101 protein-coding genes and 1 tRNA gene (1 of these 102 running past the window's edge) are annotated in these 115,343 nt (G+C 54.4%); 59 read left to right on the top strand and 43 right to left on the bottom strand.

Annotated elements, in window-relative coordinates; genetic code table 11:
* A protein-coding gene (gene rodA / locus JIN87_RS02215; RefSeq protein ID WP_200353879.1) for a rod shape-determining protein RodA crosses the window boundary here: on the top strand, positions 1-283 show its end. 935 nt of this gene lie to the left of the window's left edge; only the last 283 of its 1,218 coding nucleotides appear in the window; the start codon falls outside the window, past its left edge; the stop codon is at positions 281-283.
* Positions 284-401: 118 nt separating this feature from the next.
* Positions 402-2,156: an Rne/Rng family ribonuclease gene (locus JIN87_RS02210; protein WP_200353878.1), complete on the top strand. Its 1,755-nt coding sequence runs from the start codon at positions 402-404 to the stop codon at positions 2,154-2,156.
* Between the two features lie 95 nt (positions 2,157-2,251).
* On the opposite strand, the gene JIN87_RS02205 is transcribed toward JIN87_RS02210, so the two are convergent.
* Positions 2,252-2,425: a hypothetical protein gene (locus tag JIN87_RS02205; RefSeq protein ID WP_200353877.1), complete on the bottom strand. Its 174-nt coding sequence runs from the start codon at positions 2,423-2,425 to the stop codon at positions 2,252-2,254.
* Positions 2,426-2,499: 74 nt separating this feature from the next.
* On the opposite strand from JIN87_RS02205, the gene JIN87_RS02200 reads away from it, so the two are divergent.
* The gene (locus JIN87_RS02200; protein WP_200353876.1) at positions 2,500-4,440 is read left to right on the top strand and encodes an asparagine synthase-related protein; all 1,941 of its coding nucleotides are present in this window, start codon (positions 2,500-2,502) and stop codon (positions 4,438-4,440) included.
* On the opposite strand, the gene JIN87_RS02195 is transcribed toward JIN87_RS02200, so the two are convergent.
* The 4 genes from JIN87_RS02195 to JIN87_RS02180 are packed head-to-tail and all read right to left on the bottom strand — an operon-like array spanning position 4,437 to position 6,937.
* Positions 4,437-4,871: a lasso peptide biosynthesis B2 protein gene (locus JIN87_RS02195; protein WP_325176358.1), complete on the bottom strand. Its 435-nt coding sequence runs from the start codon at positions 4,869-4,871 to the stop codon at positions 4,437-4,439. The two genes, JIN87_RS02200 and JIN87_RS02195, sit on opposite strands and share 4 nt — an antisense overlap.
* Positions 4,852-5,145 carry a PqqD family protein gene (locus JIN87_RS02190; protein ID WP_200353874.1) on the bottom strand — a complete coding sequence of 98 codons (294 nt, stop codon included), beginning with the start codon at positions 5,143-5,145 and terminating at the stop codon, positions 4,852-4,854. The genes JIN87_RS02195 and JIN87_RS02190 overlap by 20 nt, the downstream gene beginning before the upstream one ends.
* A 12-nt stretch (positions 5,146-5,157) precedes the next feature.
* On the bottom strand, positions 5,158-6,021 hold the full coding sequence (locus JIN87_RS02185) for a sulfotransferase domain-containing protein (RefSeq protein ID WP_200353873.1): 864 nt from the start codon (positions 6,019-6,021) through the stop codon (positions 5,158-5,160).
* Between the two features lies 1 nt (position 6,022).
* Positions 6,023-6,937, bottom strand: a complete 915-nt coding sequence (locus JIN87_RS02180) for a phosphoenolpyruvate carboxykinase (ATP) (protein ID WP_234033187.1) — start codon at positions 6,935-6,937, stop codon at positions 6,023-6,025.
* 169 nt (positions 6,938-7,106) lie between these two features.
* Here JIN87_RS02180 and JIN87_RS02175 point away from each other — a divergent pair, with 169 nt between their 5' ends.
* A complete protein-coding gene (locus JIN87_RS02175) occupies positions 7,107-7,505 on the top strand; it encodes a bacteriohemerythrin (RefSeq protein WP_200353871.1) in 399 nt (132 codons plus the stop codon).
* A 93-nt stretch (positions 7,506-7,598) separates the two neighbouring features.
* Positions 7,599-9,035, top strand: a complete 1,437-nt coding sequence (locus JIN87_RS02170; protein ID WP_200353870.1) for a PQQ-dependent sugar dehydrogenase — start codon at positions 7,599-7,601, stop codon at positions 9,033-9,035.
* Between the two features lie 197 nt (positions 9,036-9,232).
* On the opposite strand, the gene JIN87_RS02165 is transcribed toward JIN87_RS02170, so the two are convergent.
* Positions 9,233-9,802: a thermonuclease family protein gene (locus JIN87_RS02165; protein ID WP_200353869.1), complete on the bottom strand. Its 570-nt coding sequence runs from the start codon at positions 9,800-9,802 to the stop codon at positions 9,233-9,235.
* Between the two features lie 194 nt (positions 9,803-9,996).
* Between JIN87_RS02165 and JIN87_RS02160 the strand changes: the two genes are divergently transcribed.
* Both JIN87_RS02160 and JIN87_RS02155 read left to right on the top strand, forming a co-directional pair.
* Complete coding sequence (locus JIN87_RS02160; RefSeq protein WP_200353868.1) at positions 9,997-10,800, top strand: TrmH family RNA methyltransferase; 804 nt, start codon at positions 9,997-9,999, stop codon at positions 10,798-10,800.
* A 13-nt stretch (positions 10,801-10,813) separates the two neighbouring features.
* Positions 10,814-11,542 (top strand): class I SAM-dependent methyltransferase, encoded by a 729-nt coding sequence (locus JIN87_RS02155; RefSeq protein WP_200353867.1) that lies wholly within the window; start codon positions 10,814-10,816, stop codon positions 11,540-11,542.
* A gap of 9 nt (positions 11,543-11,551) precedes the next feature.
* Here JIN87_RS02155 and JIN87_RS02150 read toward each other — a convergent pair whose 3' ends face one another.
* The 3 genes from JIN87_RS02150 to JIN87_RS02140 are packed head-to-tail and all read right to left on the bottom strand — an operon-like array spanning position 11,552 to position 14,776.
* Positions 11,552-12,487, bottom strand: a complete 936-nt coding sequence (locus tag JIN87_RS02150) for a metal ABC transporter permease (protein ID WP_200353866.1) — start codon at positions 12,485-12,487, stop codon at positions 11,552-11,554.
* 16 nt (positions 12,488-12,503) lie between these two features.
* Entirely contained in the window at positions 12,504-14,021 is a 1,518-nt protein-coding gene (locus tag JIN87_RS02145; RefSeq protein WP_200353865.1) for a metal ABC transporter permease, read from the bottom strand.
* Positions 14,018-14,776: a metal ABC transporter ATP-binding protein gene (locus tag JIN87_RS02140; RefSeq protein ID WP_200353864.1), complete on the bottom strand. Its 759-nt coding sequence runs from the start codon at positions 14,774-14,776 to the stop codon at positions 14,018-14,020. Before JIN87_RS02140 ends, JIN87_RS02145 begins: the two co-directional genes overlap by 4 nt.
* A gap of 255 nt (positions 14,777-15,031) precedes the next feature.
* On the opposite strand from JIN87_RS02140, the gene JIN87_RS02135 reads away from it, so the two are divergent.
* Positions 15,032-17,764, top strand: coding sequence for a phosphoenolpyruvate carboxylase (locus JIN87_RS02135; protein WP_200353863.1), 2,733 nt, complete (start codon positions 15,032-15,034; stop codon positions 17,762-17,764).
* A 40-nt stretch (positions 17,765-17,804) separates the two neighbouring features.
* Here the strand turns inward: JIN87_RS02135 and JIN87_RS02130 are convergent, their stop codons facing one another.
* A complete protein-coding gene (locus tag JIN87_RS02130) occupies positions 17,805-18,221 on the bottom strand; it encodes a thiol-disulfide oxidoreductase DCC family protein (protein WP_200353862.1) in 417 nt (138 codons plus the stop codon).
* Positions 18,222-18,319: 98 nt separating this feature from the next.
* On the opposite strand from JIN87_RS02130, the gene JIN87_RS02125 reads away from it, so the two are divergent.
* Positions 18,320-20,101 carry an arylsulfatase gene (locus tag JIN87_RS02125; protein WP_200353861.1) on the top strand — a complete coding sequence of 594 codons (1,782 nt, stop codon included), beginning with the start codon at positions 18,320-18,322 and terminating at the stop codon, positions 20,099-20,101.
* Positions 20,102-20,119: 18 nt separating this feature from the next.
* Here JIN87_RS02125 and JIN87_RS02120 read toward each other — a convergent pair whose 3' ends face one another.
* From JIN87_RS02120 to rph, 4 genes are all read right to left on the bottom strand, one after another.
* Positions 20,120-20,740 carry a transposase gene (locus JIN87_RS02120; protein ID WP_200353860.1) on the bottom strand — a complete coding sequence of 207 codons (621 nt, stop codon included), beginning with the start codon at positions 20,738-20,740 and terminating at the stop codon, positions 20,120-20,122.
* A gap of 175 nt (positions 20,741-20,915) precedes the next feature.
* On the bottom strand, positions 20,916-21,839 hold the full coding sequence (sucD, locus tag JIN87_RS02115) for a succinate--CoA ligase subunit alpha (RefSeq protein ID WP_200353859.1): 924 nt from the start codon (positions 21,837-21,839) through the stop codon (positions 20,916-20,918).
* A gap of 28 nt (positions 21,840-21,867) precedes the next feature.
* Complete coding sequence (sucC, locus tag JIN87_RS02110) at positions 21,868-23,049, bottom strand: ADP-forming succinate--CoA ligase subunit beta (RefSeq protein ID WP_200353858.1); 1,182 nt, start codon at positions 23,047-23,049, stop codon at positions 21,868-21,870.
* A gap of 170 nt (positions 23,050-23,219) precedes the next feature.
* A complete protein-coding gene (rph, locus tag JIN87_RS02105) occupies positions 23,220-23,978 on the bottom strand; it encodes a ribonuclease PH (RefSeq protein WP_200353857.1) in 759 nt (252 codons plus the stop codon).
* A 112-nt stretch (positions 23,979-24,090) separates the two neighbouring features.
* Here rph and JIN87_RS02100 point away from each other — a divergent pair, with 112 nt between their 5' ends.
* Complete coding sequence (locus JIN87_RS02100) at positions 24,091-24,804, top strand: DUF1573 domain-containing protein (protein ID WP_200353856.1); 714 nt, start codon at positions 24,091-24,093, stop codon at positions 24,802-24,804.
* Positions 24,805-24,949: 145 nt separating this feature from the next.
* On the opposite strand, the gene purB is transcribed toward JIN87_RS02100, so the two are convergent.
* Entirely contained in the window at positions 24,950-26,386 is a 1,437-nt protein-coding gene (gene purB / locus JIN87_RS02095) for an adenylosuccinate lyase (protein WP_200353855.1), read from the bottom strand.
* Between the two features lie 149 nt (positions 26,387-26,535).
* Between purB and JIN87_RS02090 the strand changes: the two genes are divergently transcribed.
* A complete protein-coding gene (locus JIN87_RS02090; RefSeq protein WP_200353854.1) occupies positions 26,536-27,783 on the top strand; it encodes a class I SAM-dependent RNA methyltransferase in 1,248 nt (415 codons plus the stop codon).
* Here JIN87_RS02090 and JIN87_RS02085 read toward each other — a convergent pair.
* Complete coding sequence (locus JIN87_RS02085; RefSeq protein ID WP_200353853.1) at positions 27,780-28,175, bottom strand: response regulator; 396 nt, start codon at positions 28,173-28,175, stop codon at positions 27,780-27,782. The two genes, JIN87_RS02090 and JIN87_RS02085, sit on opposite strands and share 4 nt — an antisense overlap.
* A 125-nt stretch (positions 28,176-28,300) precedes the next feature.
* On the bottom strand, positions 28,301-28,786 hold the full coding sequence (locus JIN87_RS02080; protein WP_200353852.1) for a UvrB/UvrC motif-containing protein: 486 nt from the start codon (positions 28,784-28,786) through the stop codon (positions 28,301-28,303).
* A gap of 139 nt (positions 28,787-28,925) precedes the next feature.
* On the opposite strand from JIN87_RS02080, the gene JIN87_RS02075 reads away from it, so the two are divergent.
* The 7 genes from JIN87_RS02075 (at position 28,926) to JIN87_RS02045 (ending at position 37,729) form a co-directional block, all read left to right on the top strand.
* Positions 28,926-29,378, top strand: a complete 453-nt coding sequence (locus JIN87_RS02075; protein WP_200353851.1) for an OsmC family protein — start codon at positions 28,926-28,928, stop codon at positions 29,376-29,378.
* A 274-nt stretch (positions 29,379-29,652) separates the two neighbouring features.
* Positions 29,653-32,079 carry a TonB-dependent siderophore receptor gene (locus JIN87_RS02070; protein ID WP_200353850.1) on the top strand — a complete coding sequence of 809 codons (2,427 nt, stop codon included), beginning with the start codon at positions 29,653-29,655 and terminating at the stop codon, positions 32,077-32,079.
* A 123-nt stretch (positions 32,080-32,202) separates the two neighbouring features.
* Entirely contained in the window at positions 32,203-35,190 is a 2,988-nt protein-coding gene (locus tag JIN87_RS02065) for a glycoside hydrolase family 2 protein (protein ID WP_200353849.1), read from the top strand.
* Positions 35,191-35,307: 117 nt separating this feature from the next.
* Complete coding sequence (locus tag JIN87_RS02060; RefSeq protein ID WP_200353848.1) at positions 35,308-35,850, top strand: RNA polymerase sigma factor; 543 nt, start codon at positions 35,308-35,310, stop codon at positions 35,848-35,850.
* Positions 35,847-36,893: a FecR family protein gene (locus JIN87_RS02055; RefSeq protein ID WP_200353847.1), complete on the top strand. Its 1,047-nt coding sequence runs from the start codon at positions 35,847-35,849 to the stop codon at positions 36,891-36,893. The genes JIN87_RS02060 and JIN87_RS02055 overlap by 4 nt, the downstream gene beginning before the upstream one ends.
* A 9-nt stretch (positions 36,894-36,902) precedes the next feature.
* Positions 36,903-37,217, top strand: a complete 315-nt coding sequence (locus JIN87_RS02050; protein WP_200353846.1) for a hypothetical protein — start codon at positions 36,903-36,905, stop codon at positions 37,215-37,217.
* Positions 37,218-37,318: 101 nt separating this feature from the next.
* On the top strand, positions 37,319-37,729 hold the full coding sequence (locus JIN87_RS02045; RefSeq protein ID WP_200353845.1) for an STN domain-containing protein: 411 nt from the start codon (positions 37,319-37,321) through the stop codon (positions 37,727-37,729).
* A 28-nt stretch (positions 37,730-37,757) separates the two neighbouring features.
* Here JIN87_RS02045 and JIN87_RS02040 read toward each other — a convergent pair whose 3' ends face one another.
* Positions 37,758-37,913, bottom strand: coding sequence for a hypothetical protein (locus JIN87_RS02040; RefSeq protein ID WP_200353844.1), 156 nt, complete (start codon positions 37,911-37,913; stop codon positions 37,758-37,760).
* On the opposite strand from JIN87_RS02040, the gene JIN87_RS02035 reads away from it, so the two are divergent.
* Positions 37,896-39,923, top strand: a complete 2,028-nt coding sequence (locus tag JIN87_RS02035; protein WP_200353843.1) for a TonB-dependent siderophore receptor — start codon at positions 37,896-37,898, stop codon at positions 39,921-39,923. The genes JIN87_RS02040 and JIN87_RS02035 overlap by 18 nt on opposite strands.
* Before the next feature lie 90 nt (positions 39,924-40,013).
* The gene (locus JIN87_RS02030) at positions 40,014-41,453 is read left to right on the top strand and encodes an alanine/glycine:cation symporter family protein (RefSeq protein ID WP_345780777.1); all 1,440 of its coding nucleotides are present in this window, start codon (positions 40,014-40,016) and stop codon (positions 41,451-41,453) included.
* A 78-nt stretch (positions 41,454-41,531) separates the two neighbouring features.
* Here the strand turns inward: JIN87_RS02030 and JIN87_RS02025 are convergent, their stop codons facing one another.
* Positions 41,532-41,813: a hypothetical protein gene (locus JIN87_RS02025; RefSeq protein WP_200353841.1), complete on the bottom strand. Its 282-nt coding sequence runs from the start codon at positions 41,811-41,813 to the stop codon at positions 41,532-41,534.
* Between the two features lie 64 nt (positions 41,814-41,877).
* On the opposite strand from JIN87_RS02025, the gene JIN87_RS02020 reads away from it, so the two are divergent.
* Complete coding sequence (locus tag JIN87_RS02020; RefSeq protein WP_267909332.1) at positions 41,878-42,789, top strand: NAD(P)-dependent oxidoreductase; 912 nt, start codon at positions 41,878-41,880, stop codon at positions 42,787-42,789.
* A gap of 1 nt (position 42,790) precedes the next feature.
* Here the strand turns inward: JIN87_RS02020 and JIN87_RS28695 are convergent, their stop codons facing one another.
* Positions 42,791-46,774: a response regulator gene (locus JIN87_RS28695; protein WP_200353839.1), complete on the bottom strand. Its 3,984-nt coding sequence runs from the start codon at positions 46,772-46,774 to the stop codon at positions 42,791-42,793.
* A gap of 233 nt (positions 46,775-47,007) precedes the next feature.
* Here JIN87_RS28695 and JIN87_RS02010 point away from each other — a divergent pair, with 233 nt between their 5' ends.
* The 5 genes from JIN87_RS02010 to JIN87_RS01990 all read left to right on the top strand — a co-directional run bounded on the left by JIN87_RS02010 (position 47,008) and on the right by JIN87_RS01990 (position 51,239).
* On the top strand, positions 47,008-48,240 hold the full coding sequence (locus JIN87_RS02010) for a hypothetical protein (protein WP_200353838.1): 1,233 nt from the start codon (positions 47,008-47,010) through the stop codon (positions 48,238-48,240).
* Positions 48,241-48,252: 12 nt separating this feature from the next.
* Positions 48,253-48,681, top strand: a complete 429-nt coding sequence (locus tag JIN87_RS02005; RefSeq protein WP_200353837.1) for a hypothetical protein — start codon at positions 48,253-48,255, stop codon at positions 48,679-48,681.
* A 31-nt stretch (positions 48,682-48,712) separates the two neighbouring features.
* The gene (locus JIN87_RS02000) at positions 48,713-49,948 is read left to right on the top strand and encodes a hypothetical protein (protein WP_200353836.1); all 1,236 of its coding nucleotides are present in this window, start codon (positions 48,713-48,715) and stop codon (positions 49,946-49,948) included.
* A 12-nt stretch (positions 49,949-49,960) separates the two neighbouring features.
* Positions 49,961-50,452: a hypothetical protein gene (locus tag JIN87_RS01995; protein ID WP_200353835.1), complete on the top strand. Its 492-nt coding sequence runs from the start codon at positions 49,961-49,963 to the stop codon at positions 50,450-50,452.
* 61 nt (positions 50,453-50,513) lie between these two features.
* Complete coding sequence (locus tag JIN87_RS01990; protein WP_200353834.1) at positions 50,514-51,239, top strand: alpha/beta hydrolase family protein; 726 nt, start codon at positions 50,514-50,516, stop codon at positions 51,237-51,239.
* A gap of 249 nt (positions 51,240-51,488) precedes the next feature.
* Here JIN87_RS01990 and JIN87_RS01985 read toward each other — a convergent pair whose 3' ends face one another.
* On the bottom strand, positions 51,489-52,460 hold the full coding sequence (locus JIN87_RS01985; RefSeq protein ID WP_200353833.1) for an aldo/keto reductase: 972 nt from the start codon (positions 52,458-52,460) through the stop codon (positions 51,489-51,491).
* A 139-nt stretch (positions 52,461-52,599) separates the two neighbouring features.
* Complete coding sequence (locus JIN87_RS01980) at positions 52,600-53,487, bottom strand: AraC family transcriptional regulator (RefSeq protein WP_200353832.1); 888 nt, start codon at positions 53,485-53,487, stop codon at positions 52,600-52,602.
* Positions 53,488-53,631: 144 nt separating this feature from the next.
* On the opposite strand from JIN87_RS01980, the gene JIN87_RS01975 reads away from it, so the two are divergent.
* The 7 genes from JIN87_RS01975 to JIN87_RS01945 are packed head-to-tail and all read left to right on the top strand — an operon-like array spanning position 53,632 to position 61,240.
* Positions 53,632-54,258 carry a cobalamin B12-binding domain-containing protein gene (locus JIN87_RS01975; RefSeq protein WP_200353831.1) on the top strand — a complete coding sequence of 209 codons (627 nt, stop codon included), beginning with the start codon at positions 53,632-53,634 and terminating at the stop codon, positions 54,256-54,258.
* 3 nt (positions 54,259-54,261) lie between these two features.
* Positions 54,262-55,542 carry a uroporphyrinogen decarboxylase family protein gene (locus JIN87_RS01970; protein ID WP_200353830.1) on the top strand — a complete coding sequence of 427 codons (1,281 nt, stop codon included), beginning with the start codon at positions 54,262-54,264 and terminating at the stop codon, positions 55,540-55,542.
* A 52-nt stretch (positions 55,543-55,594) separates the two neighbouring features.
* Complete coding sequence (locus JIN87_RS01965; protein WP_200353829.1) at positions 55,595-56,962, top strand: uroporphyrinogen decarboxylase family protein; 1,368 nt, start codon at positions 55,595-55,597, stop codon at positions 56,960-56,962.
* A gap of 33 nt (positions 56,963-56,995) precedes the next feature.
* A complete protein-coding gene (locus JIN87_RS01960) occupies positions 56,996-57,925 on the top strand; it encodes a CobW family GTP-binding protein (RefSeq protein ID WP_200353828.1) in 930 nt (309 codons plus the stop codon).
* Positions 57,922-58,932, top strand: a complete 1,011-nt coding sequence (locus JIN87_RS01955) for a uroporphyrinogen decarboxylase family protein (protein ID WP_200353827.1) — start codon at positions 57,922-57,924, stop codon at positions 58,930-58,932. The genes JIN87_RS01960 and JIN87_RS01955 overlap by 4 nt, the downstream gene beginning before the upstream one ends.
* Entirely contained in the window at positions 58,929-59,657 is a 729-nt protein-coding gene (locus JIN87_RS01950; protein WP_200353826.1) for a DUF1638 domain-containing protein, read from the top strand. The genes JIN87_RS01955 and JIN87_RS01950 overlap by 4 nt, the downstream gene beginning before the upstream one ends.
* Positions 59,654-61,240 (top strand): ASKHA domain-containing protein, encoded by a 1,587-nt coding sequence (locus JIN87_RS01945; RefSeq protein ID WP_200353825.1) that lies wholly within the window; start codon positions 59,654-59,656, stop codon positions 61,238-61,240. Before JIN87_RS01950 ends, JIN87_RS01945 begins: the two co-directional genes overlap by 4 nt.
* Before the next feature lie 1,186 nt (positions 61,241-62,426).
* Here JIN87_RS01945 and JIN87_RS01940 read toward each other — a convergent pair.
* Positions 62,427-63,275 carry a 5' nucleotidase, NT5C type gene (locus JIN87_RS01940; protein ID WP_200353824.1) on the bottom strand — a complete coding sequence of 283 codons (849 nt, stop codon included), beginning with the start codon at positions 63,273-63,275 and terminating at the stop codon, positions 62,427-62,429.
* 566 nt (positions 63,276-63,841) lie between these two features.
* On the opposite strand from JIN87_RS01940, the gene JIN87_RS01935 reads away from it, so the two are divergent.
* Positions 63,842-64,282, top strand: coding sequence for a hypothetical protein (locus JIN87_RS01935; RefSeq protein WP_200353823.1), 441 nt, complete (start codon positions 63,842-63,844; stop codon positions 64,280-64,282).
* Positions 64,283-64,322: 40 nt separating this feature from the next.
* Here the strand turns inward: JIN87_RS01935 and JIN87_RS01930 are convergent, their stop codons facing one another.
* Positions 64,323-64,646, bottom strand: a complete 324-nt coding sequence (locus JIN87_RS01930; protein ID WP_200353822.1) for a hypothetical protein — start codon at positions 64,644-64,646, stop codon at positions 64,323-64,325.
* 352 nt (positions 64,647-64,998) lie between these two features.
* On the opposite strand from JIN87_RS01930, the gene yjjJ reads away from it, so the two are divergent.
* The 3 genes from yjjJ to JIN87_RS01915 all read left to right on the top strand — a co-directional run bounded on the left by yjjJ (position 64,999) and on the right by JIN87_RS01915 (position 68,730).
* Complete coding sequence (yjjJ, locus tag JIN87_RS01925) at positions 64,999-66,384, top strand: type II toxin-antitoxin system HipA family toxin YjjJ (RefSeq protein ID WP_200353821.1); 1,386 nt, start codon at positions 64,999-65,001, stop codon at positions 66,382-66,384.
* Positions 66,385-66,906: 522 nt separating this feature from the next.
* Positions 66,907-67,575 (top strand): hypothetical protein, encoded by a 669-nt coding sequence (locus tag JIN87_RS01920; protein WP_200353820.1) that lies wholly within the window; start codon positions 66,907-66,909, stop codon positions 67,573-67,575.
* Between the two features lie 690 nt (positions 67,576-68,265).
* Complete coding sequence (locus JIN87_RS01915) at positions 68,266-68,730, top strand: hypothetical protein (RefSeq protein ID WP_200353819.1); 465 nt, start codon at positions 68,266-68,268, stop codon at positions 68,728-68,730.
* Between the two features lie 255 nt (positions 68,731-68,985).
* On the opposite strand, the gene JIN87_RS01910 is transcribed toward JIN87_RS01915, so the two are convergent.
* From JIN87_RS01910 to JIN87_RS01870, 9 genes are all read right to left on the bottom strand, one after another.
* Complete coding sequence (locus tag JIN87_RS01910) at positions 68,986-69,489, bottom strand: GIY-YIG nuclease family protein (protein ID WP_200353818.1); 504 nt, start codon at positions 69,487-69,489, stop codon at positions 68,986-68,988.
* 72 nt (positions 69,490-69,561) lie between these two features.
* Positions 69,562-69,978: a hypothetical protein gene (locus tag JIN87_RS01905; protein ID WP_200353817.1), complete on the bottom strand. Its 417-nt coding sequence runs from the start codon at positions 69,976-69,978 to the stop codon at positions 69,562-69,564.
* A 70-nt stretch (positions 69,979-70,048) separates the two neighbouring features.
* The gene (locus JIN87_RS01900; protein ID WP_200353816.1) at positions 70,049-71,125 is read right to left on the bottom strand and encodes a YaaC family protein; all 1,077 of its coding nucleotides are present in this window, start codon (positions 71,123-71,125) and stop codon (positions 70,049-70,051) included.
* Between the two features lie 56 nt (positions 71,126-71,181).
* Positions 71,182-71,868, bottom strand: coding sequence for a DUF4145 domain-containing protein (locus JIN87_RS01895; protein WP_200353815.1), 687 nt, complete (start codon positions 71,866-71,868; stop codon positions 71,182-71,184).
* 302 nt (positions 71,869-72,170) lie between these two features.
* Positions 72,171-72,500, bottom strand: a complete 330-nt coding sequence (locus JIN87_RS01890; protein WP_200353814.1) for a hypothetical protein — start codon at positions 72,498-72,500, stop codon at positions 72,171-72,173.
* Positions 72,497-73,354: a rolling circle replication-associated protein gene (locus JIN87_RS01885; protein WP_200353813.1), complete on the bottom strand. Its 858-nt coding sequence runs from the start codon at positions 73,352-73,354 to the stop codon at positions 72,497-72,499. Before JIN87_RS01885 ends, JIN87_RS01890 begins: the two co-directional genes overlap by 4 nt.
* Positions 73,351-73,569: a helix-turn-helix domain-containing protein gene (locus tag JIN87_RS01880; RefSeq protein WP_200353812.1), complete on the bottom strand. Its 219-nt coding sequence runs from the start codon at positions 73,567-73,569 to the stop codon at positions 73,351-73,353. Before JIN87_RS01880 ends, JIN87_RS01885 begins: the two co-directional genes overlap by 4 nt.
* A 47-nt stretch (positions 73,570-73,616) precedes the next feature.
* The gene (locus JIN87_RS01875; RefSeq protein ID WP_200353811.1) at positions 73,617-74,471 is read right to left on the bottom strand and encodes a hypothetical protein; all 855 of its coding nucleotides are present in this window, start codon (positions 74,469-74,471) and stop codon (positions 73,617-73,619) included.
* A gap of 118 nt (positions 74,472-74,589) precedes the next feature.
* Positions 74,590-75,675 carry a tyrosine-type recombinase/integrase gene (locus tag JIN87_RS01870; protein WP_200353810.1) on the bottom strand — a complete coding sequence of 362 codons (1,086 nt, stop codon included), beginning with the start codon at positions 75,673-75,675 and terminating at the stop codon, positions 74,590-74,592.
* A 109-nt stretch (positions 75,676-75,784) separates the two neighbouring features.
* On the opposite strand from JIN87_RS01870, the gene JIN87_RS01865 reads away from it, so the two are divergent.
* The 3 genes from JIN87_RS01865 (at position 75,785) to JIN87_RS01855 (ending at position 80,350) form a co-directional block, all read left to right on the top strand.
* A tRNA-Ile gene (locus JIN87_RS01865) sits at positions 75,785-75,861 on the top strand.
* A 146-nt stretch (positions 75,862-76,007) separates the two neighbouring features.
* On the top strand, positions 76,008-77,741 hold the full coding sequence (locus JIN87_RS01860; RefSeq protein WP_200353809.1) for an ABC transporter ATP-binding protein: 1,734 nt from the start codon (positions 76,008-76,010) through the stop codon (positions 77,739-77,741).
* A 128-nt stretch (positions 77,742-77,869) separates the two neighbouring features.
* Entirely contained in the window at positions 77,870-80,350 is a 2,481-nt protein-coding gene (locus JIN87_RS01855; protein WP_200353808.1) for a glycoside hydrolase family 9 protein, read from the top strand.
* 53 nt (positions 80,351-80,403) lie between these two features.
* On the opposite strand, the gene JIN87_RS01850 is transcribed toward JIN87_RS01855, so the two are convergent.
* On the bottom strand, positions 80,404-81,810 hold the full coding sequence (locus JIN87_RS01850; RefSeq protein ID WP_200353807.1) for a sugar porter family MFS transporter: 1,407 nt from the start codon (positions 81,808-81,810) through the stop codon (positions 80,404-80,406).
* 261 nt (positions 81,811-82,071) lie between these two features.
* Here JIN87_RS01850 and JIN87_RS01845 point away from each other — a divergent pair, with 261 nt between their 5' ends.
* Complete coding sequence (locus JIN87_RS01845; protein WP_200353806.1) at positions 82,072-82,530, top strand: DUF5069 domain-containing protein; 459 nt, start codon at positions 82,072-82,074, stop codon at positions 82,528-82,530.
* 83 nt (positions 82,531-82,613) lie between these two features.
* Here the strand turns inward: JIN87_RS01845 and JIN87_RS01840 are convergent, their stop codons facing one another.
* Complete coding sequence (locus JIN87_RS01840; RefSeq protein WP_200353805.1) at positions 82,614-83,231, bottom strand: VPDSG-CTERM sorting domain-containing protein; 618 nt, start codon at positions 83,229-83,231, stop codon at positions 82,614-82,616.
* A 252-nt stretch (positions 83,232-83,483) separates the two neighbouring features.
* Here JIN87_RS01840 and JIN87_RS01835 point away from each other — a divergent pair, with 252 nt between their 5' ends.
* From JIN87_RS01835 to sigJ, 3 genes are all read left to right on the top strand, one after another.
* Positions 83,484-84,407 carry a bile acid:sodium symporter family protein gene (locus JIN87_RS01835; protein WP_200353804.1) on the top strand — a complete coding sequence of 308 codons (924 nt, stop codon included), beginning with the start codon at positions 83,484-83,486 and terminating at the stop codon, positions 84,405-84,407.
* 134 nt (positions 84,408-84,541) lie between these two features.
* The gene (locus JIN87_RS01830) at positions 84,542-85,075 is read left to right on the top strand and encodes a hypothetical protein (protein ID WP_200353803.1); all 534 of its coding nucleotides are present in this window, start codon (positions 84,542-84,544) and stop codon (positions 85,073-85,075) included.
* Between the two features lie 3 nt (positions 85,076-85,078).
* Complete coding sequence (sigJ, locus tag JIN87_RS01825) at positions 85,079-85,972, top strand: RNA polymerase sigma factor SigJ (protein ID WP_200353802.1); 894 nt, start codon at positions 85,079-85,081, stop codon at positions 85,970-85,972.
* 6 nt (positions 85,973-85,978) lie between these two features.
* On the opposite strand, the gene JIN87_RS01820 is transcribed toward sigJ, so the two are convergent.
* Both JIN87_RS01820 and JIN87_RS01815 read right to left on the bottom strand, forming a co-directional pair.
* Entirely contained in the window at positions 85,979-86,899 is a 921-nt protein-coding gene (locus JIN87_RS01820) for a hypothetical protein (protein ID WP_200353801.1), read from the bottom strand.
* Between the two features lie 161 nt (positions 86,900-87,060).
* Complete coding sequence (locus tag JIN87_RS01815) at positions 87,061-88,038, bottom strand: aldo/keto reductase (protein WP_200353800.1); 978 nt, start codon at positions 88,036-88,038, stop codon at positions 87,061-87,063.
* Positions 88,039-88,185: 147 nt separating this feature from the next.
* Here JIN87_RS01815 and JIN87_RS01810 point away from each other — a divergent pair, with 147 nt between their 5' ends.
* The 3 genes from JIN87_RS01810 (at position 88,186) to JIN87_RS01800 (ending at position 91,531) form a co-directional block, all read left to right on the top strand.
* Positions 88,186-88,890, top strand: a complete 705-nt coding sequence (locus tag JIN87_RS01810) for a phytanoyl-CoA dioxygenase family protein (RefSeq protein WP_200353799.1) — start codon at positions 88,186-88,188, stop codon at positions 88,888-88,890.
* An 86-nt stretch (positions 88,891-88,976) separates the two neighbouring features.
* Positions 88,977-90,536, top strand: a complete 1,560-nt coding sequence (locus JIN87_RS01805) for a sugar porter family MFS transporter (RefSeq protein WP_200353798.1) — start codon at positions 88,977-88,979, stop codon at positions 90,534-90,536.
* A complete protein-coding gene (locus tag JIN87_RS01800) occupies positions 90,533-91,531 on the top strand; it encodes a Gfo/Idh/MocA family protein (RefSeq protein ID WP_200353797.1) in 999 nt (332 codons plus the stop codon). Before JIN87_RS01805 ends, JIN87_RS01800 begins: the two co-directional genes overlap by 4 nt.
* A 288-nt stretch (positions 91,532-91,819) precedes the next feature.
* Here the strand turns inward: JIN87_RS01800 and JIN87_RS01795 are convergent, their stop codons facing one another.
* The gene (locus JIN87_RS01795; RefSeq protein ID WP_200353796.1) at positions 91,820-92,815 is read right to left on the bottom strand and encodes a glycoside hydrolase family 26 protein; all 996 of its coding nucleotides are present in this window, start codon (positions 92,813-92,815) and stop codon (positions 91,820-91,822) included.
* 106 nt (positions 92,816-92,921) lie between these two features.
* A complete protein-coding gene (locus JIN87_RS01790; RefSeq protein ID WP_200353795.1) occupies positions 92,922-95,876 on the bottom strand; it encodes a TonB-dependent siderophore receptor in 2,955 nt (984 codons plus the stop codon).
* A gap of 336 nt (positions 95,877-96,212) precedes the next feature.
* On the opposite strand from JIN87_RS01790, the gene JIN87_RS01785 reads away from it, so the two are divergent.
* The 6 genes from JIN87_RS01785 to JIN87_RS01760 all read left to right on the top strand — a co-directional run bounded on the left by JIN87_RS01785 (position 96,213) and on the right by JIN87_RS01760 (position 103,115).
* On the top strand, positions 96,213-97,862 hold the full coding sequence (locus JIN87_RS01785) for a glycoside hydrolase family 43 protein (RefSeq protein WP_200353794.1): 1,650 nt from the start codon (positions 96,213-96,215) through the stop codon (positions 97,860-97,862).
* 6 nt (positions 97,863-97,868) lie between these two features.
* A complete protein-coding gene (locus JIN87_RS01780; RefSeq protein ID WP_200353793.1) occupies positions 97,869-98,918 on the top strand; it encodes a LacI family DNA-binding transcriptional regulator in 1,050 nt (349 codons plus the stop codon).
* A 163-nt stretch (positions 98,919-99,081) separates the two neighbouring features.
* The gene (locus tag JIN87_RS01775) at positions 99,082-99,267 is read left to right on the top strand and encodes a hypothetical protein (RefSeq protein ID WP_200353792.1); all 186 of its coding nucleotides are present in this window, start codon (positions 99,082-99,084) and stop codon (positions 99,265-99,267) included.
* Complete coding sequence (locus JIN87_RS01770) at positions 99,252-99,548, top strand: type II toxin-antitoxin system RelE/ParE family toxin (RefSeq protein WP_200353791.1); 297 nt, start codon at positions 99,252-99,254, stop codon at positions 99,546-99,548. Before JIN87_RS01775 ends, JIN87_RS01770 begins: the two co-directional genes overlap by 16 nt.
* 180 nt (positions 99,549-99,728) lie before the next feature.
* A complete protein-coding gene (locus tag JIN87_RS01765; protein ID WP_234033186.1) occupies positions 99,729-102,461 on the top strand; it encodes a M12 family metallo-peptidase in 2,733 nt (910 codons plus the stop codon).
* Positions 102,462-103,115, top strand: a complete 654-nt coding sequence (locus tag JIN87_RS01760; RefSeq protein WP_200353789.1) for a hypothetical protein — start codon at positions 102,462-102,464, stop codon at positions 103,113-103,115.
* Positions 103,116-103,137: 22 nt separating this feature from the next.
* Here JIN87_RS01760 and rbsK read toward each other — a convergent pair whose 3' ends face one another.
* On the bottom strand, positions 103,138-104,061 hold the full coding sequence (gene rbsK, locus JIN87_RS01755) for a ribokinase (protein ID WP_200353788.1): 924 nt from the start codon (positions 104,059-104,061) through the stop codon (positions 103,138-103,140).
* A gap of 9 nt (positions 104,062-104,070) precedes the next feature.
* Positions 104,071-105,108: a LacI family DNA-binding transcriptional regulator gene (locus JIN87_RS01750; protein WP_200353787.1), complete on the bottom strand. Its 1,038-nt coding sequence runs from the start codon at positions 105,106-105,108 to the stop codon at positions 104,071-104,073.
* Between the two features lie 90 nt (positions 105,109-105,198).
* On the opposite strand from JIN87_RS01750, the gene JIN87_RS01745 reads away from it, so the two are divergent.
* From JIN87_RS01745 to JIN87_RS01725, 5 genes are all read left to right on the top strand, one after another.
* On the top strand, positions 105,199-106,134 hold the full coding sequence (locus tag JIN87_RS01745) for a sugar ABC transporter substrate-binding protein (protein ID WP_200353786.1): 936 nt from the start codon (positions 105,199-105,201) through the stop codon (positions 106,132-106,134).
* Positions 106,135-106,273: 139 nt separating this feature from the next.
* Positions 106,274-107,797: a sugar ABC transporter ATP-binding protein gene (locus JIN87_RS28690; RefSeq protein WP_325176359.1), complete on the top strand. Its 1,524-nt coding sequence runs from the start codon at positions 106,274-106,276 to the stop codon at positions 107,795-107,797.
* Positions 107,794-108,795: an ABC transporter permease gene (locus tag JIN87_RS01735; RefSeq protein ID WP_200353784.1), complete on the top strand. Its 1,002-nt coding sequence runs from the start codon at positions 107,794-107,796 to the stop codon at positions 108,793-108,795. Before JIN87_RS28690 ends, JIN87_RS01735 begins: the two co-directional genes overlap by 4 nt.
* A gap of 33 nt (positions 108,796-108,828) precedes the next feature.
* A complete protein-coding gene (locus JIN87_RS01730) occupies positions 108,829-109,665 on the top strand; it encodes an endonuclease/exonuclease/phosphatase family protein (RefSeq protein ID WP_200353783.1) in 837 nt (278 codons plus the stop codon).
* Positions 109,666-109,669: 4 nt separating this feature from the next.
* Positions 109,670-110,641 (top strand): nucleoside hydrolase, encoded by a 972-nt coding sequence (locus tag JIN87_RS01725; protein ID WP_200353782.1) that lies wholly within the window; start codon positions 109,670-109,672, stop codon positions 110,639-110,641.
* 165 nt (positions 110,642-110,806) lie between these two features.
* Here the strand turns inward: JIN87_RS01725 and JIN87_RS01720 are convergent, their stop codons facing one another.
* Positions 110,807-111,859, bottom strand: coding sequence for a glycoside hydrolase family 5 protein (locus tag JIN87_RS01720; RefSeq protein ID WP_200353781.1), 1,053 nt, complete (start codon positions 111,857-111,859; stop codon positions 110,807-110,809).
* Between the two features lie 124 nt (positions 111,860-111,983).
* A complete protein-coding gene (locus JIN87_RS01715; protein ID WP_200353780.1) occupies positions 111,984-113,039 on the bottom strand; it encodes a LacI family DNA-binding transcriptional regulator in 1,056 nt (351 codons plus the stop codon).
* Positions 113,040-113,113: 74 nt separating this feature from the next.
* Between JIN87_RS01715 and JIN87_RS01710 the strand changes: the two genes are divergently transcribed.
* Positions 113,114-115,291, top strand: coding sequence for a sulfatase-like hydrolase/transferase (locus JIN87_RS01710; protein ID WP_200353779.1), 2,178 nt, complete (start codon positions 113,114-113,116; stop codon positions 115,289-115,291).
* Positions 115,292-115,343 lie beyond the last annotated feature (52 nt).

Here is a 115,343-nt window from a genome sequence, read left to right as displayed (position 1 = left end):
CTTTCTCGGAAGCGCAGTCGTGATCAGCCTCTTCGGAATATTGTTAGGAAACAGCCTGCACATCGCCGGCCAAGCCAAGGACCGCTTCGGCACCTTGCTCACGCTCGGCGTCGTCGCCCTGTTCTCCGTCCACATCTTCGTGAATATCGCAATGACCGTTGGCCTCATGCCGATCACAGGACTGCCGCTGCCCTTCTTAAGTCATGGAGGCACCTTCATGTTGAGCTGCTGCATCCTCCTAGGACTGGTTCAAAGCGTTTATCGCTATCGAAAGGATTTCTAAGTCTGCCTGAACAGCCGACGCATCAACCACCTTCGAGTAATACCACCCACAGGAAAAGGAACCGCTCAGCTCCCCATCTAGGACGCCCTCCCTGAAGCAACACAGGAAACGCGCCCAAATGAGCGATAAAAAACCAACAAAGAAAAACAACCAACCACAGGATCAGAACAGCAAACTCGATGAAGAGCTGCGCCTCCCGCCCAAGCCCCAGACCGGCACCAAAGTCGATCAGGACAAACTCCGGGCAGAAGCCACTCAGAGGGCCAAAAAACGGCCCCTCATGACCAAGATCATCGAAAAGTTCAAAGGCCAGAAAAAGCCTTACCGCGAACTGATCATTAATTCCGAAGCCCTCGAGACCCGAGTCGGCTCCCTCGTAGACGGCATCCTCGACAAGTTCGACATCGAGCGACGCCACTCCGCCCAACGCATCGTCGGCGGCATCTTCAAAGGACGCATCAAGAACCTCGACCCCGGCCTCAAAGCCGCCTTCGTCGACATCGGCATGCCCAAAAACGCCTTCCTGCACTACTGGGATATCCAGCCGCAGGATGCCGACTCCTCCATCGAGGTCGTCCGCGTCAACCGCTCCTCAAAAAAGAAGCAGCCCAAGAAGATCCCTCTCAAAGAGATCCCGAATCACTACCCGATCGGCACCGAGATCGTCATCCAGATCACCAAAGGCCCAATCGGCACCAAAGGTCCACGCTCGACCACCAACCTTTCCATTCCCGGACGATTTATCGTGCTCGTCCCCTTCTCCGACCAATGCGGCATCTCCCGCAAGATCGAGGACAACAAGGAACGCGCCCGCCTCAAAAAGATCATCCGCGATCTCACCATCCCTGAAGGAATGGGCATCATCGTCCGCACCGCCGGCGAAGGCAAAAAGGCCCGCTACTTCGTGCGCGACCTGCACATCCTTCTCCAGACCTGGGAAAAGATCCAAAAGAAGATGGACACCGCCAAGGCCCCGTCCTGCCTCTACAAAGAGCCAGACCTCGCCGAACGCACCGTGCGCGACTTCCTCACCGAAGACATCGACCGCGTCCTCATCGACAACGAAGAAGACCACGAGCGCATCTCCGAAACCGTCGCCCAGATCTCCAAACGATCCACTTCCAAGATTCAGCTCTACGAAGACTCCATCCCAATCTTCGAGCGCTACAACATCGAGAAGCAGATCGAGCAAACCTTCCAGCGACAAGTACCGCTTCCATCCGGCGGCGCCATCGTCATCGAAGAGACCGAGGCCCTCATCGCCATCGACGTCAACACCGGCTCCCACAAGAACAAGGGCAACGAAAACGACACCATCTTCCAGGTAAACTGCGAAGCCGCCGAGGAAGTCGCCCGCCAGATCCGCCTCCGCAACATCGGAGGTCTCATCATCATCGACTTCATCGACATGAAGCAGCGTCGCCACCGCAACGCCATCCTCTCCCGGATGCGCGAAGCCATGTCGACCGACAAGGCCAAGACCCACATCCTGCCCATCTCCCCGCTCGGCATCATGCAAATGACCCGCCAGCGCATGCAGGAATCCGTCTCCTCCGGCCTCTACACCGACTGCCCATACTGCCGAGGCAAAGGCATCGTAAAGTCGGCGACAACCGTTTCCGTCGAGCTGCAACGCAAGCTCTCCGGCATCGTCCGCCGAGCCCGCGCCCGCAATCCAGAACTCGAGCGAGCCATCAAGCTCCGCATCCTCGTCAACCCGGCCATCATCGATCGCCTGCGCGAAGAGGACGCCGACCTGCTCATCAGCCTCGAGAAGGACTACAACGCCCAGCTCACCTTCCGAGCCGACCCGAACTTCCACGTCGAAAACTATCGAGTCATCGACGTCGAAACCGGCGCCGCTTACGGCTAGGCAGGGCGTGCTCGTCACGCGATCCCACCAAACTTCACAAAAAAGCCCGGCACGCACACGCGTCCGGGCTTTCTCGTTTTAGAGAAATTAAATTCTTAGGATTGAAACGAAGTATCACCACCTCCTCCACCAGTATTGGCAGTGTCTCCTACAACATCCCCCAACGGCTTTACGCATGGTTTTTCCCATTTTTCACGCAGCTCGCCTTCTGGACTATTCCCGCTCAAATTGCTTTTGAAGCCCTCTTCAGATATTGATTCGTTGCTCATAGAACCAACCTAGGCCAGAAAACGCCCCACTATCAACATCGGAATAACCCCTCCTCCCTCCAAACTAGCCGTAAATGAGCGATTTCGCAGGTATATTCAACTTCACACCCAATCCCGCCCTCCGCTCCAATCTCGAAGCGATGAGCCTCGCGATGAGGGAGCACGCCTTCGATAGCAGAGACAGCTGGGTATTAAAAAATCTGGGACTAGCCCATCAGCTACTTCAGCGGTCCCCAGAAGATCGATACGAAAGGCAGCCCCTCCAAGAACCCCCATACACAATAGTTGGTGACATCAGAATCGACAACAGAGAAGAGCTGGCGGCCGAATTGGGAATCTCATCGCTCAAAATTCCCAGCCTCCCCGATAGCCGCCTCGTCTTGCTCGCCTACCAAAAGTGGGGCAAAAACTGCTTCAGCAAATTGGTGGGTGCATTTTCGATCGCTATCTTCGATCACTCAAAAGGAGAATTGGTTCTCGCCCGCGATCCTCTAGGTCAGAAACCACTTCTATACCACGAAGGCTCGGACTTCTTCGCTTTTTCCACCCTAAGCAAAGCACTCCACGCCCATCCTCGAATTCCCCGAAAACTCAACGAGCCCAAGTTAGCCGAACTACTCGCCCTCAACCACAACGACCACAGGACAACGGTATACGACTCAATCCATCGAGTCCCCCCATCCCATTTTCTCAAAGTAACCAATGGGCGGATACAAATCGAGAAATACTACGATCTCGCTACGATCGAACCCATCCGATGCAAATCGGATCAAGAATACCTAGACTTGGGGAGATCCATTTTCGAAAAATCGGTCAAATCAGCTCTCCGGAGCGATCGCCCAATAGGAGCCATGATGAGTGGGGGACTTGACTCCTCCTCCGTCGCTTGCGTCGCCGCCAACCTGCTAGCCCAAGAAGGAGTGACCCTACCGACCTTAACCCACGTCCCGCAACACCCCAAAGGAGACGAGGGTACTCAATCGCAATATTTCGATGAGACACCACTCGTCCACCAGATCCACAAAAAGACCAAAAACCTGAGGCTGAATTTCGTCAAATCAACTGGACGAACCCTCTTTCACGAACTCGATCGCAGACAAAGGCTGATCGGAATTCCCGATCGCAATCCACTCAACCACATATGGATCGACCAAATATCAGAACTCGCCGAGGAACGGGGCATCAGAGTATTACTAGGCGGGGCCCGAGGCAACATGACCCTCAGCTACAACGGCATCCCCCACTTGTCCGAACTCGCAAAAAAGGGAAACTGGATCCGTCTAGCGACAATGCTAAGACAGGGTGCAAAAGAACTTCCGGGGTCTCCCCTTCGACTTCTCCGCAACCAACTGCTGGCTCAATACAAACCGATAGTCGCTCTACATCGATTACTCAACAAAGACGATATTCGGTATCTTGGTTGGAAAGGCTACTCAGCTCTCAACAACAAATACGCCCAAGAGATCGATATCGACACTCGCAATGAAAGGCTCGGTTTCGATCCCAGATTCCTGCCCCCAAGCGACCCGCGAGCCTTCAGAATAGTTCTATTAACAGGACCAGACTACTTCGGCGACTTCTCCCGAGTCCTCTCCGGAGCCTTCAAGACCGAGATTCGCGACCCCATGGCCGACCTTCGCCTCGTCCGCTTTTGTCTGAGCATCCCAGATGAACAGTACATCAAAAACGGGCAACCCCGCTCCCTCATCAAACGTATGATGGCCAACGTACTTCCCAAATCCGTTCTCGAAAACAAAAGAAAAGGACTGCAAGCATCCGATTGGCCCGAGCGATTGCTAATGGCGAAACCTCAAATAGAAGCCGAACTCGCTCTACTCCAAAAATCGGATACAGCCCGCAGAATCCTCGACCTAGACAGAATGAAAAACCTAGTGGAGCATTGGCCTAGCGGAGGCTGGTACGAAAGAGAAACGACCTACCATTACCACTATCTACTTCCACGCGGAATCGTCGTCGGGCGATTCATACGCCGATTCGAGGAGGGCAAACTCTAATCAAGCACCTTGTATTCACCTTCTCCGGACAAATACCCAGTCACATACACCGACCCGCACACAAGCCAAGCATGCGCGGTGAAATCTTCTGCACGAACATCGTTCACTCCCAACTTTAGCTCACTCGAAATCCCATAGCGAGCGAGCAACCTTTTTCCAACAATCGCTTGCGGCAAACAGTTGCACGTGAACGGCATTCGTCTCGCCACTCCCTGAACCAATCGCCCTACCCGCCGAGCAATGCCCAGCTCCTCAAGGCTCGGTTCCTTTGGATCGTTCGCGTCCAACAACTCCCACCTCCGAGCCAACACCCGAAACGGAACCATCCACAACGCCCCACGCACATAGCAAAAAGAAAGCGCGATATAAATCGCGAGCCCCCAATCCCCGAGGGTTAATCGAGGAAAAAGTCTAGAGCGTCTCCTCTTCACTCAACGTCAGCAGACCGCTTCCACGCAACTCCTCCAGAAACTCAAGCACATCCGCCTCGCATTGCTCCGGTGACACCTCGAATTTCGAAACCAGCTCTTGGCACAACTCGTCCACTCGCCGCGGCGACTTAATCCGCCTCCAAATTTCGCTCCCGACTCCATTGATCCCGAAATAGCTTCCTTCGGCGATGCTCATGGAAACGACCTCCCCATCAAGCTCGCAAGAAAGCTGCTCGGAACTCTGCGAAACAATGCACGACTTATCAATTTTCATATCTATCCAATTCTAAAACTCCAGCTCCCCCGACTCGTTCAGATAACCATATTTAATCATCGTCTCCCGATGGTCCGCAACAATCCGAGCGACCTGATCGCTCGTCAAGACCGACCGCCAACTCCCAACCTCTCCCTTCCGAAAGAAACGATCCATCCCGGGCGGACGCTCCCTAAATCCACTCCGCTCCTCCAACCCCCGCAAACGCTCAAACGAACAGGCATTCAACGCACCCTCTATCTGGCGTTCCTCATGCGACAACCCAAGAAAACGTACTGCAGATTCGAATACAGCAAGAGGCCTGTCTAGCATATCTTCATAGCGAATCACGTGCACCGGAATCTCATCGTTTTCAGTCCAAGACCCCACATGAGAACTCCACCCACCCAGAATTTGGCGAATCTGCAATTGCTGTCGCCAACGGGTAGCCGCCAAACCATGACTAGCGTCTCCCATAAGCCTTATCACCTCATCGAGGGTGAGCTCACTTCGATGGCACGCATACGACACACACACATCCAAAGGATTCCTGATAAAGTAGAGCGCTCCCTCGACAGCTTCATGTGAATACAAAGGCACTTCACCCTCATTGCGTCGAAAACTGTCATGCAATTTCTGAAAAACCGCCCCACGACTTTTACGAGCTACAGAAGCAAACGCCTCCGGCAACACCCTCTCCAATTCCTCGAAACTTAAATCTCCCGACTCATACCCGAGCTCCCGGTCGAGCACCATTCGATCGCTAGCCGAGGGGACTCGTTCGAGCGCGTTCAAATCCAGATCCTCGCCGTCTTCACCCAGCAAGCACTCGAGAAAGGCTCGAAACCATGTGTTTCCAGATTTCGGATACGAAGTCAGCCAATAGATACGTCCCATCCTAAAACCTGCTCACGATCTCATCCACGAAACGCTCCAACACGATATCTCCTCTCGGACGCAAAACCTCGTACATCCGGATTTCACCTCCTAGCGCAGCTAGTGTCTCGAACACCTTGCCCTGCGCCTCCTTCATCAAAAACTGTCGGCGATAGATCTGCTCCTTCAATCTGTCGATCTTAGCAAAACCTTGAATCTCTCGAAATTGAGATTCTACCGAGTTCGATTCGCTCAAAACAAAGACTCGCTTCAATCGCCTCGCACCAGTCGAAATCTCCTCTAGGCACGGAACTGCGCGCTTCTCCAATACCGGCCGAACCCTCCTCAAATCACCTTCGCCCAACTCAAACGCCGCCAAGGAATCCGGCCAAAGCTTGAACTGCGGATACCCTCCAAAAACCCGCGGTTCGCCCGCGTCATTCAAACGAACAGCACAGAGATCATCCGACACCAACGAAAATCCCCTCTCGTGCAAGGCGTACGCCGTCGTCGACTTGCCTGCCCCACTATGACCCAGAATAGCGACCGCCCCTTGCGGCGAATCAACCACGCTCCCATGCAGAGTCAGAATGCCACGTTGCTGCAAAACGCCCCCCAGCATCGTGCCCAGCAGGAACAGACGAATATCAGAATCCGTGGTTCCAGATTCTCGATCCACAATAATCGTTTCGCCATCTCGGGCCAAAAATCGCCCCACCCCATCAACAACGACCAGCAGTACGCCAGGAGCGGCCTGAAACCGAGCGCCTTCAGCGACCGGATCCTGCAAAACCACCGGCACCTCCCCAATCCGAATCGTCAAATCAACAGATTCGCTCGATTCAGCAGGGCTAAGCTCGGGCAACTCTATCTCAGATTCGATAATCAAACTGTAGGCACGGTATCTCCACATAAAACGACGCCAGCCAATCAGCATTTCCCTCAAAACTGCAAAAGGAAAAACGCCCCGGAATAAACCAGCCCAATTATTCGACCACATCCTAGCGATCAGACGCCCTAATACATAACCCGCATAACAGTAGCATTTGTTGCTTCTGGCGAAAGACTGCTCAAAACTGAGCAACGCTCGATCAGAGGGAAGGAATATGGCAATTCAATGGAACAAAGGCTTCGCCACCGGCGACTCGCACATCGACGAGCAACACCAGCAGATCTTCCGCTTCGCGAACAGATTGGAAGAGATCAGCCAACTGGAAGAAGTCGATGAACAAGAGGTAAACTCCCTCCTCCGCTTCCTCGAAACCTATATCCAGAACCATTTCCGCTACGAGGAAGCCTGCATGCTCAAACGCAACTGCCCGGTCGCCCAGCGCAACCGCTCCGAGCACCTTGCCTTCAAAGCCTTCCTCACCCGCTCCCTCGAGATCTACCACCAAAACGGCTACCAACGCAAATGGGCGACCGACCTCTACAAGCGGATCGAAGACTGGCTGAGCAACCACATCTGCCGCATCGACGCCCAACTGCGCAATAAAGCGGTTTAAATTAATCCGTTAAGCCAAGAGGAACTTGCAGCACGAGGGCTCCGGCATTCGTATGGCTAGCACTCGGTATCTAACCGATATCCGCTACCGCCTATGAAGACAAAGTACTCCCTGCCCCTCGCTCTGTTCGCGCTCGCCGCGACCACGCTTTCCGCCCAAAACCGAATCGGATCCGGAACAGTCAGCGAGCTATTCAATGCCAACTGCGCCAGCTGCCACGGCGAAAATCTCATGGGCGGCCAAGGCTCCTCCCTCGTCGACGACGTGTGGGCCTACGGAAGCTCCGATGCCCAAATCGCGAAAGTCATCTCCGAAGGCATTCCGGACAGCACCATGATTCCCTGGAAGACCAGCCTATCCGAGCAACAGATCCGCTCCCTCGTCATCTACATCCGCGAGCAAGGCCAGATCGCCGCCCGCAACGCCCTCCCCGAAGACCACTTCCAACCTTCCGGCGGGATCTTCGAATCCCAAGAGCACTCCTTCACAATCAACAAAGTCGGAGAGGGCGAAGGCATCCTCTGGGCCATCGAGTTCCTCCCAGACGGAACAATGCTCGCCACCCAGCGCGACGGGGTTCTCTGGAGCTTCAAGAACGGCAAACGGCGAAAAATTAAGAACACCCCCGCCGTCTGGCAAAAAGGACAAGGCGGGCTCCTCGAAGTCAAGAAACACCCCGACTACGAAAACAACGGCTGGATCTACCTCGGCTACAGCGAAAACATCGGAGCGAAGGACGGCGACAAAGAAGCTGGCATGACAGCCGTAGTCCGAGGCCGGATACGAAAAGGCAAGTGGATCGACGAGCAAAAGATCTACAGCGCACCCGCCGCCCTTCACAGCAGCGCCGGAGCTCACTTCGGCACCCGATTCGTATTTCAAGACGGTTACCTCTTCTTCGGAATCGGCGACCGAGGCCGCCAAGGCCAAGCTCAAGACCTCAGTCGTCCCAACGGCAAAATCCACCGCATCTTCGACGACGGACGCGTCCCGCACGACAATCCGTTCTACAACGAGCCCAACGCCCTTCCGACCATCTGGTCCTACGGACATCGCAACCCGCAAGGCCTAGCAGCCCACCCGGAAACCGGCGACATCTGGGAAGTCGAACACGGCCCCCGAGGCGGAGACGAAACCAACCGCATCGAACGCGGCCTCAACTACGGCTGGCCAGTTATCACCTACGGGATGAACTACAACGGCACCCCCATCACAGACCTCACCGCAAAGGAAGGCATGGAACAGCCCAAACATTACTGGAATCCTTCAATCGCCATCTGCGGCGCCGAATTCTACGAGGGCGACAAATTCCCCGCCTGGAAAAACGATTTCTTCGTATCCGGCATGGCCTCCCAGGAGCTGCACCGATTGACCATCGAAAACAATCAAGTCGTAGCCGACGAAATTGTATTCAAGAATCAAGGTCGCGTCCGAGACGTCTACAGCGGCCCCGACGGACACCTCTACGTTCTCCTCACCCAGCAATCTCCACGCATCGGCAGCATCTACCGCCTAGATCCGGTAAAATAATCCTCGAAAGTTGTGTCCATTGCCCCCAACGGACACAAACCCAATCCAAACCTCGTGCGCCCGCTAGCAGTAGCGGGCCCTAGCCCTATCGACAGTATTGTAGGCATGACGCCTCAAACCGTCTTCCACCACTTTGAGTTAGAACACCGCCTTCGAAGCGTTTTAACTAAAAAAAACTCAACAACTCGAGGGAAGATCTACGACTCCTTACTCTCCTGCTCCTCAGGGTCGACCTGCATGTTGGCGATCTCCTCGTCGCTCAACTCCGAACCCTCGGCGCTTTTGCGACGGTCCTCGAGCAATTGGATAATCGCAGGATTCCAAACTCCAAGATGCTCCGCCTGGGCCATTTGCTGAGCCTCGCCCAACTCCGCATCGCCCGCCGCCTCCGTAGCGTTCCAACGAGCGAAACCGTGGCGTACCATCACCGCGTTCACGTACTCGCCACCTAAAGTCCTCACCTCCGCACGCATCAACTCTGGCGAATCCACCACGATCGGCTTCACGCTAACTCTCTGCCCACGAAGCGTTTCCTCCAAAAACTGAAAGATTTTCTCATCCAGCATCTCCCCTTCAGTAGCCGGTGTCAGACCGCTCAACCTCACCACCACCCGGCGTCCATCCCCAAAGTCGATCGCCAGAGCGTCCTTCTGCAAAATGTCCTTAACCAAGCCCTCCCTCTCCTGGTCATCCGACTTCTTGTTCATCAAGAAGTACATGACGAGAATGACGGCTGCGACAACGACGAGAATGGGTACGATCGACATGGCGGGGGAATATGGGGCGTTACACTGGATAGTCTGACCGAATGGACGACTCCAGCAAGGCAATAATACTCAAGCTAATACGACATAAAACTCAGATTCTTAAGCGGTTGCCCCTACGTGGTGTCTTTCCAGGGCCTCAAAACCGCCTACAATTGAATTGAATCCCCACAGCGCGACCTCTACAGCAAATCCCGATGATCGAGGCCGAACTCATTACCAGCCTACAAAACGCACGCGTGAAAAACCTCGTGAAGCTGCGCGATCGACGCCCGCGCAACCAGCAGGGCGTCTTCATCGCCGAAGGCTACCGAGCCATCTCGCGAGCCATGGAGAAGGACGTGAACCCAGAAGAAGTCTACTTTTGCCCGGACTGCTTCCTCGGCGAAAACGAAGAAGCCCTGCTCGCCCAAGCCAAAGCGCGCGGCGCCGACCTCTTCGAACTCTCCAAACACGCCTTCGAAAAAGTCGCCTACCGCGATCGCCCCGAAGGCCTGCTCGCCGTCATCAAACAATGGAGCTACACGCTCGACGATCTCAAACTCTCCAAGCCTCCCTTCCTCCTCATCGTCGAATCCATCGAGAAACCGGGCAACCTCGGCACCATCCTGCGCTCCGCCGACGCCGCCGGAGTAGACGCCGTCATCTGCTGCGACTCCGTGACCGACCTCTTCAATCCCAATGCGGTCCGCTCCTCCACCGGCGTCCTCTTCTCCATGCCCACCGTTTCCGCCAGCACCGACGAAGTCATCCAGTGGGTAAAACAAAACGGTATCCGCACCGCGGCGACAACCCCGCACACCGACCAGATCTACACCGACACAGATCTGACCGGTCCTCTCGCCATCGTCATGGGCAGCGAACAATTCGGTCTCTCCGAAAAATGGCTAGATGCCTGCGACCAGAAAGTCCTCATTCCCATGGCCGGCCAAGCCGACTCGCTCAACGTCGCCATGGCCACCCTCATCACCCTCTTCGAAGCCGTCCGCCAACGCGGCTAAGACACTTCATCCTTTGAACCTCTCCCGCCTCCAGAAAAACTTCGAATCCCTCGCCGCCGAAGACCCCCTTTGGACCGTCCTTTCCGACAATTCCAAAAAAGGCGGCAAGTGGGACCCCGAGGAGTTCTACCAGTCAGGAGAGGACACCATCCACGCCCTCGAAGAACAACTAGCCCATCACGGCATCCGCATGAGAGGAGATACAGCGCTCGATTTCGGCTGCGGCGTAGGACGGCTAACCTTCCCGCTTTCCCGACGATTCAAAAACGCAATCGGCGTCGACATCTCGGAATCCATGATCTCCGAGGCGAAAAAAAACGCTGGACGCGGCGATACCTGTAAGTTCGTTCTGAATACGGAAAGCACGCTCGCCTTCCTTGAAAACGAGACCCTAGATTTCGCGTATTCAAACATCGTCTTCCAGCACATCCAACCTCGCTACAGCAAACGCTACTTTCGCGAAATCGCACGAGCCCTAAAACCAGGCGGCACCTTCGCATTCCAACTCCCCAGCCATTTCACATCCGGAAGTCTCCTCCGCAAACGTCTCGGCTACCAACTCAAATCCATCTCCCAATCCCTAGGCCTCGGCAAAGCCTACTTCGAGATGAACGCCATCCCTCGGGAAAAACTCATCCGCTTCTTCGAGTCGTCCACCGACCTCAAGCTGATCACCCTCTGGGACTACCCCGCAGCCGGCCCCAACTGGCAAAGCTACCTCTACGTTTTCCAAAAACGGTAGACCTGTCCGCTAGCGAAACGCTCGCCAAAGCAGCCCCCGACGCGGAGCAAGCGCCCACGCTAGCAAAAACATCCCAAAGATCACCGTGCTGATCGCCCCGGCAGTTGAGATGTCCAGCCACAGCGCCACGTGCATCCCCAGAAACGCTCCGATCAAAGCGATCACTAAAGTCAGTCCCAAGATGATCGGCAAACGATCCGACAAAAGCGACGCCGTCGTACCCGGAAAAATCAGCATCGCGATCACCAGCACCGCGCCCACCGCTTCAAACGAACTCACCACCACGATCGCCAGCAAAGACATCAACGCATGATGAATCAAAGCGGGATTCATCCCCATCGATCGAGCCAACCCCGGATCGAACGAGCTCACCACAAGCGGACGATAAAACAACATCACCAAGCTAATCACGAGCAAAGCCACCACTCCCATCCGAATGACCGATCCCGGAGCCTCAAACCACCCGAAAACCGAAATCAACGGTTCAAGCGTCACGTGTTCAATTTCTCCATACAACACACAGTCCGTATCCAGATCTACGTTATCCCCATAGATCGAAACAAGCACCACCCCGATCGCGAAAAGCGTCGTAAACACGATCCCCAAAGCCGCGTCCGTCTTAAGTCGCGACTTCTGATGAATCACCTCGATCAAACCAGTGGTCAAAACCCCAGCTCCCACCGCACCCAGAAACATCGGCACCGTATCGCGGCTCTGCGATAGCAAAAACGCGATCACCAAACCGGGCAAAACGCTGTGGCTGATGGCATCTCCCACCAATGCCATTCTCCGCCAAACAATAAAGGTCCCCAAAAAACCGCAAGCTGCAGTCACGAAAAGCCCCATCAAAAAGATCCAGATAAACGGATCGAACAAATCCGTCCAAGGCTCCACAAAAACCTGCTCAAACGAAAACTCGGGAATAAGGTGTGACCAGATATCCATCGTATTCTAACTCCAACTACTGGTTGGGCATACGGTACCCGCTGGACCGTCCCTCTCGAGGTTCCCGCGTAAGCGATCGCTGCAAATCCGCCAAGCTCGGAATCAGTTTTCCATGCGGATCCTCCGCCGGATAATCTAGCAAACGCTCAAGCTGACGCACCGTTTCCTCGCCCAACACGTGCTCGATAACCTCCGCGTCGTCATGCACATGATCCGGCTCGTACTCCGCTTGATTCGTCAGATAAAGCTCCCAAAGCCGGTGGTTTCGCACTACCGCGCAAGCGCGCAACCAACCGTCTGGATTCAAGAAAGCAAACCACTCATCCTCGATCTCCTTCAGATCACACATCCCGATCGCCCCAAGCTGCTCGACACGTGCACGCGTCTCCTCCTCAGACTCCCGCATGCGACTCGCCAGATCACTCAGCTTCACTCCTTCCCCTGCGAACTCGCTAGCCTCCCGCACTTGATAAATCGCCTTCAACGTATTCTCGTTTTGTATACGCTTCTCCCGACTCCTGTGCTTTCGCCACCGAGAAACCAAACCGTGCCTCGGCGAAAACAGAAAACTCAAAGTAAATACCGTACTAGCAGCCAATACCATCAACGGTCCCGTCGGCAGGCTGTTACCCAAAAACGAGAAGAACGCGCCCAACACTCCCGAGATCACACCGAAGGCGCTCGCCAAAATCAGCATCCGATGCATGCGGTCCGTCAACAAGTAAGCCGATGCCGCGGGAATAACCAACATTGCCGACACCAAAACCGCCCCCACCGCTTGCAACGACACCACCACCGTAAACGCCAGCAACATCATCAGCACATAATGAAACACACCCGCCGGCAACCCCAAGGCTCGAGCAAAACCGACATCGAAACTCCCCAGCAAAAACTGACGATAGAACCCCCAAACCAATAAGACCGCAGCAATCGCCACCCCAGCGATCATCCAAACTTCAGTCGGCGACAACGCGGCCGCCTGACCAAACAAAAACTTATCGATTCCCGATTGCGTGCCAGTCGGAAGCTTCTGTATCCGATTCATCAACACGATACCCACGCCATAAAACCCAGCGAGCACCATCCCCAAAGAGCTGTCCTCCTTGATGTGAGTCGTCTTCTTAATCAAGTTCACCATCACGGTCCCCAGCACCCCGGCCACCGTCGCTCCGACGAATATAGCCAACGGGTCCTTCTGTCCGGCCACCAAGTAGCCAATCGCCACCCCCGGAAGCACCGCATGCGAGAGCGTATCCCCAAAGAGCGACAGTTTTCTCACCACGATAAAGCTGCCAAGCAAGCCACAGCTGATTCCCAAAAAAACCGCCCCGAGCAACGCCGTTCGCACCACGTCGTCCCTCAAGCTGACAAACCGCCAGGCCTGCTCCCAAAACTGCGTATCCTCTAGCTCGCCAATCCGAGCCGCGTCCGCTGAAAACGCGCAAACCAAGAAAAACGACACCACCAAGCCCCAACGCGAGGCATTCGCTCGCGCCCATGACAAAACCGTGCCGTATCCAAATCTCCGATTCACTTTTCCCGGCTCACCGTACTCGCCACCTCCGACAAGATCGTCAATCGACCCCCATAAGTCTTTTGCAATAACTCCTGAGTAAAAACCTCCTCCGTCGGACCAAACGCCACAAGCCGCATGTTCAACAGCAAGAGCATGTCGAAATACTTCTGCGCCGTCGGCAGGTCATGGTGCACCACCATGATCGTCTTGCCTCGGTTTTTAAGCTCCCGCAACAACTCGATGATCGCCGCCTCCGTAGCCGCATCCACGCCCACAAACGGTTCATCCATCAGGTACAAATCGCTCTCCTGAGCCAGCGCCCTGGCCAAAAACACACGCTGCTGCTGCCCACCGGAAAGATTCGAAATCTGACGCTTCGCGTACGGCAACATCCCCACCTTCTCCAAGCAGGCCTCCGCAATCTCGCGATCCTCCTTCTTCACCCGTCCCATCATGCCCAGCTTCCCGTAGCGGCCCATCAGCACCACATCCATCACGTTCACCGGAAAATCCCAGTCCACCGACTCCCGCTGCGGCACGTAGCCCACCCGCTTCGCATTCTTCGCAAACGGCTTCCCGTACACCTTCACCCACCCCCCCGTAGTCGGCACGATCCCCATGATCGCCTTGATCAAAGTCGACTTCCCCGCCCCATTCGGCCCCACGATGCCGATCAGCTTCCCCTCGGGCACCCGCACATCCACGCCGTACAACACCGGACGCTTCTCGTAGGCCACCGTCAAATCATGCGTCTCTAAAGGGACATCTTCCATAAAATACTCCCATTAGGCACTTCCACAAACGAAGCAAGCCTAGTTTGGAGAATGCGAAACCATCACTTTGACTAATCAAAGTCATCAGCTACGCCCTAAATCCCTTCCCGACCCCAGACATCCACCGCCCCGATCATTTCAAAACCGGCGAAATTCGCCCCCAGCCGCTTGCATACCTAGAAACAGGGTAAATTCCCCAACAGTTTCGCTTGCGCCCAACGCCTTCCATCAGAATCTCTTTCGCCACACCAAGCCATGTCCTCCTTCGAACAACAAATCAGCGCCGGTCTCGAGAAAGTGGACCGGGATATCGACTATCTCCTCGCCTGCACAAGCGAAGTCCTCGAAGAAATCGGCGAGCCCGAACTCGCTCCCCTCCTGCGTCGCGAAAAGCCGGAAGCCGGAGAGATCCCTGCCGAGAAGTCCGCCCAGGTCCTCTCCATCGCCTTCCAGATCATGAACCTGGTCGAGGAAAACGCCGCCAACCAAGCCGGCCGACGCCTCGAAATCGAAGGCAAGACCGACGCCGACACCGGCTCATGGGGCTACTGGCTCAAACGCATTCTCGAAAACGGAACCTCCAAGGACGAGCTCTTCGACGCCATCCGCCGCTCCGAGGTACACCCAGTCCTGACCGGACACCCCACCGAAGCCAAACGCCCCTCCGTCCTCGCTCAGCACCGCAAGCTCTACGAGCTGCTCCTCGAGCTCGAGAACACCATGTACACCCCCGTCGAGCGCGGCGAATTCAGAGATCGGATCAAATCCATCATCGAACTCATTTGGCGTAGCGGCGAAATCCTCGTCGAAAAACCCGACGTCGCCTCCGAACGCGACAACGTTCTCAGCTACCTCACCCAAAAATTCCCTGTAGCCATCGAAATCTCCGATTCCCGCTTCCGTGCCGCGATGTCCAGCGCCGGAATCAAATGGGACGAATCCGATACCAAGACCTACCCTCGCATTCACCTCGGCAGCTGGGTAGGCGGCGACCGCGACGGCCACCCATTCGTGACGTCGGAAGTCACCGCAGAAACCTTTAGCGAACTTCGTAAGGCCGCCCTGGATACACTCGCAAGAAAGCTCAAGCAGCTCTCTCGAGACATGGCCTTGTCAAAGCTCTTCCAATCCCCTCCCCACTACCTCATCGAACGACTTTCAGAGCTAGACCCCAAGTGCCTGAATCCTGCAGATATTGAAGAGCCATGGAGCCGCTTTGCCGAACTCATCCGCGAAAATCTTCCACGTGGCAAAAAGGCGAACCGAGGCTATAGCCAACCAAGCAACGTCATCGCTGACCTCACCCTTCTCCAACGCTCCCTCAAGGAGTCTGGAGCGGGTCGCCTCGCCCAAACCTACGTCATGCCAATTATCCGCTTCGTGGATACGTTCGGCTTTCACATGGCATCCCTGGATATCCGTCAAAACAGCGGCTACCACGACCGAGCCATTTCTCAACTGCTGGTAGCTGCCGGCGTCACAGACGGAGAGAACTTCGCAGATTGGACCGAGGAACAACGCGTCGCATTCCTCAACGAAGAGCTCTGCCACGCTCGCCCCTTCACCCAAGAGCACGACCAGCTCGAACTCGAAGCCCGCGAAGCGATCGGCAGCTTGAAGGTCGTCGCCAACCAAGTGAAGACGCACGGCCGAGCCGCCGTTGGGCAATTCGTCATCAGCATGACCCGCTCCCTTTCCGACTTGCTCGTCATGTACGCGCTCTGCCGCGAAGCAGGACTCACTCGTATGACGGACAAGGGCAACATCTGCCTCATCCCCATCTCCCCGCTTTTCGAAACGCTCGACGACCTGCAAAACAGCGAGGGCATCATGGAAGCCTTCCTTTCCCACCCGCTCACCAAAGCCAGCCTCCCTTGGCAAAACCGAGCTCTCGACGAAGGCTTCGCCAACTACGGCGTTCCTGAAATCGATCCCGAAGCGCCGCTCGTACAAGAAGCCATGCTCGGCTACAGCGATTCCAACAAAGACTCCGGAATCATCGCCAGCCAGTGGGGACTCTTCAACGCTCAGTCCAAGCTCATCGCCCTCGGCGAAAAGCACGACGTATCCATTCGCTTCTTCCACGGACGCGGCGGCACCGTTAGCCGCGGAGCAGGCCCAACTCACCGCTTCCTCGAAGCCCTCCCCCACGGATCTCTCACGCAAGGTTCACGCGTAACGGAACAAGGCGAAGTGATCGCCCAGAAGTACGGCAACTTCCTCACCGCCGCCCGTAGCCTCGAACTGCTAGTTGCCGGATCCGTCGGACCTCAGCTCGCAGAAAGCCCGAACAAGCCTTCAGACGCGCTTTCGGAAGCGATGTCATTCCTATCCGAATACAGCGCTAAAAAGTATCGCGAGCTGCTGCATGAAGACGACTTCCTCACCTTCTACCGCCAGGCAACACCAATTGACGCTCTCGAGCAAAGTCGCATTGGTTCCCGCCCATCCCGACGCAGTGGCAAACCAAGCCTCAAAGACCTACGAGCCATCCCTTGGGTCTTCAGCTGGAACCAATCCCGCTTCTACATGCCAGGCTGGTACGGCGTCGGCACCTCACTCGCCGCCCTCAAGGAAGAAAAGCCAAGCCTCTACGCCGAGCTAAAAAACAGCGCCAAAACATGGCCGTTCCTCCGCTACGTCCTCTATAACATTGAGACCAGCGTCGAAAGCGCCGACACCCTTATGATGGAGTCCTACGCCGGACTCGTATCGGATAAATCAGTACGTGAGAAATTCATGAAGCTGATCACCGACGAGCGAGCCGCCGTACGCGAAGCCCTGCAAGACCTCCTCAACGGTCCACTCGAAAGCCGACGTCCCCGCTTCTTCAAGACGCTCCATGCCCGCGACAAGTGGCTCGACCTCCTCCACGCCCAGCAACTCGAGCTCCTCACCACCTGGCGCCAATCCCGCTCCGAAACCGATCTGCGTCGCGTCCTGCAAAGCATCAACGCCATCGCCGCCGGTCTCCGCACAACCGGGTAGAGCCCTCACAGGAGGGCAACGCTCCGTCGTTGCCTACAACCTAATCCAGAAACAGCCTTCGCTCTTCCGGCGAAGGCATTCTGCAGCTGTCGCTTTTCCCGAACCAGCGATACCGTCTTTCCGCTACCCAGTCATAAACCGGGTCCCGCAACCTCGCCGGCACTACGACCAGCGGGTAAGACAGCTGTAAGCCTCCCCCAATCGCCCGGCCAATTTCCAACAGTGCGCGCGTCTTAGTGAAGACCGAGTCTCCGTCAAAGAAGCAGATAGTATCCAGGTTCTCTCGACGCGCGTCAGACAAAACCGACTTCGCAGTGTCTCCCTGTAGCGGAGCGAACCGGAGCACCTCGTCATCGTCCAACCGGATAAGCAAATCTACAGATTTATTGCAAAATCCGCAGACCCCATCGAAGAAAACGATGTTTTTCAAATGCTCCATCGACAGCGAAACTAGCATGCTGCCCCCGCGCGTCAAACCACCCATTCCGCAAAAACTCATCCAGCACACTCAAGCTCTCCTAGCCAAAACAGCGATTCCTCCCTAAACTCCACCCTATGCTCCGCATCCTATCCCTCATCCTCCTTTCCACACTCCACATTTCACACTCCACACTCTCCGCCGCTTCCGGCGAGCCGCCCCCCAATATCATCGTCATCCTCGCCGACGACCAAGGCTGGGGCGACCTCTCGCTCCACGGAAACAAGAACCTCCTAACCCCAAACCTCGATCGACTAGCGAACGAGGGAGCCCAATTCACAAATTTCTACGTCCAGCCCGTCTGCTCCCCGACCCGCGCCGAGCTCCTCACCGGCCGCTACTACCCTCGCTCCGGCGTATACTCCACCGGAGCGGGCGGCGAACGCATCGACGCCGACGAGCAGCTCATCTCCGAGGTCCTGCGCGATGCAGGCTACGCGACCGGCGGATTCGGCAAGTGGCACAGCGGCACCCAAGCCCCCTACCATCCCAACACACGCGGATTCGACGAGTACTACGGCTTCACCTCCGGACACTGGGGCAGCTACTTCGACGCCATACTCGACCACAACGGCAAGATGGTCACCAGCACCGGCTATCTACCCGACGCACTCACCACAGCCGCAATCGAATTCATCAAAAAGCAACACCAAGCCGGACGCCCATCCTTCACCTACCTCGCCCTCCCAACCCCTCATTCTCCCATGCAAACCACCGATGCGGATTGGGCCCGCTTCGAAGGCAAAACGCTCACCTCGCTCGCCACTCATCCAGAAAAAGAAGATCACCAGCACACCAGGGCCGCGCTCGCCATGGTCGAGAATATCGACTACAACGTTGGCCGTATTCTCGAGAGTATCAAAAAACTGGATGCAGACAAAAACACCATCGTCGTTTACTTCACCGACAACGGCCCCAACGGCTGGCGATACAACGGCGGCATGCGTGGCAAAAAAGGAGGGACGAGCGAAGGCGGCGTCCGCTCTCCTCTCTTCATCCGGTATCCCCAAGCGATAGAATCCGCCACGACAATCGAAACGATCACTGGATCCATCGACCTACTCTCCACCCTCTGCGATCTCGCGGACGTCGAGTGGGAACCGAAACAGCCCCTCGATGGAATCAGCGTCGCTCCAGCTCTAACTCAATCCGACTGGCAAGCGCCTGAGCGATTGCTCTACTCCTACTGGAGCGAAAGAGTCAGCGCTCGCAGCCAGGACTACCGCCTCGATTACGAAGGTCGCCTCTACCACATCCCCAGCGACCGAGTGGAAAAAGTTGACCTATCCAACAAGAAGCCGGACCTCACGGCAGCAATGAAAGCTGCCGTCGCCACCTGGAAAGAAGCCCTCCTCACTCCAGAAAACATCAACAAGGAACGCCCGCTCACAGTCGGCTACCCCGGACTCGCCACTACCCAACTTCCCGCCCGCGACGCCAAATGGAGCGGCAACATAAACCGCTCCGCCAAGTGGCCGAATTCATCCTACCTTACGGATTGGGTACACAATGAAGATCGCGTCTATTTCAACGCGGATGTAGGCGAAGCCGCTACCTACCATGTCTCGATCCTCTACACCGCCACCAAAGATGCAGTCGGCTCAAAGATCACTTTAGCCTCAGGCGAGGCTTCAACATCCGAACGTATTCAAAAAGCCCACACACCACTAGAATACGGCATGAAGTACGACCGCGTCGACCGCTCCCAAAACGGAGAATCCTACGTCAAAGACTTCGCGACCTTGGACATCGGAAAAATCGAGCTCAAGGAAGGAGCAACGACATTGGAACTATCAGCTGACTTCCCAAGCGATGATGGCGAACTCGAGTTCCGAATGTTGATGCTAGAGAAAAGGTAACCCCCGTAGCGCGGTGCTTCAGCCCGCGTCAGCAGCTCGCCACACAAACGGATAATCCTCAGCCCGATTAACCAATCCCGCTTTCACCGGATTATCCAAAATATACTCCTCAACTCGCCGAAGCTCCGCAAAATTCCGCATCCATCTGTCAAACCAGTCAGGATGCCAAAACGCACCCCGTCTTCCAAGCAGTTCATTCAGCTCCTTTGCGCTTCTTCCCTTCAAGCGAGAGACGAAGTCTCTCAGTCCCACTGGCGACTTCTCACGCCTCATCGCCAACAAATGCACATGGTTTGGCATCACACAAAAGGCAGAAGGACACCAATTCGCTTCAGCGAGCCAATCTTCGAAAATCTCGATAAAACGTCGTGCAAGCAAATCATCCGAAAAAGGGCAGAAACCATATCCAGAATCCAGATACTTTTCACAAATAAGAAAAAGCTGACGCTGCAAGTGCACAAGCTGATCAGATACTGACTCAACCCGATCCATAGACTCTCGAATCTCTTTCACTCTAGCAACCGCCTCTTTCGGCATCGATCCCGCACAGCGAATCGTTATGAAAAACGAAGCCCCTTTCACCTCCCAATGAGGCAACCGATTCCGCCATCGCTGTTCTGTGATCCTCAGATCAGACACGGCACCAAACTGTTTGCCTCGACGCGCAAGTCAACCCGTAGCGCGGTGCTTCAGCCCGCGTAAGTACCCGTACAAATCTCCCACGATGACGCGGGCTAAAGCACCGCGCTACCTACAAAAAAAAGGACGCCCCAACCGGAGCGTCCTTCAAATTTTAAAGCGTTAGCCTCTCGGCTTAGCTGAGCGTTACGCCCTTCTTCTCTGCAGAACGGAGAAGAGCGTCGGCCATGTCGGATGGTGTAACCGCAACTTCGATACCGCACTCTTCGAAGACCTTGATCTTCGCAGCAGCTGTATCTTCCGCGCCACCGACGATCGCGCCAGCGTGGCCCATACGGCGGCCTGGAGGAGCAGTCGCGCCCGCGATGAAACCGGCAACTGGTTTGTCGCAGTTTTCAGCGATCCAACGGGCTGCTTCGACTTCAGCGCTACCGCCGATTTCACCGATGAGGATAATGCCGTGCGTGTCTGGGTCTTCGTTGAAGAGCTTGATCACGTCGAGGTGAGACGTCCCGTTCACTGGGTCACCACCAATGCCCACACAAGTGGATTGGCCGATGTCCTTAACAGTGAGCTGGTAAACCGCTTCGTACGTCAAAGTACCGGAGCGGGAAACAACGCCCACGTGGCCCTTCTTGTGAATGTAGCCTGGAGCGATACCGATACGGCAACCACCCTTGGAGTCTTCGCCTTCACCTGGAGAAACGAGACCTGGGCAATTTGGTCCGACGAGGCGAGTCTTGCTGCCTTGCATCGCACGCTTTACTCGAACCATGTCACGGACAGGGATGCCTTCGGTGATCGCAACCGCGAGGTCGAGCTCGGCGTCAACACACTCGAGGACCGCGTCTGCGGCGAATGGAGGCGGTACGAAAATAGCGGATACAGTCGCGCCAGTCGCTGCTGCGGCTTCGGCTACTGTGTTGAAGATCGGTACTTCGACACCTGCGTGCTCGAAAGTTTGGCCGCCCTTGCCTGGCGTGACACCGGCAACGACTGCTGTACCGTACTCGATCGAAAGGCGAGCATGGCGAGCACCGAACTCGCCGGTGATGCCTTGGATCATGATCTTAGTCTCTGGCGTAATGAGAATGGACATCTTATAAAATTGGTTAGGAGTTCGGCGCTTACTTAACGAGGTTTGCGATTTTCTGAGCTGCGTCAGCCATGCTGTCGCCGCTTACGATGGTGAGGCCAGAGCCGTCGAGAGTCTTCTTACCGGCGACTACGTTGTTACCTTCAAGACGAACGACGAGCGGAAGCTCGAGGCCGACTTCCTTCACTGCTTCCACGATACCGTGGGCGATCACATCACAGTCCATGATGCCACCGAAGATGTTAACGAAAATGCCCTTCACGTTGGCATCGCCGAGGATGATCTTGAACGCCGCAACGACTTGCTCACGTGTCGCACCACCACCTACGTCGAGGAAGTTCGCTGGGCTACCGCCGAAGTGCTGGATGATGTCCATGGTCGACATCGCGAGTCCCGCTCCGTTGACCAAGCAAGCAATGCTGCCATCGAGAGCGATGTAGGAAAGGTCGGCCTTAGAGGCTTCGATTTCCTTGGGGTCCTCTTCGTTGAGATCGCGTAGGGCAACAATCTCGGGGTGACGGTAAAGAGCGTTTGAGTCGAAGCTGACCTTGGCGTCGAGGGCCATGACTTCTTCGGATTCGGTCGTGATCAATGGATTGATCTCAATCATGTCCGCATCCTTTTCGCAGTACATCGTGTATAGATTGCGAATGAGCTTGGCCGCATTCTTGGACTCGAGCTTGCTAAGGCCGAGCTTGGTGACGAGTTCGCGGACCTGAAAGTCTGCGAGACCGTAACCTGGGTCGATGAATACCTTGAAGATCTTTTCTGGCGTGTTCTCAGCAACCGCTTCGATATCCATACCGCCTTCGGTGGAAGCAACGATTACCGGGCGTGAGCTTGCTCGGTCGAGGAGTACTGCGAGGTAGTATTCCTTCTTAATATCCGCGCCTTCGGTGAAGTAGATCGTCTGTACCTTGCGGCCCGCTTCGCCCGTCTGGATCGTCACGAGCGTATTGCCGAGCATCTTGTTCGCGTAGTCGAGGGCTTCTTCTTTGGTCTTAGCGAGCTTTACGCCGCCTTGGAATCCGTCGGTGAAGGTTCCCTTGCCACGCCCCCCCGCATGTATTTGGGATTTCACGACAACCAAGCCTTCGCCAAGGGAGTCGATGCACGTCCCGAACTCATCACTCGAGCTCGTAGCGGCCCCCTTTGGACAAGGGATGCCGTATTCTTCAAATAGCTGTTTCGCCTGGTATTCGTGAATATTCATAGCCTTTGCTGGAAAATTAGCGGGACCAGAGCAAAACCACTATTGGGAGGTTAATCAACCCCCCAACGCTCTAAAACGAACTTTAGAAGCCCCAATCCAACTAGGGCATTAGCTTCTTTCAGCAAAATAGCGAAAGACGCTCATGTTCGAGCGTCTTTCGAGGGAAAATCCTACAACTTCAGATCGCCGAGCAAGCGCTGCGTCAGGAAATTTGCCTGCATTGTGGACACCTCTTTGATGCCCTTCTTCGCCAGAGCAATCAACTTGGCCAATTCGTCCTCCGAGAAAGTCGCTTCCTCGCCCGTGCCTTGCAGCTCCACGAACTCACCCTTGCCTGTCATGACGACGTTGAAATCCACGCTCGCGTCACGATCTTCAACGTAAGGCAAATCAAGCACCGGCTCACCTTCGTAAACGCCCACGCTTACTGCCGCCACTGAATCGCTAAACGGATTCTCCTCCAGCTTACCTTCGTCGATCAGCTTTTGAACAGCCAGCCGAGCCGCCAAGTAAGCGCCCGTGATCGACGCAGTACGAGTACCGCCATCGGCCTGTAGCACATCGCAATCCACCCAAAGCGTATGGCCCGGCAACTTCTGCAGATCGATAACCGCCCGCAACGAACGACCAATCAGGCGCTGGATTTCGATACCCCGACCGTCCTGCTTGCCACGCGACGCGTCACGCGTCTTACGGTCGAGCGTGCTGTAGGGGAGCATCGAGTATTCCGCAGTCAACCAGCCACCTGAAACGTTTTGCGCACGCATCCAACCCGGTACGCGTTTTTCCAGCATGGCTCCGCAAATCACCTTCGTATTGCCAAAACTCACTAGCACCGAGCCAGTGGCATTGGCCGCGAAGTCCGCCTCGAACTTGATATCACGCAGGGCGTCACACTCACGCCCGTCAGGTCTGGAAAAACTGCTCATGTCCGGGCAGCACAACTCCTCCCCGCCAGCCACACAACCCAAATTCTCAGCAAAGCCGCACACAAAGAAGGTTTGAACTTTTTCCCGTCGGAACGATCATCAACTCACTATCATGAAGCCAACTCAAACTCCCAACCGACCCGCTTCAACCATGCGACTCATCCTCGGAATATCCTTAGCTCTCGCCACTCCGTTTATCGCTCTCGCCGAAAACCTCAACTGGACGACCCAAGAACAGCACTTCCAAGCCGACTTCGACGACACGGAAATCATCGCAAACTACGCGTTCACAAACACCAGCCAGGAGACGGTTGAAATCATCGAGACCAGCGCCACATGCGGCTGTACCGTTCCGACCTTGGAAAAGCAAAGCTACGCCCCCGGCGAAAGCGGCGAGCTCAAAGCGGTTTTCACCGTAGGCTCACGCCAAGGCAAACAACGTAAAGCCATCACCGTCGCCACCAAGGATAGCGCCGGAGCGGAAACCACCTACGAGCTCAAGCTAGACATCGACATTCCCGTTCCCGTCACCTTCAAACCCCGCGTCCGATTCTGGAAGGTTAGCGGCGAGGCCACGACCCAAGAGATCGAGGTCACCTTCCACGAGCAAATGCCCATGTCGCTAGCAAAGCTCGCCAACAAAGATCCAGACGAACCAACCAATTTCGACTACCAGATCGAAACCCTTGCCGACGGACTAAAGTACAAGATCAAACTCACCCCCAAGAAGCCGGACAAGAAATCCCGCACCACCTACTACCTCGTCAGCGAACAGGACGAGAAAAACATCCTCAGACGGTATCCAATCTACGCCTACGTGAGGTAACCCCCGTAGCGCGGAGCTTCAGCCCGCGTCCACAGCGCAGATTCGAACGCCCCCAAAACGTGGGCTAAAGCGCCGCGCTACCCTAAAACGAAAAGGCCGCCCATCACAGGCGGCCTTCAAAATTTTCTAAATCTGTCGAAGCAGCCTACAGCATGCTGCCCGGCTTAACCTTGAGCGATTCAGGGAACTTCTTCGTCCACTTCGCGGTGGCACGCTTGAACTGAGTCACCTGCTTGCCCGCCGCGCCAACGAAACGGGAAGACTCGGAAAGCAGCTTCTCGAGCTGCTTGAGATTGAGCGGGATACGCTCGTCCGCAGCCAAACGCTCAGTAAGCTTCGCCTCGCTCGGACGCCCTTCGCGGATTTCCTTACTCGCAGCCAACGCATTCTCCTTGATCGCCAAGTGAGCCGTCTCGCGACCGGTACCCGCCTTAACAGACTCCATCAATATAGTAGTCGACGCCAGGAATGGAAGCTGCACCGCATTCTCAGCCGCAATCGCCTTCTCAAACGCGCCCATCTGTCCGAGCACGGTGAGGAACGCTTCGAGCAAGCCATCAATCGCAAAGAACGCATCCGGCAACATCACGCGACGTACCACGGAACAAGACACGTCGCCCTCGTTCCACTGACCGCCAGTCAAGCCAGCCGCCATCGTCGCGTACCCCTTCAAAATCGTACCAAAACCGTGAATACGCTCACTCGTACGGCAATTAACCTTGTGCGGCATCGCGGAGGAACCGACCTGTCCCTTCTTGAAACCTTCAGTCATCAGACCTTGACCAGCCATGAGACGAACCGTCGTAGTCATGTTCACAGCGGAAGAGGCAAGTTGCTCAAGAGCGGAAACCGTATCGAGATCAAGACTACGCGGATAAACCTGACCCACATTAGTCATCACGTTGCCGAAGCCGAGGTGCTTCACGATCTTCTCTTCGAGATTCGCTACCGCTGTCGCGCTACCATCGAAGAGGGTTTGCTGATCGAGCTGAGTTCCCACCGCGCCCTTAAGACCACGAGCTGGGTAACGCTCTACCAAATCATGCAATCGCTCGATGCCGATCAAAAGCTCCTGACCCGCCATCGCCAGACGCTTGCCCAGAGTCGTCGCCTGCGCCGGCACGTTGTGCGTGCGGCCAGTGATCATCAGATCCTTGTACTCGACCGAGCGTTCGCAAAGACGATTGAGAGCCGCGATCGCCTTTACGCGGATCTGCTCGAGCGAACGCAAAACCTGGAGCTGCTCCACGTTTTCCGTCAAATCGCGGCTGGTCATACCAAGGTGGATGTACTCGTGACCCGCCAGACCATTGAACTCCTCGATGCGAGCCTTCACGTCGTGGAGAAGCTGACGCTCGCGGGCGTCGATGCTCTTCACGTCGATCGACTTCTTAACCTTCTCGTAATCCTTGATCGCCTTGGCCGGGATCTTAAGGCCGAGCTCACGTTGCCCCTTCATGACCGCGATCCAGTAATCGCGCTCGATCAGGATGCGCCCTTCGGGCGACCAAATTGCCTTCATCGCGCCGGAAGCATAACGCTCCGCCAACACGTTCGGTATAACTGACTCAGACTGTGCCATAGGAAAAAAGAGCCCAAACCCTAGCTTTTCAGCCCTCCAAGGAAAGCTTTTATTCTACACGCGAAACAACCGGTACCCTCCTCTCGCAAATAAAAATCTCGAAATCCTCGCCAATCTCCATCTCCTGCCAAAGTCACACCTCCACAGCCATGAGCGGAAACGAAGAACAAACGCCACGCGTCCCACGCAAATTCAGACCAGAACCCTTCGGCTACCACGAGATCGTCGAGCTCGATATCGAAACCCTCACCAACATGGGGCAAGGACTCGGCCGCATCAACGACTGGGTCGTCATGGTCCGCTTTGCCCTGCCCGGCGAACGCGTAAAAGCCCGCGTCTACCGCAACGATAAAAATTTCTCGGAGGCCGACCTCGTCGAAGTCCTCACCCCGTCCCCTGAGCGCATAGAAGCCCCTTGCCCCGTCTTCACGGAATGCGGCGGCTGCCAGTATCAGCATTTCGAATACTCAGCCCAACTCGAGTGGAAAACACGACAGGTCAAGGAGTTGCTCTGGCACATGGTACGAGTGGAACATCCGGTTCTGCCCGCCATCGCCTCCCCAAAACTCTACGGCTACCGCTCGAAACTCACCCCCCATTTCCAGCTTCCCCGAGGCGACAACCCCATGACGATCGGCTTCCTCAAGGCCGGCACACGCTCGCGCTACGTGGAAGTCGAACATTGCCCGCTCATCTCCGACGAGATGAACGAAACCCTCACCCGGGTCCGCGCCAAAACCCGAGCCCGCCACCAGGAAAAACCATTCAAAAAAGGCGGCACCCTCCTCATTCGCGAACACCTGGACGGCGTCTCAACCGACCCCAAGCAGACCATTCGCGAAAAGGTCGGCGACATCACCTTCTCGTTCATCGCGGGCGAGTTCTTCCAAAACAACCCCTCCATCCTCCCCGCATTCACTGGCTACGTACGAAACAAGGCTCGCGAAGCAGGGGCGAAGTACCTAGTCGACGCCTACTGCGGCTCCGGACTCTTCACCCTAACCGCCGCCCAAGACTTCGAGCAAGTCGTCGGAGTAGAGGTCTCAGAGCAGTCCATCGAGTACGCCCAGAAAAACGCCGCCGACAACCAGATCGAGAACGCGAGCTTCGTTCTGGGCGACGCGGCCTCTATCTTCGAACACATACAATTCGAGGGCAGCGATTCGGCCGTCGTCATCGATCCGCCACGCAAGGGCTCGAGCGAGGATTTCCTCAATCAGCTCATCGACTTCGGGCCACGCTCAGTCGTCTACGTCTCCTGCAACCCCGCCACCCAAATGAGGGACCTCAAAGTCCTTCTAGAAGGCGGCTACGCTATCGACGAGATTCAGCCCTTCGACCTCTTCCCGCAAACCCGCCACCTCGAGTGCGTGGTCGTGCTTAAAAAGCAAGACTAGTTGTCGCCCGCGAGCAGGCGGTGAACCACCTTCTCGAGCAAAGCCGGCTTAAACGGCTTTGAAATCGCCGGGTACTCCTTACCCGCGACCGTCAGACGCGCTTCCTTGTCCGGAGCCGTCTTCTTGCTCAGCAGAGACGTCAAAAAGAGGACCTTCAGGTCGTGATTCGCCTCGGTCGCGCAGATCTGCTTCACCGCCTCGGACCCGTGCATATCCGGCAGCAAAACATCCACGATCATCAGATCAGGCTTTTCCTTCAGGGCCATCTCGATCGCGAAGCGACCCTCGTGGCTCTCGCGGACATCGTAGCCTTTCGTTTCTAGGAAAGTGGATACAAGACGAGCAGAGGAACGGTCGTCTTCGAGCAGGATAATCTTCTTAGTTTCTTCCATCGGTGGTGAGTCAGTCCCCTATCTATCGACCAAAATCCACATTTCAGAACCCCGTTTTAATGCTTCAGCGAAAGCCCCCTACGGGAAGACCTCAGTTTAGCGACGCTTTGACAGATGTAAAAGCCTCACGGCTCTAGGGCCTTTATCTTATCCCGAACCACCGCGGCCATCTCGTACTCCTCGCGGCTTACATACTCGTCAAGTCGACGCTTCAAAGCCTCGATCTCCTCCGGCGAAACTTCCCGAGCCTGACCATTCGGAACTTTTCCGACGTGAGACTCCCCTCGATGCAGCTTCTTGATAACTGGATCGAGCTTCGCCTCAAACACCTCGTAGCACTTCGGGCAACCGAGGCGGCCATGCTCCTTGAAGTCCGACGGCGTCAAGCCGCAGCCCGTGCAGGCACGCTCGTTGAGCTTAGGCCCCTTAGGCTTCTTGCCTCCATCTTCAGTCCCGACGATGTCCCAAGTCATCCCTTCCTGAATTTCCTTCGCCTTCGGGCAATTCGCGCAGACCCCCATCTTTACAGCTTCACCATCAACGACCTTCGTCAAATGGATCGTAGCGGGAGATTGGCATTGGGAGCACTTCTTGGGACGGGTTTCACTCATAGGGTCAAATTCTGGCCTTCCCTATACTTCGGCCCGATTCCCCCTAAACCTCAGTGAAAAGATCCAATTTCCGCACAAAATATAAGCCAACCCGCCTCCTCAGCTCGACACAGACAACCCCCTCCCGCATACCAAGCCCATGTCCGAACACATTGCCACTCTGAGCTGGGAACGCGGAGAAACCGCATTCGACTACAAAAGCTACTCCCGCAACCACAATTGGGACTTCGGAAGCGGAGTCACCGTCACTGCCTCAGCAGCGGAACAATTCCTCGGCGATCCCGAGCAAATCGATCCCGAGCAAGCCTTCGTCGCCTCCCTCGCGAGCTGCCACATGCTTACCTTCCTCGCCATCTGCTCCATGAGCAAGATCACCATCGAAAGCTACAAGGATCGAGCCGTCGGGCACCTCGCCAAAAACGAAGCCGGCAAACTCGTCATCACCCGCGTCGACCTCTACCCAGAGATCGTATTCGCCGAAGGAAGCGCCCCCAGCCAGAAGATGCTCGAACGCCTCCACCACAAAGCCCACGCCGACTGCTTCCTCGCCAACTCCGTCACCTGCGAAATCGTCACCCATCTCCCGAAATAGGATGGGAGAGTAATTCCGCAGCGAATACACTGCATAATTTTCCTAAATTCTTTTTAGGGGAATTTTAGAGTCGCGTGTCTTCACATATGCAGAAGGCGCGGCCGCGTCTTCCTGCACTCCTTACGCCACGAACACCTAAACGTGCTTTTAGCGAGACAACGCTGAAGCACGGTTCAAAGCGACTACCCCTAGAGCAAAGCTACCCTCTCTCGACTCCGAACTAAGGCGTTAAGGCGGAGCTATGCTCACAACCCACCTATAACCCAACTGGAAAATGATAAAACCCAAGTTCCTAAGGCCACTGTGCCTTGCATTGCCCGCCTTGATTCCCGGAATCAATGCGTATTCGCAAAGTGACGACAAAGACATCGTCTTCGATCTCTCCCCATTTCACGTTGAGGCGACTGATGACGAGTTCTACGAAACGACCAACTCGCAAGCGGCCACCCGCATGAGCGTTCCCCTCAAGGACGTACCCTTCAACCTCCAAGTCATAAACCAGCAGCTCATTGACGATACCATGGCATTTGGTGGACAGCCTCTCGGCTTCGGCGGCGGCGCCAATCGTGAAGCGGTGAGCTGGTCCGGAGCAGTGGAAGGCAAAAGCGTTCGTGGATTCAACACACTCGAATTCCTTCGCAACGGATTCCTGAGGTATTCAGATAATGGATCTGCCACAATCGAAAAGGTCGAAATTATCAAAGGACCTAACTCAATCCTAGACGGCGTCACAAAACCAGGCGGCGTAATCAACGTAGTCACCAAAAAGCCGAACCCACACCGTGACTTTTCCAAATTCAAGTTCGTCTACGGAATCCCACTCGACCGCATGGTCGCGAACTTCGACTTCAATCGCCGACTGTCCATGCGCGAGGACGGCGAGGCGTTCGCCACTTTCCGTCTGGTTGGCGGGATCGAGCGCTCCGAATACGTCACGAAATACCGCAAGCGTAAATTGGAAAACATAATGCCTTCGCTCACCTTCAACTTTACTGAAAACACGCTCCTAGGCATCCAACACGAGTACTACAAGGTAAATGGCGAACGCGGCAACGGCGACGACGCTTTCGGTAACCGAGTCAACGTTGACGATCCCAACGGCTTACGCGGTGAAGTCCCCTTTCTTCACTACTACAACGGGAACTACGAAGAGGGACAAATCAAGCAATACATGAGCTGGGGCGGGCCTGACCTAAATGAAGCGCACCCCGAGGTCGTCAACGATACGCTCGTATCGTTCGAACACCGCTTTCAAGACAACCTCGTATTCAATTTGGACTACAACTATCACAACCGTAAGGTGAACTGGGGTACCACACTCAATAACCAACGCACACAAGTCGATCCCGTCGACGGTATATTCCCAGAAGATGGAACCCCATTTCGCTGGCGTCGTCGCTTCCAGGATAACAAGCGCACTCAAATCGTCGAAGGCTTCAGAGGGCAACTCGCATGGTCCTTCGACGCCGGGGAGCAAACCCACCGCTTTGTCGCAGGATTCCTCAACCAAGAGGAACACTCGAACGGACATTCCGACTACCTGGTGGGCGGCGAAGACCTTTTCAACAACGGAGTGTTCTTTGGCAACAACTCGATGGAAGACGCGATCGCCGCTGGACCGGATGGAAAACCGGATCCACTTTGGGACCGCTTCCCTCTCTTCGAGGCAGACCCCGATCTCCGTTTCCCCACTGGCGGCCAGTTCATTCCATGGGGCGACAAGTGGCACAAGTACGTCGACACCACTTCATTCTACCTCAACCACCACACAAAGTGGTTCAATGACAAGCTCACCACCCTGGTCGGGGTGTACGACGCATCACTCGACATCTCCAACCCCATCTACAACCGCACTCGCGAAGACGTACCACTTGGCGATCTCGTCCGTGAAACCGGATTCGACGAAGGAGAAGCCATGCCGCAAGTAGGCGCAGTGTATTCAATAAACAACACACTTGGAATATACGGAAACTTCTCTCGTTCGATGAGCGACAACGGCGGAAAGGAAGACGGATTCAAAAATCCCCTTGGCCCCAAACAAGGAGAAATCCACGAAATCGGAGCAAAGTTCACCACCAACGACGGCAAGGTGAGCGGCGTCATCAGCCTTTGGGAAATAACCGAGTCCAATTCCGGTCAATGGGACGAGTATGCGCCAAACGAAGACAATCCAACTGGGGACCCCGATGACACCGAGAACCCTCCAGGAGCTTGGGTCGCAGTAGGTGAAGTCACCGCCAAGGGCCTCGATGCCGACTTCTTCTTCTACCCGATAAAGAACTTCAACACAGTACTCAGCTACGGATACAAGACCAAGGAAACAACCGAGGACCTAGACGCCAGCCGCATCGGACGCCCTCACAATATCTACAAGCACAAGATCAGCTTGTTCAACAAATACACCTGGGCAGACGGCCCGCTTGCCGGCATGTCAGCAAACCTAGGACTGACCTACCGCAGCAAGCGGCAGCGGCACCACGACCGCTTCGGAGCGCCCGCCTACGAAGACCCGCGCTTCGGCCTTCAAGCCGGAGTCGGCTACAAGTGGGAAGGTGATCACATGAATTACAAGGTTCGCCTCACAGCAAAGAACCTTGGCAAATTCACCGAAAGCTCATCCGGCTACATTCCTGGCACCCGCGATGCCTACTACCAAGAATTACCGGCCGAATATCTGCTTTCATTTGATATTGAGCACTAAGAAAAGAACCAGTATTTGACAGAATCAGCCCGAGCTCGAACTTCGAGTTCGGGCTTTTTGTCCCTTCCCCACCCCAAAAGGCAAGTTCTCCGACTAACCTAGTCATAGAAAGCGTAACGACCCATGAAAATCCGCGTCCCACGTATCCACTCGCTTCTCACAGCCATCTGTCTCGGAATCCTCTCAAGTTATCCCTCACCGTCGGATGCCTCCTCTCCCCGACAAAAGCATAGGATCAACTTAGAATGGAAATACCATCGAGGCGACTTGGACTCTCCGCCGATCAGAAATGCCTTTAACGACTCGAACTGGGAAGATGCTGTTCTACCTCATACATACAAACTTACATCCATCAACCTGGACGACAATTCCGACAAAAGCGACCAGCCAACCTTTCACCGGGACATCTCTTGGTACCGTCGAACAATAAAACCTGAGTTCACACCAGGGCAACGAGTCTTCCTCGAATTCGAAGGGGCCCACCAGAAGACCGAACTTTGGGTAAATGGCACCTACGCAGGGGAACACGCGACCAGTGCCTACACACCTTTCCATTTCGATATCACCGAACTCGTGCTTCCCAACCAGGAAAACACCATCTCCCTAAAACTCGACAATCGAAAGACAGATCAAATCCCGCCGGACGGGCACATATGGGACTTCGTTCTTTTCGGAGGTCTCTACCGAGATGTCTATCTCGTAGTCAAAGACCCACTACATCTGACCTTTCCTTGGGAAAAACGCGAAGCAGGGGTCGCTATTACCACCCCTTCGGTTAGCAAAAGAAACGCAACCGTATCGATCCGAAGCACCGTCCGCAACCAAAGCACATATGTGCGAAACTTCACCGTGGTCAACCGTATCATCAACGCTGGCAACGTCGTCGTAAAAAAACTCGAAAAGCAGGCGACCGCAGCTCCCGGCTCAGACACCACCTTGATCACCACCGGTGGAATCGACGAAAATCTAAGACTTTGGTCGCCGAACGACCCTTATCTCTACCGCGTAAACACTCAGATTATTTCAGACGGCCTCATAGTCGACTCAGTCGACAACCCGCTCGGATTTCGTTGGTTCGAACATCGCCTCGGAGAAGGATTCCTCCTCAACGGAGATCCACTCAAATTGATAGGAACCAACCGTCACCAACAGTATCCATACATTGGCGACGCCGTCCCAAACAACCTCCACCGATCCGACGCCATCAAAATCAAAGAAGCTGGCATGAACATCGTTCGGCTCGCCCACTACCCGCACGATGATTCGTTTCTCGACGCCTGTGACGAGCTAGGAATTTTGATCGCTGAAGAACCTCCCTCCTGGATGGAACTCGGCCCAAAAATCTGGATGGATCGTCTCGAAGAATCCACGCGAGTTATGATCAGAAACCACCGTAATCATCCGTCCGTTTGGGGTTGGGGGGCAGGTATCAACCACCGCGGTCCCGTCAAACGCCTACACTACGCCGCCAAAGAGGAAGATCCCTATCGCGTGACGATGAACAACGGCACCGTCTGGACTGGTCAACAGCACTCCGGGATAACAGATCTGTACGCGGTCATGGCCTACAAGAACCCGGATCGCCCCGAAGGTGAGCTCATGTTCGCCATGGAGCATAGTGGCTCCATCGACACCCGCGAAACCGAGGAATTCATGAATCGTTACATGGGGGATCCAAACCGCATCGGTACCGCCCTCTGGAGCGCCCATGACAACTACTCCTTCAAAAAACGAGGCGGCAAGTACACCAACCTCTCGCGTTGGTCCGCCGCCACATGGGATGCCTTCCGCCTCCCGAAGCCAAACTATTTCTGGTACAAAGCCCAACTGAGCACTGAACCCATGGTTCGCATCGGCGACTACCGAGCACAAAAAGAGGACGAGATCATCATCTTCAGCAACTGCGATTCCGTGGAGCTCTTCCACAACGGAAAGAGCCTCGGAGCCAGAACAGCCGAGCGCCACAGCAAGAACGAACACATCCCCGCTCCTTCGATAATCTACCCGTTCGCTTGGAAAGACGGCATCCTCGAAGTAAAAGGCTATGTGGATGGTGAAGCCGTCGCGACACACTCGGTTCGAAAGCCAGGAGAGCCACATCAAATCGACCTGCAGTTCGATACCGATGGGTTTCATGGATACGCCGACGGCACTAGCATCGTCATGGCTTACGCTCGAGTGCTCGACAAAAACAAGCAGATCATCGACGCGGATACTCCACTTGTGAGCTTCGATATCGACGGCCCCGCAGAGATCGTTGGCGATAACACGATCGGAGCAAACCCTGTCACATGGGAAAATGGAGTAGCTCCAGTCCTCATACGTATAGGCCGATCAGCCGGTACAATAACGCTCAAAGCAAGCTCGGACGGACTAAAGCCAGATCAAGCGAAACTCGACATATCCGGGCCAGAACACGCTCCTTCGCTTACCGCTAAACCCTTCTTCGAACCTCTTCGTTTGCGAGTCGACTTCGGCAACATCCAACAACACATCGAAGATGAATGGTTGGCTTGGACCGACGGCGCGCCAGACACCGAAGAAAGAACGATTAGAGGGAACTGGACCGCTTGGACCGAAGGAAGAAAAGACGTATCCAAAAAGTCATTCACTTCGAACATTGGATTAAAAATTGAAGCGACGATCTCAGGCAACGGCACCCCCCTTAACTGGACCCATAACTGGGGAATGCCTGGCGATCTGTGCTTCATGGCAGAAGACTCTGTATCCACCGAGGCAAACGGAGGAGAAATCTCACTAAAACTCAAGAATCTGCCTCAAGGGACCTACCAGATAAAGACGTGGCACCATATCGCGAATCGGGGAGATGCTGAGGTGCCGACGCTTCAAATAAAATCGTCAGATGCGGTTCATAATTCTAAAGTTCGGCACGCCGCTTTCCTACCGAGTTATGGAAGTGCGATCAAAGTGTCCTCGGCTGGTATCGGCGGCAAGGGAGATGGAAATTCGAACAAAGCAGCCAGCACCTTCGCCCTCACAGAGATCGTTTCTAACGGAAGGGATGCCATAACGCTGTACTTATCCGCAAATGAGACTTCCGGAACGATCAGCCTCTGCGGATTCGATCTAACCCAAACAAAGTCAGAGTAGACAGGAGCCGCACCGCCAGGCAGTTTATGCGTTACCCGCAGTGATCCCATATTTCCTTTAATGGATCTTATCTCCCCATGTGTCTGAATAATCGACAGAGTTCACTCCCCGCCTTAAATGTCAGAACAAGATGCAGAACACGCCCGATGGTTTGTTGAGGAAGTCCTTCCTCATCAAGGGGAACTGCAATCCTGGCTCTCACGTCGCTACCCCACTATTGCTGATCCGGACGATCTCGTGCAGGACGCATTTTCTCGGATTCTGAAAGCTCATAGCTCAGGCCCGATCGCCAATCCCCGAGCTTTTCTCTACGTCACAGCCCGAAATCTAGCGCTCAACAAGATCCGACACCTTCGCTACGAGCGCCCGCAAGGACTCGATCCCGTAGATCCGCTCACAATCGTCGACGATAGTGCAAGCCCCAGCGAAACCACTGCTTTGAGCGAAGAGCTCCAACACCTAATCCAAGCCATCCAAAACCTGCCCGAGCGCTGCCGCCAAGTTATGACCCTGCGCAAAATCTACGGTCTTTCCCAAAAGGAAGTGGCTCGCAAACTCGGTATATCAGTCAACACGGTCGAAGCACAAAGCGCCATCGGACTACGCAAGTGCATCGCCTACTTCAGGAGCCACGGCTACCTGACGCGTTACAGCAAATGAAAACGCCTCCCCAACAACCAAACGAATTTTCCGACATCGAGGAAGTAGCCGCTCTCTGGGCTACTCGTATCGATCGGGGTCTCACAGCAGAGGAGCAAGACGACTATATGCAATGGCTCTCAGAGAGCCCCCGGCATCGAGAAGCCATGCGGCTTTTCCAGTGGGCATGGGATGAGTTCGACCGCCTAGCCGGCCTTCAGACCTCGCACGAAGCCGTTCCAGATCCCGACCTCCTAGCGCCCGGCAGCCGGTTCACTCGTGGATCAAAGATCCGCAAGCTCCTCAAATTCAGTGCCTTCGTGCTGCCCACAGCGATCGCAGCTGCTCTCGCGATCGCCTTCTTCCTTGAACCAGATGATCGGAGCGAACCGCAGTTGGCGACTCAGATCGCGGCCCCAAGCTTCCAAGCTCGCATAGAGAAGCGCACGCTGGAGGATGGATCACAAATCGAGATAAATAGAGGAGGCCTGGTTCAAACTCTTTTCAGCAGCACCGAACGCCGAGTCGTCCTCGTTCGGGGCGAAGCGAACTTCACCGTGGTGAAGGATCCCAGCCGCCCCTTCATCGTGGAAGCAGCCGGAGCATCCGTTCGCGCGGTCGGCACCCAGTTCAACATGAAGCTCGGCGACGAAGCTCTCGACGTAATCGTGACCGAAGGCATCGTCAGCGTGCAAGACACGCTTGCCGCCATAGCTCCTGCTGCCAACGACCAACTTCTTAGGGTAAATCAACAGGCGATCGTCACTCTCGACTCGGGCGACAGCCAAATAGAAGTTACCACATTGAGCTCCGATCAAATCGAAGCCGCTCTCAGCTGGCAGCCCAAGCTGCTCGACTTCGATTCCGCCCCGCTACGCGAAATCGTAGCCGCCTTCAATCGAAGCAACAGCATCCAAATCCTGCTGGGTGACAGTGAACTGGAGAACATCGAGCTCAGCTGCGCCTTTTGGTCGGACAACACGGAAGGATTCGTCCGCCTCATGGAATCCAGTTTCAACATGCAGGCTGAGTGGCTCAGTTCCCGCGAACTCATTCTCCGCTAACCCTTCGACGTGAGCCCCATCCGAGCCATATCTCTGCTCACAGGTATCGTCCTGACACTTCTCGCCCTACAAGCTTGCGGGGCCAATTCCGGACAACGAATCGAAGTCCCCTCTGGAGACGCCACCATCACGCTACTAGAGTTCGCGCGACAAGCTAAGGTAGAAATCATTTTCGACGCCCAAAGCGTATCGGGCATCCAAACTCAATCTGTTATGGGCAAACACCTGCCTAGCGAAGCGCTCGACCTGATGACCACCGATACCCCCCTGGTGGTTGACCAGGACGAACACACCGGAGCCTTCGCTATTACTCGTAAAACCTAGACAGCACCCAACTCTTTCACCATACCCCAGCCGTTGCGAAACGCCTGGTTCGCGACACGATTAAACTACACCCAGACTGAGACCGACAGGAGCACATCCCCATGCTGCTCGCGACTCGCCGCTTATTGATACAATCCCTTTCCCTTATCGCGCTCGCTGTAGCCAGCGTGCCTTTTGCGTGGGCGGACGCCAGTATCGACTTTGACATACAGCCCGGCAAAGCATCCAAGACACTCAAAGAGTTCGCGAGACAAGCCGAGCTCAGCATCGTCTTCGACTCCAGGAGCGTGAGAGAGGTGGAGACCAATTCGGTCTCAGGAGCGCTATCCGCGAAGCAAGCCCTCGCCCTCCTGCTTGAGGGGACAACACTCGTCTTCGAGCAGGACGAGGAGACCAATGCATTTGCCGTCCTCCGGAACCAAGTCGCAATAGACGAACCGAAGGCGCCAGCTCCAAGAAAACAGAAGCCCCCCCCAAAAAAGCTCCCGCTCAAAATTCGACGAAATTCTTGATGCCGAAAACGGAAAGTTCTTTACGCTCTCACCCTTCGTAACCAACGCCGACGAGAATCCTGGATACAAAGCCACCTTCACCCAAAGCGCCACCGGACTCGACGTCCCGCTCGAGGACATCCCCTTCAACCTTCAGGTGGTAACTCGGGCCTTCATAGAAGACACCATGGCCTACGGAGGGCAACCCCTCCCATTCGGAGGAGGAGCGAACCGCGAGGCAACCTCATGGCTAGGCACCATCGACGGCAAAGGCGTTCGCGGATTCGACACTCGCGAATACCTCCGCAACGGATTTCTCCGCTACTCAGACAACGGATCGGCAACGATCGATCGCATCGAAGTCATCAAAGGCCCCACCTCAGTCCTCGACGGCGTCACGAGTCCAGGAGGAGTGATCAACGTGATCACCAAGAAACCGATTCCCAACTATGATTTCACGCGCTTGAACTTCGTCTTCGGCAGTCCCTTCGATCGCATCGTCGCGAACTTCGACTTCAACAAACGCCTCACCCCCAACCGCGCCGAAGGCTTAAAAGCGACGCTTCGCCTCGTCGGAGGCTACGAGGAATCCGGCTATCTAACCGAACATCGCAACCGCCGGCTGGAGAATGTAATGCCTTCGCTCCTGTTGGAGTTTACCCCACACACGCTTCTCGGAATCCAGCACGAGCACTATAAGGTGAATGGCGAAAGAGGAAACGACATCAGAGCCCTACGCACCACCGTAACCGAAGAGCACCCCTCAGGCCTAGACGGCGAAGTCCCAATCCATTTCGCCTACGGAGTTCCCCAGAACATGTCCTGGGATGGTCCCGATATCAATACACCTGAAGTCGCCAAGGATACTCTCATATCCTTCCAGCACCAGTTCTCGGACGATGTCGTATTCAACATCGACTACAACTCCCACAGTAGAGTTTCCAACTGGGGCCCGGTCACCTTTACCGGAAGCGTGGTTGAAATCGACGAAGCCCCCTACTGGCAACAGTCTTGGAGAGAAACAGAACGCGACCAGTCCGTAACCGGCCTCCGCATCAACCTCGCCAGCAAACTCTCACTCAAACAATCAGAACACCGATTCGTATTCGGCTTTTTAGGACAAGAAGACATCAACAACTGGCAATCCCAGAACTACCTCAACGAAGAGGGCGAAATTATCCAGCAACGCTTCTCCCTGTTTGATCCAAACCCTGCTCTCTTCGCCCCCATACCATCCCGCTTAGAGCTCTCACCCAACAAACGAGACGACACCTTCACACAATCTCTCTATCTCAATCATCACGCAAAGTGGCTAGATGGCGCTCTCATAACCCTCTGGGGGGTCTACGACACACGGCTCGATTCAGAAACGGAAAGGGTCAACCGAGGAGAAGGATTCGCCATCGCCCCCAATAGCGAGTACCAATCTCACAAGACAATGCCGCAGGCGGGCATCATCTATTCGCCTATCCAAGACCTCGGCATCTACATCAACTATTCTCAATCCATGCAGGGCAACGCCGGACGCTTCGACGGCTGGGGGAATTCGTTTCCAGAAACGCCAGGTGAGATTCGCGAGATCGGCAGCAAGTTCACCCTCGCCGACGGAAAGGTCAGCGGCACCGTCAGCCTCTTCGAGATCAAAGAAACGAACCGAGTGGTCTTCGACTGGTTTGCCCCCAATCGCGAAAACCCAACCGCAGATCCCAATCTACGCCGAGGAGCGAACGTATCCTTCGGAGCTCTGGAGTCCCAAGGAATCGACGCCGACATCCATCTCACTCCAAACAAAAACATCAACGCCGTATTCAGCTACGGGTACAAAGATATCGAAATCACCTCTGATCCCGACATCTCACGCATCGGCCAAAGCACAGACAGCTACAAACACAAAGTCAGCCTATTCGGGAAACACATTTGGAGCGATGGAGCCCTTGGCGGCTTGTCCGCGAACGCGGGTCTAATCTGGAAAAGCAAACGGCAACGGGAAGCAGACCGATTCGGAGCTCCTTCGTACGCAAAAGACCAATACAAGCTGCAGGCTGGATTCAACTACTCCTTCTCATTCGGCGAGATCAACTACAAGCTAGGATTCACAGCCAAAAACGTGGGCAAGCTTAGCAAACGCTACTACGGCTATGTCCCAGGCACCCGAGAGCCATACTATTTCGACAGCCCCTCCGAATATCTGCTCTCTTTCGATCTCGAATACTAGCTCAGAATTGAACTAACGCAACGCAAGCTCGCCATGAGCGCAATTCGTGCTACAACAGTAGCACGATTTCCACGTCCTCACGTATCCACCATGGCTGACATCATCAACACTCTCAATGGCATCATCTGGTCAAACTGGCTCGTTGGCCTCTGCCTCCTCACCGGGCTTTACTTCACCTTCGCGACTCGCTTCCTGCAGGTTCGCCAAATCGGAGCCATGGTGCGCTACCTTTTCTCCGGAAAGGAGTCCGAGCAAGGCCTCTCCTCCTTCCAAGCCTTCGCCCTTGCGGTTTCCGGACGAGTCGGCACCGGCAACATCGGAGGCGTCGCCATCGCGATCGCCGCAGGAGGACCGGGCGCCGTTTTCTGGATGTGGCTTATCGCCTTCCTAGGCGCTGGATCCGCTTTCGCCGAAGCGGCCCTCGCCCAGGTCTTCAAGCAAAAGATCGACGGCGAATACCGCGGTGGTCCCGCATACTACATCGAGCAAGGACTCGGCACCAAGTGGTACGCCGTCATATTTGCCATCTCCACCGTCATCGCCTGCGGGCTCCTCCTCCCTGGCATCCAATCAAACGCCATCGGCAGCGCCGTCGAAACCGCCTTCGGCGTAGACCCTAAGATTACCGGCATCGGCATCATCGCCCTGCTCGGCCTCATCATCTTTGGAGGCGTGCACCGCATCGGGCACGTCGCCCAGCTCGCCGTGCCCTTCATGGCCCTAGGCTACGTGCTGGTCGCCCTCATCGTCATCGTGGCCAACATCTCCCAAATCCCCGCCGCCTTCGCTACCATATTCAGCTCAGCCTTCGGGACTGACGCCGTCCTCGGCGGCATCATTGGAGCCGCCATCCAACAAGGCGTGAAGCGTGGCATCTTTTCAAACGAAGCAGGGCAGGGTACCGCCCCAATCGCAGCCGCGACCGCCGAGGTCAACCACCCCGCCAAACAAGGCCTCGTACAAGCCTTTTCCGTCTACGTTGACACATGGTTCGTCTGCACCGCCACAGCCTTGATGATCATCGTCACCAACTCCTTCAACGTCGTAGTCGAAACAGCAGAAGGAGCGAAAGAGGCCATCGTGGAAAATCTCCCCGGAGTCGCCTCCGGCCCTGCTTTCACCCAGCACGCGGTCGATACGCTTTTGCCAGGCTTTGGCTCTGCATTCGTGGCGGTCGCCCTGCTCTTTTTCGCCTTCACGACCCTGCTCGCCTACTACTACTACACAGAGTCAAATCTCGTCTACCTACTCAAATCCGGTTCGGCCCGCAAAAACGCCACCCAAGTCGTCCGCCTCGTATTCCTCGCCCTCATCTACTACGGCTCAATCAAATCAGCCGAACAGGTCTGGGCAATGGGTGACATCGGAGTTGGACTCATGGCCTGGCTCAACCTGATCGCGATCCTTCTGCTCAGCCCCACCGTCTTCCGCTGCCTGAAGGACTTCGAGTCCCAGCAAAAGTCCGGTCAAGATCCTAGCTTCGATCCCGAAGCCGCCCAAGTCCCCAAAGCCACCTTCTGGAAAAAGTAACGCCCATCGCCCCAAAGGGCTCCGCTGCAGGCTAAAACCTAGCACCCAAAACCCATTACCAGAATATTTGAGCTAGGCTCAAATATTCCACCGCGTCTTCGCCTTCTGGGTCGGCTTGTGAACTTTGAAGAGCTTCGGATCGTGCTCCCGATTGGCGTGCTCGGCGGTATCCTCGTCGAGCTCCTTGAGCAGTTCCATGACCTCGACGAGCGCGTGAGACTTAGGAATATCGCGAGCATTGCTATGGGCGTAATGGCCTTCGCAATAAATGTGTATCGCCTTGCCAATTTCCTTGGCTGCCTCCCTCACATGGTCATTGATAAAGCCATCATCATTCGGTTCGTATCGCCCTTTTTCCATAAGCCCCAAACCCAACTTTCAACCACATCACTGTAAACCCTAATCCAACATCCAACCCGGGAACCTGACACCCGAAACCTGGAACCTTCTTCAAATGACAGACAAAAAGATCTCCTTCATTGGCCTCGGACGCATGGGAGCCAACATGGCTCGCCATCTCAAAGACAGCGGCTACACCATTGCCAGCGTCTACGACGTCTCCAAGGAACTCACTTCCTCCATCGCCGAAGAGCTCTCCGCTACCGCCGCCAGCACCACCGCCGAAGCGATCGAAGCAGCCGACATCGTATTCACCGTAGTCACAGACGACGCCGCCATGCGCTCCATCTTCACCTGCAAAGGGCTCGGCAACGCAGCCGGCAGGCTGTTCATCAACTGCGCTACACTCTCTCCGCACGCCCACACGTCCGCCGCCAATGCGGCCGCCACAGCAGGAGCCGAAACACTCGAAGCCGCCATGGCCTCCTCCATCCCCCAAGCCCGCTCCGGCAGCCTCTACCTCATGATCGGTGGCAAAGAAGCAGTCTTCGAAACCTACAAACCACTTCTCCAAGACCTGTCCTCTGATCTCGAATACATCGGACCTGTCGGTTCCGCCGCGAAAGTAAAGGCCCTCGTCAACATGGTCATGAACATCAACACCGCCGCGCTTGCAGAAGGCCTCGGACTCGGTGATGCCCTCGGACTCGACCTCGAAAAGCTCACGAAAGTTTTCTCAAAAACCGGAGCCAACTCTCGCGTACTCGAAACCGATGCGGAGGACATGCTCATTCGCGACCACGACTGTTTCTTCTCCGCAGCCCATGCCGCCAAGGACTCCGGTATCGCCAACGCCCTCGCAGCGGAAAACGATGTATCCGTTCCACTATCACAAGCCACCGAAGCTCAGTACCAAAAACTAATCGCTTCCGGAAAAGGAGAGCTCGATAAATCCGCCGTCGCGGAGCTCACCTTCAAAGGCCGAAACGAAAGCTAGCTTACGAACGGTCAGACCTCGCCGCAAAGCCGTCCTCCAGGGCGGCTTTTAGTTTATCCACCTTGATCGGCTTCGCCACAAACCCGTCCATCCCTGCATCCGCGCAGCGCTCGCGGTCAATCTCCGTCGCCCCCGCAGTCATCGCGATGATGTAAGGCTGCTCCTCCTTCGGGTAATCCGAACGAATTCTTCGCGTCGCCTCTAGACCATCCATTTCCGGCATCTGGGCATCCATGAGGATCACATCGTATTTCACTCGTGAATACGCGTCCAAAGCCTGCAAGCCATCCGATGCCGTATCCGCCTTAAGACCGATCTTCTTCAGCATGTGGCGAGCCACCTTCAGGTTAACGTTGTTGTCATCCACCAGCAATATCCGCCTTTCGCGCGACTCCTCGCCTCCATCCGGAAGCGCCTCCTCCAAAACCTCTTCCCGAGCAACCCGACTTTCACTAAAGCCCAAAGCAGTTGCGCTAACTCGCAGCAACAGCGAACGCCGCACCGGATTCACCAGACAGGCGCACGCCGGCAATTTCTTAAGCTTAGCAGTCAGTGCCGACTGGCCGGCATTTGTCATAGCAACAACAGGCAATCGCTCCAATCCAGGCGTCGCTCTCAGGCGTTTAACGAATCCCTCCGTGTCAACATCCTTAAGATGGGCGCCTAGCCAAACCAGATCATAGCCATCCGCCTTCTTAGCCAAAAGCTCCAAAGCAGTCTCCCCTTCCCGCACCACTTGGGCAAACGCTTCGCATTGCGCCGCGAGGTGCTCGTAGATTCGCAAAGGCGTTTCGTAATCCTCTACGATAAGTAGACGCTTGCCCTTCAAAAAAGCGTGCTCGGGTACGAATTCCTCACGTTGCGACCCCTTGGCCGGAGCCCCTATCGTAAAGCTAAAGCAGCTACCCTTGCCCAGCTCGCTCGTCACCGAAATCTCCCCGCCCATCATCTCCACGAGGCTCCGGCAAATCGAAAGACCCAAGCCGGTTCCACCAAAGCGACGATTGATCGACGCATCCACTTGCGAAAACGCCTTGAACAAACCGTCCACCTTCTCCTCCGGAATACCAATCCCTGTATCCACAACGTCAAAGCGCACAAGGTCGCCCCTTTCGCTCGACTCGCTTCTCACCGAAACCGAAATCTCGCCCTCCTCCGTAAACTTCAAAGCGTTGCCCACCAAGTTCACGATCACCTGGCGAATACGTGTGGAGTCTCCAATTCGCTCCAGCGGAAGCCCAGGCTCTAAATCGCAATACATGTTGATCCCCTTGCAGTCCGCCGCATGAGCGAGCAACTCCAGAACTTCCTCAACGCATTCGCCGACATCAAACTCGACCTGCTCGATCTCCAACTTTCCAGCTTCGATCTTCGAGTAGTCCAAGATATCGTTTATGATGGTCAAGAGCGACTCGCCCGAATTCCTCACCGTACTGAGATAGCCCTCCTGCTCATCAGACAATTTCGTATCCGAGAGAATGGTACACATGCCAAGAATCCCGTTCATAGGAGTTCGGATCTCATGCGACATGTTCGCCAAAAATTCCGACTTGGCCCGGTCCGCATGCTCCGCCTTCACCTTCATCTCATGCGCCTGCTCCAGAGCAACTTCCAGTTCGCTGTTCTTTAGAGCCAGATCCTTCGTCTTCTCCTCCACATTCTTCGTCAAAGCAAGATTACTCAAACGCAAGTTCCGGCTCCTCAACAAATACCACGCCCAAATAGCCCCCATCAAAGACAGAACATAAAACACATACGCCTCGATTCTCATATGCCAAGGACGCTGGATACGAAACGCGACACGAGCGATTTCCCCGGCATCCCCATAGTCATTCGTCCCCATCACCTGGAACTCGTAATCGCCAAACGGAAGATTCGTAAAATCCTTGTACGCCTCCCTTGACGGCTCACTCCAATCCGACTGATACCCCTCCAGAAAAACCTGATACTGATTCATCCCCGGAGTCTCGTAGTCATCGAGAGAGTACATAAACCGAAGAGAACGCTTCGAATACGGCAACACATACTCGCCATCTCGCCCCATTTCCGCCCCGCTAAAAACAGACTTACCCGTCTCCAAATCAAAAACATCTCGTATTCTCGTATCAAACGTTCGGATACCCGGAGGATCCATCGAAACAACCGATCGCACAACACCCGCGTCGCTCCCCACCCAAAGAACGCCATCCCCGCTCACATGGAACGTATTCGCCCGGTGCGAAGTCCCCTGAGCCAAACTTCTAAGCCCCTTGAAATAAGGACCAGCAGGCAAGAGCGCCAATGTACCGCTCTTAGCCGACTTGTTCACCCAGAAGTTACCCTCCTCATCAGAAATCATGACCTTGAAACTGGCAAGAAACAGATCATCCGTCAGCAGCTCGTGATCCTCGCTCACCGCAAAACGTCTCGTCGTCTCGTTCCACTGCAACAAGCGCTCCCCCTTAGTCTTGAAAACAAAACCTTCCCCAACCGCAAACGGGCGAGCACCCGTCGGCGGAAGCCCAAGCTCGCCAGCGGCAAATACCTCCGCCTTAGGCGGCACATCGCCCAGGTTCGAGACCCTAGCCAATCGCCCTCTCTCCAATTCCAGCCAAAACTCTCCCTTCGAATTTTGAGCAATCGTCAAAACGCCCTCCCCCTCCAACTCCTTACAGGTGCTCGACACGTTCCATTCGTCTTCAGAACGTACCCAAATCTGGATACCGTCACGAAGCCCAGCGATCGCCTTCATCGGGTCCAAAATCGAGGGCTCTATGCATCGATAGTTTCCAAAACCCAATACACGCGTCTTCCCCAGCTCGCTCACTAAATCCAAGCGTTCCCTACTTGCCACCAGCATGCCGCCCGCCACGTAAGCCAAAGTGGGCTCATCCGCTATCTCGCCCACGGGCACCATCCGCTTCATCTGCTTGTTGAGGAACCGATAGACCCCTCCATCCGTGACAAAGTACATCACGCCGCCGAGCTCCATGACTTGCGATACAGGATCGCTCAGACCATGTCGGTGGTTGAACAGCGAAAGCGGCGCCTTCAAATCGACTCGAAAGATGCCTGAGCCATGCCCCAACCAGAGGCTGCCGTCGCTCGCAACATGAGCCGTCTGGAACCGGCGCGTCCCGACCCCCTGCAACTCCATGATCCTAAAGCGCCCAAACCCTCGACGGTCCAAAACCCAGACCCCGGAGTCGGCCGTAAAAGCGATCACACGCCCATCGTCCAAAGGCTCCAGAAAAGTATAACTCCGCCTGTGGTCCGGGTGCCCAATAGCCTCCAGATTCTCGCCATCAAAACGGGCGATCCCCACCCCGCGAACAGACAGCATCGCCTCTCCGTCCCCCAAAACACATGCAGCGGAAACCCGCTTCCACTTGATCGATTTCAATCGATCAATCTTTCCGTCCGGTTCGAGCCTAAGCAGGCCGCCCGCCACGAAGGTAAGGAACTTCTCACCATTCAGTTCGAAAAAGTGCTGCACGACCTGCCCTCCGAGAGACCAAGCCTCCACTTCCCCGTCCTTAGAGAGCGAAAGCACGTTCTCGCCTGTCACTACGAATAGAGTCCCCGCTTCATCAAACAAAACGGGCCGCCAGCCCCTGTTCTCCCTCAACTCCACCGGAAAACGGTCCGCGATAGAAACAAACGCCCCAGAGGAATCCAACACGCCCAGCCCCTCCCGCGTGCCGACGTAAATCGTCCCGTCATCCGCAAACAGGACCCGCTCCACCGGGCTGACATTGGGCGGAGTGAGTCGCTTCCATCCCTCTCCATCGCCCTTCATGAGAGAAGAGCCCGCTACGAGATAGATACTTCCATCCCGATCCTCGCCGATCTGCCCCACTCGCTTCTCCCCCCCGATCAGCTCGGACGGGATCCATGAAGAAATCGGGGAGCCCCTTCCATCAAAGCCATGCACAGCCTGGCTTCCTCCAAACAAGAGAAGGAAGCCGCTCATCAAAGCGGCTGCTAGCTTACGAAACGAAATCACGGGAGTGGGAGGCGTTAATTAATTCGGGTTTCCGCCTAGTCACTCTATACGAACAGATTCCCCACCACTTGAAGCAACAAATCACCAATCAGCAAGAATACCGACCACCTACTTCAGTCACAAATCTTTAACATTCAAGTCATTATACAGCATTCCGATAAAGGACCAACCACAACGACACTCAGTAAAACCACTAAGGTTCAAGCCTTACCAGCATTTCCGAACCTTTCCTCATGACCGAGCTCAGACAACACCCACTCGCCTTCCTGCTATCAGCCCTAGCCCTGATCGGAAGCGCCCTAGAAACGAACGCCCAAAGCCTCTCAACCGGAGGGTTCGTCAGTGTCGGCTACCTCGAGTCATCCCATTATAACTACTTGGCCGACAGCGAAAAAGGCACTCTCGACTTCGTGGAGATCGGCCTCAACGCATCCTGGACCCCCGCCAATCGCACCACCATCAACGGCCAAGCCTTCCTCTTCGAGCTCGGTCCCTACGGAAACTACACCCCGCTGGTCGATTATCTGTTCGTCGACTACGCCAAATCTAAGGAACTCGGCTTCCGGGCCGGCCGCATCAAGCGCGAACTCGGCCTCTACACTCATATCCAGGATATCGACATCGCCCGCACCTCCATCCTCCTTCCCCACGGCATGTACGATCCGCGCTACCGCGACTTTTCCGCCTCAGTCGACGGAGCCTCCATGTACGGCAGCTTCAACCTGCCCGGCGACCAACGCATCACCTACAACCTCTATGGAGGCTTCGCCCAGGCCGACCCAGAAGGCGGCCTCGCCGGCTTCTCCCTCACAGCCATATCCCGCACCACCATAGACAACCGCATCAAGACCCTGGAAGCGGACGGGACCTACGGGGCCCAGTTCTGGTACAATCCCAACATCGAAGGCCTCCGCGTCGGCTACGGACTCTCGCGCTACTTCGGCATCGACATCTCAACTCAAGGCAAATTCCCCGACGCCCTTCCAGATCCACTCCTAGCTGGCAAAGAGCTGATCAATCTCGGGCAAGACCTGACCTACGAGATCGATCAGCTCTCCATCGAGTACTTCCTCGGAAACTGGAACTTCACCGCCGAGTACCAATGGTCCCACGTCGGGCCAACCATCGACCGCATCATCGGCGGCGTCTTCTTCCCAGACACCACCCCGCCTACCGAATTCGAAGTCTGGTACGCCAACGCCTCGCGCCGGTTCGGCAAGCTCGAGTTCGGCCTCACCTACACCTCCTCCCCCTTCAGCAAGAACGACACAAACGTCGGCAACGCCACCTACCAAAAAGACACCCAACTCTCCGTCCGCTACGACGTAAACGACCACTGGACCCTCAAGGCCGAAGTCCACTCCATCGAGGGAACCAAGCGACTCTTCAACCAGCACGGTCAGAACCCCGTGCTCGACCAGGACGACTGGACGCTCTGGGCCGCCAAAAGCACCTTCACCTTCTAACGCGAACCTCGGATGACCAATACTCCCCACAGACCGATTCCGCGCTTCGCCCTCGCCCTCGCGTTTCTCCTCGTCGCGAGCCTCAGGCTCTCGGCCGATCCGATCCTGCTCAACCCGGAGAACAACACCCCGGTCAACGAGGAGTACCTCCGGTCGATTCTCACCGGCACCGAGCGCTTCTGGGAAAACGGTCACGAAGTCCTCATCGCCGTCCTCAAAAACGATCCCAAAGCCGAACAAGCCCTCAACCGCTTCAGCGGTATGACCGCCAGCAAATTCAAGAACCACTGGCAACGCATCGCCTTCAGCGGACGCGGCAAGATGCCAAAGCAATTCAGCGACATAGAAGACCTCGTCGAATTCGTGAAGCGAAACCCCGGGGCAATCGCCATCGTATCCGATGCCAAAGAGCTCCGAGGGGTAAACGTAGCAGACCTTTAGCGCCTGGAAAACTCAGTCAATCAACTCCCACATGCTCCCCCACATAAAAGAAGCAAAACGAGGACTCGCGCACGCGACCCTCCTATGCCTGTTCTGCACCTGCGGCCTCTCGCAAACGCTTTCAGTAGGAGGCTTCATCAGCACAGGCTATCTCGAATCCTCCCACTACAACTATCTCGCCAACACCGAAGAGGGAACCACCGACTTCGTAGAAGCAGCCCTCAACGCCTCCTGGACTCCCGCCAACCGCACCACCCTCAACGGTCAGGCCTTCCTCTTTGAGCTCGGTCCCTACGGAAACTACGAGCCATTCATCGACTACCTCTTCGTTGAGTACAGCTACTCCAAGGAATTTGGCATCCGAGCCGGGCGCATCAAACGCGAACTCGGACTCTACACCCACATCCAGGATATCGATATATCGCGCACGTCCATTATCCTCCCCCACGGAGTCTACGACCCGCGCTACCGAGCCTTCTCCGCCTCCCTGGACGGAGCAGCCATCTACGGCACTTTCGGCCTGCCCGGCCGCCAGCGGCTTACCTACAATCTCTACGGAGGTCACGTCAACATCGACCCCGAAGGTGGATTAGCGGGTTTTACACTCACCGCCACCTCGCGCCTCACCATCGACAACCACATCGAGACAATCGACTCCAACACCAATTTTGGAGCTCAGTTCTGGTATTCGCCCGGGATTGAGGGCTTACGTCTCGGATACGGTAGATCGGAGTATTACGACGTCGATATCGTCAGTCACGGAACCTTCCCCTCAAACATCCCAGACCCCAATCTCGCTGGCCTCGAATTCATCTCCAAAGCGATCGATACCTCCTTCGCGCTCGATCAATTCTCAATCGAATACTACGTGGGAAACTGGAACTTCGCAGCAGAGTACCACAGCTCCACCGCAGACATTACCCTCGAGCAATCTATCGGCGGGATTTCAATCCCTTCAAGAGGGCGCAACCCCGACTTCAGAGCCTGGTACCTTCAAGGCTCGCGCCGTTTTGGCCCGTTCGAAATCGGCCTCACCTACGCTGAAGAACCCAATAACTGGGAGCCCGAATTCGATACCGTGAACGCGAGCCACCAGAAAGACCGACAAATTTCCCTACGCTACGACGCGACAGACAACTGGACCCTCAAGCTCGAGGCACACTCAATCAGAGGCACCCGACGCCTCTTTAACCAGCACGGACAAAACCCCGTGCTGGGCCAAGACAGTTGGACCCTCTGGGCCGCCAAAAGCACTATCACCTTCTAGCCCAAGCCAGCCATGACAGAATCTCGATACCGAGCCCCCCTTCAGACTGCGCTAACAATCGCCTTGCTCCTGATCACATCAGTCGCGCTCTCCGCCGACCCCATCGTCCTCAATCCCGAGAACCAGACGAACGTAGACGAGAAATACATCCGCTCCATCCTCACCGGCACTGAACGCTTCTGGGAGGACGGGAACGAAGTCCTCATCGCCGTCCTCAAAAACGACCCAGAAGCCGAACAGGCTCTCAACCGCTATAGCGGCATGACCTCCAGCAAGTTCAAAAACCACTGGCAACGCATCGCCTTCAGCGGACGCGGCAAGATGCCCAAACAGTTCAACAACCTCGAGGAGCTCATCGAATTCGTAAATCGCAACCCCGGCGCCATCGCCATCGTCGGAGAGGGTCAAAAACGAAACGGAGCGACCAACTCTCCGCTCACCCTCATCTCCACCATCGCCCACCACGCTTCAGGCCCCAGCGACCCAACTCCCCCTGGGCATTAGCAAGCAATCCGCTTTCCGCGTTGCGACCCGGTCCGCTTTGCCTATCTTTCCTCGCAAAGCCATGAATACCGCTACCCTCTCCAACCGCTACGGCCAACGCATCGACGCCACCTTTCACTCCGCCCCCAACGACGCCTACCTCGCCCTCCTCGGGCACGGCATCACAGGCAACAAAGACCGCCCCCTCGTCGTAGGCCTCGCCGAGGAGCTCGCCAATCTCGGCATTCCCTCCCTACGCTTCTCATTCGCCGGCAACGGCAAGTCCCAAGGCCGCTTCGAAGACTGCACCATCACCTCCCAGACCGAGGACCTCGTCGACCTTCTCGGTCACGTATCCAACACATCCCGACACATCATCTATATCGGTCACAGCCTCGGGGGAGCCGTAGGCACACTCGTCGCCGCCAACGAACCAAACCGTATCCATACCTTGGTGTCACTCGCTGGCATGGTCCACACGACCGCCTTCTTTCAGCGCGAATTTGGCGAACAAACACCCGGCGACGGCTTCATGTGGGACGAGCCAGCCTGCCCCCTCTCGCAAAAAGCCTGGGACAACGCGCACGAGATCCACAATACGCTCGACGCTGCCCAACGCATAACCCAACCCTGGCTCCTCTTCCATGGAACCGACGACGACGTGGTCCCCGTTTCCGACAGCCGCGACGCCCTTGCCGCCACCGCCTCGCCTCGAACCGACTTCTACGAACGCCCAGGCGAAGAGCATATGTTCAGCAAAGAAGCCTACCCCGAAATCGCCAAAGCCATCGTCAACTTCCTCAGGTAATCCCCCCGGAGGGCAACGCTCCGTCGTTGCCAACAACCCGATCCGACAGAAACAAACTCATCAGGTCGGCTTCGCCATACCGAGCAAAACATAGGCGCCTTCAGCACTAAATCCGTCAAATCCTTCGTTCGCGCAACGAACCCTAAGTCGAGCAAAGCGAGACCCTGACAATCCTACAGCCATACAACGAGACACAACGCTCCGTCGTTGCCAACAACCAGATCCGACAGTCGCAACCCAGAACTCAACCTACGTCAACGGCTGCCCATGCGCCGCCCGCCATTTCGCGTCGCTCCGCACCAGCTCCAAGCCCCTCTGCGCCACCTCGATAAACTCGTCGTCATCCAAAGGCTTCACCCGGCGCAACGTCTCTAGCGCCTTTTCCAAGTAGGCCTCCGAGCCCAGCCCAATAACCGCCGTAGACAGTTTCGGAAGACTCAAGGTATAGCGCATCGCGATCTCGTAATCCTCCTCCGGAATCTTAAACTTCCGACGCCCTCCGCCAAACACCTTCATCGAAACCAAGCCCAAATTCTTGTCGCCCGCACGGGTCCAAATCTTGTGTTCGAAATCGTAGGTGTGCTGGTTGATGTAATTCACCGCCACCATCAAGGCATCGATTTCTTCCGAATCGATCGCATAGTGAAACCGGCTCGGATGCAGATGCCCGCTCGCCCCGATGAAACGAATCATCCCCTTCTCCTTCGCTTTTCTCAAAGCCCCCATCGCCCCTTCGTCGCTAAAAAGAAAATCCAGATTCGGAAACCGCCCCTCGTGCCCGAAGTTGTGCAGATGCACCAGATCCAGATAGTCCGTCTTCAAATGCTTCAAGCTCGCCTCCAGCAAACGCCAAGTCCCCTCGTAGGAAGCCTCCTCCGTTTTCGACACCAAAAAGACCTTGTCGCGCTTCCCTCGCAACGCATTGCCCACATGACGCTCCGACTCCCCTGCCGTGTAGTTCGGAGCAGTATCGAAATAATTGATACCCGCATCGATGCAGCGATCAACGATCCGCGCCGACTCCTTCTCATTCGCCGTATCACGCCCCAGAGGTGCGCAGCCCAAGCCGATCTTCGAAACCCGAACGCCCGTCCGGCCAAGCGTTTCATACGCCATGCCAGCCGACTTCACATCAGCAGCCCAGGCCGAGGACAGATGTCCCAAAGCCCACATTCCACCTCCGGCGATCGCCGCATTCCTAACAAATTCTCTTCGCTTCATATCGGGGTATCTTTTTGAGGAAATATCCGCCAATTATGCCCTCCAAACACGCAGCTGTCAATATTCGCCACCCGAGAGAAAGAAGCAACACGAGGTCAACTCCACACGGCATCTATTCCGAAGTCGACGAGATGGCCTCTCACACTCGAAAAACCTCGCGAGGCGATTGCCCATAGGCGCTCACAAACACTCTATAAAATTGGGCGTAGCTTCCAAAGCCCGCCTCAAAGGCTGCTTCCAAAACAGTAATCCCCTTCGACTCACGATACACACTCCAAAAGCGACCTAGCTTGATCGAATTGCGATAGCGACTCAAAGTCACGCCAACCTCTTTCCGAAACCTGCGACTCAAGTAAGCGGAGCTCACTCCACAGATCTCTGCTAACATATCCAAATCGTCACTACACTCGCCAGACTCCAATAAGTCCAAAGCCTTGCGCACCGCCTCGTGCAGCTTCACCTGCTTCCCGCTCACCCCCCTCTCCAGCTGAATCCTCCAGCACCGCAACAGCAAAATCCGCAAACCTGCATTCAAGAAGTCCGGATCCCCATGCTCGAAGGAGAAGTCCTCACTCAACCCAAATCCCGCTTCCTGATTCAGTAGATCGGCATCCAGTCCATCCTTCAAAAACTCCGGCAAGCTAGATTCCAAGGCCGAGTAGACCCCTGGTTCGAGCTCAGCGTGCAAAACACCATCCACCTCCGGCCTATCCTTCAACAACCCCGCATAACGGTCGCTCACGCAAACCTTCCTTATCATCTCCGGTTTGAACACCGCCACATAATAACGGGCATCCTGAGTGCGATCCACCAGCTGATGCTCCTGCGATGGAAAAAACCAGATGAGAGAACGTTTCGGAAATCGGTAACGCTGCCCCTTCACCACGTAAGTCACCGCCCCCGACACCACGATATTCAGCTCAAGCTCGACATGGCGGTGAGGCTTCAGCACCGGTGGATTCCGGGCCGACTCTGCCAGAAACAAAAATCCCTCATACTCGGGACCTATCTTCAAATTTTCCAACATTAGGACAAAAAGCGCAAACTATTGTAACGCAGAAGAGAAGAACTTTTTCGAGCTTTATGCCATACTGACAAGACCAAGAACAACGCCATCTACACCCCTAATATAACTCATAAAATTCACTAAAACCATTGGGGAAAAAATGGCATGAACGAGACACTCGAAAAACTAGTCGCGGCGATAAAAACCGGTAAGCGCAAAGACGCGAAATCCGCCACTGCAACCGCCCTCGAAAACGGCACCGAACCTCAGCTCATCCTGGATGCGCTCACGGAGGGCATGAACGACGTCGGAGTACGCTTTCGGGCAAACGAAATTTTCGTTCCCGAAGTCCTCGTAGCAGCGAGAGCGATGCAAAAAAGCATGGACCTGCTGGAACCAGTGCTTGTCGCATCCGGCATCGAACCAGAATTCTCAGTTGTAATTGGCACCGTGCAAGGCGACTTGCACGACATCGGAAAAAATCTAGTGGGAATGATGCTCAAGGGCGCGAACTTCAAGGTCATCGACCTCGGTACAGACGTATCGGCCGATGCGTTTAGCGCGGCGATCAAGGAACACAATCCCAACGTCATCGCCTTATCCGCATTGCTGACGACCACCATGCCATCCATGGAAGAGATCGTCGACTGTATCAACGCTATGGACACAGACGTCAAAGTCATGGTCGGCGGAGCTCCAGTCACCCAGGAGTTCGCAGATAAGATCGGCGCCCACGGATTCTCGACCGATGCCGCTAGCGCCGTCGAACTCGCCAAAAAGCTCTGCGCCTAGCTCATGCATACCCCAACAGCGATGACCTCGAAGGAACGCATCCGCGCTGCGATCGACCACCAGCAGCCGGACAAACTTCCACTCGACTTTGGCAGCAGCTTCATCACCGGCATCCACTGCAGCGTGGTAGAGCAACTACGCAACCACTACGGTCTCGAGAAGCGGCCGGTCAAAATATGCGAACCCTATCAAATGCTGGGAGAGGTCGAAGACGACTTGCTCGACGCGATCGGGGCAGACGTGAAACCGATCTTCCCGAATCGCACGATCTTCGGATTCCCCAATGAAAACTGGAAGGAGTGGAAAACACCGTGGGGACAAACCGTTCTCGTGTCCGAGCACTTCAAAACCACCCAGGACAATTCGGGCAACACCTACATCTACCCAGAGGGCGACACCCAAGCCCCTCCCTCTGGACACATGCCCCAGACGGGATACTTCTTCGACACCATCGAGCGCTTGGATCCCGACTTCGACGAGGACGATCTCAAGCTAGAGGACAACCTCGAAGAGTTTGGCCTCATGTCACGAAGCGAAGAGGCCTATTGGACGGAGCAAGCAGCGAAAGTACGCGGCAGCAACCGCGCGATCTCCACCCATCTGAACGGAACAGGTCTAGGCGACATCGCCCTCGTGCCCGCCCCTTTCCTCAAGAACCCGAAAGGAGTACGTGGGGTGGCGGACTGGTATATGCTTACAGCGGACGAACCTGAGTTCCTAGCCGAACTCTTCGACCGGCAGACTGAAATCGCTCTGCAAAACATGGAGAAGCTCAATAAGATCGCTGGCGACGTCATCGACGTAGTCGTCGTTTGCGGTACCGATTTCGGAACCCAAGCCTCCTTGTTCTGCGGTGTCCCTAAAGTACGAGAAATCTGGCTTCCTCGTTACAAGCGTATCAACGATTGGATACACCAAAACACAAACTGGCGTACCTTTAAACACTCCTGCGGCGCAATCGAACCCCTCATCGAAACCTTCATCGATAGCGGTTTCGACACACTCAATCCAGTACAGTGCTCAGCGACCGGAATGGATCCGCTCGGCCTCAAGGAAAAGTACGGCGACCGCATCAGTTTCTGGGGCGCGGGCGTAAACACGCAGCAAACGCTCCCCTTCGGCTCCCCCGAGGATGTAAGAAAGGAAGTCCTCAATCGCTGTGAAACCTTCGCCCCTGGAGGAGGCTTCATCTTCAATGCGATTCACAACGTTCAAGCCCTCACCCCAGTCGAAAACTACATAGCAATGATCGACGCCATCAAAGAATACAACGGCGACAAATAGCCCCCAAGGTAGGGCCCGATGTCCCAATCGGGCACCGCAAAACTTAAACACTATGCCAAACAAAGATCTCTTACTCAAAGCGCTGAAATGCGAGCAAACAGAACGCACACCTTGGGTCCCATTCGTGGGAGTCCATGGTGGCTCACTCGTAGGCGTCGATTCCGAAGCGTATCTAAAATCTTCCGACAAAATCGTCGAAGCGCTAAAGGTCGCCGCCGATCGCTACCGGCCAGACGGCCTCCCAGTCGTGTTCGACCTCCAGCTCGAAGCGGAAATTCTCGGATGCCAACTCAGCTGGGCGAAGGAAACACCTCCCTCCGTTGCGTCCCACCCACTGGATGACGATTACGACATGGACAGTCTTCCAGAATTCTCCGTCGAGAAAGGACGCATCCCACTCGTGCTCGACGCAGTACGTCGTGCGAAGGCGGAACTCGGTGAAGACATCGCCCTCTACGGCCTCCTGACCGGTCCGCTCACCCTCGCTCTTCACTTGCGCGGAGATGACGTCCTACTCGACATGTTCGATGAAGAAGACGAAGTCCCCGAGCTCTTCGACTACTGCGCCGACATCGCAAACCAACTCGTCGACGCCTATATCGAAGCCGGCATCGACGTCGTCGCTGTGGTAGATCCGATGGTCAGCCAAATTGGTCCTGGACACTTCCGCGACTTCGTTGCGAAGCCCCTCAATAAAATCTTCGACCACGTCCGCTCCAAGGGGGCTCTCTCATCGCTCTTCGTCTGCGGAAACGCCACGCGGAACCTCGAAGCGATGTGCGAGACGAACTGTGACAACATCTCAGTCGACGAGAACGTAGATATGGTACAGCTCGCTAAGATCGCTCGAAACGCAGGCAAGTCCTTCGGTGGCAATATGCAGCTCACCGTCGTTCTCCTCCTAGGCGATGCGAACGACGCCAAGCGCGACGCCGTTCGTTGCATGGACCAAGCCGGAGAAGGAAACGGTTTCATCCTCGCCCCTGGGTGCGACCTCCCCTACGCCACGAAACCCGAAAACCTCGAGGCCGTCGCCTCTCTGATTGGAGACAACTACCAAATCGATATTGCCCGCAACCTTCCCGCGAAGGATGCCAACGACTCTTTCGAAGACGTCGTACCACCCGATTACTCAAAGGAAGAAGCCGTCATCGTTGACGTGATCACCTTGGACTCCGCCGGCTGCGCTCCCTGCGCTTACATGGTCAAGGCCGCCCAAGAAGCAGGAAAAGCGTACGGCAAGGCGATCGAAGTTCGTGAACACAAAATCACCGGACGCGATGGACTCGGTTACATGACCAAACTCGGAGCCTCCGCGATTCCAAGTCTTTGCGTCGACGGAAAGGAGCAATTCGCATCCATCATCCCTGAACGTAAAGATCTGGTCGCCCGATTCACCGAAGCCGCCGAAGCAAAATAGGAGGGCAATGCTCCGCTCGCCTCATCAACCACCGTGTCCAAAACTACACTACAAAAGAAACTGCCCATCATCCTCGTAACTGGATTTCTCGGCAGCGGAAAGACAAGCTTCCTGCGAAACCTTGCTGAAAGGCACCCGCAGAAACGCCTGCTCTTCCTCGTCAACGAATTCTCGGAGACAGGTGTAGACGACGCAACCCTCGCAATCACCGGCCGACCGACCCAAAGCGTGGTCGGCGGCAGCCTCTTTTGCGAGTGCAAGGCAGGCGAGTTCGTCAAACTCATGCGGACCCGCGTTCTCTCCGAGCACGAGACAAACGGCCTGCACGCAGTCATCATCGAAACCAGCGGAATCGCCGACCCAGAGGCCATCGGCGTACTCATGGACAACCACGGGCTCAGCGAATACTACGAAGTACAACAAGTAGTCGCCATCGCAGCTCCACAAAAACTTCCCACTCTGCTTGAAAACCTTCCTTCAATCAGAGCTCAGATTCAAACGAGCCAGGTCGTTCTCCTAAACAAAATCGATCTCGCCACCTCAGAGGAAATCGAAACCGCCACAGTGCTCATCGCCGAGTGCAACCCTCAAGCCAAAGTCGCCCAAACAACCTACGGCGACTTCGATCTCGCATTCGAGAGCGTCGCCCCAGAGCTACCCCACGAGGAGCTCTCCACCTGCGACGCGAATCCTTTCTCCACAGAGACTGTCGTGTTCGATGCCCCGATTCCCAAACAAGTCCTGGTCAAATGGCTCGACGACATTCCAAGCTCAATTCTCAGAATAAAAGGTAATATCGAAACGGATACAGGTTGGTTCGACGTTCAACGAACGGTCGATAGCAAGCAGATATCCGAGATAGACAACCAAAACGAATCATCACTCGTCCTCATCTCGCACGACGACGATGAGGAAACGCTCGATACTATCGTAGCAGAACTCGAATCACAGTACGCAAAATGACACCTTTCGAACGCTATCAGCACATGCTCAACGGCGAGCCCGTCGACATCTACCCGCGCACCCCCATCCTGATGCAATACGCCGCTGAACACATCGGCAGCAACTACGGCGCCTTCGCTTCAGACCATCGAGTACTCGTCGAAGCAAACATCGCTTGCGCCAAAGACTTCGACTTCGATCAAGTCAGTTGCATATCAGACCCATACCGGGAAACGTCGGGCTTCGGCGCCGAGATTAAATACCATGAGAACGGAGTGCCCGAGTGCGTGACTCCGCCGCTTGCCGATCTCGACGAGATCGAGGATCTCGAAGAACTAACCATTCCGCAGACCGAAAACAGCGTTCGCATGAAAGACCGCGTCGACGCGATCAAGGCCTACAAAAAACAGCTTGGTGAAACCTATAGCATCCTAGGCTGGGTCGAAGGCCCGGCCGCGCTCGCCGGAGATCTGAGAGGCTTGACCGACTTCCTCATGGACTTGATCGACGAGCCAGAATACTCGGCCCAACTCCTCGACATCTGCACCGATACCTCCATTCAGTTCGCCCTTGAACAAATAAAAGCCGGAGCAGACACCATTGGAATCGGTGACGCAATCTGTAGCCAAATTTCCCCTACGAGTTACGACGAACTGATTTGGTCTCGCCAAAAGCGTCTCGTCGACGCAATCAGGTCCGCCGGAGCAAGCGTCCGTCTCCACATCTGCGGCCAAACCCAACACCTCTGGCCAAAACTCAAGGAGCTCGACATTAACATCTTCGACTGCGACCACATGGTCGATCTCCAATTGGCCAGAGCTACGTTCCCTCCAAAGGTGGTACTCGCCGGAAACCTAGACCCCGTCGGCGACATCCGAAACGGAACCCCAGACGAGATCAAGGCCAAGCTGAATCACTGTATCGACTTAGTAGGTACACAATTCATGGTCAACGCTGGTTGCGAAATACCCTCTGGCACCCCCAAGGAAAACGTCGTCGCTCTCTGCGAGCCAATCACACCGCGATGAGTCACACCGCGACAAACATCGCCCTACTCTCCTGCGACGTCTTCCAGGACGAGATCGAGGCCTACTCGGAAGGAAGCAAACAATTCGCCGAAATCGAAACCCTAGAAATGGGGCTGCACGACAATCCAGACCGACTGCGTTCCGAAATCACCGCCGCCATTTCCCGCATCGAATCGAATCCGGAAGTCGAGACTATACTGCTCGCTTACGGCCTGTGCGGCAACGGCTTGACAGGTATAGAAGCAAATCGCTGCACCCTTGTCATTCCGAGAGCCCACGACTGCATTTCCATACTCCTCGGTGGCATGGCACCGCATCGTGATCAGCTCTTGAAGAATCCTGGTACCTACTTCTACTCACCCGGCTGGATACGGGGCAAAAGAGTTCCCGGTCCGGACCGAGAAAAGCACATCCGCACTCTCTACGCGGAGCGTTTCGAAGACGATGAAGAAATGATCGACGAACTCGTAGACGCCGACCGTGACGCTTTCCGCCACTACAACTGCGCCGCTTACGTCGATATCACCAACAACCAAACAGCTGAAAGCTACTGCAAGTCCTGCGCGCAACACCAAGGCTGGACCTACAAACGCATGAACGGCAACCCTGCCATGCTGCAGGACTTGCTGTCCGGCAACTGGGATCCAAGTCGCTATCTGCACGTCCCGCCGGGCAAGCGGATCGTGGCGGGCGATTCGGATGAAGTTTTCCAAATCGAGGGATGAGCGATCGATTCATCACAGTCGAAACGCCGGAGGGAAGAAGCTCAAAACTTCGTATCACCGGTTCAGATACAAACGAAAACCTTAGCGCAACCCTCGCAAACGCGAAGCTCGCTCTCAATACGAGATGTGGCGAGCGCGGCATCTGTCGCGGGTGCCAAGTCTCTTGCACCTCTGAATCAGCAAACGAGAGCGTCACCCTAAGAAGCTGCCAAACCCTTACCGCCGAACTCCCAGCGGACCTGCTCTCAATCCAGATCCCAAACAGCTCCTGGCCAGACCAGAGTTTGCTCGGTGTCAGTCACTTCGAAATTCGTCCAAGCGACAAACAACTCTATACAAACGGAAAAGGACTCGGCCTCGCGATCGACATCGGAACCACAACCCTGGCAGGAGCCCTCTGGGATCTGAGCAACAATACTTGCCTCGCCCACGCTTCGCTCGCCAATCCCCAACGTCGCTATGGAGACAACGTGCTCTCGCGCATCAGCTACTCCATTGAGACTGAAAACGGTATCCAAAATCTGCAGAGCTCCCTGATAAAAAAGGGTATCGCTCCCTTAATTCGCACCCTCTGCAAAAGCGCGAGTCGTGACATTTCCGAACTTGGACAAGCCTACGCAGCCGGAAACCCAGTCATGCTTCACACCCTTGCCGGCCAATCTTTGAAAGGCCTAAGCACCTACCCGTTCAAACCGGCATTTTTGGACCCACAGGAACTCGAGGCCGAACCGCTCGGCCTAGCGATTCCATGCTCGCTCCAGCTCCTTCCGTCCTTCGGCCCCTTCGTGGGAGCCGACATACTCGCAGGAGCGCTCGCGGCCAGTTTTCACACCACCCAAACGCCCTCGCTCCTGATCGACTTCGGCACCAATGGGGAGATCCTGCTCAAATATGAAACAGGATACTTCGCCACCGCCACAGCAGCCGGTCCTGCCTTCGAAGGGGGACGCCTCAGTTGCGGGGCAAGCGCCGGAGAGGGCATCATTTCTTCCCTTACATTTCAAAACAACGCCTGGAGCTACACCCTCTGCTCAGGCGAGCCGGACTCGCCCGCACGCGGTATCTCCGGCGCGGCTTACGTCGATTTCATCGCGGACGCTCTCGCGAATGATCTCATAAACGAGTTCGGGCGTTTCGACCGTGAACACCCTTGCACACACATCCGAACAGACGGCGATGACAAAGAGGCCATTGTCAAAATATGCGAAGACGTCTGGATCAGCGAAGCAGATGTCGCTGAGATCATGCAGGCCAAAGCGGCGATCGGAGCCGGAATCAGTGTCCTGCTCGAAAAGGCGGATATCGAAGTCGATGATCTGAATTCTATTTTTGTGGCCGGCGGTTTCGGGTATTTCCTAAATCCGAAAAACGCAGTCGCCATCGGTCTGCTCCCCTCTGTCCGAGAGGAAAAAATCGAAACAATCGGCAACGCCTGCCTCGGCGGACTTTCCGCCATTCTTCAGTCGGACTATTCAACGGAGATTGAGACCCTTCGCTCCCAATGCGAGACCGTTGAGCTCAACCTCATTCCCTCCTTTAAAGACCACTTCACCGACTGCCTTCTTCTCGAACCCATTGAGTAGACCGAGAAATGCGTCGGAGCATCTTTGGCTCAAGATATCTTATTCGATACAGATCATCCCCCTTCTCCTTCGCTTTTCTCACCTAAAGACACGAACCAACCATGTCACTTCTGCTCCTCCAACGGGGTTACGGACGGAATCGCGATACAATCGTCGAGGTGAAGACGAAGCCTCCCTCAAAGTTTGACAAGCCACACACGATCACGATTCTAGCTCCTCCATTCCAAATGTCGTTTCGCACATGACCTTGCACCGCAATTGCGCATAAGTTTGCACTTTGCGGCTTTTTTGTACCCATTTTCTGGTGATTTCTCCCCCATCAATTGCGCATGAATTTGCACGAAACGACATTATTGCACACAAGCTTGCACAGCGTTATTTGCACACAAGCTTGCACTGAGATTTATTGCACAAGAGATCGCACCTTGTAACCATAAGTTGAGTACAATTTGAAAACAATTTTGCACAACGTTCTAGAACATCGGCTTTTAATCGATAACACTATTTCAAATATTCAAGTCGAGACAATGCCAACGCCAGTGAATTCCGCATGATCCGTTGACGGTGCGAATATCTCCATGAAGTGAGGTAAACATCTGACACACCTGAAAGGCATTGGTGATCGGCTTAGAACGAGAAGAGGTTCAAGTAAAACTGAGCAAGAGGTATTCTCTCATCTGTATATTCACATATGTGGAATCTTAATTTTAAGATCGCATTTTTACGACTGGCATCTGCTATCCCCCCGACTCTCCATAAGAATTCCACACTCCCCGAAAACAATCTTGCCGCTTCTTCCTTTAGTAACGAAACGAGGGGTACCTGTATGCTGCGAGCGATAGACTTTAATACGGTTCCCTTACTCACGCTCCTCAGCCGAACCGCACTACCTTCCTGCCATCCGAGTTCTCTCGGGTTCATTTCCTGAAAAGCATCGGGATCTTCTTATTCGTCTCGAACACACTTTCCTAGCACAGGAAAACTTTAGGCAGGTATTTGAAAACAAAAGAAGCATCCACAATTTGAATACACCTCTAAAAACAGACAAATACCCTGTAACGGTGCCAGTCGGACCGTAAAGGCTGAGCGAGTTCGCCCTAAGCAGCTTATAGTGCAGCGAGCGCCAAAACCGTTTGTAAGTGCGATAAGATCGAGTCATCGGCAATAAGCATCCCCTTCCCAAAACCTAGAGAATCTTCTCAAGGAGGTATTCAACGACCGTATTCCAATCCGCATACCGACAAGAGCCAAACTGAATTAACTGTCCCTTAAATCCTTCCTGCTCCTTCCCTGAAACATGATCATCAATGAGGTAATCGCCAATGAGCAAAAACTTGTTCGGACATATTATCAGTTTCTTCGTGAACTGGTAGCCGAAATGTTTTTCGATCCAGATCCGCTTTTCACTATAGCAAGCCGGATTTCGTGTTGATGGGGCAGTTAGAACATAAAGGTCAGAGTGCTTCCTTAGTTTGTTGACCGCCTTAATAGCTCCATCAATCGGTGGCAGATCGGAAAAGAATCCCGGAACACTTTGCGGATACTCTATTTCCAGCCGCAATCGCAACGCTTCAAAGTAAGAGCCAGAGTAGTCGCACATCACGCCGTCCATATCAACATAGACGATCTTTCTCGATCGCGATTCCGTATCCAATGAACAATCCGCTCCTTCAATCGTTTCTAGCAGCCCCTGCAAGTTATGATCCAGGGGCCATCGTCCCAAGGCTTTCTCAAGAACCTGCTTTGCCTTCTCGCCCTTTCCTTGTTTCCATAGTCCGGTAGCGAGCCCTAGGTAAACCAGTGGTTCTTCATTTCGACCACTCGCGATAAGCTCCCCGCTGTATGCCACCATCTCCGCCCACCGCTCGAGCATCCGATAGCAGTCGATCCGTACAAGTTTAGCCCCATGCAAATCCTCCGCTTCCTCAGCGCTGAGCGTCAGAAGATCCTGCAGCACCTGCTCGAACAATTCCGGATCGTTGAGTTTATGGGCCTCAGTTTGAGCCTTCTTAATTTTGAGTAGATTCTCTGTCATATTGTTACGTGCACAGCCGACTGCGAGCGAGTACCGCCGGAGCCTGTTTCAAACGCTGTCTAGAATGAGGCCATACTACATCAAACGGTTAGACATCCGCCGTCCTACACCCAGCTTCGCGCTAATTTTGATCGTAGGAGCTTTACGAAACCAGAACGGGGCAAGAGGTAGAGTTCAGCAAACAGAGAGTCTCCCTAGTCGAGATTACGAGAGTTGTGCCACTTGAATCATCGAACTGTCCCTTTATGCATATCGCAGCGCCTCGACTTCCCTAGCTACCGTTACCCGAGACCTAACCCCGAGCTAGAAAACCGATCAACAACGTAGCATGCCCACTAAAGCGAATTCAGCCCTAAAAAGTGAACCCGAGCCTTTCCAAGAACTTTTAGAACCGAACCGAACGCCCCAACAGACTCTCCACTCTATACCCCCGCCAATGTCCTAGGCCCTTTCGTATTGTAATACTCCATACGCTCTAGATCGCACTATAGCTAGAGCCTCGATAAAAAGCAATCGGCCCACACGAAAAATCCAAAACGCAACCCCAATCAAAATCCGAACTCAGCATGTCTACTAAATCCGGAATCACACATGGCTCGGGGTTCTACCTCTACAAAGAATGCTTCGAGGATGATCGCATCTACCTTCGCCTCGAAAAACCCCAGTTCGAAGCCACTCCGGACGAACTGACGCTTTCCATCCCGATCGAGATTTGGGAACATATTCGCCATTACAAAGCAATGGAGACTCCCTACGCTAAGCTCTCGAACGCAGAGTTGGATACAATGGCCAAAGTGCTCGCCAAGCAAGCGAGAGAGGCTTCCCGCAAGGAGGGACGTGAGAGGATCTTTGGAGCGCTCAACCCGCTAACAGTGAACACTGAAGAACTAAGCGAAGAAAACGCTATCGCAGAAATCGCATCGCGCTTACGCAAGCAACGAGACAAAGAGCGAGCTCTTCTGGATAAAATCGAGTCTTTCGCTCAAACAGACAATTCTAGCGAATGACTCCCACAGCGTCACCAACGACCGGAAGGAAACGCCCTTCCTAGTCTTCGGGCAAAACACCGCGACGTCGAAGGTCGTCCTCCTCTTCCTGGGTCAGCGGTACATCTATGGTGGCATCTTCTTCAGGAGTATCTTCCCGCTCGAGCATCTCAATGAGAGCTGGGTCGACCACCTCGGACGTGCTGCAGAACTTCATGTAGTACTCCTCCGTTTTTTCTATCGGATTAACGTACCTCTTGTCACCCGGAGAAATGCTACTGAAGCCGACTCCTGCCTCTATCGCGTCAGGATCTTCTTCGTTTAGCCAATAACAGTAACTCCCGTCCGGGCGATAAGACCAGTGACACCCCTCGTGACTTTGCACACCTTGGCATTTACCGCCCAATAGGCTATCGTCAGAACATTGGCGTTCCCATACGGTCTTCCACCATTTCCCGTCTCTGTCTTTGAGGTAGTTGATCCTTCCTTCGTCCGAGCTCGTGACAAAAATCTCCTCCTTTCCAAATTGAGGTCAATCGTAGCCTTGGGATCAAATGCCATCCCGGGAGTCACCTCGCCTGGATACCCCCTTTGGTTCGAAAAAATCCGACTTCTGCATACTTTCCGTTTTGCTGGGCACTGTCTCAGAAACAGTGTTTTTTCTATTCACTGGAAAAGCAATTCTTTCATTTATTAATTGATAATAAGCTATTTAAACTATTCACTTTTCTAGTCAAATGGGATCAAAGCACACAGATAAGATAGAACGCCTGCTCTCCACTAGAGGCTCCCTATCCGCTGCGGACATCGCTAGAGAGCTTGAGGTGAGTCAACCAACAGTATCCCGCGTGCTAAAAGCCTCTTCCAACGTGTTACGCATCGGGCAAACCCGCGGCGCCCGCTACGCCTTGCCACGAGCCCTCAGTGGTGACGAAACGAGCTGGAAACTCTATCATGTCGATACCGATGGCCAAGCCCAAGTGGCAGGAACGCTCCACGCCCTCCATCAAGGAGAGTTCTTCCTCGAGCCCAATTGGATAGACGAAAATTTCGCATACCTTCTCACCGGCGAGGACCACCCTCAGTTGTTTCCTGACCTCCCTTGGTTTCTTGAAGACATGCGCCCGCAAGGCTATCTCGGGCGTCTACTCACCCATACCCATGGACCAACCCTCGGAATAGGAACAAACCCAGAGAACTGGACCATAGACGAGTCCGTAAAGGCTATCCTAGCCTACGGCGAAGACACTCCTGGCAATTTCATACTAGGCGGGCAGGCGATTGATTCCTTTCTGGATAAGCGCAGCCGCTCAGAGTTCATAGACGAGCCGGACCGAAGGGAGCATTACGACCTGATTGCCGACCACATCACCAATGACGGCGAACTTCCCAACTCCTCCGCTGGTGGCGAACAACCAAAGTTCACGACTTGCATTCGCGATCCGAAAGACAGATTCCGGCATGCCATCGTCAAATTCTCAGGCCCACTTCAGACCGACGCTGGCCGACGCTGGTACGACTTGCTAGCCGCGGAAGCCCTCGCCTCCGAGGAACTGGCAAACATCGGCTTTCCGACCGCTCGCTCTCAGTTCATAGAATCCGACCAACGAGCCTACCTCGAGGTAGAACGCTTCGATCGTTCAGGGCGCTACGGTCGCATCGCCACCCTCTCCCTCCGCTCACTTATCGCCGGGCTGGGCGGCGAACTCGAACAACGCTGGAGCGGAGCCTGTCAGACCCTCGTAAGACAAGGCTGGCTCAGCCAAGCCGACGCCGACCGAGCAGCCACCTACGAGCACTTCGGGCGGCTCATCGGAAACTCCGACATGCACCTAGGAAACCTGAGCGTCTTTCTCTCACCTGAGCTTCCGCTTACACTTTGCCCCGTCTACGATATGCTCCCTATGCGCTACGCTCCACATCGTAGTGGCGATCTCCCTACAACTCCCATTGAAGTGCGTCCACCCCGACCCGAAGAAAGACCCCAGTGGCTCCCAGCAGCCCAAGCCGCAAGTCGCTTTTGGAGCAGATTCGAAGAGAAGACTCACTCATCGTCCACCCTACGAGAGACCGCTCGGACAAACCTGGGAAGGATCACATCAATCCTATCAGCTCTAAGCTGAAATAAGCCAGAGTACCCAGTACGCACAGACTACTTGCACTTGCACGATGCCCAGGAACGATCGTGACTTGAAAAAGCCCCAGCCACAAGCGCTAGATCGTCCGGACCAGTAACGTTTTCATGGTGGCGAAGAGATGTAGTGGTAATGCGGTTACATGCTCCAGGTTCACGAAAGTTTTTCGATACGCAGCACGCACCCTTTGGATCCTGATTCGATACCAATATGCAGACCACGTTTGGGGACAAAGGCATACTTGACCGGCATTCGTGAATTTCGTAATTATCGTAACGTGAAGCGGGTTGGTCGAAACTGGTGAACTGCTGGAAACATTCTGCGACTACTGCGGGAAACAAACGAAAGCCAGCACGCTATCGGGCAGTATTGGACTGCTGCTTCAACTGCGACGCCAAACTCAACAAGTATTGCGAGCATCCACCCGAAACACTCGGTCAGTACGAACGTTCCCATAGGAGCTTCAACAACAGAAAATACTATGTATCGGCAACGAGGTCCGTAGGAGAAATGCTAGCCTACACCGGAGACACAGCGACTTTCTGCTTCGGCAAGGCGTTATACGCTCATTTCAGATTCTTCAACCTGAACAGTGGACGAGAGCAAAGCCAGAGTCTCGGAGTATCGACATCATGTATCCGTTCCTGGCTGCGCGACAGCACACTGCCAAAAATCGACGAGTTTCTTAACGTGCTCTATCGCTTCAACGTGAAGCCAATCGAATTCCTCACCCAACGACATTTAGAAATCGGATCAAGCGGACAGACGACTCTTCCATTCGAAGTAGCAAACCAACCCGCGAAAAGGAGGAGCAAAACTGAGCTAAACCACGAAAGAACGGAAGAACTTCTCACCAAAGCCCTTTCGAGCAGAGTTTATTCTCGAATGTCATTCAGGTCGTTCTGCAAAAACGATCTGAAACAATCCCACGGGGCCGTCAGAAACAGATTCCCGGAAATCGCGAAAGAGTTCAGCTCGAAACACCTCCACTACAGGGATGCCCGATGCCGAGTATCAAAAGCGGGAATCGAAGCGGAAATACGCGAAGCTGCTAAATGGTGTCGCGAACAAGGCATGCCAACGAACAAGCGAAACATGATCCATTTCTTAAAAAAACCAGGGATATTCAGAGGCGAATGGACAAATGAGCTAGTGAGCACTCTACAGAACAGCACCTAGCACTCTACCCCCGGTGAAAAGTGGCCTTCCTATCTCGAATATTTGACGCGTTTCCACGCCGACTTCCCTCAGGACAAGAACAAGGGCTAGAAACGAATCAATCACAACTCTTGGCTTGCAGTAGCTAGATTTATCGCCATCCAGCTTACTCACCATCACCAGTTGTTGTTTGCACATAAGTTTGCACTCGCGAAAATTGCACATGAGCTTGCACTTAGTGCCAACTTATGTGCAAAACGACAACATGACTAGGCGGGCCTGTAGCTCAGTTGGTTAGAGCAGTGGACTCATAAGGTAAACCACTGAAAATCAACACCTTGATCTTTAGTTATCTGGAGCGATCTTCAGTCGAGAACACCCACTTTTCGAGCAAAAAGTTTTTGTCCTGAAAATGCTCAAATAGTCCCATTTTTTTTGGCCGGGTTACATTTCAGGGTTACAAAAACCGATTCGTATCCACTTTTTGGGCACTATCACAAAAGCAATCCTTTCGGGGCCACTTTTCGAGATGGTTTGCACCAATTCCATAGGCTTTAAACCACCTATTTTGCCGAAAACAGCTTCAAAAGTGGATATCCATTCCACTGCTATGATCAAAAGTCCCAAAAACTTAATCCAAAGGGTGAAATGCTCTTGAGGATACTTCAGGAATCTCGTGTGTTGTTTCGCACTTCACACCAACTCAAAGATATGTCAGAAAACTCCTTCGCTGCATCCATAGGTCCAGAATTCAACATCACCATTAGCGGTCTTCCAGAAAGTGATGCGTTAAATTTGGTGGGATCGCTAACCACCGAAGGAAGCAAAAAAGTCAGCGCCGAATTCGATCGAGATTTGTTGGCCCCAATTTGCGCTTTGGTCACAGAAAAATTATTCAGCTACGGCCTACCCCTCTCTGAGTTTAATGTAACTGGCGACGACTACACAACCTGCAGCAAAGATGGAGATACGGTTTGCTTCTACACAGGAATGGGCGTTCTGCACGAATCGGAAGAAGCCTACGAGATTGCGTCCAAAGTCTTGTACTCAAGCGAATTCGAATCGAAATTTTGCGAAAGAGTGAAGGAGGTCGTTTTTGACCTTCTGAAAACACGATCCAATTCGATAAAGATCGCAAACATTGAAGTGGAGATCGACGGGATAGGAGAGAGCTAGAGTTCAAACCACCATATTAAAAAGCAAAGTTTGACCCATATTTCATGACGCTCTTTTGAGTGCATTTTCCTTTAACGATCTTGGGCGATTCGTTTCGCACCTTCTCAGTTTTGGAAACACGATGGAAGCTTCTTTGGGATGACATGCGCATCTCTATCACGATGCTTCTCTTCGCTGCAAAACTTGCACTTCATATTATTTTCTTCGAACGGCCACTCTAACGCTAGCCATTGCCGCCTGACACACCTCACTGACCTATTTCAGTTTTTTTCCTTTTAGCCTCAGCTCCATTTCGATTCGAGCCTGCTCCAACTTCAGATGAAAGGTCTCCTGAATGTCTTCGTCGTAAAAAATCGGGATGATGCTTTTGTTTAAGGTTCTATAGCACTTGAGAACTGCGTCGACAGGCTCTATGTCGAAATGCTCTTTCTCGATTCTGCACCTGGCCAATTTCTCATGAATCTTCTTTTCATGCTTCTTTAAATTGTCACTTGGAAAAATGGCAATAGGCACAAACCTACCGGCCACTCCTGTAGAGTTCAGTTGCTTGATTCTCTGTTCAACTGATTTTGTGGTAATGCCGATTTTGACGCCACGTTGGTTTGGATTCGAAACAACGTAAACGACTCCAGACACTTGGGATACGGAGAAAGGATCGTCCTTACAATCTGGGCACTCACCTACGATGTTGCCGTTGTGAATTAGAACGCTAACTTCCGTGGCACAATGCCGACAGACTCCTTTGATTTCGTAGATCATTTGTTGTATTTTGCCCAACGCCGAGCTTAAGCAGCGGGGCTTGCCGACGTTGTCTGCTGTGCATTTTTAGCTTTAGTACTCATTCTCAAAGCGAAATAGATCGTCTTTTAGTTCCTTCATCAACTGGTCCCTCAAGATGCGCATCGATTGATCTGCTACTCCATGTTCAATAGCTTCGCTGTATTGCCTTTTGTCTAGAGCGTTAGGTGCCTTACCTTTCAGCTTCAATATGTCGAATGTACATCTCCGCAATTCTTCAGCGTGATAACCAATGAACTGTCGATGAAGAAGGAGTTGAAAGAAGATCTCCCTCGATTCTTCATCTTGAAACAGATTGTCCCAGTTCAGATTCTTTGAATTTTTTATTCTTAGTATTTCAGCATACTGGGTGAGTTTTATTTCCTCGGTTTCCGCCGCCATGCTATCAAGCCACGATTTATGCTCGAGCGCTTTTTCTTCAAGTAGTCTGATTTTGCGTTTAGTGAACATTCTTCATTTAGCAACGACTAGCTCAGGCGGTGAGTGCTTGCGCTCGTTGCCTGAAGAGCCTTGCTCTCACCTATATTTTTGAATACGGTATCACACATATTCTCTCTGTTATTAACGACGTTAGTTGGTACAGGAACTGACTTGGGAGAAGTGCAATTGCTTCGGTCAAAATTGCCCTTTGGGTTCCTTTCATGATAACTTCGACTTCCGAAGGCCTATACCTAGCAACAGTTCCGGCATAGAACATAGCTATGAGTGAGTACGCTAGATGATGAAAATCAGCATCTCTCAAGTTCAAGTAGTATTTGTATCCAGAGGGGGTCAGCAACGAAGAGATGCTGAAGGAATGGTACTCTTTCAGTATGTTGCAATAGACTCGGTTCCAGTTCTCGCTAGATAGTTTTTTTCTTTTTTTGCTTCTGTGGTAAACGCGTCCGTTTTCTGAGACTGGATCCAAAAAGTAATCTTTTCTGTTCCCTTTTAGAATTCTGTGAATGGGGGTCCGTTTCTCGTCTTCTTTGCGGTAAGACAAGAGCGTGAATAGCCACTTGTGGTCATCACTCGTACGCACATCGATTTCCACGGGTATGAACCGTTGCTTCTGACTTCCAGCAAATCCAAGTTCGTGGCAAATCGAATGAAGCTCTGGAATGTTCAGGCAGGCATCGATAACTCCGATGGTGGATGTTCTCGTTGTAGGAGAGCCAAGCTCTCGAGCGAACTCGTAAAAGATGCTCTTCCCTGACTTTGGTCGGTGTTGGATACTGACTTTATGTTGTTCTCCGTGTGGCAGTGACAATCCGTGGTGTTCCTGCGTTGTTTCCAACTCAACACCTCGAACAGAAACAAACGCTTTCACCAAGTTTAGCATACCATAGTAGGAAAGCGTTCCTTTCGTTGGTAGTGAGGCACCCGACGCAGCCTTGTAAAAATCCTCCGCTAGATTGGCGTAGTAATTCGCTCTTGTGAAACACTGCCTGTTAGTGCCTCTGCTAGCTTCTGCCTTGTCTCTCAAGTAAGAATGCAAATATGACCACGGATCGGCTGTAAGCATCTTTCTCTCATCTGCCTTCGTTTGAATATGCCGAAATTCTACCTTCGCATAGTTCAGGCGCGCTGGCTTTCCTAGGTCTGGTGATTTAGCCATCTATTTTTTTGATAACGTCGAGTACTTGCGCTCGCTGCCTGAAACGTCTGTTCGAGTCACTTCTTTTCCATTTCGTTAAGATATCGCTTGGTGACAACATCGCTTTGTATCCAGTTTATGGTCAGAGAAACTAATCTCTTAAGGTCTGACGAGTCGTGACTCGTCCAACGTCTTTCGTAGTGAGTTTCATCGTTACCAAGCCATGCTGCTCTTTCGGCGCAGGCTTTAACGTTAGGGTCGGTCACTCTGCTGGCTATAACGTTCCCAAGAAATTCTTTCTTTATCTTTTCTTCGTCGCTCGGTGAAAGATGTATGCAGTAATCCTTGATCAGAAACTCTAAGGCTTTGCGGAGTCCCATACCGTGTATGTCCTCTAGGCCTAGTTCTTCAGCTTGTAACGCTTGAGAATACAGCTCTTCGAAAGAACTCGAGATGTCAGATATCTCTTCTGGAACGGGGTATCTCTTTTCTTTAAAAGGATATGATCCTCTGACCGTGTACGGCGCGCTTAACCCTATCTCTTTTTTGTACTCGGTGATAAATAATGAGCCGCATGAGTTGCGCGGACATCGATAGACGAACTGCAAAATCTCTGGTCGGCGAGAATACTCTCCGCAGCACATGTAGCCATCGGTAATTTCCTCCATTTTTCCAGCATGGTGGCATACAGGGCATGTGTCGGGTCCTAAGCCCATCTCTATTCGCTCATGTGTTTCGCTACCGTTTGGGAGGAGTATCTTCATTGCTTTGTTTTCTTCTTCGAACGAGTGATTCAGTGATTAGTCCGATACCATCCGAAAAGGGTGCATTCTCAAGCTAGAACCTAGCGACAATACCTAAAAACCGAACTTCATTAGTCGCATATAACGCCAAATGGGAAGAGATGAGAATATCCAAGAACAATTTGTAGTTTCTTTACGTATACACGTGTATATACCCCACGGGTAAACACTTCTCCCAATGGACAGTTATTGACCATATAAACAAGGAAAGGGCCGGAGCGGCGAACCGCCCCGGCCTTACGAACCGCCCGAAGTACCACAGACTAAGCAGCCTCGGATTCCATGACTTCTGCTGATGTAACGCTTAAACGATTCTGATACACCTTTGAGCGAAGTATCTTGAGCGTGATAGGCTTGAACTTCTCGTGACTCGGAAACTCGAGAACCTCCAAGCCCTCCAACTTCAGTCCTTCGACTTCGGATGGGTCGACATACTGCGTCCAAGAGAGCAACTCCCCATCATATGCGATGTCGTGCGAGATCATCACGCTAACGCGACCATCGTCTTTGCTTTTGAAGGCTCGTGCTTTTGAGCCGATTACCGTCCCCCTAAGATAGAGACCATCATTTTCGATTATTTGGTGAGTATTCATAATATGTAATTTTCTAATTGTTTTGGATTGTTGATACAGAAACGGGCATTTCCTAGATACCTGCCTTCTTTGGCAGCGGAGAGGGCTTCCTTGCCCGCCATTTCTGAATAGGGTTGATTGAGTTTTATTTGCTTGTAGCGTTTTAGCTGATCCTTGAGGACGGCCGTCTTTTCCCAAATTTTCAGCCGTTCCCCGATGGTCGTTTTTGTTTTTCTATCGGAGCCACCCTTAGCGTTTTTCTTCTTCGCAGAGGGTGGCTTCGTTCGCTTTCGGTAGAACCCCCGGGAAGCCTGAAATATTCGAATTCTCTCTCGGCCCCTCACCCACTCAGGAATCTCTCCGGACTTCGTCACGTACTTAAGAAGGTACCGAAAGTCCTCATTCGAGATGCGTGCCACGTTTGTCCTCCCGTAGTTCCAAAGCTTGTTTAGGAGACCACCAGGCAAGAATCGCTTGCTTAGGAAGATGCTGTGGAAGTGAGGCCAACCGTTCTCGTGGAACTCGAGCTTAACACAGTATGGTTTATCCACCTTGTACTGCTTACCCTCCCACTTCACACCGCGGCGGAGCTTATGGAAGATTCGCCTCAACTTATCGCGTGCCTTGTCAAACGCCGCTTCCGGCTCGCTGAAGAGCTTGGGATCGACAGTAAAGGTAAGGAATAAGCATCCCCCTACGTCGGGCAGACGAGGCTCTAGATCAGCCAGCACCTTACGAATACCAACGGGGCAGAACCAAGAACGAGGAACGTATGGAGAAAGCTCTCCAATTGCCTGAGCATTCGATCTATCGTCTGTGATCTCAACCTCAACCCGGGCGTCCTTCTCGTCGAATAGAGAAACCGCCGGACTCACAGGAAACTCCCTCCATTGTCACTGGTTTCAGCGAGAAAACGCTCGATCTCGCGAACCGAATACAAAGGTCGGCGGGTCGCTCGTGATGGTTTGAGCAGTCCTCTCTTGGCGAGACGATCAATAGTGATCGGGGTTACACCCAACGCCCGAGCGGCTTCTGTTCTTGTGTATGCGAGGCGAACCTCGCGTTGACTGTTATTATCTCTTGTGGACATGCCCCAGAGAATAGGGGCAAATCGCAAATCTCGGAAGGGAGGAAGAGCTAACCGAGCACTTCCTCCGCCCACTTCATCCTCCGCCCCCCATTGGACAAAACCATCCCACCACGACACCCAGCATCAAACCACTTCAGAACCTCCCTCGCCTTATTCCGTTGCTCACGCAGTTTTCTTTTAACAGAATCTTTGTCACCACCTTCCGGGTACAAATTCAGATATCGCTCCCAACTTCCCCCGCTTGCCTCAAACCGCCTCAATACTCCAAGCCATTCCAACGCATACCTTTTGTTGTATCCAAGAGGCTCTCCACCTATACCTTTCAAAAGACTCGATTTACTAAACGACGATTCCAACTCCTTCGGCCAGTGAACCTTCAGCTGCTCAATAATCTGCGAAACAACAGCTGCTGCATTGAGACTAGTAGGAACCTTAAGCAGGTAGTGCTGAGCACTCTCGCACTCATCTGCATGGTAGCGTAGACCATCCTCACCGACACAACCGAAAGCTTCCTTTGCTTCGTCCCATTCAATCGTTGGCGACTGTCCCTTTGATAACTTATGCAAGCTAACTACCGGCTCAAACTCTCCCTTTAGGCCGCTTAAGAAATGTTCTTCTCCAAAGGCATCGACGGATCTAACCCCAAACCTTGGGAAACTCTCTGAAAAATGAGTAACGAACTGCAGAGCACTAAAATACGGTAAAGACCGAATCTCCTCACAACGTGCCTTGAGCTCGCTAGGGATCGGCTTCGTAATCCAATTCGCCGGCTCAGATTCAAGCAGCACCGCAAACCGCTCTTTCGTTGGCTCAGACTGTCTCGCATACTCCCAAAAGAAAGCGGCACTTACGGCATCGTCCGAAATGTCGGTAAAATCCCATTCGGACCTCGGTAAAGGCATCGGTCTATCGATTGCGGGCGTTCGGTTTTTCATCGGTCAAATTTGTCGTTCTCAGTCGGTTCAGAAGGGGCATATATCGTTTTCCACCGGTTTTTCGGTCGAAAGAACCGGCAACCGGTCACACCATCAACCGGGCCATTTCCCGGGAGTGAGAATTTCGCAAATGTCCGTAGGTTTCGGATACGAGCTTGCCGCCATCGTTATGACCGACCCATTCGGCGATTACTTTGAAGTCGATGCTCTTTTCTATCGCATTGCTCACAAAAAAGTGCCGCATGCAATGGTGACCGAATTTCGGCAAACCCGCTTTTCGGCAAGCGGTAGCGAGGGCCTTTTTCGCCGAATCGATCCGAATAATTCGAGAAGTCGGTTTCGGAACGGCAATCGGTCCGCCGCTACGTTTCGATACCGAACCGACGACCGCTCCCGTTTCGATCATTTCTTCCAGAAAACCGCGCATAACCGGGAAAAGCGGAACGACACGGCTCTCGCCGTTCTTAGTTCCGATATCGCCGCCGGAAACGGTGAACAATTCCCGTTCAAAATCGATTTCACCCCAAACGATACGAGTCGCTTCACCGACCCGCATTCCCGAAAACGCGAGCAAACGAACGAGGCTAATCGCCGGTCGAACACGCTTATCCTTCTTTGCCATCTGTTCGAGGGTAGAAACGAGAGTCTCGAACTCGGTCATACTCGGAACGACTATCGCTTTCTTCCGCTGCTTGATCGGTTTGAGCGATTCAGCGGGATTCGACAAAACGATACCGATATCGATCGCATAATCGAAAATCCGCTTCAACACCTGCAACTCGTAGTTAAACGATCTGGCCCCTACCGATTTGCTCCGAACCGTCGCCCAACGCTCGCAATCCATCCTATTGACCTTCGCAACCCCAAGCCCCCTAAAAACCTCTTCGAGTCTCGCTACACACCGCTCGTAACGTAAGGCCGTGGAGGGCTTTAGAGGAGCGTTTGTGATCTTCAGCCAACGCATAGCCAGCTCCTCAAAAAGCATCTTCCGGTCCTCAACCTTGGTCGTCAGCTTACCTGCATTTGCTCGAAACTTCTTGAGTCGTCTTTCCGCTAATTTTCGGTCTTGTGTTTTCAGTGAACGCCTAATTTGCTTCCCGCCTCTTTTCACGAGAGCGAAGTAGGTTCCAGACGATTCGTTTAGGTACAGGCATTCGGCGACTTTTTTCATTTCGCAGGGTGTTTTCGAAAGTTGAGAATTCCGGGTTACAAATCCGGGTTACAATGATCGGTATTTAAGCAGAAAACTTAAGACCTAAGTCATTATCTCTCAGTGATTTGGGCCTGTAGCTCAGTTGGTTAGAGCAGTGGACTCATAATCCATTGGTCCTCGGTTCGAGTCCGAGCGGGCCTACCAATTTCCGGGATTCGGCTGTTCCTAGAAGGAACTCCGAACAAGATGATCGCCCTCTCGTGGCGAATTCGGTTTTCTCGACTCCTGGCCAATTCGCCTTTGTCTCCCTCTTTCACGGAGAGACGTCTTTCGGCTCTCCCCACTCCTCGATGAAAAACAGCGACCCACTCAAAGCCCCCGCGCTCTCCGGATTTCTATTGGCCCAGCAAAAGCCGCTCGGCTGGTTCCACTTCTGGCGCACCGTCAGCGTACTTTCGACTGTCCCATTCCCCCTCATCACCCAGTACATCGTCGACCATTCAATACCAAATCGAGACATGGTCGAAATGCTACTGTATTGTGGATACGGTGCCGCGCTCATAGCCGTCCACTACGGCGTCATGGTCTTTGCACTACGGATTCTCTCCGAAAAAGTGCAGCTCATCATGGTGCGTCTGCGGTCCCGCATCTTTCGGAAGCTACAGTTCATGCACTTCGGATTTCTTGATCGCACCCAAACCGGAAGACTGCTCAGCAAGTACGCCTTCGACACCCAAAACATCGAAGGAGCCATCATCCCCATTCTCACTTCCATCATACCGGAAGTGGTACGCTCAGTAGCCCTCATCGCCGCGCTGATCTGGATCAACCCCTGGAATGCCGCGTTCGTCGCGGCAACGATCCCCATCTTCGCTTTCATCCGCTTCAGATTCGCTCGCAAGATCGAACGCACGAACAGGGAAGTCCGCCTCGCTCGCGAACGCCTCACCGGCAAAGCCAGCGAGTACATATCCGCATTGAAGTTGGTTCGCGGATACGGACAAGAACCGCAAGCTCAGGATGTGCTGGACCATGCGAGCGACGCCTACTCAAACTCACGCCAGGGGCAAATGATGGTCAACCAAGGGATGAACGTCGTCGTCTTCAGCATGCACTCCGCGATTAACATTCTCGCAGTCTGCTTCGGCGCCTATCTCGTTATCAAAGGCAACATGAGCCTCGGCGCCTTGATCGCGCTCGTGGGCGCCCTCCCGGTTATCCTTACCCCCATAAACCTCTTCGCGCAATTCAACATCCAGTACCTACTGGCAGCCGAAAGCTACAACAGCATCAAAGAGCTCATCGACTCGGACTACGTCGAGCAATGGCAAGGCGAGGAACGCCCCGAAAAAATCAAAGGCCAGGTCAAGTTCCAAGACGTCTCGTTCAGCTACCAAGAAGACGGCCCCCCCACCCTCTCGCATATAAATCTCACCATCTCAAAAGGAGAAAGCGTCGCCTTCGTCGGTCCAAGCGGTTCCGGAAAAAGCACCCTCGTAAACCTCCTCCTCGGCCTCTACGCGCCCACCAGAGGCGAGATCCTCATCGACGGTACCGCTCAAGCGAGCATCGATATGCGCCACCTCCGCCAGCAGTGCGCCATCGTCATGCAAGACAGCATCCTGCTCTCCGGAACGATCCTCGACAACATCCGTTTCGGACGCCCAGAAGCCTCCGAAGCAGACGCAATCGAAGCGGCCAAAAAAGCAAACGCATGGGAGTTCATCTCCCAACTCCCCGAAGGCCTGCAGACCCGAGTCGGCGAACGAGGAGCCAGCCTCTCTGGAGGTCAACGCCAGCGCGTTGCCATCGCCCGCGCCATCCTGCGCGATCCCGCAATTCTCGTCCTCGACGAAGCGACAAGCGCCCTCGACAACGAAAGCGAACGCCTCGTCCAAAAGGCCCTTGAAACACTCTCGGCCGGGCGCACCACCATAACCATCGCCCACCGCCTTAGCACCATTCGCAGCGCCGATCGCATCGTAGTCGTCGAGCGGGGTCGAATCGTTGAAACCGGGACCTACGACGAACTCTCCGCCATCTCTGGCAGCAAATTCCAGGAACTCCTTCAAGCGCAAGGGTAACTTCAACTGTAGGTCGCCGCGCCGAGCATTGGCGTCAACCCTCACTCATTCGTGAGAGCGCTAGTAATTGGCGATACCGCTAGCGTTCGCTCCATTTCGCCCTACCTTCTGGGAAACACCCCTTTCCCATGAAAATCCTCAGGCTTCTTCCCGCGCTCTTTGGCATCCCTCTCAGTGCCCAGCTTCAACTCAACGAACTCGAGTACCTCGAGATGCCCGGCCTCAACGTCATGCTCGCCCATGACTACTATCCCGAAGGCCACCAAGGAGGCGTCAGCATTATCCAGAACGGACTGCGCGTAGCCACCAATGGCGACCTCCGCCTCAATCGCACCCCCGGTCAATGGGATCCCATTCCCGCCAAGATAGGCGAACGCAAAGTCGACCCCCAATCAGGCGCAATCTCATGCCGCTTCAAGTTCCCCGACGACTCCAAAAACAGGAAAGGATTCAACCCGATCGAGTATCCAGATCTCGAATTCAGCTACACTCTCACCATCCAGCCAGACGAAGAAGCGGCCTTTTTGGTAACCGTCGATCTTGATGAGAAGCTCCCCGCCGCATGGGATGGCAAAGTCTCATTCATGCTGGAGCTCTTCCCAGGGTTCCTATTCGGAAAATCCTTCATCATGGAAGGCAACCACTCCGGACTCTTTCCAAGACAAGCCAATGGTCCCGGACGCTACGATGAGAACGGCACCTACCAGATAGAAGCCCTTGCCCAAGGAAACGCCCTTTCCATCGCCCCTGAGTCGGACCAGCAACGACTCATCATCGAACGCAAGCTCGGCAGTGAACTCGAACTCGTCGACGGACGTGGGCTTCACGACAACGGCTGGTTTATCGTGCGAGCGACCCTCGAAAAAGGAGCGAAAAAAAAAGCGCTACAATGGAAGATCACCCCAAACGTAATCGAAAATTGGATATCCGAACCAGTCATCCAAGTATCTCAAGTCGGCTACCATCCAAGCCAACAAAAATTCGCGGTCATCGAACTCGACAAGAACGACGCCAACCGCCCGAAGCTCACCCTCAACCGCCTGCAAACGAATGGCACCCTTAACCCCGTAGAGAACACAAGTATCGAGGACTGGGGACACTTCCTTCGCTTTGACTACCTTCGCCTCGACTTCACCCAAGTAAAAGAACCGGGCACCTACATCGTTACGTACGGCGAGCAACGAAGCCGCCCTTTCCGTATCGCAGCTGACGTCTTCACCCGGCACGTCTGGCAGCCCACCCTCGAGTACTTTCTGCCCGCCCAAATGTGCCACATACGCGTCAACGACCGGTACCGCGTCTGGCACGGAGCTTGCCATCTAGATGACGCCCGAATGGCCCCGCTCGACCACAACCACTTCGACGGCTATATCCAAGGATCAGATACGCGAACAAGCTACCAACCAGGAGACAACGTTCCCGGACTAAACCGCGGGGGATGGCATGACGCGGGCGACGATGACCTGCGAATCGAATCCCAAGCAGGCACTCTAGTCGGACTCGTACAAACCTACGAAGCCTTCGGCGAGCTGTACGACAACACGACCATCGACCAAGAAACCCTGACCGTTGAAGTTCACCACCCCGACGGGAAAGCCGACATCCTTCAACAAATCGAGCACGGAGCCCTCTCCGTGGCTGCAGGGTACCGCGAACTAGGCGTCCTCTATCGCGGCATCATAAACCCGACTCTCAGACAATACGTTATGCTCGGCGACACCGCCAACATGACCGACAATAGTCCCTTCGACTCCTCCATATCCGATTCCCGGATACCAGAAATCGGCCAAGGCATCACTGGATCTCCCGACGACCGCTGGGTCTTCACAACTCGCAATTCCGCTCGCCACGAAATCATAGGAGCTAGCGGACTAGCAGCCGCCGCTCGTGCTCTAGCCGAGCACAATCCAGATCTCGCTCAAGAATGCCGAGACTTCTCTATCAGACTGTGGGAGGAAATCGAAACCGACAACCCAAGCGTCAAAATCCCGCTCGCGATCGAACTGCTTCTCCTCACCCAGGAGCGCAAATACGCCAGCTTCCTCACAGAAAATAGCGAAGCGATCACCAGTGAATTCAGCCGATACGGATGGCAAGCATGTCGGATCCTCGAAAAAATCGACGATCCAGAGTTTCGCCAAAGCTTTCGCTCCGCAGCTGAAAAGCACGCAAAAACGATCACCGAAGCGGAAGCGAAGACTCCCTACGGCGTTCCCTATGAGCCTGGCATCTGGGGTGCAGGATGGGGCATCCAAAGCTTCGGGGCTAAACAATACTACCTCCATACAACCTACCCCGATCTCTTCTCAAAAGACCTCATGCTAAACGCCCTGAACTTCGTACTCGGCTGTCACCCCGGCTCAAACACCGCCTCCTTCGTATCAGGAGTCGGCTCTGAGTCAGTGATCGTCGCCTACGGACTTAATAGAGGCGACTGGTCTTACATCCCCGGAGGAAGCGCTTCTGGAACTGCCTTAATTCGCCCCGACTACCCAGAGCTCCTCACTTGGCCCTTCTTGTGGCAACAAACCGAATACGTTCTAGGCGGTGGCACAACCGACTACCTGTTCCTCGCCCAAGCTGCGGACCACCTTCTCAACCAACCGTAGCGCTGTGCTTTAGCCCGCGTCCGCGACGCAGGACAACACACGCCGTCCCAAACCTAATGCCTCACAAACGTCAGCTCCAGCTCCTCAATCGTCTTGCCCTTCGTCTCAGGCATCATTTTCCGGATGATCGGCAATGACACCAAGAGAACAAAGGCGAATATGAAGAAGATGTATCCGGCATCCATGCTCGCTCGCATCACCGGAAACAGCTGAGCGACCGCAGCGCTCGTCAACCAAATAGACAGGCTCGCCACTGAAATTGCCTGACCGCGTATCCGATTAGGAAATACCTCTGAAATAAACACGAATTTCACCGGGCCAATCGCTGCCGCAAAGAACGCCACAAACGCGTTAATCGCGACCACTACCGGAATGCCCACTGCATCATTCAAAAACAGGACACCAATGATCAAATGGGAGATCAATGCACCTACAGAGCCGATCAACAATAGCTTCTTTCGCCCCAGCGTATCCATAAACCTGAGAGCCGCAATCGTGGCCAGCATGTTCACGACTGCGATTGTGCCAAATCCCCCCAAGGCCCCGCCAAGACTGAATCCTGCCGCCTCAAAGATGTCAGGCCCGTAGTACATAACTGCCGCGATGCCGCAAGCCTCCGCAAAGAAACAAATGATCACCGAAAGCAAGAGCGGCCGACTCAACTTAGCAGTAAAGAGATCTCCCAGCTTAACATCAGTTTCATCTTTCACCGCCGCCTGGATTTCGGCTTCCACAACAGACGCTCTCTCCTCTCCATTGATTCGCTCCAACACCTTCAACGCTTCCGCGTCCCGCCCCTTCTTGGTCAACCAGCGAGGAGTCTCCGGCAAAAACGCAGTACAAGCGAGAAACACCAAACCTGGCAAAGCTTCAGCAGTGAACATCGCTCGCCAGCTGTTCTCGACGGCAAACCACTTCCAAGTTTCAGAGAGGGACTCGTTACCCTGATTCGCCTCCGCGTAGTTGAAAATCCCATAATTCACGAACACGCAAATCACGATCCCGATCGTAATTGTAAACTGATACAGCGTAACCAAACGCCCTCGGTGCTCTTCAGGCGCAACCTCCGATATGTAAAGCGGACACACCATCGTCGCCGCACCGATCCCCATGCCTCCAATAAGTCGAGCAATGATCAATTGCGTCGCGCCATTAGCAAAACCGCTCCACAAAGCGGATACGAAGATCAACACCGAGGCTAAGACGATCAGCGACTTGCGCCCAAACCGGTCTGCAATGAAACCCGAACAAAACGATCCGACACCACATCCCACCAACACGCTGCTCACGAAAAAGCCTAACTGGCCCGGAGAAAAATCATACAGCTCAGACACCTGCGACGTAGTACCGGAAACCACAACCACATCATACCCAAACAGGATCCCGCCCGCCCCAGCAACAAGGCAGATAAACCAAAGATAGACGTTCGATCCTTCGTGTTTCGCTTCAGCAATACTCATAGTTCAAATCCTCGCCCCACTTCCAAGACCTCCACACTTCGCTACCCTCGCAAAAAATCGCTCTTACGGGGAATAAAGTTCGAGACAACGGACATCGGGGTAATCGCGAATCAAGGAACTTTCTCCGTAAATATCAATTTAAATCTGAAATTCATTTTCATTTTTAAAACCTCCAAATTTTTCCGTCAATGCGGTTGAGCTCAGAGTTCGGGAAACGGAAGCCACTACAATCATTCGGCAGCACTCTTCGTAGAAGGGAGCATGAGCACAGCGTCAAACACCCTCACCTCCCTCGCAAAAGACCTCTCCCAAGAGTATCCGCGCAGCCCGCGCGAAACGCTCGGCGGTTACGTCGTCGCCGCTCGAGCCCTCGACAAATGTCGAGCCGTACTTGCTGGAACAAACGGCGAATACCATTTCGATTGCCCGCTTGATAATACCTTCTTCAGCTTCACCGGCATCAAGGGCGACGACTTCAAGGAATTCGTGGCTACCGGCGCCGACGACGAAGCAGTCGGGGCTTGGATAAACGAAAACTCACAAGTGAAGGAAAGGCGGGAAGTCATCGCCTGGAACAACAAGATGCGATCCACTCGGCCAACCGACATGCCGATCGAACTACAGGAGTTCCTAGAAGGCTACATCCCACAATTCATTCCATCGGGTAAAATCGTGTACGTCTGGTTCGACGTCTACGATATAGAAGAAGAACGCATCTAGCCAGATACACATCAATCTCACAAAAAAGCCGCGATCAAACGATCGCGGCTTTTCTGGATTTAAGATAACAAACCGAAAGTCTTCTAGGCGGCTTCGCCTTTCACCATCTGGCGACGGAGGATGACAAGCGATGCGACACCGAGTCCCAACATCGCAATCGTCGCGCCGGTATCCGGAACACTCATACGTTCCGCTTCGATCGTCAGCGACGCCTCTTTGAGATAGAAATCCCCGTATCTCGCCTCTACCGAATAGTCTACAATCCCGTCCTGCAGTTGAGAGATGATATTAGAGCTCAGACTCTTGCTGTACCAATCGAAAGTCAGAGGAGTAGATGAATGATAGCCATCGACTTCCAAGTCATCCCACAAGGTCTCACCTCCAACAAGGATCCGCACCTTCTCCAAGTCCTTGTTCTTCTTATCGAGAGGATCGCTCTTTTTCCAGTAGTCATCGGAGAAAGCGAAGGAAACCGTGGCGCTGATGACTTTCATCATCTCAGGGTCGAACCCAGCTCCCAGCAGATCAAAAGTCTTATCCCAACTCTTCACGCCTGAGCTGGAATTCCAATTAGCCATGTACTGCCAATCAGGCTCCCCTTCCTTTCCGTCCACATCGACATCAGTGAAGGATAAGGCACTGGCAGATACCGTTAGGCCGAGCCCGCATGCGAAAATAGAGAGTGCTTTCCAGAAATTCATACTGCTTCCAAGTTCGAGACGCGAAACGTCTCGCTCCTCTGATTAACGCCAAGCGAACGACCTCGCTTAAGCGATTCTCGCCGAATCCCGAACAGGCCAGCGTTTTTCTATGCTACTAAGCTGGAGCCATGAGCGCTTCCCTCTACGAGCAACAGGCAAAGCCCCCAGCCTCATTAGCCTTGCCCCAGAGCATCGATTCAAGACAGTCGCAAGCTTCCCCTACTTGCCGCCAACGCAACTCCCGCCTCACAAATGTCCAGAGCCCTCAATCTCCTCGCCAACCTCTTCCCCATCTGGGTCGCCGCCGCCTGCATTTGGGCCCTCATCGACCCCACCTGGATCGCCTGGTTTCAACGCCCCCACATCATCTGGGGACTCTCCATCATCATGCTTGGCATGGGCATCACCCTCAGCATCGACGACTTCAAACGCGTTGCGACCATGCCCAAGGCGGTCGCCGCCGGAGTCGCCGCCCAGTTCGTCCTCATGCCTTTCTGGGGTTGGGCGATCGGCAAAGCCCTACAACTGCCAACCGACTTCGCCGTCGGACTCATCCTCGTCGCTTGTTGCCCAGGAGGCACCGCGTCAAACGTCGTCGTCTTCATCGCTCGAGCCAACGTCGCCCTCTCCGTCCTCATGACCATGTGCTCGACCGCCGTCGCCATTGCAGCTACGCCCCTACTAACCTCGTATTTGGCTGGCCAATACGTTCCGGTCGATGCAGCCGGACTCTTTCTCAGCATGATTAAAATCGTGCTCGCTCCCGTAGCGATTGGCGTAGCTCTACACCACCTTTTCCCGAAGCTAGTAAAAGCGGTTCTTCCCGTAGGCCCCCTTGTTTCAGTAATCGTCATCGCTCTCATCTGCGCGGCTATCCTCGGTGCGAGAGCAGACGCAGTGCTCGAATCGGGCTTGCAGCTTCTAGGAGCCGTCATCCTGCTCCACAGCGCCGCCTTCGCCTCGGGCTATTTCTTCGCCAAAATCCTCGGCTACGACAAACTCATTCGCCGCACGATATCGATCGAAGTCGGCATGCAAAACTCCGGATTGGCGACCGCTCTTGCCACCAAGCACTTCGCCGCCAACCCCCTCACCGCAGTCCCGTGCGCCATCTCAGCCGTCATGCACTCAGTCATCGGCTCCGCTCTCGCCGGCCTCTGGCGACTCAAGAAGTAGCAAGCATTGCAGGTTCCAAGTCGCCACTCATCAGCAACATCAGTGGCAGTCGTCACATAGCTTTAGCTGAGAACTTTCCCAAAAAACGAGCCCGACCTGTCACAGTTCATCGCCCCATCTCGTCAAGGGAGTTGATGAACACAAACACAGCTCCCGACAATCGCGCCCAAGCACTGCAAAATATCGAAGCGTTCGAAAAGGCTTACGACTACGACGCCTCCTACATGAAAGTCATGCTGGACGAAGCGCCCGAAGCCCTTGAAGTCTTCAATCACTTCGTCCCTATGGCGAGCCACCGTGCGCACGCGCCCCTCGACGTGTACATGACCGCGAAACTCACCGCATACCGACACGCGGATTGCGGCCCTTGCCTCCAACTTGCGGTTCGAGTCGCGCAGCAAGCCGGCTTCGAAGACGAACTGATCGCCGCAATCGTTCTCGACCAAGGACAACTCCCTCCTCACCTCCTCCGCGTCCAGGCGTTCACCAAAGCATGCCTCGAAGAATCGGAAACGTGCGAGGAACTAAGAACCGAGCTCAAATGGGAACACGGAAAAGCCACCATGATCGAACTCGGTCTCGTCATTGCAGCGGCACAAGTTTTCCCCATCGTAAAACGGAGCATGGGCTACCACACAGCTTGCTCGCTCATTTCCATCGACGTTTAAAAAATGCTTCCTCCAGCCCAAGACCCCACCGCCCACTACCGCCGAGACCTCGAGCGACTCGGCTATCGCATGCTCGGGTCTTGGGCTGACGCCGAGGACATCGCCCAAGAAAGCCTCCTCCGCTGGCACAAACTAACTCCAGAACAACAAGCCGAGATTCGCGAACCCCTCGCCTGGCTAAGAACTGCCGCCAGCCGCATTTCCCTCGATCGCTTAAAATCCGCTCAACATCAGAGAGAAACCTATGTCGGGCCATGGCTCCCCGAACCACTTCTAACTGACGAACACTCCCCAGCCGACCAGGCGAGTATCGAAGATTCCATTACATATGCGCTATTGCATGCCATGGAGAGACTGAGCCCGACAGAACGAGCAGCCTTCATCCTTCACGACGTCTTCGACTACTCGTTCCCACAAATAGCAGACATCCTCAAAAAAGAAGAAGCCAACTGCCGCCAACTCGCATCGAGAGCCCGTCGAGCTCTCCGTGCAGAAAAAGCAAAACGCCCCGTCGAACCAGAATCGCATCAGCAGCTCCTGACAGCCTTTCTAGCCGCCGCCGAAGCAAGAGATGCTCAAACGCTGGAAAGTTTGCTGGCACAAGACGCCACCTTGTACTCCGACGGTGGAAAACTCGCCAAAGCAGCAAGACGCCCGCTACACTCAAGCGAGATCATCACCCGCCTATTCCTCGGACTCTCCCGAAAAGCGAAAAAAACCGGGCTGCGCTACGAAGTGCAGCTAAAGCAAATAAACGGGCAACCAACAGCCCTCATCTACAACGGCAATCAACTAGAAACCGTATTGTTCATCACAATACAAAACCAGAAAATAGCGACGATCTACCAGCAACGGAACCCCGAAAAGCTACGTCACCTCCTAAAGCAACTAGGCTAAGGACAACTACTTTTCTTCCTCAACCTCGTCCTCGTCGAGAATTCCGATCACTTCGAGTTCGCCCACAGTCGCTTCGCCAGCGCCCATGTTCACCTTCTCCTTCGCCAAGTCATCCATGTGCTCGCCAAAGTAAGGCGCCGCCGCACGGGAGAGAGAAAGGTAAGCATCTCTAAAATTCGCCCCTGTCGAATCCATACTGAATCGAGTCGACCAAAGAATAGAGATCTTCTTTTCCCCTTTCAGCTTCTGAAAATCAAACGCTTGCACCACGATGAAATAGCGTTCGCGTTGAAGTAAGGACTCCAACTCGTAATACTCTGAGCTACTCGTTGATCTCGAGTTCAAAGCCCGATCGATCCCAAGCAGTTTCGCCGTACTGAAATTCTGGCTACGAGTCGTTCCGTCATCCACCATAAACGAGTCCGAGTACCCAGCGTCTATAGAATCAAACGACCCATAGTTTCCGCCCGAATCGCCAAACCCATCTTCGCCTCCACCAGAGTCTCCGCTAAAGTCATCGGTCGTCCCTCCACCTAAATCGGTTTGCCCAAACAGCTCGGACCAATCAACCGGAGAGTCCGTCGTCCCCCAGCTGATAACGACGAGCATGTCGGCCGTATTCACATCGCCCGATACAAACATCCCCTGCTTTTCCAAACGAGTCGCGATTTCGAAAGCTACCTTCTTAAACGGCATCGTCTCCAAACTCTTGTCACGGATCTCACCGCCAAAAAACTTCCCCTCCATCAGATTATAGGTCAAACCGTCCGGATACTGAGCCTTGAGCTGGTTAAACGCTTCCGTCGAGCGGGCGTCCACCAATACACGAGCATTTCGACGAGCGTCCGCTTCTGGCAAAACCACCCAAGCAGACAGCAGCAACAGACTAAAATATAGACTGAAACGAGATAAAGACCGGGAGTTCATGTATGTAGGATTTCGAAAATGACAATCGGAGCGCATGCCCCTATTTACTCCACTCCCCTAGGCATCCCATCTAAGCACCGCAACTTAAAGAATCATCGCTAGCTCGCGCCCCTCGGCGGTCACCCACTATGAATGGCGTTTTTGTGCATACTTGTGCGCTTCTATGAGGTTTTTAGAATCGATCGAATCTCCTCGACCTGGGAAGGACTTAAAGGACCGAGTCGCATCGCCTCAGACGCGGACTGGGCCTGCTCCACGGTCCTAATTCCCGGTATAGGAATCGACGCCTCGCTCGTCGCCCAAAGCCAGGCCAAAGCCCCCTGCGACTCGGTTCGCCCCTCGGAGCACAAGATTTCGCGAACCGCCAGCAGCTTGCTCAAAAACTCCGGCTTCGGCCTCCCGTTCTCGAAATAGCTCAACCATTCCGGCGCCTTCGACCTGATGTCCGACTCGCTAAGCGTACGCCCTTCGATCGACTTTCGACTCAACATCCCCATCGCCAGAGGGGAACGATTCACGCCGGCCAGCCCCATGCTCTCACAAAGCGCGTCCATCTCCGGATTCGCCCGCAAAACGTTTCGCTCGTACTGAATGGCCACACAGCCCTCAAGCTCGGACGCCCAACTGGCCATCTCGACACTGTCCGTGCTCCAGCCAAAGGAGCGAATCAATCCCTCGTCCACCAACGAACCCAAAGCGGCAAACGCATCCACCCTCTCCGCACCCTCCAACTCGGGAACATGCAAGAAATAGAGGTCGATCCTATCCAAACCCAACCTCTTCAAAGAAGCCTGACAGGCCGCCCGAATATACTCAGGAGCAGAGCTAGAACCCGTTACCTGCTTCGTCGCCTCGTCGAAACAGAAGCCGCACTTAGTCGACACCACAATGTCCTCCCGCGTGTCCGCAAGCACTCGGCCGATCACCTTTTCGCTGTGCCCAGCCCCGTAAAGGTCAGCGGTGTCGATGAAGTCGACTCCTCCCGCGATCGCCTCCCGCAACGCCGCCTCCGATTCCGCATCGTCGACTTCACCCCAGCCCAACGGTTGCTGGTCTTGCCAAAAGGGTCCGCCAATCGCCCAGGCCCCAAAACCAAGCGCGCTGCACTCCAAATCCAATCCAGCGATTTTTCTCTTCATGCCTCCCAAAATTAAGGATAACACAAATTTGGCGACACTTTTCGTGCATCTTTGTGCATTTTTACTTGCCCATACTGTGCATCGCGGCGACCTTTGATTCACTCGCGGGAAGCGAAAACACTCAATCAGTTCAACAAGACACCCCTTATGAACATAGAAGCTGCCACCGAAGAATTCTGGAAAAACGGCTACCTCGTCATCGAAAACGCCTTCTCCACCGACTTGATGGATCGCCTGCATGGGCACATCATGGACCACTTTTCCCAGTCGGATCCCTCCATCCTCACCGACGAGTTCACCCAAGTCTCCAAGTGCGAAATCGTACCCTGGTTCCCGCAACGTGACGGAGGTCCAGCCGACTTCGATGAAATCGACCAAGTCCCACTGCTTTCCGCTCTCACCGACGCGATTCTCGGACGCAACTGGAACAACCTCTACAGCATGGTCATGTTCTCCGCAAAAGGCACCAAAGGCCAAGCATGGCACCAGGACTGCCCCCCAGAAGACAATTCCCGATTCAACCTGAACCGCCTCATCTACACCCGCGACATCGTCCCGGAAATCGGCGGCCAAGTCATGGTCGTCCCAGGCACCCACCGAAACACCGTCCTCCCCGCCGGAAACCCAGACGACGACCTCGAAGGACAAATCGAACTCCGCCCCAAGAAAGGCACCCTAGTCCTCCTCCACGGACACACCTGGCACCGAGTCCTGCCGGTCACCGGCGGACACCGCGTTTCGACCAACTACCGGGCCGGCCCCGCCGAAGTCGAAGCCGACGTCACAGACATCTGCGTCTACCGCAACATGCGCTACCAGTTCTCCACCCAATCCATCATCGAGCAACGGTAGGGCGGTCCGGCCCAGACCGCCGCACACTCACAGCTCCAAGCCCCCTTTTCGTAACACTAGGAGTCAACTTTAAGCCTCCTCCCCCCATGTCCCCCCAAACCCGTCACACCGTTCTCATCGCCTCAATCGTCTCCCTCGGAGGCTTCGTCTTTGGCTTCGACGCCTCCGTCATATCGGGCGTCGTAGGCTACGTCCGCCAAGAGTTCGGACTCAACGATTGGCAAACCGGCTTCGTCGTCAGCGCCCCCACCCTCGGGGCCGTCATCTCCGCGCTCTGCGCCGGACCGCTCAGCGACAAGATCGGGCGCAAACGCACCCTCGTCATCATCGCTTTCCTCTACACCCTCTCGGCAATCGCTTCCGCGCTAGCAGTCAGCTTCACAACCCTCAGCGCTGCACGCTTTATCGGAGGACTCGCCTTCGGGTCCTTAATGATCGCACCCATCTACATAGCGGAAGTATCGCCAGCCAAACTAAGAGGGCGGCTCGTATCCATAAACCAACTAAACATCGTAGTCGGCCTATCCGCCGCCTATTTCGTCAACTCTCTCATCCAAAACCTAAGCCAGCAAGATCTGCAATGGGTCACCCAACTCGGACTAAGCGACAACCCCTGGCGTTGGATGCTCGGCTTCGAAACGCTTCCCGCTCTCGCCTGGTTCCTCCTTCTCCTCGCGCTCCCCGAAACGCCACGTTGGCTACTTTTAAAAGGTCGAGAGGAAGAGGCTCGCAAAGTGCTAACCCGTCTCCACGAGTCTGATACCGTAGATGCTGAAGTAACGGAAATCCGAGATACCCTCCCTCAAACAGAGGAGCCTCTTCTCAAACGCGTCATCGAGCTCTTTTCCCCTAAAGTTCGTTTCGCCATCCTCCTAGGAGTCATCGTCGGCATCGCTCAGCAAATCACCGGCGTCAACGCCATCTACTTCTACGCACCCACCATTTTCGAGCAAAGCGGAGTCGGAACCAACGCCGCATTCACCCAAGCCATCTGGGTAGGAATTATAAACGTCATCTTCACCCTCGTCTCCATGGCCTGTATCGATCGGTTCGGTCGACGCCCCCTGCTTCTAGGCGGACTAGCGGGCGTATTCATAAGCATGTTACTCACTAGCTGGGGATTCTCGGAAGCGACTTACCAACTCACCGAGGAAGACGCGACCGCTCTCTCAGAGAGCATTCCTCCTCATGCTTTAAGCCCCTTAATCGGCCAGACCTTCGACAGTGACCTTAGCTTCAAAGAAGCCATTTCAAACGCCATCGGTCCAGAACAGCTCACCCAAAACGAAAGCGCCCTCATTCAAGCAGCCATCGAGATCAACGCGACTCTCGTGCTCGTCGGCATCCTAGGATTCGTCGCCTCCTTCGCCATCTCACTTGGACCGGTCATGTGGGTTCTCTTTTCAGAAATGTTCCCGAACCGCATCCGCGGCATCGCAATCTCTTTCGTCGGACTCGTGAACAGCGCCGTAAGCTACGTCGTGCAACTCGTCTTCCCCTGGGAGCTCAACACCCTCGGCACCGCGACCACCTTCCTCATCTACGGCAGCTTCGCCCTATTCTTCCTATTCCTAGTCGCCGCGCTCCTGCCCGAAACCAAAGGCAAATCCCTCGAATCACTCGAACACGACCTCGCACGCCCATGAACAAACAACACATCCGCTGGGGAATAATCGGACTGGGTCGCATCGCGAATTCCTTCGCCCAAGACATCCCATTCACCACCAACGCCAGCTTGCAAGCGGTCGCCGCTCGAGACGGAGACAAGGCGGACGCCTTCGCTCAAAGATACGGAGCAACGCACGCATACGACAGCTACAATGCCCTCTTCCAAGATCCTAGCGTAGACGCCGTCTACATCGCCACGCCACACTCTCTTCACTTAGAGCAAGCCACAGAAGCAATGAGAGCCGGCAAGGCAGTGCTTTGCGAAAAACCAATAACCACCTCCCCCTCGGAGCTTGAACAGCTCACCGCTATCGCCGCACAAACCGACTCCTATCTCATGGAAGGCATGTGGACCTACTTCCTACCCGCTGTGCAGAAAGCGAAGCAATGGGTCGACACAGGCCGCATCGGAAAACTCCTTCACGTAAAAAGCGACTTCGGGTATCCACAACTTCCCTACTCTCCAGACAAACGAGAATACAACGCGACGCTTGGAGGCGGCACCTTGCTCGAGATGGGCATCTACCCCATCGCCCTCGCCCGCTTGTTCTTCGGCGAAGACCCCATAAACGTCGACCAACAATCCCATCTCGCCCCCAACGGCGTGGAGGACGACACCACAACCCTTTTCACCTACCCGGGAGACCGCTACGCAAACCTTGCCTCCTCATTCCGGTGCAAGCTGCAAAACTGGACCTACATAATCGGCGAAGACGGATATATCGCGATTCCGGATACATGGAGAGCCAACCGCTGCCTTCTCTACGAGCTCGACACCCTCGTCGATGAGTTCGACGACAAACGTGAAAGCTTAGGCTTCCACTACGAAGTCGAAGCAGTCAGCCAAGACATACTCGAAGGAAAGAAAACCTCCAAGATCGTCCCCCACTCGACCAGCATGGCGTTCCAACTCCAAATCGAGCAGCTACGAAAAATGGCAGGAAGCCTGCAACCCTGTAGCGCGGCGCTTTAGCCCGCGACCAGAACGCAAGAACCACCGCTCCAGGTCGGAAACGGGATCGTGTATCATTTAGATACACGCACAAACGCAAGTAGGATATGTCCGGTCAACGCCCGGACCTACAGACAATGAAGCCAATATTTCTGTAGGTCGCCGCGCTGAGGCGACATTCAAGCTACGACCGAACAAAAGAAAATAGCTCCAGAGAGCTTTTTGCATCCACCTAAGCCGCACCACCTCCCCAAACAAAAAGGGCGAGCCGAAGCTTGCCCACCCATCATCAATCATACGATTGAAGAATCACAAATGCTGATACAAGGGACGATCCATTTCTCGACGGTAATTCTCTAAAACCGTCTCATTTTTCTGGATACGACAATCACCCCAATCATACCACTGGAACCCCAGCTTTTCGGACCAGTACGCCCACTCCCAATTGATGTAACAGAAGGATTTAATCTCCGGATTGTCCCGAATCATCTCGAAGAATGGGCCAAACCATTCGTCCCAATCCTCTTGCCCATCGAGCACCCCCACATAGCGGGGAGTTACTTCTCCCAACATGACCGGCATCTCGTGCTCGCCCGCCAAATCACAGAAATCGGCAATCCACGGCATCGGAATCTCATTTGCGGAAAAAACATCCACACCCCACCAATCGACCCACTCGTCACCAGGATAGAACGCAAAAACCTCTTCGATCGGACGAGGCCCCGCCGATCCCCCAGCAGAACACCAGACGGTCGCAACAGGCAGCTCCCTTTCCCGCATTGTCTTTGTAATTCGTATCCAACTACCGATAAACCCTTTCTCCGAATAGTTGTTCCACCCCCCCTCGAACTCGTAGCCAATCCGGACAAACGAAGGACGACCAATCAGCTCCAAAGCATCGCAAAACGCCTTAATCTGAGCATCGTAGTCACCGCGAGCGATCGCGACATCTAGTCCAGTCCCATCATCAAGGCCACCGGTCATGTTTAAGCCGACCTGCGGCATCAAGCCATCCTTCCCTGTCGCATCCAAATCTCGCTTTACGCCACGGCCCCACTCCAGGATACGCTCCGGAGAGTGACTCAGGCTTATGTACGTCATCCAGGCTACCGGATAGCGATTCTCGCCAAGAGCTTCCGCATATTCCAAAAAACCAGCTGGGTCCTGGCCGCCTCCGTGCAAAACCGTATCCACTGGCTCGTAGAGGGCGCCAAAGTTCTTTCTCGGCGCGAAGTCATCTTGCGCGATTGAACAGGCAGCGAGAAAAGCCCCCACCCCAAAGGTCGTAATCAAAGTCTTTTTCATAAATCCAAAAAGGTTTGGGACGAAATCGTTTATGTATTCATAAAGTGGGCCCGTCGACTAGCGACGGACCCACCCAAATCTCAGTTCAATAAACTACATCAACAGCCTAGAAATCGCGACCGTAGGAAATCTTCGCGCTCAACGGAGCGGAATAGATCAAGCCGTAAAGATCACGATCATTGAGAAGGTTCGTGACGTTCAACTGAACATGCTGCGGCTGATCGCTCTTCGTGAGCCAATCGTAGCGAATCATCGCGTCGATGTTGTGACGAGGATCAGTGTAGAGCACCAAAGCGCGTCCGTCCTCATCGAAGATGTTCTGACCAGATCCACGGGTAACCCCAGAGATGTACTCGCGCTTAGACTCGTAGTAGCCACCGAGGCCGACTGTGGTGCCCTTCAGCTTACCGTCGGTGAACTTGTAGCTGCCCCAGAAGTCGAAACGGTATTTTGGAGTGTCATCACCCGCAAGCTGACCTTCGCCAGTACGCGTCTCAGTTGCAGGGCCAAGACCACCCGGCGTTCCAGGGTCGCCCCAGATGTCTTCACGCGGGAAGTTGAAGGTACCCCATGAGGCGTTGTCGTAATTCCAGACTGCCCAACGGTCCTCACGGTGTGGATACGCCATCCACTGACCGAAGTTAACACGCTCGACTTCAGTGATCGCCGCATTCGCAAGCAACTGCAGGTTCTCGTTCACACTATACAGGATCTGAGCATCCCAACCCTTGGACTCGTCGGTCTGCAAGATCGTCGCATTGTTGGAGCCGTTACCGTGGAACGCCATTGTATCCATCGTCGCATTATTCACGAGAGAATCGCCTGATTCGCCTTGGTAAAGGAATCCTGCCCAGTTGCCCGGATCGATCGCGTTAGCAGCAAATCCCGCGTCGAGATAAGCGGCACCATCGGGCATGCTTGCGTTCACATACCATGTTGGGCTGCCGTTTCCTTCGCTGGATTGGAAGATGGCTCCGGAATCAACACCAGCCAACCAAGCATCGTAAGGAGCGCCTGAGTCGAGCTTGCCAGAACCTCCATTCGATCCGCCTTCAGCTTGAGATGGCGTCCAGTTGGAAACGTTATAGACGATGTCCTTGCTTGGGTCGAAGCGTGGGTTGCCCAGAGTTACAGGCGAGAACCATGGAGCTCCTACAAAACCGACCTTCTCGATCTTGTACTTGCTCACCGTACCGGAAATCTTGCCGTCCAGGAAGTCGAACTTCAAACCGATCTCCTCGCTCTTCGCAAAGCTTGCACCCGCTGGAGCACCTGTATCCGGCAAAACCTGACCGGAGAAGTTTGGCTGCAAGCCCTCCGACTCCAAAGCAAAGATCGAAACATTGTCGGTAACCTTAAAGCTTACACCATACTGGTTCGTGTCATCCTTCTGAGTTTCTCCGATCGTAGTGTTCGTCGTAAATGGATCCCCGGGAGCGTTACGTCCAGTATTCGTATTCAAAGTGTCGTTCTTGTCACGACGAGCGCCCACCATGACCTTCAAGCGATCATTCAGAAAACTGCCAAGGTAGCTCACATAAGTACCTTCGTTAACCGCTTCCGAGTAGCTGGTGTTGTTATGAAACAGACCTGCAGTCGGGCTTCCGTCGCCCTGCACGTCGAAGCGTAGAGGCGTCAGATCGTTAGGAGCGCGGTAATTGAACTCGCCAGGATTAGTAATCCAAGAGGAGGAGTTCTTTTCGTGCTTGAGGTAGGAGAAACCAATCAAGATCTGATTGTCGAAACGCAGCCACTCTGAACCGTTTTCGAGAAGCTGCTTACGCAACGCCAGCTCCGCACGATACTGATGACGCGTATTGTCGTCTTCGTTACGGCTCCACAGGTACTGAGCAATGGAGTTTGGCACCTCGCCCGTCTGAACGTTGTCGTTCGCGCTCGCCTTGCCTGGCTCGATCGGCTGAAGCTCAATCGTCTCCTGCAACTCGACCGGACCGAGGTTGGTAAACAGCTGAGCCGCAATATCGCGCTGCTGCGTATCGTGAGTCGAGTAGTTGTAGCCAGCGAGGAAGTTCACGCCCTCAAAAAACTCGTGCGTCACCTTCGCTAGGAAGTTGCTAGACTGGCTATCGAAATAGGTATCCGGCCCCGTAATACGGACTTCTCTCGGATCCGCACCAATCGGCGTGTAGAAACCGCTATGCTCGTTTTGGTCGTTGTTGATTCCAACATTAGCCACCGAGCGAAGACGTCGCGCGCCGATGCCGCTAAGGTTTTGCTCGCCATATTCAGCGTCAAAGTAGATCTCAGTCTTTTCCGTAGGATTCCACACGACCGCAGGCGTCACGAAGAAGTGGTCCTGCTCGAAGTAATCCGTGTGATCAGCAGAAGACTGCAAAGCGCCAGAAATCCGGTAGGCCACCTTTCCATCTTCCGACAAGGCGCCGGTTGAATCAAACGTTCCACGCATCAACTCGTCCGTGCCCACAGTCACGTCGAACGAGTTGGAACTCACGGCCGACGGGCGGCGTACCATGTAATTAACTACACCACCAAAATTGCCGGTTCCGTAGAGCAATGCAGCCGGACCACGCACAACCTCAACACGCTCGATGTTCACCGAATCGGTCGAGTTCTGGCGAAGGAAGCCATCACGCAAAGAGTTATTCGTCACAAATCCGCGCAGCTTCAACTGCACGCCGTTCATGTTCGCAGTCGCGCCCTCCGGATTATTAACACCGCCAGGACCTTGATACGCGGAAGGACCGCGGCTCGCCAAGTCGTTCTGCGACTCGAGAATCACGCCGGAGCTGTACTTCAGCGCTTCACGCAAATCAGTCGCGCCCGTATCTTCCATAAACTGGCGAGTCACGACCTCCAAAGGCATCGGAGTATCCTTGATCGCCATGTTGATGCGCGTGCCGGAGATGGAGTTCGTAGCACGGTAACCCGAATCATCGCTTCCATCCACATGGAAAGGCGACAGCTCATAGACTTCGTCCTCGTCTTGAGCGGAGAGATTTCCGCCAAGCATAAGGAAGGGGGCGGAAAAAAGCGCGACACACTTAAGCGCGCTCGCAGGTTTGGTAGTTGTATTTTTCATAAGCCTGGTCTGGTGCGGCGTCAGATTGCAGGGGTCTTTCAGACAACAAATCCGACAAAATCACGGCCGCAACGGCAGCTATCAGTTTCTAGTTTCAGGGGGGGGGTAAGCAGTCGCCAAATCAGTCCACGGCGCTGCGATCTGAAAATACATATCCAGCGCTCAAACGAATTTCACAAGCTTTTTGTGCATCTTTGTGCATTTTTTATTGCACACTTTTATGTACACGTGAAATCTACGTTTACAAACCTATCTATGAGAGGTTAGAGAATAGCATAGCACATTACAGTGCAACTCTGTGCACCTTTTAAAATTTCACACTCACCCCTGCGACATATGAGCTCCACTCACCAGAACCCCTTTCTCCCCGGCTTCAATCCAGACCCCTCTATTCTAAGAGTCGAAGACGACTACTACGTCGCCACCTCCACCTTCGAATGGTTCCCCGGAGTACAAATCCACCACTCCAAGGATCTCGTAAACTGGGAGCTCATCTACCGCCCTCTCAACCGCCGCTCCCAACTCGATATGCTGGGCGGTCCCGACTCCGGCGGCGTATGGGCCCCCTGCCTCAGCTACTGCGACGGCGAGTTCTTTCTCGTCTACAGCGACGTCAAAGAGCTCCGCGGTAACTTCAAAGCCAGCCGCAACTACATCGTCACCTGCGATAAGATCGACGGCGACTGGTCCGACCCGATTCACCTAAACGTGAGCGGCTTCGACCAATCCCTCTTCCACGACCCCACTACCGGCAAGAAATACCTCCTTTGGCTCATTTGGGACGATCGCCCCGGCAACAACCCCTTCCACGCAATCCGCCTTCAGGAGTACGATCACGAATCGAAACAACTCGTCGGAGAAGCCCGCACCATTTTCAACGGCACGGAACTCGGCTGCACCGAAGGTCCACATCTGTATCACATCAACGGATACTACTACCTGATGACAGCCGAAGGCGGAACCGGCTGGGACCACGCGGTCACCCTTTGCCGCTCCGAAAAGATCGAAGGCCCGTACGAGGTATGCCCGCACAACCCTATCCTCACCTCCCGCGGGAAACACGACAGCGTCCTCAAGCGCGCCGGACACGCTTCCATCGTAGAGACTCAGGAAGGCGAGTGGTTCCTCGCCCACCTCTGCAGCCGCCCCATCCCCGGACGCGGACGCAGTACCATGGGCCGCGAATCCGCCCTGCAAAAAGTAGTCTGGACCGACGACGGCTGGCTACAGATGCACCACGGCGAAAACCACCCGGACCAGCACGCCCCCATCCCCATGAACTTCAACAGCAAGGTAAAGCCACGAGACAACTCTCGTCACTACACCTTCGACCAAGACAAGCTCCACATCGACTTCCAAACCCTCCGGGTTCCGCTCGACGATAAGCGCCTCAGCCTGTCGGAGCGCCCTGGGCACCTCCGACTCAAAGGCGAACTCTCCTTCTGCACCCGCATGGAGCAATCCATGATCGCTCGCCGCCAACAAGCCCACCGCTTCACCGCGACCACCTGCCTCGACTTCCAGCCGACCAGCTTCCTTCAACGCGCCGGGCTCGTCTACTACTACAGCAGCCAAAACTACATCTACGCCGCCCTTTCGCACGACGAAAAGCTCGGCCGCTCCCTCACCGTACTAATCGCAGAGAAGGATATCCATTTTCGCATCGCCATCGAGCCCATCGCCCTGCCAGAGAACGGTCCCGTGCACCTCAGAGCCATCGTCAACTACGACGACCTACGACTCGCCTACAGCCTGGACGGCGAAACCTGGCGCCCCGTCGGGCGCGTGTTCGACTCCTCCTTCCTCTCCGACGAAGCCGCGGGAGCTCACGAGAACTTCACCGGAGCCTTCATCGGGCTCTGCTGCCAAGACATGACCGGAAGCTTCGCCGCAGCCGACTTCTCCTACCTAGACTACCAGGAACGAGGCGACGAAGCCCCCACTCTCAAAAACGTTGATTCCCGCACGGACAGCCTCCTAGTTTAGGCTTTTATGGCCAAAGTAAACCAGCAGCTCATCGCGGACAAACTCAACATCTGCCGCACCACCGTCTCCCGCTGCTTCTCCAACCACCCCAAGATCAACCCAGAGACCCGGGCCAAAGTCCTCGAGTTGGCCGCCCAGCTCGGCTACCGCTACACCGCCCAACGCGCACCGCGCAACCCGGAGAAACAAACGGCTAGAGAAATCGGCGTCCTCATCGGCGTCCGCCCGGACATGACCGAGCTCCCCGCCACCTCCCAATACATGCTCAAAGGCATCAGCGAACGGGCCGCCGCCCAAAACCTAGCCCTAGACGTTCGCTACATCGATCCCGCCGAGCTCGATGAAATGCTGCAGTCCACCTCTCGCACCCCCAAAGGCCTGCGGGCAGGCAACGGCACCTGGAAAGGTGCCATCCTCATTTTCCCCTTCACGACCGAAACCATCGTAAACCTCTCCCGCCGCGTATCCACAGTTTCGATCGCGGAGGACTACAGCCAAGGCGGCATCGACTGTATCGATGTCGATCACCACGCCGGCATCTACGACATGGTCTCCCACCTCGCCGATCTCGGCCACAAACGCATCGGCTTCCTCTCCTGGCGCTACTCCGTCGAGTCCCCCTGGATGTACCGCCGTTTCGGCGCCTACGTCGACAGCCTCTACCGCCTCGGCATCGACTTCGACCCCGAGCTAGCCCTAAACGTCCGCAAAGGCGAAGATCTCAGCGTCGAACAACTCGCCGACACCGTAGCCCAGCAAATCGAAAACGGCGTCACCGCCTGGGTCAGCGCCGCGGACCACCAAGCCTATCGCCTCATTGCCGATCTCCAGAAGAAAGGCATCAGCGTTCCAAGGGATTGCTCCATCACCGGCTTCGACGGCATCGAGCCTCCCCTCGGCATGCCGCGCCTCACCTCCATCAAAGTCCCCTTCGACGAGATGGGCGTCTCTAGCGTCATCCGCCTCCTCGAGCGCATGAAAAATCCCGCCGGACACCGCCGCCACAACCTAGTCGAAGGCCGCATCGTCATCGGCGAGACCACCCAATCCCTGTAAGGTCGACGCGCGCCACCGCACCGCAACATCAGGTAGCGGCCGTTGTCCCTAACGGCCACACCGACTCACTAATCCAAACTCGCTGCCCACCGTGTCACACCGTGGGGGCTGGAAAACCAAAGGAACCTTGCCTCCAAAGGCACCGCGAGTAATCTAGCCACTAATGTCCATCAAGGAACAGGCACTACGCACGATTCAATCACTTCCCGAGAACGCGAACTGGGAAGAAGTGAAAGAACGCATCAACTTTGTATCTGCTATCCGCAAAGGCCTAGATGAACTCGACTCGGGCAAAGGAATTCCAGTCGAGCAAATCGAACAGGAATTATCCGAATGGATTACAAAGTAGTCTATTCCCCCTCCGCTAGGATAGATTTGAGGGAGATTGTCGAATACATCTCCAACGACGACATAGCCGCTGCAAAAAGAATCGGCCTCGCCCTGATCGGTGCCACCAAAAACCTCTCAAGCTTCCCGAGAAAGGGCAAAATCGTACCAGAATTCGGAATCGACTCTCTCCGCGAAATACAGCTCGCCCCTTACAGGATCGTGTACCGCGTTTTCGACAAACCAATGATTGTGGAAATTGTTCGAGTATGGCACGCAGCTAGAGGAAGGCCTGAAGTTTAGCCAATCCCTGCAACAGGGCTGCCGCACCGCAACATCAGGTAGCGGCCGTTGTCCTCAACGGGCACAAGCTCGCCGCCGCGCCCCCTCTCACGCTCAAACCCATTTTTTTCTGGAGCGCCAACATGGAGCTAGGCTTATATGCCAGCAAGCTAGCCCTTCATGTTGTTACCCAGGATAACTTTGAGTCATCGCGTCTGGACTCGAATTGGAATGCTCTTCGTCGCCCTCAACTGCCTCGAAGCGCGGTCCAACGAGAGCGAGAACATAATCGATCTCCTCGTCGTATACACATCGACCTTCGAAGACTGGAAAGGGAATGCGGACGTAGTAGAATCCATCATACAAGCGAGCATCGTTTCCGCGAACGAAGCCTTCACCAACAGCAACGTCGATATTCGTCTACGCCTGCGAGACATAAAAAGAGTCGACTACCGACACGGCTCGGATGATCTAAGTTCGGAGCTCGACATGCTCACCAACGGAACCGGCGCCTTCTCAGAGGTCCAAACCTGGAGAGACGAAACGGGAGCCGACCTCGTCTGCCTTTTCGAGGCGCCCTACAGGCAATTCCAGACAACCATCGGGAAAGCATGGGTCCTGAACGATGAAGACGGAAATCCAAGCCGTGGATACAGCTTAGTCGTGGGAGACTACGCAACCACCGGACAAATCCTGCAGCACGAGATCGGCCACAACCTAGGAGGAGCCCACGAGCACGAAGACAGCGATAGCACCGGCTTGTACGATGATTCCCACGCCCACACATTCAACCCGCTCCACGTCCAAGAATTTGCCGCGAAAACTGTAATGTATCGCAGACCTGGAGACGCCATAAACTACTTCTCGAATCCGGACGTCGAGTTCTGGGGAAGCCCAAGCGGCGTCGCTTCGGGCGAGCTTGCAGCCAACAATGCCCGAACCCTCAATGCGGTTTCCAAGACAGTATCCAACTATCGACCCTACGTGCACCCGGATCCGATTTCCGAAGCCGGTGAAAACTACTTCGTAATGGACGACGATGGAGACGGACTCGCACGCGTCCGAGTCGACGGAAGCGAATCATGGGCCCTGGAAGGCATAGAGGAATGGCATTGGTCCTGGGAAGGAGGAACAGCGTCAACCGAGTCCGCCGAGTTCGATCTCCCTATCGGCGTCACCGAGCTCACCCTGACAGTCATGGATACGGCTGGCGTGACAAATTCGGATACCATAGAAATCGAAGTGCTAGAACTCTCCGGGGCAGTCGACGCAGAGACAACGGAGTCTCGTTCCTTTGTCGTGCATGAAAACGGGATCGTCCGCGCAAGAGGCTTTGGCAACTACCCAAATTTGGGCTTAGAAAGCGGGCGTGGCATCTTGGACGGAGAGGAAACCTTCGTGCAGCTACGCGGCGTAGAGCGCGTCCTATCCGAAGGCGTTCACACAATCTTCCTCATGGATGATGGCAGTGCCTACGGAGCCGGAAGCCGTTCGTTCGAAGGCCTGCCAGGCGCATCCCGTTACGCTTCGGATACACCGACTAAAGTCATTCCTAGCGGAGTAAAATCAGCAGCTGTAGGCGACGGCTACTTCCTCTTCGTCCTCGACGATGGCTCCCTCATAGGAGGCGGTGAAAGGCTCTACAGTCTAGGCGACCTTGAGCGTTTTAGCCAAGGTGCACGCGATGTGGCAGCAGGCGACAACTCAGCCTTGATCCTGATGGACAACGGGGAACTGTGGTGCGTGGGCGAGATCGCGTCGTTGGCCCAAAACAGGAGCCCAGACTACGGAGTCCCTCTGAGGCTCTTTGAAAGCGGAGTAGTTTCGATCTCAATACACTACACGTTCGCAACTGCCGTAATGGAGGACGGAAGTCTGTGGCGCTTTCAAAGAGAAGACATCACAGACTATGATGGAAGCGACCCGACAAACATTCGGTTCACGCCTGAGAAGATCTTCGATTCCGGCATTAGAAGCGCGTCACAATGGTTTGGACACACAAGCGTAACGACCGAGGACGGCGGACTGCTCGCCCTCGGCAATCGAGTCTACCCCCCGATAGGTCCGATAAATCCAAGCGCTGTCGCAATCGATGACCCAGTCGAAATCGCAAGGCGGCACGTTGTCTCCTCATCCCTAGCCAGAGACGTTCTGGTTGTTATCGGAGAAGATGGATCAGCATGGGGATCCGCATCCGACTACCGCAGCGCCTTCGGAAGCCTTGACGTAGGCGAAGAGCGTCTATTCGTGCAACTGGCCGCGCCCGTCCGCGAGTTGGATTTCATCGCCCCCGTAGCGAAAGCAGGTCCGAACATCTTCGATGTGAACCGCGATGGACGCAACAGAACCTACGCAAACAGAAGACAATGGCTGGAGTCTCGCTTCAACCTGAGCGCTCGTGACTCCGATCTAGATTGGCTAGTCAGCAGATGGGAGTGGAACGGCGGAGACGGATCTGGAGAAGGCCTCCAGCCAATGATGATATTTGAAGACGGGAAACACACGGTCACCTTGAAAATCACCGACGTGAACGGACTGTCCTCCGAGGACACTGTCGAAATTACCATCGACACTCCCCAAACCTTCATGGAGTGGCTCAAAACCCATTATCCAGATTATGAATTTACCGAAGGACAATCCTATTACCTCATTGATTCCGACCACGATGGATTGAGCAACGAAGTGGAACGAATCCTCGGCAGCGATCCTTCCCAGTACACCCAGGGCGTACTCGAATCGTATCGCATCCTGGACGGGGCTGTTCACCTCACCTTTCGCGACGGGGTGGACGTTACGCGATTCAGAGTGGAAACATCTTCCGATCTCAAATCCTGGAGACGACGCCTACCCTCCTACACCGAAGAAATGCAGCCCACGGTTTCATTCGAGATCGAAGACTCCGTTCCACTCTTCCTTCGAATAGAAGTACAATAAATGAACCCCTTATCCTTCAGAGTCACCCTAAGCGGGATACTGCTACTAGCCGTTCTAGCACCCCTCTATTTTTGGGCGGATAGAGAACCGCGCACCGAAGAAAACGATTCGACTCCCTCCACCAAAACAGCCCCGACCCCAACCAACCCCGAGCTTCAAGACAGCACACAAAAGCCCCCGACGGGCCTAGAAGAAAAAGCAACCACCGCAGCTCCAGAACCGCCACGCGCCTCGGCCATACCGATCACCCTAGAAGGTATCCGGCGTTTGGATATCGGCAAACAACAGCAGCACCATCACCTAATGCAGAGATGGGAGGGACGAATCAAACCCGAGGTAAAAAACTGGAGACAGTTGGGATACGCAAACGGAACCGTACTAGACTTTCCCCTACCTGGACAATCACCAGTCTCAATTCAAATCGGACGCCTTGAGCGATTCGGCCCCAACAAAGGCGTATTCGTGGGAAACATCAAAGACCACAAACTTTCCAACTGCCTTTTCAGCTACGTCAACGACTCGACATCAGGGATGATAAAAATCCCCACCCAAAGAGTTTCCTGGGAGTTTTATAGCAACAAAGAAGGAGGCGTGACTTTCGATCTCATCGATCTGAACAGCCTCGCCGCCTGCACCTCTTGCTCAGTCGATTAACCCCTACAAACGCTGCGCACGCTCACCGAGCCATAAACGCCAGCACTTCCTTAAGCGACGGCACGCTACTTTGAGCGCCTGCACGAGTCACGGAAACGGAGGCAGCCGAACACGCGAATCGAGCCGCTTCGATCTCATCGATTCCCTGCGAAAACGCGGCTGCGAACGCTCCATTGAAGCAATCCCCAGCGCCCGTTGAGTCTTCTGCTTTCACGCTTACCGCGTATATGCGCTCAACCCCTTTCGCCTCAACGAGAAGCGCTCCGCGTTCTCCCAGTTTCGCGAGCACCTTGCCGACCCCAAACTGCAACAACGATTGAGCTGCCGCTATAATCTCAGCCTCACTTGACTCTTCGCTCAAGCCAACACCAGTCAGCAACGCAAGCTCACTCAAGTTCGGCGTCACATAATCAACCAAGCTCAGAACGTCACGGTCAAGCGGTTGGGCTGGAGCTGGATCCAAAATCGTGATACAGCCTGCGTCACGAGCACACTTCAACGCCTTCTTCACAGTCGCAATAGGCGTCTCAAGCTGAAAGAGGGCAACCTTCGCACCCGCAAAACACTGCGCATCTCGCTCCAGTTCTTCCTCGGAATAAGCCCCATTCGAACCCGGAACGACTACAATTCGATTTTCTCCACTCGCCTCAACTGTGATCGCTGCGACGCCGCTCGATATCCCATCCAAAGCGCGAACCGCCTGCGTCTCAACCCCAACGGACTCAAGCCCTCTCACGAGCTGCCTTCCATAATCATCATCCCCCACGCGACCTAACATCGCCACAGAACCTCCAAGCTTGGCAGCTGCAAACGCCTGATTCGCCCCCTTCCCTCCATTGTGGACGGTAAAACCTGTACCAGTGAGCGTCTCTCCTCCATTCGGAGCATGATCAACACTTACAACCAAATCCGCGTTCAAACTTCCAAGTACAACAATCTTACTCATCGAATTTCCTTACACTCCAGTACCACAGGATTCGCGAACCACTAGGTCAGTATTCAACACTAAACTACGAATACCCAAATCAGGAGCCTCAAGACGCTCCAACAATAATTTAGCGGCACTCCGACCGATCTCACGCACCGGTTGAGCCACTACGCTCAAAGGGGGATTCATCGCAGCGGCCCACGGCATGTCGTCGAAGCCCATCAAGGCGACTTCGTCAGGCACCTTCAAGCCGAGCTCCGTCACTGCACGCAAAGCACCCAGCGCTGTTACAAAACTTCCCACAAAAACTGCCTCCGGCCGATTTTTCTTAGAGAGCATCGCTTTAGTCAGCTCATATCCAGATTCACTCTGAAACGATCCCGACGCCATCCAACTCGGTCGTAATTTCAAGCCGGCATCTTGAAGCGCTCGGCGATACCCAGTCCCTCTTTCACGAGCAACAACGATCTCATCCGGCCCATTCACAAGTCCGATTTTTCGATAGCCGGCCTCGATTAAATGGGTAACCCCCTGAAACGCACCCGCCTCGTTGGCGACCGTCACACTATCCAAAGCCAATCCACCCGGTACGCGGTCAATCGCTACTACTGGTAACTCCCCGTCACATAAATCCTGATACGCTTCAGCCGACGCAGAGCTCGGAATAAACAGCAAGCCACAAATCCGCTCCGATTGCAGCATCTGTAACTCGGCCCTTTCTCGATCAACATCCGAAGCGGAGTTAGCCAAAAAAATGGTGTAGCCCGCTTCGTGAAGCACTTCCTCAATCCCACCGACGATGCCAGTAAAGAACGGGTTCTGCAGGTCCGGAATAACAACCCCGACCAACGTACTGCGCTGAGACCGAAGCCCACTCGCCATTCTATTACGCTGATAGCCCAGCTCTTTAACTGCCGTCTCAATCCGCTGCTGTGTTGCTTCGCTCGCTCCCCCTAATCCTGCCAAGACACGTGACACTGTGGCCGTAGACACACCGGCATGACGCGATACTTCACGTATGGTGGGTTTTCGCTTAGGAGAGCTTGCTCTTTTATGAGAGGACATTCGAAAAGGGAGATTTCTAAACCGGATTGACAGAAGCACGACTTGAAGGAAAGGTAAAACGTAAACGTTTACGTAAATCCATTCACTCATATGAAAATCACCCCATTTTCTAGCGCTTTTGCCGCACTGGTCCTCTCTTTAAGCTTCCTAGGCTGCTCCCCCAAGAGCGACGAGGCCGACTCGAAACCGGAGGTCGCCCTGGTCATGAAATCCCTAGCCAACGAGTTTTTCCAAACGATGTCCAAAGGGGCCGAGGACCACGCAGCTAACAACACGGAGAGCTACTCCCTCATCGTTAATGGCATCAAAAACGAAACCGATCTCGGGCAGCAGCTCAACCTTGTCGAGCAGATGGTCGCCCGCGGAGTTGACGCGATCGTTATCGCACCAGCAGACTCCAAAGCGCTCATCCCCGCCCTGAAGCGAGCAACCGATGCGGGAGTTCTTGTGATCAACATCGACAACCGCCTCGATAAGACAGCAGCCACCCAAGCAGGCCTCAACGCCCCCTTTGTCGGGCCCGACAATCGTGCGGGTGCGAAAGCAGCTGCAAGCGTACTTACAGAGCAACTACAGTCAGGCGATCAGGTAGCGATCATTGAAGGGGTTCCTACTGCATTTAACGGACAACAGCGCCGACTCGGATTCGAGGACGCGCTCAAAGAGTCCGGAGCTAAAATCGTCAGCGTTCAAGCCGGCAACTGGGAAATGGCAAAAGCGAACACAATTGCCGCATCCCTACTCACCGCACACCCCAACCTGAAAGCGATCCTTTGCGCCAACGACTCCATGGCCCTGGGTGCAGTCGCCGCCATTCAAGCCGCCGGTCGAACAGAGGTCAAAGTCGTCGGCTTCGACAACATTTCCGCCATCCAACCAATGATCGCTGACGGACGCGTACTCGCTACCGCCGACCAGCACGGCGATCAGCTCGCAGTCTACGGCATCGAAGCCGCTCTCGCTATCCTTGCGGGAGAGCAAGCCCCTGCCGACCGCACCACCGCCGTCGACGTCATTTCCAAGTAAATACGTTCCCAAAATGTGGGAGCGTACTTCGCAAGTCCTCCATAGCTCGTCGAGCGACGGACGGAGTCACGCGATTAACGCTCTCATTCACCACCTAAACTTTGGTGCCCCTTAGTGAACTTCGTGGGCAAAAAACGCCATCAACACACTTCTCCAAGTCTCTGGACTCCACAAGTCCTACAATGTCCCAGTCCTCATCGACTTTGACTTCGAGATCCGTGCCGGCGAAGTCCACGCCCTCATGGGGAGCAATGGTGCTGGAAAATCTACGCTCGCGAAAATACTCTGCGGACTGACCCCTCGAAATAGCGGCGACATCGTTTTTAACAACGTGCCGCACTCCCCTGTATCCAAACAGGATGCCAGCTCGGCAGGGATCGTGATCGTGATGCAAGAGCTCAACATAATCCCGACGCTCAGCATCGCCCAAAACCTCTATTTCCACGACCTTCCCACCACCCGATTCGGCATCATCGACAGGGCTCGTCTCCACTCTGACGCCCAAGAAGCATTGGCCCGCGTGAAACTCGGCCATCTCAACCCTAATCTAACTGCCGAAACCCTCGGAGTCGGCCAGCAACAGCTTCTCGAGATAGCGGCCGCGCTCACTCAGGACTGCAAGCTTCTCATCCTCGATGAACCCACAGCCGCCCTCACCGACCCCGAAATCGAAACTCTCTTCGAGCAAATCAAGCAACTGACAGCTCAAGGTGTTGCCATCCTGTATGTCAGCCACCGCATGGAGGAGATACGCCGCATATCAGACCGCGTCACAGTCATGCGCGACGGTCGTCGTATCAGCACTTACGATACAAAGGACGTCGACCAAAAAACTCTAGTGAGAGAAATGGCCGGCAAAGAAATCTGGAGCACCTCTCATACACCGAGTGACTTGAGCGAAGCCCCGGTTACTCTGGAAGTCCGGAAACTCGCGAACCCTCCTCTCGTCCAAGACCTCAGCCTCAAGCTTCGAAAAGGAGAAATCCTGGGGATCGCCGGTCTCGTAGGCTCGGGTCGCACCGAGTGCTTGCAAACAATATTTGGAGCGACCCCCGCAGACTCTGGCGAAATCCTCGTCAATGGTTCCTCAGTTTCGATTAAGCACCCTAGCGATGCGGTGCGGCTGGGGATCGGAATGATTCCTGAAGACCGAAAATCCGAAGGGTTGCTCCTCTCCCAGAGCATTCGAGCCAATGCGACATTGGCGAGCCATGACACGTTTTCCTCGTTAGGACTTATCGACCAAACCAAGGAGACTCTGGAAACACAATCAGCCTGCGGAGGCTTTTCAGTTAAACACGATCACAGTGAGCAAGCAGTCCAGGAACTCAGTGGCGGGAACCAGCAGAAAATCGTCCTGATTCGTTGGATACTGCGAGACAGCGAGATTCTGCTATTGGATGAGCCAACTCGTGGGGTAGACGTGGCAGCCAAAGAGAGCATCTACACCTCTCTTCGCGAACTCGCAGCAAAAGGGAAGTCCATCCTGATCGTCTCCAGCGAACTCCTCGAACTCATGACTCTATGCGACCGTATCCTCGCCTTCTCAGGCGGCCAAGTCGTCCAGGAATTCACCCCTGACAATTGGTCCCAAGAAGCGATCACCGAAGCCGCTTTCAAAGCCTATCTCGAACCCACAATCGACAAGGCCCCAAACAAGTGAAAAAGCCTACACAAAACTCCCCTTTCGCCCTCAGCTCACTAAAGGAGTACGCGAGCATGCTCGCGATCTGGATCGGCCTCATCATCCTGTTCTCACTCCTGAGCGACCGTTTCTTCAGCGCTGCAACCTTCTCGAGCTTAGCGAACCAAATCCCGGCTCTCACTCTCGTAGCCGCAGGAATGACTCTCGTCATCATCACGGCGGGCATCGATCTCTCTGTCGGCTCGATACTCGGACTGGCTGGATCAGTATTTGGCATTTCACTACTCGGGTGGGGACTACCGCTTCCACTTGCAGTTATCCTCGCGCTGGTTGCGGGAAGCCTGGCGGGTTGGGTCAATGGTTGGATAAGCGTCAGTTGGCGAGTTCCCTCATTCATCGTAACCCTCGGCATGTTGGAAATCGCGAGAGGGCTGAGCTACCTCGCCACAGATTCCCAAACAATGTATCTAAACGGAGCCCTCGGCTCCCTCTCTCGCCCAATAGCTGGGATCGGCATTCCGGTCACCTTCATTGTCGCGATAATCATTGTCATTCTCCTGCAATTCATCCTTTCACGGACTGTATTTGGCCGTCGCCTCATCGCTATCGGAACGAACGAGCAAGCCGTCACGCTCGCCGGCATACGCACTCAAGGACCACGCGTCGCCGTGTTCGCCATCGCAGGTTTTCTCGCCGCTATCGGTGGACTCTTCTATACCTCACGCCTCGGTTCTGCAGATCCTAACGCCGGAGTCGGTCTCGAGCTGTCCGCAATCGCAGCGGTGGTAATTGGAGGGACCAGCCTCATGGGTGGACGCGGCTCAGTCATCAATACCTTCTTCGGTGTCCTGATCATCGCGACCCTCGAGTCAGGTCTTGCGCAACTTGGAGCTTCTGAACCTGTCAAACGTGTCATAACGGGTGCCGTTATCGTGGGAGCTGCCTCGCTCGACGCCTGGCGCAATCAACTTCAGGGCGGAGCCCTCGGGTTCCTTAAAAAGCTAGTTCAAAGGTAGCGTCCGCTGTCCCAGCGGACACCCATCTCATCTATGAAATTCTTCACTAGCATCCTCCTTCTCCTCACCGTCACCGTCGCCTCCGCGGAGGAGCTTACTCTCATGAGCTACAATATCCGATTGGACCTTGCTAGCGACGCACCAAACAACTGGGACAACCGCAAAGAGCAGCTGGCCGCACAAGTTGTAATCACTTCTCCAGACATCCTCGGCATACAAGAGGGGCTTCCGCATCAAGTCAGTTTCCTTGACGAGCAACTGGCCGACTACAGCTACCTCGGAGTCGGACGCGACGATGGCAAATCGGCAGGTGAGTTCAGCGCTCTGTTCTACCGGAAAGATAAGTACAAAATTCTCGATAGCGGAACATTCTGGCTTTCTGACACACCGGATGAACCCTCGTTTGGTTGGGGGGCCTCTTACCGGAGGATTTGCACCTACGCCCACTTCAAGAACAAGGAATCAGGAAATTCGTATTGGGTTTTCAATACACACTTGGACCACCAAGTCGCCGCAGCACGCCTCAACGGTGTTAAACTGATCCTCGATCGCATATCGAAAAATGTTTCCGAAGGAGAGCAATACTTCCTCATGGGGGACCTAAATGCCACTCCCGACCTTGCTCCCATCAAGCTCATCTCAAAATCGATGATCGACGGTCATCGCCACAGCAAAACGCCTAGTTTCGGCCAAACGGGAACGATGAACAACTTCGATACACAAACCGTTCCTTCACGCCGTATCGATTACATTTTCTCAAGCAGGTCCGCTGGAGCTCCAGACAGATTCGGTACTCTTAGTGACCTGGTCGATGGTCGCTTCATATCTGACCATTTCCCCGTCGTCGCCACTTTCACACTACAAGATTGATCTTATGAAAACAGCACTCTCCCTTTTCGCCGCCCTTCTTGTCGTCGTTTCGATGCAATCGAAGCCCACCCCTACCATTCTCTCCACGGACATTGGAAGCGACATTGATGACACCTGGGCGCTCGCCCACATTCTCCGGTCCCCGGAGCTCGACCTGAAGATGGTCCTGACCGAGACAGGCGAAGCCCTCTACCGAGGCCAAGTCACTGGGAAAGTACTCGAGATAGCCGACCGAACAGATGTCTCAATCGCCCTCGGTAAAGATTATGGCGTGATGACTGATGAACATCGTCACCAAGGACCATGGGTCAAAAACTACGACCTCTCCAACTACCCTGGCACCGTTCACCAAGAAGGCATACAAGCGTTCATCGAATTGGTTAAAGAGACGGAAGGGCCTATCAACATTATCGCGATCGGCCCGCCTCCATCCCTCGCCGAAGCCCTCAAGATAGCCCCCGAAATCGCGGAAAAGTGCCACTTCTTCGGCATGCACGGCAGTTTCGATCTCGGTTACGGCGGCAGCCCCGAGATCTCTGCCGAGACAAACGTGCGCGTCGATCCCGAAGCATTCCGCACCGTCATTGGAGCTAATTGGATTTCCAAAACGATCACCCCGCTCGACACTTGCGGGCTCTTCTACCTCGGCGGCGACAACTACCAAAAAATCTGGGCCTCCACGCAGGATCCGCTACTGCGCTCCGTGATTGAAAACTACTGCATCTGGGCTCCTCGCGTTCCCTGGATGGAGTGCGAGTTTTTCGCGACCCAGAGCTCCACCCTCTTTGACGACATAGCCGCCTACATGGCCTACGATGGCAGCCTACTCAACTACGAGGAAATCAAGTTTTCCGTCACAGATGATGGATACACGCTTCGAGACCCTAAAGGCCCGTACTCAGCCAAGGTCGCAATCTCCTGGAAAGACATGGAAGCCTGCCAGGATTTCCTGACCAAACGCCTCTTGAAAAGGTAGGGCGTGACCGCCGGGCACGCCGCAGAGGATTGAAAAGGTAGCGGCCGTTGTCCCAACGGCCATTTCGTTGAGGGGGGTGCCCGCTAGGGACAGCGGGCTCTACCTCACTTGCCCTGACGCTTCGCAAACGGAATCCGTATAGGAAATCGTTGAGGCAACCCCATCCTACGGATTAAGCTCTTCCATGTATTTTTTGAATACAACACCTTGAGCGGTAGGAGTGTAATCCCAGTCGGAAAAGAGCTGCGGAGACCAATGGGCATCAAACACCCACGCGGTCCAAGAAATCCCCTTCTTCTCGAAGTACTCGATAACGGCATGTCCGTAGGTCTCGTCAGCAATCACTGGAACGTGAGCTCCCGGACCATCAGCGCTCATAAAACCAAACTCGGTGCACATCATCGGATACTTGTCCGCCACGAAGCCCCAATCCTTCTCCCAATCCTCTACCCAGGGTTCAGGGCGTTTCTGAGGATAGGGGTGAGCCACATAGGCAACTCCTGGAAAAGAGATAGGGTCCTTCTTAACGTCAGTTAGATCGTATCCAAAATTGAATCCCGCTACCATTGGGATCTTCTTATCATCGATCGCCCTGATCATGAAAATCAGCTCTTCCATGTACGCCTTGTATTCCGACCATGGCAAACGCCCCATGCGGCCACCACGATTGGTCGGTTCATTCCAGAGCTCGAAAAATGGCACGGCGGGATTCCCTTTGTAGCGCTGAGCAATCGTATGCCAGAAACGGAAAGTCTCCCCTCGGTCTGTGATATACATCGGGCGATGGTAAACATCCGTCAGCGGATTTCCGATTGAGTGCCAATCAATGATTACATACATGCCAAGCTCGGCAGACCAGATAACCGCCTGATCCACGAGCTTCAAATAAGCATCCTCTCCCAGCCTACGCCAATGAGACGGGTGTATCGCGATACGGACTACATTCGCATTCCAACTTGCCGCCTTCTCGAAGTAGTCCCGATCCCATTTGCCACGATCTTGCATCACGGCCGGATCCACCAGAGCGAGCCCGCGAAACATCACCGTTTCGCCTTCCGGATTCACAAACCGATTTCCGTCCACCGAGATTTGCGGCAGGTTCTTGCCCACCTCCAAAGCCGCCAGCTCATCACTAAACGTAGCCTCTCCTGAGGCGAATCCCACAACGAACACGACAGCACACACTGCCGCAAAAAATCTCCATCTATTTCCACTCATAATCCTTAGGGGTTCAATGCCTCGATAAAGTGCAGCGGCTCGCCCATTCTGCAAGCGGACGAGGCCGACAGCGGAGCTCGTTCAAATGAACCAGTCGCAAACAGGCATTTGGAGCATGCTGGACCTAAGCACCACCTACTTCCACGATCGTTTTTCCATCCGACCAATAGGTGTCCAGAAGCACCGTCTTAGGAGACTTGGGCACTCCGCTTAAACCGCTGGTGATCTGGTCATTCAGAGCGGCTATCGCCAAACGCGCGATCTCCAGATCGTCGTGGGTCGCACCAGCATAACAGGTTACCGACACATCCGACCCTTGTTTATCGAGAGCGGCGAATGCGATATCCTCGGGAATCCGCCACCCTTTCGCCTCCAGCAACTCTCCGATGAACTGATGTCCGATCAGGAGATCGACGCCCTCACTCTCGATCCACTCCTCCGCTTTATCTTGAATTCCATGCTCCGTAATCAGAGCCGGCACTCTACTTTCCTCGGGCAAAGTGAGCATGAAGGAATCGAACGCCGCCCGATATCGGTCGCCTACTCGTATGTTGGTCCGCTCAAGCGTCACTAAGCCCGGCCGCTTGTATCCAAATTCATAGGCCTTCTGGAGACACAATCTGAGAGCGTGAAACTGATTCTCCGAAACGCAGTCCAACTTCGGTTCCGCCACAAACCGCCCAAAGGTAATCACTGAAAAGTCATCCCAAGCGAGCTTCGGGTGCTCCATCTCGAGCTTCTGAATCAAGGGGCAAAGCACAATGCCCCTGACTCCTCTCGACTTAAGAATTTGCGAATGACGGCGGGCAGACATCTTCTCATCCCAAACGTAAAGCTCGTAGTCATAGCCCAAGAGCTCCGCATGCACTCTGGCAGCTTCCGAAAACGCTGAGAAGCGTGCTCTTAGGTGAGGCCCGACCACCAATGCCAACCGCGCCTTACTGCTTCGACTCGCCCCGTCATTTCGATAGCGGGCAAGCGCTGACAACATCGGGTCCGGGCGGTAGCCCAGCTCATCCGCTGCAGCTTGCACTCTCTTCCGAGTCTTCTCGCTGATTGAGCTCGCTCCCCTCAACGCACGCGAAACGGTCGAGTGCGAAACCCCCAGCGAAGCCGCCACATCCCGCAAAGTAACCCGTCTTCCTTGTTCTCCGGACATTGAGCGCACCAGTGTGCGCATCTGGCAGTTCGTTTCTAGGACATTCTCGGGTTTTAAAAGCGAGTACAGCCCGCAACCGGGCTGCATTCAGCGTCATGAACTCACACCCCCACGCTCTCCAACTCCTCCTAGCAACCTTAGCACTACTGGTTTCGCCGCTATGCTCAGCAGAACAGACGAACTCAAAGCCTAACGTCGTCCTCATCCTCGTAGACGACTACGGCTATGCCGATATCAGTGCCGAGGGAAACACGCAGGTCCAAACGCCGAATATCGACCGTATTGCAAACGAAGGCATGCGCCTGACTCGCTTCTACCAAAGCGCAGGGGCCTGCGCTCCGACACGAGCGTCCTTGCTCACGGGACGCTACTACTACGAGACGGGTGTCTGGGGAGTGCATTGGGGGCGCGACTCCCTGCATCGCGACGAGAACACTCTCGGAAACCTAATGCAGTCCGCTGGCTACAAGACCGGAGTTTTCGGCAAATGGCACAGCGGAAAGTCCGACGCCTATTTCGGCTGGAGCCGTGGCTTCGACACCAGCGTTCATACCGAACTCTACAAGTACCACAGAAATCGCATCCTTACCGACCGACGGATCGTCACCGTCACCGATCCAATCACGGACGTTGTTGGTGACCGTGCCGCCGCCTTCATCGAAGCAAACAAGGATCAACCGTTCTTCTGCTACGTCCCCTTCCAGGCGATGCACGAGCCTTTCAACTGCCCCGAACCAATCTTCGAGAAATACAAGCAACAAGGATACTCCGACCACGTGGCCGCTCTTTACGGGATGGTTGAGGTTTTGGACAACAACGTCGGCAAGCTGCTTGACGAACTCGAAGAGCACGGCCTCAGCGACAACACCCTCGTCCTTTTCATGGTCGACGACGGAAGCTCCCCTGGCTTTCTCCACACCTACCAAACGCGCCGTATGAACGCGGAGGAGAAAGCGGAACGACGCCGCGGCTGGGCTCGGGAACTTCGCGGCACCAAGGCCAATATCTCGGAAGGCGGTCAGATCAGCCCCTTCTACGCTCGTTGGCCAGGAGTCATCGAAGCCGGCACCTCCTCCGATGCTCTTTCGAGTATAATCGACATCTACCCGACACTGGCCGACATCTCCAACATTCCGTATCCAGAAACTCAACTCCCCCTCCGCGGCTTCAGCCTCAAATCCGTCCTCGCTGGCGGGAAAAGCCTCGACGAAGACAGGGTCCTCTTCGACGGAACAAATCTCTACCTGCTCGAAAGAGAGCGCTCCTTCAAAGACGGAACGCCTCGAATCCGCCAGCTCTCAGCTCACTACCGAAACTGGAAATACATCAGGGAGGACAACTACATCCACGGAGGTACAGACGAACACTTCCACAAACTTTATAATTTGGATACAGATCCCAACGAGACAACTGACTGCTTCGCCGAACAAGCAGAGATCGGAAATCTCCTTAAAGCTCACACTCAAACCTGGTTGGACTCCATAATCGAAAGTGGACGCGGCTTTGAGGAAACGGTCATTCCAGTGGGGGACTGGAACGAAACAGGAACTCCCATCCATCTCGACGCCACCACACGCATCGTCGGCCCTCTCGAACGACCGGGATCTGGCTTCGAGTTCACAGGATGGACTGAAATCGGCAGCGCCCTCTCCTTCAATGTGGATGTGCTTGAGACAGGAACCTATCGCTTCGAGCTCGACCACTCCGAAAGCGACTCTGGGGCGATCTTCCAAATCACGGCTGGGTCCGCCTCCAGCGATTGCCAGATAGGAAGCGGGAAGCAGTCCTACTCAGATCCAGTGAAACTCAAAGCTGGGGCCCAACAACTTACAATCACACTAAAGGATCCTGGATCGAGCAAAGATCCACTTGATCGACTAAAACACCTTGTCGTCCATTGTATCCCCGATTCAGATACAATTGATATCCCAACAGGGATCGGCTTCACCCTATCAAAGGCAAAGAAGAGCAAGCCCATCGCAAAAGCGGTGCAAACCTTCGAGTGCAGAGAATTTCAACGGTCAAGCGGCAACGTTCCCACTGTAACAGTTGGTAAAGCCCAAGAGCTGACCGTCGCCCCTTCTGTTGATAATCCCGAAAGTCTCAGCAGGATCGATGTGTGGCTCGGTTTTGAAAAAATCCATTCCAGCACTATCCCCCAAACACTTTCACTACCCAAGCTAGCAGAAGGTCACCACACGCTCACCTTGGAGTTCATCAGCCGTGAAGGGACTCACTCAACCTCGAGAGTCGAAATCGACGTCGAAGGCTGAGCAAATGTAGGAGCGTGCTTGTCACGCGATTCCCACGGTCCAGATCCACCCA

This window comes from Pelagicoccus mobilis, from assembly GCF_016595505.1.
Lineage (GTDB): Bacteria > Verrucomicrobiota > Verrucomicrobiia > Opitutales > Opitutaceae > Pelagicoccus > Pelagicoccus mobilis.
The sequence above is the reverse complement of the archived record's forward strand: the minus strand, read 5'-3'. Positions and strand labels throughout refer to the sequence as shown.

Bases quoted from the DNA above. Each gene is read 5' to 3' on its own strand.
- JIN87_RS02210 (WP_200353878.1), top strand. From the start codon at position 402: ATGAGCGATAAAAAACCAACAAAGAAAAACAACCAACCACAGGATCAG.
- JIN87_RS02205 (WP_200353877.1), bottom strand. From the start codon at position 2,425: ATGAGCAACGAATCAATATCTGAAGAGGGCTTCAAAAGCAATTTGAGC.
- JIN87_RS02200 (WP_200353876.1), top strand. From the start codon at position 2,500: ATGAGCGATTTCGCAGGTATATTCAACTTCACACCCAATCCCGCCCTC.
- JIN87_RS02190 (WP_200353874.1), bottom strand. From the start codon at position 5,145: ATGAAAATTGATAAGTCGTGCATTGTTTCGCAGAGTTCCGAGCAGCTT.
- JIN87_RS02185 (WP_200353873.1), bottom strand. From the start codon at position 6,021: ATGGGACGTATCTATTGGCTGACTTCGTATCCGAAATCTGGAAACACA.
- JIN87_RS02180 (WP_234033187.1), bottom strand. From the start codon at position 6,937: ATGCTGATTGGCTGGCGTCGTTTTATGTGGAGATACCGTGCCTACAGT.
- JIN87_RS02175 (WP_200353871.1), top strand. From the start codon at position 7,107: ATGGCAATTCAATGGAACAAAGGCTTCGCCACCGGCGACTCGCACATC.
- JIN87_RS02170 (WP_200353870.1), top strand. From the start codon at position 7,599: ATGAAGACAAAGTACTCCCTGCCCCTCGCTCTGTTCGCGCTCGCCGCG.
- JIN87_RS02165 (WP_200353869.1), bottom strand. From the start codon at position 9,802: ATGTCGATCGTACCCATTCTCGTCGTTGTCGCAGCCGTCATTCTCGTC.
- JIN87_RS02160 (WP_200353868.1), top strand. From the start codon at position 9,997: ATGATCGAGGCCGAACTCATTACCAGCCTACAAAACGCACGCGTGAAA.
- JIN87_RS02150 (WP_200353866.1), bottom strand. From the start codon at position 12,487: ATGGATATCTGGTCACACCTTATTCCCGAGTTTTCGTTTGAGCAGGTT.
- JIN87_RS02140 (WP_200353864.1), bottom strand. From the start codon at position 14,776: ATGGAAGATGTCCCTTTAGAGACGCATGATTTGACGGTGGCCTACGAG.
- JIN87_RS02135 (WP_200353863.1), top strand. From the start codon at position 15,032: ATGTCCTCCTTCGAACAACAAATCAGCGCCGGTCTCGAGAAAGTGGAC.
- JIN87_RS02130 (WP_200353862.1), bottom strand. From the start codon at position 18,221: ATGCTAGTTTCGCTGTCGATGGAGCATTTGAAAAACATCGTTTTCTTC.
- JIN87_RS02125 (WP_200353861.1), top strand. From the start codon at position 18,320: ATGCTCCGCATCCTATCCCTCATCCTCCTTTCCACACTCCACATTTCA.
- sucD (WP_200353859.1), bottom strand. From the start codon at position 21,839: ATGTCCATTCTCATTACGCCAGAGACTAAGATCATGATCCAAGGCATC.
- sucC (WP_200353858.1), bottom strand. From the start codon at position 23,049: ATGAATATTCACGAATACCAGGCGAAACAGCTATTTGAAGAATACGGC.
- rph (WP_200353857.1), bottom strand. From the start codon at position 23,978: ATGAGCAGTTTTTCCAGACCTGACGGGCGTGAGTGTGACGCCCTGCGT.
- JIN87_RS02100 (WP_200353856.1), top strand. From the start codon at position 24,091: ATGAAGCCAACTCAAACTCCCAACCGACCCGCTTCAACCATGCGACTC.
- purB (WP_200353855.1), bottom strand. From the start codon at position 26,386: ATGGCACAGTCTGAGTCAGTTATACCGAACGTGTTGGCGGAGCGTTAT.
- JIN87_RS02090 (WP_200353854.1), top strand. From the start codon at position 26,536: ATGAGCGGAAACGAAGAACAAACGCCACGCGTCCCACGCAAATTCAGA.
- JIN87_RS02085 (WP_200353853.1), bottom strand. From the start codon at position 28,175: ATGGAAGAAACTAAGAAGATTATCCTGCTCGAAGACGACCGTTCCTCT.
- JIN87_RS02080 (WP_200353852.1), bottom strand. From the start codon at position 28,786: ATGAGTGAAACCCGTCCCAAGAAGTGCTCCCAATGCCAATCTCCCGCT.
- JIN87_RS02075 (WP_200353851.1), top strand. From the start codon at position 28,926: ATGTCCGAACACATTGCCACTCTGAGCTGGGAACGCGGAGAAACCGCA.
- JIN87_RS02070 (WP_200353850.1), top strand. From the start codon at position 29,653: ATGATAAAACCCAAGTTCCTAAGGCCACTGTGCCTTGCATTGCCCGCC.
- JIN87_RS02065 (WP_200353849.1), top strand. From the start codon at position 32,203: ATGAAAATCCGCGTCCCACGTATCCACTCGCTTCTCACAGCCATCTGT.
- JIN87_RS02060 (WP_200353848.1), top strand. From the start codon at position 35,308: ATGTCAGAACAAGATGCAGAACACGCCCGATGGTTTGTTGAGGAAGTC.
- JIN87_RS02055 (WP_200353847.1), top strand. From the start codon at position 35,847: ATGAAAACGCCTCCCCAACAACCAAACGAATTTTCCGACATCGAGGAA.
- JIN87_RS02045 (WP_200353845.1), top strand. From the start codon at position 37,319: ATGCTGCTCGCGACTCGCCGCTTATTGATACAATCCCTTTCCCTTATC.
- JIN87_RS02035 (WP_200353843.1), top strand. From the start codon at position 37,896: ATGGCCTACGGAGGGCAACCCCTCCCATTCGGAGGAGGAGCGAACCGC.
- JIN87_RS02030 (WP_345780777.1), top strand. From the start codon at position 40,014: ATGGCTGACATCATCAACACTCTCAATGGCATCATCTGGTCAAACTGG.
- JIN87_RS02025 (WP_200353841.1), bottom strand. From the start codon at position 41,813: ATGGAAAAAGGGCGATACGAACCGAATGATGATGGCTTTATCAATGAC.
- JIN87_RS02010 (WP_200353838.1), top strand. From the start codon at position 47,008: ATGACCGAGCTCAGACAACACCCACTCGCCTTCCTGCTATCAGCCCTA.
- JIN87_RS02005 (WP_200353837.1), top strand. From the start codon at position 48,253: ATGACCAATACTCCCCACAGACCGATTCCGCGCTTCGCCCTCGCCCTC.
- JIN87_RS02000 (WP_200353836.1), top strand. From the start codon at position 48,713: ATGCTCCCCCACATAAAAGAAGCAAAACGAGGACTCGCGCACGCGACC.
- JIN87_RS01995 (WP_200353835.1), top strand. From the start codon at position 49,961: ATGACAGAATCTCGATACCGAGCCCCCCTTCAGACTGCGCTAACAATC.
- JIN87_RS01990 (WP_200353834.1), top strand. From the start codon at position 50,514: ATGAATACCGCTACCCTCTCCAACCGCTACGGCCAACGCATCGACGCC.
- JIN87_RS01985 (WP_200353833.1), bottom strand. From the start codon at position 52,460: ATGAAGCGAAGAGAATTTGTTAGGAATGCGGCGATCGCCGGAGGTGGA.
- JIN87_RS01980 (WP_200353832.1), bottom strand. From the start codon at position 53,487: ATGTTGGAAAATTTGAAGATAGGTCCCGAGTATGAGGGATTTTTGTTT.
- JIN87_RS01975 (WP_200353831.1), top strand. From the start codon at position 53,632: ATGAACGAGACACTCGAAAAACTAGTCGCGGCGATAAAAACCGGTAAG.
- JIN87_RS01970 (WP_200353830.1), top strand. From the start codon at position 54,262: ATGCATACCCCAACAGCGATGACCTCGAAGGAACGCATCCGCGCTGCG.
- JIN87_RS01965 (WP_200353829.1), top strand. From the start codon at position 55,595: ATGCCAAACAAAGATCTCTTACTCAAAGCGCTGAAATGCGAGCAAACA.
- JIN87_RS01955 (WP_200353827.1), top strand. From the start codon at position 57,922: ATGACACCTTTCGAACGCTATCAGCACATGCTCAACGGCGAGCCCGTC.
- JIN87_RS01950 (WP_200353826.1), top strand. From the start codon at position 58,929: ATGAGTCACACCGCGACAAACATCGCCCTACTCTCCTGCGACGTCTTC.
- JIN87_RS01945 (WP_200353825.1), top strand. From the start codon at position 59,654: ATGAGCGATCGATTCATCACAGTCGAAACGCCGGAGGGAAGAAGCTCA.
- JIN87_RS01940 (WP_200353824.1), bottom strand. From the start codon at position 63,275: ATGACAGAGAATCTACTCAAAATTAAGAAGGCTCAAACTGAGGCCCAT.
- JIN87_RS01935 (WP_200353823.1), top strand. From the start codon at position 63,842: ATGTCTACTAAATCCGGAATCACACATGGCTCGGGGTTCTACCTCTAC.
- yjjJ (WP_200353821.1), top strand. From the start codon at position 64,999: ATGGGATCAAAGCACACAGATAAGATAGAACGCCTGCTCTCCACTAGA.
- JIN87_RS01920 (WP_200353820.1), top strand. From the start codon at position 66,907: ATGCTAGCCTACACCGGAGACACAGCGACTTTCTGCTTCGGCAAGGCG.
- JIN87_RS01915 (WP_200353819.1), top strand. From the start codon at position 68,266: ATGTCAGAAAACTCCTTCGCTGCATCCATAGGTCCAGAATTCAACATC.
- JIN87_RS01910 (WP_200353818.1), bottom strand. From the start codon at position 69,489: ATGATCTACGAAATCAAAGGAGTCTGTCGGCATTGTGCCACGGAAGTT.
- JIN87_RS01905 (WP_200353817.1), bottom strand. From the start codon at position 69,978: ATGTTCACTAAACGCAAAATCAGACTACTTGAAGAAAAAGCGCTCGAG.
- JIN87_RS01900 (WP_200353816.1), bottom strand. From the start codon at position 71,125: ATGGCTAAATCACCAGACCTAGGAAAGCCAGCGCGCCTGAACTATGCG.
- JIN87_RS01895 (WP_200353815.1), bottom strand. From the start codon at position 71,868: ATGAAGATACTCCTCCCAAACGGTAGCGAAACACATGAGCGAATAGAG.
- JIN87_RS01890 (WP_200353814.1), bottom strand. From the start codon at position 72,500: ATGAATACTCACCAAATAATCGAAAATGATGGTCTCTATCTTAGGGGG.
- JIN87_RS01880 (WP_200353812.1), bottom strand. From the start codon at position 73,569: ATGTCCACAAGAGATAATAACAGTCAACGCGAGGTTCGCCTCGCATAC.
- JIN87_RS01875 (WP_200353811.1), bottom strand. From the start codon at position 74,471: ATGCCTTTACCGAGGTCCGAATGGGATTTTACCGACATTTCGGACGAT.
- JIN87_RS01870 (WP_200353810.1), bottom strand. From the start codon at position 75,675: ATGAAAAAAGTCGCCGAATGCCTGTACCTAAACGAATCGTCTGGAACC.
- JIN87_RS01860 (WP_200353809.1), top strand. From the start codon at position 76,008: ATGAAAAACAGCGACCCACTCAAAGCCCCCGCGCTCTCCGGATTTCTA.
- JIN87_RS01855 (WP_200353808.1), top strand. From the start codon at position 77,870: ATGAAAATCCTCAGGCTTCTTCCCGCGCTCTTTGGCATCCCTCTCAGT.
- JIN87_RS01850 (WP_200353807.1), bottom strand. From the start codon at position 81,810: ATGAGTATTGCTGAAGCGAAACACGAAGGATCGAACGTCTATCTTTGG.
- JIN87_RS01845 (WP_200353806.1), top strand. From the start codon at position 82,072: ATGAGCACAGCGTCAAACACCCTCACCTCCCTCGCAAAAGACCTCTCC.
- JIN87_RS01840 (WP_200353805.1), bottom strand. From the start codon at position 83,231: ATGAATTTCTGGAAAGCACTCTCTATTTTCGCATGCGGGCTCGGCCTA.
- JIN87_RS01835 (WP_200353804.1), top strand. From the start codon at position 83,484: ATGTCCAGAGCCCTCAATCTCCTCGCCAACCTCTTCCCCATCTGGGTC.
- JIN87_RS01830 (WP_200353803.1), top strand. From the start codon at position 84,542: ATGAACACAAACACAGCTCCCGACAATCGCGCCCAAGCACTGCAAAAT.
- sigJ (WP_200353802.1), top strand. From the start codon at position 85,079: ATGCTTCCTCCAGCCCAAGACCCCACCGCCCACTACCGCCGAGACCTC.
- JIN87_RS01820 (WP_200353801.1), bottom strand. From the start codon at position 86,899: ATGAACTCCCGGTCTTTATCTCGTTTCAGTCTATATTTTAGTCTGTTG.
- JIN87_RS01815 (WP_200353800.1), bottom strand. From the start codon at position 88,038: ATGAAGAGAAAAATCGCTGGATTGGATTTGGAGTGCAGCGCGCTTGGT.
- JIN87_RS01810 (WP_200353799.1), top strand. From the start codon at position 88,186: ATGAACATAGAAGCTGCCACCGAAGAATTCTGGAAAAACGGCTACCTC.
- JIN87_RS01805 (WP_200353798.1), top strand. From the start codon at position 88,977: ATGTCCCCCCAAACCCGTCACACCGTTCTCATCGCCTCAATCGTCTCC.
- JIN87_RS01800 (WP_200353797.1), top strand. From the start codon at position 90,533: ATGAACAAACAACACATCCGCTGGGGAATAATCGGACTGGGTCGCATC.
- JIN87_RS01795 (WP_200353796.1), bottom strand. From the start codon at position 92,815: ATGAAAAAGACTTTGATTACGACCTTTGGGGTGGGGGCTTTTCTCGCT.
- JIN87_RS01790 (WP_200353795.1), bottom strand. From the start codon at position 95,876: ATGAAAAATACAACTACCAAACCTGCGAGCGCGCTTAAGTGTGTCGCG.
- JIN87_RS01785 (WP_200353794.1), top strand. From the start codon at position 96,213: ATGAGCTCCACTCACCAGAACCCCTTTCTCCCCGGCTTCAATCCAGAC.
- JIN87_RS01780 (WP_200353793.1), top strand. From the start codon at position 97,869: ATGGCCAAAGTAAACCAGCAGCTCATCGCGGACAAACTCAACATCTGC.
- JIN87_RS01775 (WP_200353792.1), top strand. From the start codon at position 99,082: ATGTCCATCAAGGAACAGGCACTACGCACGATTCAATCACTTCCCGAG.
- JIN87_RS01770 (WP_200353791.1), top strand. From the start codon at position 99,252: ATGGATTACAAAGTAGTCTATTCCCCCTCCGCTAGGATAGATTTGAGG.
- JIN87_RS01760 (WP_200353789.1), top strand. From the start codon at position 102,462: ATGAACCCCTTATCCTTCAGAGTCACCCTAAGCGGGATACTGCTACTA.
- rbsK (WP_200353788.1), bottom strand. From the start codon at position 104,061: ATGAGTAAGATTGTTGTACTTGGAAGTTTGAACGCGGATTTGGTTGTA.
- JIN87_RS01750 (WP_200353787.1), bottom strand. From the start codon at position 105,108: ATGTCCTCTCATAAAAGAGCAAGCTCTCCTAAGCGAAAACCCACCATA.
- JIN87_RS01745 (WP_200353786.1), top strand. From the start codon at position 105,199: ATGAAAATCACCCCATTTTCTAGCGCTTTTGCCGCACTGGTCCTCTCT.
- JIN87_RS01730 (WP_200353783.1), top strand. From the start codon at position 108,829: ATGAAATTCTTCACTAGCATCCTCCTTCTCCTCACCGTCACCGTCGCC.
- JIN87_RS01725 (WP_200353782.1), top strand. From the start codon at position 109,670: ATGAAAACAGCACTCTCCCTTTTCGCCGCCCTTCTTGTCGTCGTTTCG.
- JIN87_RS01720 (WP_200353781.1), bottom strand. From the start codon at position 111,859: ATGAGTGGAAATAGATGGAGATTTTTTGCGGCAGTGTGTGCTGTCGTG.
- JIN87_RS01715 (WP_200353780.1), bottom strand. From the start codon at position 113,039: ATGCGCACACTGGTGCGCTCAATGTCCGGAGAACAAGGAAGACGGGTT.
- JIN87_RS01710 (WP_200353779.1), top strand. From the start codon at position 113,114: ATGAACTCACACCCCCACGCTCTCCAACTCCTCCTAGCAACCTTAGCA.